The organism is Candidatus Diapherotrites archaeon (assembly GCA_016205145.1).
Taxonomy (GTDB): domain Archaea; phylum Iainarchaeota; class Iainarchaeia; order Iainarchaeales; family JACQJH01; genus JACQJH01.
Genome location: JACQJH010000002.1, coordinates 112,208 through 222,752 on the forward strand (window position 1 = coordinate 112,208; position 110,545 = coordinate 222,752).

125 protein-coding genes and 1 tRNA gene (2 of these 126 cut by a window edge) are annotated in these 110,545 nt (G+C 51.7%); 60 read left to right on the plus strand and 66 right to left on the minus strand.

The features are described from left to right. Positions 1 to 140, minus strand: the start of a protein-coding gene (locus HY394_03730) for a hypothetical protein (protein ID MBI4053119.1). It extends 151 nt beyond the left edge of the window; only the first 140 of its 291 coding nucleotides appear in the window; its start codon is at positions 138 to 140; its stop codon lies off the left edge, out of view. Next, positions 137 to 457 carry a winged helix-turn-helix transcriptional regulator gene (locus tag HY394_03735; protein MBI4053120.1) on the minus strand — a complete coding sequence of 107 codons (321 nt, stop codon included), beginning with the start codon at positions 455 to 457 and terminating at the stop codon, positions 137 to 139. The genes HY394_03730 and HY394_03735 overlap by 4 nt, the downstream gene beginning before the upstream one ends. Positions 458 to 566: 109 nt before the next feature. On the opposite strand from HY394_03735, the gene HY394_03740 reads away from it, so the two are divergent. Next, the gene (locus HY394_03740) at positions 567 to 1,163 is read left to right on the plus strand and encodes an iron-sulfur cluster assembly accessory protein (GenBank protein MBI4053121.1); all 597 of its coding nucleotides are present in this window, start codon (positions 567 to 569) and stop codon (positions 1,161 to 1,163) included. 150 nt (positions 1,164 to 1,313) lie between these two features. Here the strand turns inward: HY394_03740 and HY394_03745 are convergent, their stop codons facing one another. The 5 genes from HY394_03745 to HY394_03765 all read right to left on the minus strand — a co-directional run bounded on the left by HY394_03745 (position 1,314) and on the right by HY394_03765 (position 5,391). Then, a complete protein-coding gene (locus tag HY394_03745; GenBank protein ID MBI4053122.1) occupies positions 1,314 to 1,967 on the minus strand; it encodes a TenA family protein in 654 nt (217 codons plus the stop codon). Between the two features lie 23 nt (positions 1,968 to 1,990). Next, the gene (locus HY394_03750; GenBank protein MBI4053123.1) at positions 1,991 to 3,445 is read right to left on the minus strand and encodes a Na+/proline symporter; all 1,455 of its coding nucleotides are present in this window, start codon (positions 3,443 to 3,445) and stop codon (positions 1,991 to 1,993) included. 117 nt (positions 3,446 to 3,562) lie between these two features. Next, positions 3,563 to 4,489 (minus strand): permease, encoded by a 927-nt coding sequence (locus HY394_03755; protein ID MBI4053124.1) that lies wholly within the window; start codon positions 4,487 to 4,489, stop codon positions 3,563 to 3,565. Between the two features lie 31 nt (positions 4,490 to 4,520). After that, positions 4,521 to 4,769, minus strand: coding sequence for a winged helix-turn-helix transcriptional regulator (locus HY394_03760; protein MBI4053125.1), 249 nt, complete (start codon positions 4,767 to 4,769; stop codon positions 4,521 to 4,523). Positions 4,770 to 4,815: 46 nt separating this feature from the next. Further along, positions 4,816 to 5,391, minus strand: coding sequence for a dihydrofolate reductase (locus HY394_03765; protein MBI4053126.1), 576 nt, complete (start codon positions 5,389 to 5,391; stop codon positions 4,816 to 4,818). A gap of 40 nt (positions 5,392 to 5,431) precedes the next feature. Between HY394_03765 and amrS the strand changes: the two genes are divergently transcribed. The 4 genes from amrS to HY394_03785 all read left to right on the plus strand — a co-directional run bounded on the left by amrS (position 5,432) and on the right by HY394_03785 (position 8,244). After that, on the plus strand, positions 5,432 to 6,499 hold the full coding sequence (gene amrS, locus HY394_03770) for an AmmeMemoRadiSam system radical SAM enzyme (protein ID MBI4053127.1): 1,068 nt from the start codon (positions 5,432 to 5,434) through the stop codon (positions 6,497 to 6,499). Continuing rightward, positions 6,496 to 7,389, plus strand: a complete 894-nt coding sequence (amrB, locus tag HY394_03775) for an AmmeMemoRadiSam system protein B (GenBank protein MBI4053128.1) — start codon at positions 6,496 to 6,498, stop codon at positions 7,387 to 7,389. Before amrS ends, amrB begins: the two co-directional genes overlap by 4 nt. Continuing rightward, complete coding sequence (gene amrA / locus HY394_03780; GenBank protein MBI4053129.1) at positions 7,355 to 7,927, plus strand: AmmeMemoRadiSam system protein A; 573 nt, start codon at positions 7,355 to 7,357, stop codon at positions 7,925 to 7,927. Before amrB ends, amrA begins: the two co-directional genes overlap by 35 nt. Positions 7,928 to 8,049: 122 nt before the next feature. Further along, positions 8,050 to 8,244 carry a hypothetical protein gene (locus tag HY394_03785; protein ID MBI4053130.1) on the plus strand — a complete coding sequence of 65 codons (195 nt, stop codon included), beginning with the start codon at positions 8,050 to 8,052 and terminating at the stop codon, positions 8,242 to 8,244. A 94-nt stretch (positions 8,245 to 8,338) separates the two neighbouring features. Here HY394_03785 and HY394_03790 read toward each other — a convergent pair whose 3' ends face one another. Both HY394_03790 and HY394_03795 read right to left on the minus strand, forming a co-directional pair. Then, complete coding sequence (locus HY394_03790; protein MBI4053131.1) at positions 8,339 to 8,989, minus strand: methyltransferase; 651 nt, start codon at positions 8,987 to 8,989, stop codon at positions 8,339 to 8,341. 110 nt (positions 8,990 to 9,099) lie between these two features. Then, complete coding sequence (locus HY394_03795) at positions 9,100 to 10,101, minus strand: hypothetical protein (GenBank protein ID MBI4053132.1); 1,002 nt, start codon at positions 10,099 to 10,101, stop codon at positions 9,100 to 9,102. A gap of 241 nt (positions 10,102 to 10,342) precedes the next feature. On the opposite strand from HY394_03795, the gene HY394_03800 reads away from it, so the two are divergent. From HY394_03800 to HY394_03810, 3 genes are all read left to right on the plus strand, one after another. Next, entirely contained in the window at positions 10,343 to 10,576 is a 234-nt protein-coding gene (locus HY394_03800) for a hypothetical protein (GenBank protein ID MBI4053133.1), read from the plus strand. Further along, positions 10,560 to 10,973: a PIN domain-containing protein gene (locus tag HY394_03805; GenBank protein MBI4053134.1), complete on the plus strand. Its 414-nt coding sequence runs from the start codon at positions 10,560 to 10,562 to the stop codon at positions 10,971 to 10,973. The genes HY394_03800 and HY394_03805 overlap by 17 nt, the downstream gene beginning before the upstream one ends. A 69-nt stretch (positions 10,974 to 11,042) precedes the next feature. Then, positions 11,043 to 12,416, plus strand: coding sequence for an HAD-IB family phosphatase (locus tag HY394_03810; protein ID MBI4053135.1), 1,374 nt, complete (start codon positions 11,043 to 11,045; stop codon positions 12,414 to 12,416). Between the two features lie 130 nt (positions 12,417 to 12,546). Here the strand turns inward: HY394_03810 and HY394_03815 are convergent, their stop codons facing one another. From HY394_03815 to HY394_03825, 3 genes are all read right to left on the minus strand, one after another. Next, positions 12,547 to 13,896 (minus strand): hypothetical protein, encoded by a 1,350-nt coding sequence (locus HY394_03815; GenBank protein MBI4053136.1) that lies wholly within the window; start codon positions 13,894 to 13,896, stop codon positions 12,547 to 12,549. 173 nt (positions 13,897 to 14,069) lie between these two features. Further along, positions 14,070 to 14,822 carry a segregation/condensation protein A gene (locus tag HY394_03820; GenBank protein ID MBI4053137.1) on the minus strand — a complete coding sequence of 251 codons (753 nt, stop codon included), beginning with the start codon at positions 14,820 to 14,822 and terminating at the stop codon, positions 14,070 to 14,072. A gap of 181 nt (positions 14,823 to 15,003) precedes the next feature. Next, positions 15,004 to 16,404, minus strand: coding sequence for a cysteine--tRNA ligase (locus HY394_03825; protein MBI4053138.1), 1,401 nt, complete (start codon positions 16,402 to 16,404; stop codon positions 15,004 to 15,006). 112 nt (positions 16,405 to 16,516) lie between these two features. Here HY394_03825 and cysE point away from each other — a divergent pair, with 112 nt between their 5' ends. Continuing rightward, a complete protein-coding gene (gene cysE, locus HY394_03830; GenBank protein ID MBI4053139.1) occupies positions 16,517 to 17,104 on the plus strand; it encodes a serine O-acetyltransferase in 588 nt (195 codons plus the stop codon). A 78-nt stretch (positions 17,105 to 17,182) separates the two neighbouring features. Here the strand turns inward: cysE and HY394_03835 are convergent, their stop codons facing one another. Further along, positions 17,183 to 17,890 carry a DUF2075 domain-containing protein gene (locus HY394_03835; GenBank protein ID MBI4053140.1) on the minus strand — a complete coding sequence of 236 codons (708 nt, stop codon included), beginning with the start codon at positions 17,888 to 17,890 and terminating at the stop codon, positions 17,183 to 17,185. Between the two features lie 4 nt (positions 17,891 to 17,894). After that, the gene (locus HY394_03840) at positions 17,895 to 18,047 is read right to left on the minus strand and encodes a hypothetical protein (protein MBI4053141.1); all 153 of its coding nucleotides are present in this window, start codon (positions 18,045 to 18,047) and stop codon (positions 17,895 to 17,897) included. Between the two features lie 17 nt (positions 18,048 to 18,064). On the opposite strand from HY394_03840, the gene HY394_03845 reads away from it, so the two are divergent. Continuing rightward, complete coding sequence (locus HY394_03845) at positions 18,065 to 19,810, plus strand: cation:proton antiporter (protein MBI4053142.1); 1,746 nt, start codon at positions 18,065 to 18,067, stop codon at positions 19,808 to 19,810. A gap of 6 nt (positions 19,811 to 19,816) precedes the next feature. Here the strand turns inward: HY394_03845 and HY394_03850 are convergent, their stop codons facing one another. After that, complete coding sequence (locus HY394_03850) at positions 19,817 to 19,963, minus strand: hypothetical protein (protein ID MBI4053143.1); 147 nt, start codon at positions 19,961 to 19,963, stop codon at positions 19,817 to 19,819. A gap of 174 nt (positions 19,964 to 20,137) precedes the next feature. Between HY394_03850 and HY394_03855 the strand changes: the two genes are divergently transcribed. Together HY394_03855 and HY394_03860 are read left to right on the plus strand one after the other, a co-directional pair. After that, positions 20,138 to 20,302, plus strand: coding sequence for a hypothetical protein (locus HY394_03855; GenBank protein MBI4053144.1), 165 nt, complete (start codon positions 20,138 to 20,140; stop codon positions 20,300 to 20,302). Next, positions 20,295 to 21,827, plus strand: a complete 1,533-nt coding sequence (locus HY394_03860; protein MBI4053145.1) for a 2-isopropylmalate synthase — start codon at positions 20,295 to 20,297, stop codon at positions 21,825 to 21,827. Before HY394_03855 ends, HY394_03860 begins: the two co-directional genes overlap by 8 nt. Positions 21,828 to 21,846: 19 nt before the next feature. On the opposite strand, the gene HY394_03865 is transcribed toward HY394_03860, so the two are convergent. Further along, entirely contained in the window at positions 21,847 to 23,097 is a 1,251-nt protein-coding gene (locus HY394_03865) for a DUF1015 domain-containing protein (protein ID MBI4053146.1), read from the minus strand. Between the two features lie 155 nt (positions 23,098 to 23,252). Between HY394_03865 and HY394_03870 the strand changes: the two genes are divergently transcribed. The 3 genes from HY394_03870 (at position 23,253) to carB (ending at position 28,536) form a co-directional block, all read left to right on the plus strand. Then, complete coding sequence (locus HY394_03870; protein ID MBI4053147.1) at positions 23,253 to 24,116, plus strand: VIT1/CCC1 transporter family protein; 864 nt, start codon at positions 23,253 to 23,255, stop codon at positions 24,114 to 24,116. Between the two features lie 104 nt (positions 24,117 to 24,220). Further along, entirely contained in the window at positions 24,221 to 25,333 is a 1,113-nt protein-coding gene (gene carA, locus HY394_03875) for a glutamine-hydrolyzing carbamoyl-phosphate synthase small subunit (GenBank protein MBI4053148.1), read from the plus strand. Continuing rightward, positions 25,330 to 28,536 carry a carbamoyl-phosphate synthase (glutamine-hydrolyzing) large subunit gene (carB, locus tag HY394_03880; GenBank protein MBI4053149.1) on the plus strand — a complete coding sequence of 1,069 codons (3,207 nt, stop codon included), beginning with the start codon at positions 25,330 to 25,332 and terminating at the stop codon, positions 28,534 to 28,536. The genes carA and carB overlap by 4 nt, the downstream gene beginning before the upstream one ends. A 36-nt stretch (positions 28,537 to 28,572) precedes the next feature. Here the strand turns inward: carB and HY394_03885 are convergent, their stop codons facing one another. The 5 genes from HY394_03885 to HY394_03905 are packed head-to-tail and all read right to left on the minus strand — an operon-like array spanning position 28,573 to position 33,696. Beyond that, positions 28,573 to 28,995 (minus strand): cytochrome c oxidase subunit II, encoded by a 423-nt coding sequence (locus tag HY394_03885; GenBank protein MBI4053150.1) that lies wholly within the window; start codon positions 28,993 to 28,995, stop codon positions 28,573 to 28,575. Positions 28,996 to 29,038: 43 nt separating this feature from the next. Next, a complete protein-coding gene (gene nadB / locus HY394_03890) occupies positions 29,039 to 30,601 on the minus strand; it encodes an L-aspartate oxidase (protein ID MBI4053151.1) in 1,563 nt (520 codons plus the stop codon). 53 nt (positions 30,602 to 30,654) lie between these two features. Continuing rightward, a complete protein-coding gene (locus HY394_03895) occupies positions 30,655 to 31,728 on the minus strand; it encodes an aminopeptidase P family protein (protein ID MBI4053152.1) in 1,074 nt (357 codons plus the stop codon). Beyond that, positions 31,729 to 33,459, minus strand: a complete 1,731-nt coding sequence (locus HY394_03900; GenBank protein ID MBI4053153.1) for a hypothetical protein — start codon at positions 33,457 to 33,459, stop codon at positions 31,729 to 31,731. Positions 33,460 to 33,519: 60 nt separating this feature from the next. Next, a complete protein-coding gene (locus tag HY394_03905) occupies positions 33,520 to 33,696 on the minus strand; it encodes a hypothetical protein (protein MBI4053154.1) in 177 nt (58 codons plus the stop codon). A 61-nt stretch (positions 33,697 to 33,757) separates the two neighbouring features. Between HY394_03905 and HY394_03910 the strand changes: the two genes are divergently transcribed. Next, a complete protein-coding gene (locus tag HY394_03910; protein MBI4053155.1) occupies positions 33,758 to 34,849 on the plus strand; it encodes a DHH family phosphoesterase in 1,092 nt (363 codons plus the stop codon). 19 nt (positions 34,850 to 34,868) lie between these two features. Here HY394_03910 and HY394_03915 read toward each other — a convergent pair whose 3' ends face one another. Both HY394_03915 and HY394_03920 read right to left on the minus strand, forming a co-directional pair. Next, entirely contained in the window at positions 34,869 to 36,167 is a 1,299-nt protein-coding gene (locus HY394_03915; protein MBI4053156.1) for an ammonium transporter, read from the minus strand. Between the two features lie 184 nt (positions 36,168 to 36,351). Further along, the gene (locus HY394_03920; GenBank protein ID MBI4053157.1) at positions 36,352 to 36,777 is read right to left on the minus strand and encodes a hypothetical protein; all 426 of its coding nucleotides are present in this window, start codon (positions 36,775 to 36,777) and stop codon (positions 36,352 to 36,354) included. A 56-nt stretch (positions 36,778 to 36,833) separates the two neighbouring features. On the opposite strand from HY394_03920, the gene HY394_03925 reads away from it, so the two are divergent. The 5 genes from HY394_03925 (at position 36,834) to HY394_03945 (ending at position 39,974) form a co-directional block, all read left to right on the plus strand. Then, positions 36,834 to 37,490 (plus strand): sigma-70 family RNA polymerase sigma factor, encoded by a 657-nt coding sequence (locus HY394_03925; GenBank protein MBI4053158.1) that lies wholly within the window; start codon positions 36,834 to 36,836, stop codon positions 37,488 to 37,490. 141 nt (positions 37,491 to 37,631) lie between these two features. After that, positions 37,632 to 38,318 carry a hypothetical protein gene (locus tag HY394_03930; protein ID MBI4053159.1) on the plus strand — a complete coding sequence of 229 codons (687 nt, stop codon included), beginning with the start codon at positions 37,632 to 37,634 and terminating at the stop codon, positions 38,316 to 38,318. A 137-nt stretch (positions 38,319 to 38,455) separates the two neighbouring features. Continuing rightward, entirely contained in the window at positions 38,456 to 38,881 is a 426-nt protein-coding gene (locus tag HY394_03935) for a cytidine/deoxycytidylate deaminase family protein (GenBank protein ID MBI4053160.1), read from the plus strand. Between the two features lie 206 nt (positions 38,882 to 39,087). Next, entirely contained in the window at positions 39,088 to 39,624 is a 537-nt protein-coding gene (locus HY394_03940) for a hypothetical protein (protein ID MBI4053161.1), read from the plus strand. Beyond that, positions 39,621 to 39,974 (plus strand): two pore domain potassium channel family protein, encoded by a 354-nt coding sequence (locus HY394_03945; GenBank protein MBI4053162.1) that lies wholly within the window; start codon positions 39,621 to 39,623, stop codon positions 39,972 to 39,974. The genes HY394_03940 and HY394_03945 overlap by 4 nt, the downstream gene beginning before the upstream one ends. A 45-nt stretch (positions 39,975 to 40,019) precedes the next feature. Here the strand turns inward: HY394_03945 and HY394_03950 are convergent, their stop codons facing one another. After that, complete coding sequence (locus tag HY394_03950; GenBank protein MBI4053163.1) at positions 40,020 to 40,436, minus strand: Lrp/AsnC family transcriptional regulator; 417 nt, start codon at positions 40,434 to 40,436, stop codon at positions 40,020 to 40,022. A gap of 258 nt (positions 40,437 to 40,694) precedes the next feature. Here HY394_03950 and glnA point away from each other — a divergent pair, with 258 nt between their 5' ends. The 3 genes from glnA (at position 40,695) to yccX (ending at position 42,738) form a co-directional block, all read left to right on the plus strand. Further along, the gene (gene glnA, locus HY394_03955; GenBank protein MBI4053164.1) at positions 40,695 to 42,128 is read left to right on the plus strand and encodes a type I glutamate--ammonia ligase; all 1,434 of its coding nucleotides are present in this window, start codon (positions 40,695 to 40,697) and stop codon (positions 42,126 to 42,128) included. Between the two features lie 49 nt (positions 42,129 to 42,177). Then, entirely contained in the window at positions 42,178 to 42,393 is a 216-nt protein-coding gene (locus HY394_03960; protein MBI4053165.1) for a hypothetical protein, read from the plus strand. Positions 42,394 to 42,459: 66 nt separating this feature from the next. Further along, a complete protein-coding gene (yccX, locus tag HY394_03965) occupies positions 42,460 to 42,738 on the plus strand; it encodes an acylphosphatase (GenBank protein MBI4053166.1) in 279 nt (92 codons plus the stop codon). Between the two features lie 30 nt (positions 42,739 to 42,768). Here the strand turns inward: yccX and HY394_03970 are convergent, their stop codons facing one another. The 5 genes from HY394_03970 to HY394_03990 all read right to left on the minus strand — a co-directional run bounded on the left by HY394_03970 (position 42,769) and on the right by HY394_03990 (position 46,108). After that, positions 42,769 to 43,248 (minus strand): hypothetical protein, encoded by a 480-nt coding sequence (locus HY394_03970; protein MBI4053167.1) that lies wholly within the window; start codon positions 43,246 to 43,248, stop codon positions 42,769 to 42,771. A gap of 99 nt (positions 43,249 to 43,347) precedes the next feature. Further along, complete coding sequence (locus tag HY394_03975) at positions 43,348 to 43,644, minus strand: DUF357 domain-containing protein (GenBank protein ID MBI4053168.1); 297 nt, start codon at positions 43,642 to 43,644, stop codon at positions 43,348 to 43,350. Continuing rightward, complete coding sequence (gene dph5 / locus HY394_03980) at positions 43,637 to 44,401, minus strand: diphthine synthase (GenBank protein MBI4053169.1); 765 nt, start codon at positions 44,399 to 44,401, stop codon at positions 43,637 to 43,639. The genes HY394_03975 and dph5 overlap by 8 nt, the downstream gene beginning before the upstream one ends. Before the next feature lie 28 nt (positions 44,402 to 44,429). Then, positions 44,430 to 45,320 (minus strand): DUF63 family protein, encoded by an 891-nt coding sequence (locus HY394_03985; protein MBI4053170.1) that lies wholly within the window; start codon positions 45,318 to 45,320, stop codon positions 44,430 to 44,432. A 47-nt stretch (positions 45,321 to 45,367) separates the two neighbouring features. Continuing rightward, on the minus strand, positions 45,368 to 46,108 hold the full coding sequence (locus tag HY394_03990) for a hypothetical protein (GenBank protein ID MBI4053171.1): 741 nt from the start codon (positions 46,106 to 46,108) through the stop codon (positions 45,368 to 45,370). Between the two features lie 52 nt (positions 46,109 to 46,160). Between HY394_03990 and HY394_03995 the strand changes: the two genes are divergently transcribed. The 6 genes from HY394_03995 to HY394_04020 all read left to right on the plus strand — a co-directional run bounded on the left by HY394_03995 (position 46,161) and on the right by HY394_04020 (position 51,393). Further along, positions 46,161 to 47,225, plus strand: coding sequence for a class I SAM-dependent methyltransferase family protein (locus HY394_03995; protein ID MBI4053172.1), 1,065 nt, complete (start codon positions 46,161 to 46,163; stop codon positions 47,223 to 47,225). 52 nt (positions 47,226 to 47,277) lie between these two features. Continuing rightward, positions 47,278 to 47,940: an adenylate kinase gene (locus HY394_04000; protein ID MBI4053173.1), complete on the plus strand. Its 663-nt coding sequence runs from the start codon at positions 47,278 to 47,280 to the stop codon at positions 47,938 to 47,940. After that, a complete protein-coding gene (locus HY394_04005; protein ID MBI4053174.1) occupies positions 47,937 to 48,845 on the plus strand; it encodes a sugar kinase in 909 nt (302 codons plus the stop codon). The genes HY394_04000 and HY394_04005 overlap by 4 nt, the downstream gene beginning before the upstream one ends. A 74-nt stretch (positions 48,846 to 48,919) precedes the next feature. Then, entirely contained in the window at positions 48,920 to 49,306 is a 387-nt protein-coding gene (locus HY394_04010; GenBank protein ID MBI4053175.1) for a hypothetical protein, read from the plus strand. Between the two features lie 85 nt (positions 49,307 to 49,391). Next, positions 49,392 to 50,642, plus strand: a complete 1,251-nt coding sequence (locus HY394_04015; protein MBI4053176.1) for an adenosylhomocysteinase — start codon at positions 49,392 to 49,394, stop codon at positions 50,640 to 50,642. A gap of 10 nt (positions 50,643 to 50,652) precedes the next feature. Further along, the gene (locus HY394_04020) at positions 50,653 to 51,393 is read left to right on the plus strand and encodes a class I SAM-dependent methyltransferase (GenBank protein MBI4053177.1); all 741 of its coding nucleotides are present in this window, start codon (positions 50,653 to 50,655) and stop codon (positions 51,391 to 51,393) included. Between the two features lie 28 nt (positions 51,394 to 51,421). Here the strand turns inward: HY394_04020 and HY394_04025 are convergent, their stop codons facing one another. From HY394_04025 to HY394_04045, 5 genes are read right to left on the minus strand one after another with little or no spacing between them, the layout of a single operon-like run. Further along, on the minus strand, positions 51,422 to 52,831 hold the full coding sequence (locus HY394_04025) for an adenylosuccinate lyase (protein MBI4053178.1): 1,410 nt from the start codon (positions 52,829 to 52,831) through the stop codon (positions 51,422 to 51,424). Next, a complete protein-coding gene (locus HY394_04030; GenBank protein MBI4053179.1) occupies positions 52,828 to 53,763 on the minus strand; it encodes a phosphoribosylaminoimidazolesuccinocarboxamide synthase in 936 nt (311 codons plus the stop codon). The genes HY394_04025 and HY394_04030 overlap by 4 nt, the downstream gene beginning before the upstream one ends. Positions 53,764 to 53,786: 23 nt before the next feature. After that, positions 53,787 to 54,605, minus strand: coding sequence for an AIR carboxylase family protein (locus HY394_04035; GenBank protein ID MBI4053180.1), 819 nt, complete (start codon positions 54,603 to 54,605; stop codon positions 53,787 to 53,789). Positions 54,606 to 54,650: 45 nt separating this feature from the next. Continuing rightward, entirely contained in the window at positions 54,651 to 55,067 is a 417-nt protein-coding gene (locus HY394_04040) for a hypothetical protein (protein MBI4053181.1), read from the minus strand. A gap of 59 nt (positions 55,068 to 55,126) precedes the next feature. Then, positions 55,127 to 55,501 (minus strand): RidA family protein, encoded by a 375-nt coding sequence (locus tag HY394_04045; protein ID MBI4053182.1) that lies wholly within the window; start codon positions 55,499 to 55,501, stop codon positions 55,127 to 55,129. 150 nt (positions 55,502 to 55,651) lie between these two features. Between HY394_04045 and HY394_04050 the strand changes: the two genes are divergently transcribed. Beyond that, on the plus strand, positions 55,652 to 57,427 hold the full coding sequence (locus HY394_04050) for a phosphoenolpyruvate carboxykinase (GTP) (GenBank protein MBI4053183.1): 1,776 nt from the start codon (positions 55,652 to 55,654) through the stop codon (positions 57,425 to 57,427). Here the strand turns inward: HY394_04050 and HY394_04055 are convergent. The 3 genes from HY394_04055 to HY394_04065 are packed head-to-tail and all read right to left on the minus strand — an operon-like array spanning position 57,419 to position 59,109. After that, positions 57,419 to 57,829, minus strand: a complete 411-nt coding sequence (locus HY394_04055) for a hypothetical protein (GenBank protein ID MBI4053184.1) — start codon at positions 57,827 to 57,829, stop codon at positions 57,419 to 57,421. The two genes, HY394_04050 and HY394_04055, sit on opposite strands and share 9 nt — an antisense overlap. Then, positions 57,826 to 58,059 carry a hypothetical protein gene (locus HY394_04060; GenBank protein MBI4053185.1) on the minus strand — a complete coding sequence of 78 codons (234 nt, stop codon included), beginning with the start codon at positions 58,057 to 58,059 and terminating at the stop codon, positions 57,826 to 57,828. The genes HY394_04055 and HY394_04060 overlap by 4 nt, the downstream gene beginning before the upstream one ends. A gap of 51 nt (positions 58,060 to 58,110) precedes the next feature. Continuing rightward, entirely contained in the window at positions 58,111 to 59,109 is a 999-nt protein-coding gene (locus HY394_04065; protein ID MBI4053186.1) for an Lrp/AsnC family transcriptional regulator, read from the minus strand. Positions 59,110 to 59,204: 95 nt separating this feature from the next. Here HY394_04065 and HY394_04070 point away from each other — a divergent pair, with 95 nt between their 5' ends. From HY394_04070 to HY394_04090, 5 genes are all read left to right on the plus strand, one after another. Further along, a complete protein-coding gene (locus HY394_04070) occupies positions 59,205 to 59,576 on the plus strand; it encodes a hypothetical protein (protein MBI4053187.1) in 372 nt (123 codons plus the stop codon). 7 nt (positions 59,577 to 59,583) lie between these two features. After that, positions 59,584 to 59,751 carry a hypothetical protein gene (locus HY394_04075; protein ID MBI4053188.1) on the plus strand — a complete coding sequence of 56 codons (168 nt, stop codon included), beginning with the start codon at positions 59,584 to 59,586 and terminating at the stop codon, positions 59,749 to 59,751. A gap of 35 nt (positions 59,752 to 59,786) precedes the next feature. After that, complete coding sequence (gene ilvD / locus HY394_04080; protein ID MBI4053189.1) at positions 59,787 to 61,559, plus strand: dihydroxy-acid dehydratase; 1,773 nt, start codon at positions 59,787 to 59,789, stop codon at positions 61,557 to 61,559. A 65-nt stretch (positions 61,560 to 61,624) separates the two neighbouring features. Beyond that, positions 61,625 to 61,870 carry a hypothetical protein gene (locus HY394_04085; GenBank protein MBI4053190.1) on the plus strand — a complete coding sequence of 82 codons (246 nt, stop codon included), beginning with the start codon at positions 61,625 to 61,627 and terminating at the stop codon, positions 61,868 to 61,870. Beyond that, positions 61,860 to 62,285, plus strand: a complete 426-nt coding sequence (locus HY394_04090) for a PIN domain-containing protein (protein MBI4053191.1) — start codon at positions 61,860 to 61,862, stop codon at positions 62,283 to 62,285. Before HY394_04085 ends, HY394_04090 begins: the two co-directional genes overlap by 11 nt. A gap of 23 nt (positions 62,286 to 62,308) precedes the next feature. Here HY394_04090 and ilvC read toward each other — a convergent pair whose 3' ends face one another. The 3 genes from ilvC to HY394_04105 form a co-directional block, all read right to left on the minus strand. Then, positions 62,309 to 63,289: a ketol-acid reductoisomerase gene (gene ilvC / locus HY394_04095; protein MBI4053192.1), complete on the minus strand. Its 981-nt coding sequence runs from the start codon at positions 63,287 to 63,289 to the stop codon at positions 62,309 to 62,311. Between the two features lie 126 nt (positions 63,290 to 63,415). Then, entirely contained in the window at positions 63,416 to 63,691 is a 276-nt protein-coding gene (locus tag HY394_04100; GenBank protein ID MBI4053193.1) for a hypothetical protein, read from the minus strand. Further along, positions 63,666 to 64,424 carry a hypothetical protein gene (locus tag HY394_04105; protein MBI4053194.1) on the minus strand — a complete coding sequence of 253 codons (759 nt, stop codon included), beginning with the start codon at positions 64,422 to 64,424 and terminating at the stop codon, positions 63,666 to 63,668. The genes HY394_04100 and HY394_04105 overlap by 26 nt, the downstream gene beginning before the upstream one ends. A 136-nt stretch (positions 64,425 to 64,560) precedes the next feature. Between HY394_04105 and HY394_04110 the strand changes: the two genes are divergently transcribed. From HY394_04110 to HY394_04125, 4 genes are all read left to right on the plus strand, one after another. Further along, positions 64,561 to 65,136, plus strand: coding sequence for a hypothetical protein (locus HY394_04110; protein MBI4053195.1), 576 nt, complete (start codon positions 64,561 to 64,563; stop codon positions 65,134 to 65,136). 79 nt (positions 65,137 to 65,215) lie between these two features. Beyond that, positions 65,216 to 65,920, plus strand: coding sequence for an ABC transporter ATP-binding protein (locus HY394_04115; GenBank protein ID MBI4053196.1), 705 nt, complete (start codon positions 65,216 to 65,218; stop codon positions 65,918 to 65,920). Further along, positions 65,917 to 67,443, plus strand: coding sequence for a hypothetical protein (locus HY394_04120; protein MBI4053197.1), 1,527 nt, complete (start codon positions 65,917 to 65,919; stop codon positions 67,441 to 67,443). The genes HY394_04115 and HY394_04120 overlap by 4 nt, the downstream gene beginning before the upstream one ends. After that, positions 67,440 to 68,759: an ABC transporter permease gene (locus HY394_04125; protein ID MBI4053198.1), complete on the plus strand. Its 1,320-nt coding sequence runs from the start codon at positions 67,440 to 67,442 to the stop codon at positions 68,757 to 68,759. The genes HY394_04120 and HY394_04125 overlap by 4 nt, the downstream gene beginning before the upstream one ends. Before the next feature lie 43 nt (positions 68,760 to 68,802). On the opposite strand, the gene leuB is transcribed toward HY394_04125, so the two are convergent. The 10 genes from leuB to rbcL form a co-directional block, all read right to left on the minus strand. Beyond that, positions 68,803 to 69,873 (minus strand): 3-isopropylmalate dehydrogenase, encoded by a 1,071-nt coding sequence (gene leuB, locus HY394_04130; protein MBI4053199.1) that lies wholly within the window; start codon positions 69,871 to 69,873, stop codon positions 68,803 to 68,805. A 26-nt stretch (positions 69,874 to 69,899) separates the two neighbouring features. Next, positions 69,900 to 70,511: a 3-isopropylmalate dehydratase small subunit gene (gene leuD / locus HY394_04135; GenBank protein ID MBI4053200.1), complete on the minus strand. Its 612-nt coding sequence runs from the start codon at positions 70,509 to 70,511 to the stop codon at positions 69,900 to 69,902. After that, positions 70,512 to 71,912: a 3-isopropylmalate dehydratase large subunit gene (leuC, locus tag HY394_04140; protein MBI4053201.1), complete on the minus strand. Its 1,401-nt coding sequence runs from the start codon at positions 71,910 to 71,912 to the stop codon at positions 70,512 to 70,514. A 32-nt stretch (positions 71,913 to 71,944) separates the two neighbouring features. Continuing rightward, positions 71,945 to 73,516 carry a 2-isopropylmalate synthase gene (locus tag HY394_04145; protein MBI4053202.1) on the minus strand — a complete coding sequence of 524 codons (1,572 nt, stop codon included), beginning with the start codon at positions 73,514 to 73,516 and terminating at the stop codon, positions 71,945 to 71,947. Between the two features lie 382 nt (positions 73,517 to 73,898). Continuing rightward, a complete protein-coding gene (locus HY394_04150) occupies positions 73,899 to 74,813 on the minus strand; it encodes a branched-chain amino acid transaminase (GenBank protein MBI4053203.1) in 915 nt (304 codons plus the stop codon). A 32-nt stretch (positions 74,814 to 74,845) separates the two neighbouring features. Then, complete coding sequence (locus HY394_04155; GenBank protein MBI4053204.1) at positions 74,846 to 75,163, minus strand: MGMT family protein; 318 nt, start codon at positions 75,161 to 75,163, stop codon at positions 74,846 to 74,848. 1 nt (position 75,164) lies between these two features. Continuing rightward, positions 75,165 to 75,677, minus strand: coding sequence for a nicotinate-nicotinamide nucleotide adenylyltransferase (locus tag HY394_04160; GenBank protein MBI4053205.1), 513 nt, complete (start codon positions 75,675 to 75,677; stop codon positions 75,165 to 75,167). Beyond that, positions 75,674 to 76,525 (minus strand): carboxylating nicotinate-nucleotide diphosphorylase, encoded by an 852-nt coding sequence (nadC, locus tag HY394_04165; protein MBI4053206.1) that lies wholly within the window; start codon positions 76,523 to 76,525, stop codon positions 75,674 to 75,676. Before nadC ends, HY394_04160 begins: the two co-directional genes overlap by 4 nt. A gap of 45 nt (positions 76,526 to 76,570) precedes the next feature. Beyond that, complete coding sequence (locus HY394_04170) at positions 76,571 to 77,326, minus strand: NAD+ synthase (protein ID MBI4053207.1); 756 nt, start codon at positions 77,324 to 77,326, stop codon at positions 76,571 to 76,573. 131 nt (positions 77,327 to 77,457) lie between these two features. Further along, positions 77,458 to 78,702, minus strand: a complete 1,245-nt coding sequence (gene rbcL / locus HY394_04175) for a type III ribulose-bisphosphate carboxylase (GenBank protein MBI4053208.1) — start codon at positions 78,700 to 78,702, stop codon at positions 77,458 to 77,460. A 65-nt stretch (positions 78,703 to 78,767) separates the two neighbouring features. On the opposite strand from rbcL, the gene HY394_04180 reads away from it, so the two are divergent. Then, positions 78,768 to 79,403, plus strand: coding sequence for a cytidylate kinase family protein (locus tag HY394_04180; protein ID MBI4053209.1), 636 nt, complete (start codon positions 78,768 to 78,770; stop codon positions 79,401 to 79,403). A 162-nt stretch (positions 79,404 to 79,565) separates the two neighbouring features. On the opposite strand, the gene HY394_04185 is transcribed toward HY394_04180, so the two are convergent. Then, positions 79,566 to 79,778 carry a histone family protein gene (locus tag HY394_04185; protein ID MBI4053210.1) on the minus strand — a complete coding sequence of 71 codons (213 nt, stop codon included), beginning with the start codon at positions 79,776 to 79,778 and terminating at the stop codon, positions 79,566 to 79,568. 321 nt (positions 79,779 to 80,099) lie between these two features. Here HY394_04185 and HY394_04190 point away from each other — a divergent pair, with 321 nt between their 5' ends. Then, positions 80,100 to 82,382 carry a DEAD/DEAH box helicase gene (locus tag HY394_04190; protein ID MBI4053211.1) on the plus strand — a complete coding sequence of 761 codons (2,283 nt, stop codon included), beginning with the start codon at positions 80,100 to 80,102 and terminating at the stop codon, positions 82,380 to 82,382. A gap of 14 nt (positions 82,383 to 82,396) precedes the next feature. Here the strand turns inward: HY394_04190 and HY394_04195 are convergent, their stop codons facing one another. Together HY394_04195 and HY394_04200 are read right to left on the minus strand one after the other, a co-directional pair. Then, positions 82,397 to 83,821 carry a hypothetical protein gene (locus HY394_04195; protein ID MBI4053212.1) on the minus strand — a complete coding sequence of 475 codons (1,425 nt, stop codon included), beginning with the start codon at positions 83,819 to 83,821 and terminating at the stop codon, positions 82,397 to 82,399. Then, the gene (locus tag HY394_04200; protein ID MBI4053213.1) at positions 83,822 to 84,364 is read right to left on the minus strand and encodes a hypothetical protein; all 543 of its coding nucleotides are present in this window, start codon (positions 84,362 to 84,364) and stop codon (positions 83,822 to 83,824) included. A 107-nt stretch (positions 84,365 to 84,471) separates the two neighbouring features. On the opposite strand from HY394_04200, the gene HY394_04205 reads away from it, so the two are divergent. The 6 genes from HY394_04205 (at position 84,472) to HY394_04230 (ending at position 88,912) form a co-directional block, all read left to right on the plus strand. Continuing rightward, the gene (locus HY394_04205; protein MBI4053214.1) at positions 84,472 to 84,873 is read left to right on the plus strand and encodes a 30S ribosomal protein S8e; all 402 of its coding nucleotides are present in this window, start codon (positions 84,472 to 84,474) and stop codon (positions 84,871 to 84,873) included. Positions 84,874 to 85,022: 149 nt separating this feature from the next. Continuing rightward, a complete protein-coding gene (locus HY394_04210; protein ID MBI4053215.1) occupies positions 85,023 to 85,853 on the plus strand; it encodes a matrixin family metalloprotease in 831 nt (276 codons plus the stop codon). A 211-nt stretch (positions 85,854 to 86,064) separates the two neighbouring features. After that, positions 86,065 to 86,973, plus strand: coding sequence for a transcription initiation factor IIB (locus tag HY394_04215; protein MBI4053216.1), 909 nt, complete (start codon positions 86,065 to 86,067; stop codon positions 86,971 to 86,973). 70 nt (positions 86,974 to 87,043) lie between these two features. Then, positions 87,044 to 87,646, plus strand: a complete 603-nt coding sequence (locus HY394_04220) for a carotenoid biosynthesis protein (GenBank protein ID MBI4053217.1) — start codon at positions 87,044 to 87,046, stop codon at positions 87,644 to 87,646. Between the two features lie 45 nt (positions 87,647 to 87,691). Continuing rightward, on the plus strand, positions 87,692 to 88,348 hold the full coding sequence (locus HY394_04225; protein ID MBI4053218.1) for a ribonuclease HII: 657 nt from the start codon (positions 87,692 to 87,694) through the stop codon (positions 88,346 to 88,348). A gap of 78 nt (positions 88,349 to 88,426) precedes the next feature. Continuing rightward, a complete protein-coding gene (locus HY394_04230; GenBank protein ID MBI4053219.1) occupies positions 88,427 to 88,912 on the plus strand; it encodes a hypothetical protein in 486 nt (161 codons plus the stop codon). A 254-nt stretch (positions 88,913 to 89,166) separates the two neighbouring features. On the opposite strand, the gene scpB is transcribed toward HY394_04230, so the two are convergent. From scpB to HY394_04250, 4 genes are all read right to left on the minus strand, one after another. Next, a complete protein-coding gene (scpB, locus tag HY394_04235; GenBank protein MBI4053220.1) occupies positions 89,167 to 89,625 on the minus strand; it encodes an SMC-Scp complex subunit ScpB in 459 nt (152 codons plus the stop codon). Between the two features lies 1 nt (position 89,626). Beyond that, positions 89,627 to 90,502, minus strand: coding sequence for a hypothetical protein (locus HY394_04240; GenBank protein ID MBI4053221.1), 876 nt, complete (start codon positions 90,500 to 90,502; stop codon positions 89,627 to 89,629). A gap of 262 nt (positions 90,503 to 90,764) precedes the next feature. Continuing rightward, the gene (locus tag HY394_04245) at positions 90,765 to 91,883 is read right to left on the minus strand and encodes a Glu/Leu/Phe/Val dehydrogenase (GenBank protein MBI4053222.1); all 1,119 of its coding nucleotides are present in this window, start codon (positions 91,881 to 91,883) and stop codon (positions 90,765 to 90,767) included. Between the two features lie 226 nt (positions 91,884 to 92,109). After that, a complete protein-coding gene (locus HY394_04250; GenBank protein ID MBI4053223.1) occupies positions 92,110 to 92,349 on the minus strand; it encodes a ferredoxin in 240 nt (79 codons plus the stop codon). Positions 92,350 to 92,474: 125 nt separating this feature from the next. Here HY394_04250 and nth point away from each other — a divergent pair, with 125 nt between their 5' ends. Then, on the plus strand, positions 92,475 to 93,110 hold the full coding sequence (nth, locus tag HY394_04255; GenBank protein ID MBI4053224.1) for an endonuclease III: 636 nt from the start codon (positions 92,475 to 92,477) through the stop codon (positions 93,108 to 93,110). A gap of 86 nt (positions 93,111 to 93,196) precedes the next feature. Continuing rightward, positions 93,197 to 93,475 carry a hypothetical protein gene (locus tag HY394_04260; GenBank protein ID MBI4053225.1) on the plus strand — a complete coding sequence of 93 codons (279 nt, stop codon included), beginning with the start codon at positions 93,197 to 93,199 and terminating at the stop codon, positions 93,473 to 93,475. Positions 93,476 to 93,498: 23 nt separating this feature from the next. Here the strand turns inward: HY394_04260 and HY394_04265 are convergent, their stop codons facing one another. Continuing rightward, entirely contained in the window at positions 93,499 to 94,203 is a 705-nt protein-coding gene (locus HY394_04265) for a hypothetical protein (GenBank protein MBI4053226.1), read from the minus strand. A 111-nt stretch (positions 94,204 to 94,314) separates the two neighbouring features. Between HY394_04265 and HY394_04270 the strand changes: the two genes are divergently transcribed. After that, entirely contained in the window at positions 94,315 to 95,403 is a 1,089-nt protein-coding gene (locus HY394_04270; protein MBI4053227.1) for a hypothetical protein, read from the plus strand. A gap of 45 nt (positions 95,404 to 95,448) precedes the next feature. Here the strand turns inward: HY394_04270 and HY394_04275 are convergent, their stop codons facing one another. Beyond that, complete coding sequence (locus HY394_04275; GenBank protein ID MBI4053228.1) at positions 95,449 to 96,510, minus strand: NAD(+)/NADH kinase; 1,062 nt, start codon at positions 96,508 to 96,510, stop codon at positions 95,449 to 95,451. Between the two features lie 139 nt (positions 96,511 to 96,649). Between HY394_04275 and nadA the strand changes: the two genes are divergently transcribed. Next, the gene (nadA, locus tag HY394_04280; GenBank protein MBI4053229.1) at positions 96,650 to 97,696 is read left to right on the plus strand and encodes a quinolinate synthase NadA; all 1,047 of its coding nucleotides are present in this window, start codon (positions 96,650 to 96,652) and stop codon (positions 97,694 to 97,696) included. Positions 97,697 to 97,710: 14 nt separating this feature from the next. Next, the gene (locus HY394_04285) at positions 97,711 to 98,535 is read left to right on the plus strand and encodes a DUF91 domain-containing protein (protein ID MBI4053230.1); all 825 of its coding nucleotides are present in this window, start codon (positions 97,711 to 97,713) and stop codon (positions 98,533 to 98,535) included. Here the strand turns inward: HY394_04285 and HY394_04290 are convergent. Beyond that, entirely contained in the window at positions 98,521 to 98,973 is a 453-nt protein-coding gene (locus tag HY394_04290) for a hypothetical protein (GenBank protein ID MBI4053231.1), read from the minus strand. The genes HY394_04285 and HY394_04290 overlap by 15 nt on opposite strands. Before the next feature lie 100 nt (positions 98,974 to 99,073). Here HY394_04290 and HY394_04295 point away from each other — a divergent pair, with 100 nt between their 5' ends. After that, on the plus strand, positions 99,074 to 99,226 hold the full coding sequence (locus tag HY394_04295) for a hypothetical protein (GenBank protein ID MBI4053232.1): 153 nt from the start codon (positions 99,074 to 99,076) through the stop codon (positions 99,224 to 99,226). Between the two features lie 37 nt (positions 99,227 to 99,263). Here HY394_04295 and HY394_04300 read toward each other — a convergent pair whose 3' ends face one another. Beyond that, on the minus strand, positions 99,264 to 100,001 hold the full coding sequence (locus HY394_04300; protein ID MBI4053233.1) for a hypothetical protein: 738 nt from the start codon (positions 99,999 to 100,001) through the stop codon (positions 99,264 to 99,266). A 67-nt stretch (positions 100,002 to 100,068) separates the two neighbouring features. On the opposite strand from HY394_04300, the gene HY394_04305 reads away from it, so the two are divergent. From HY394_04305 to HY394_04315, 3 genes are all read left to right on the plus strand, one after another. Further along, positions 100,069 to 101,022: a ribose-phosphate pyrophosphokinase gene (locus HY394_04305; GenBank protein ID MBI4053234.1), complete on the plus strand. Its 954-nt coding sequence runs from the start codon at positions 100,069 to 100,071 to the stop codon at positions 101,020 to 101,022. Between the two features lie 14 nt (positions 101,023 to 101,036). Further along, positions 101,037 to 101,453 (plus strand): Lrp/AsnC family transcriptional regulator, encoded by a 417-nt coding sequence (locus HY394_04310; GenBank protein ID MBI4053235.1) that lies wholly within the window; start codon positions 101,037 to 101,039, stop codon positions 101,451 to 101,453. A 354-nt stretch (positions 101,454 to 101,807) separates the two neighbouring features. Beyond that, on the plus strand, positions 101,808 to 101,963 hold the full coding sequence (locus HY394_04315; protein MBI4053236.1) for a hypothetical protein: 156 nt from the start codon (positions 101,808 to 101,810) through the stop codon (positions 101,961 to 101,963). 29 nt (positions 101,964 to 101,992) lie between these two features. On the opposite strand, the gene HY394_04320 is transcribed toward HY394_04315, so the two are convergent. Continuing rightward, on the minus strand, positions 101,993 to 102,823 hold the full coding sequence (locus tag HY394_04320) for an ABC transporter permease (protein ID MBI4053237.1): 831 nt from the start codon (positions 102,821 to 102,823) through the stop codon (positions 101,993 to 101,995). Next, positions 102,807 to 103,772 (minus strand): ABC transporter ATP-binding protein, encoded by a 966-nt coding sequence (locus HY394_04325; protein MBI4053238.1) that lies wholly within the window; start codon positions 103,770 to 103,772, stop codon positions 102,807 to 102,809. The genes HY394_04320 and HY394_04325 overlap by 17 nt, the downstream gene beginning before the upstream one ends. 161 nt (positions 103,773 to 103,933) lie before the next feature. On the opposite strand from HY394_04325, the gene HY394_04330 reads away from it, so the two are divergent. After that, positions 103,934 to 104,383 (plus strand): two pore domain potassium channel family protein, encoded by a 450-nt coding sequence (locus HY394_04330; GenBank protein MBI4053239.1) that lies wholly within the window; start codon positions 103,934 to 103,936, stop codon positions 104,381 to 104,383. A 121-nt stretch (positions 104,384 to 104,504) separates the two neighbouring features. Here HY394_04330 and HY394_04335 read toward each other — a convergent pair whose 3' ends face one another. Beyond that, complete coding sequence (locus HY394_04335; protein ID MBI4053240.1) at positions 104,505 to 106,139, minus strand: CTP synthase; 1,635 nt, start codon at positions 106,137 to 106,139, stop codon at positions 104,505 to 104,507. A gap of 124 nt (positions 106,140 to 106,263) precedes the next feature. Between HY394_04335 and HY394_04340 the strand changes: the two genes are divergently transcribed. Beyond that, positions 106,264 to 106,374, plus strand: a tRNA-Pro gene (locus HY394_04340). A 461-nt stretch (positions 106,375 to 106,835) separates the two neighbouring features. Here HY394_04340 and HY394_04345 read toward each other — a convergent pair. Together HY394_04345 and HY394_04350 are read right to left on the minus strand one after the other, a co-directional pair. Then, a complete protein-coding gene (locus HY394_04345; GenBank protein MBI4053241.1) occupies positions 106,836 to 107,597 on the minus strand; it encodes a metallophosphoesterase in 762 nt (253 codons plus the stop codon). Then, positions 107,587 to 110,190 (minus strand): ATP-dependent helicase, encoded by a 2,604-nt coding sequence (locus tag HY394_04350; GenBank protein ID MBI4053242.1) that lies wholly within the window; start codon positions 110,188 to 110,190, stop codon positions 107,587 to 107,589. The genes HY394_04345 and HY394_04350 overlap by 11 nt, the downstream gene beginning before the upstream one ends. A gap of 166 nt (positions 110,191 to 110,356) precedes the next feature. Here HY394_04350 and HY394_04355 point away from each other — a divergent pair, with 166 nt between their 5' ends. After that, positions 110,357 to 110,545, plus strand: partial view of a hypothetical protein gene (locus tag HY394_04355; protein MBI4053243.1) — the 5' portion only. Its footprint extends 90 nt past the window's final position; 189 of the gene's 279 nt are visible here — the first part of the coding sequence; it begins with the start codon at positions 110,357 to 110,359; the stop codon falls past the right edge of the window.

Below are 110,545 nucleotides of genomic sequence, written 5' to 3' on the forward strand. Positions count from 1 at the left end.
GCCGCAAACATTATGAGGCCCAGGCTGAAAGCGCATTTCATCTGCCGGTAGTTCTGCACGTAAACCGAGAGCAGGAACACAAGCAGCAGGATGTTCGCAATTTCAAAGAAAAACGCAAGCGCCATAGCTACAACAATCAACGCTGTTCCTGATTTTTAAAGTTTTTTCCCAATTGGGTCCAGATTTCCGCAAAAACCTCGCACTGTTCGTCGGTGAAGGCCGGAAAGAACAGCTCGCCGTATTTGTCCATGCTGCTTGTTACCCAGTTGTGCTTTTTCAGGACGTCAAGGTGATGCCTTGCGGTCTTGTAGTCGACGCCCAGCCTTTCCGAAAGCTGGTTCGGATTCAGGGGCCGGCCCATTAGCGAATGCATTATTTTTGCGCGCATCGGCCCGCCGCGCGTGGCACCAAGCAGATACCAGACATTGCGCCTGAAAAGCCTTGAATCATACAGCATTCCGTTTCACCAGAAGCAAAGGCCGTTAAAACCAAGCCTTTTAAAGGTTTTATGACGAAAAAGCTTTTTATATGAATTGTAATTCATATTTTTCAGGCAGGAGAAGCTTATGACGAAATCCACGACAAAAAAAGGGCACGCCAAAACAAAAACCGAAACTGTCCGGATTGACAAGAACTGGACGGTCGGCGACATTGTAAGCAGGTTCCCGTCCAGCGCAGAAATCATGCTGGGCCACGGCCTGCACTGCGTCGGCTGCGGCGTTGCGTACTGGGAAACCCTTGAACAGGGCGGAAAAGGCCACGGCATGTCCGACGAGGAAATAGGACAGATAGTCAACGAAATCAACGCCGCGGCAAAGGACATGAAGACCAGCTCGGACGGCGAATCGCTCACGGTTACAGGAAAAGCCATTGCAAAGATAAAGGACTTCCAGGAAAAAAACGGCCACAAGAAAGGCCTGCGCATCGGCGTTGTGGCCGGCGGATGCTCCGGCATGACCTACAGGCTTTCATTCGAAGACAAGCCCGTCGAAGGCGACAGGGAAGTTGAAATCGACGGCGTCAAATTCTTCATCGAAGGCAGGAACTACGGCATGCTCAAAGGCATCACAATAGACTTTTTGGAATCACTGCAGGGCGCCGGCTTCAAAATCAACAACCCGAACGCAACCAAAAGCTGCGGCTGCGGGGAAAGCTTCGGCTAGCCGGTTTCGCCCGGCTGGTTCGACGCACTATGCTCGTTTCACTCGCATAGCGCTGCACCTGTTGGCGGGACGTCACGCCCGTCTGGTGCGAGTTGAGGGACCTCGCTTTGCTCAGCCCCTCTGCCTGCTTTTTTATTTAAAGCGCTTAAGTTATTGGTTTAGCGGCTCTGAAAAAAATTCTAATTCAAGTTGCATAGCCTTGCGGTAGGCATTCCGGGTTTTATCGGAATAATCCGCGGTTTCATCGAGTAGAGCTTCGACCTTTTCCGCCAGAGACCGGATTTCTTTGCCGGAATAGGTTTCAATCCAGCCGCTATACGGGTTGCCCGGCTGCGCGAAGCCCGCGAGTTTTTTTCCTAGAAACGCGTAAAGCACGACGCACGGCGCAATCGCAGCCAGGATTTCGGAAACATCGCCGTTCCGCGCTGTTTCAAGCAGAAAAGAAGTGTACGCCGAACAGGCCGGAAGCGGTGCAACGCGTTCAATGTTTATGCCAAGCTTTTTGCTGTAAGCGCGGTGCAATTTCAGCTCATCGTCAACGCCTGCAATGAATTCCGAAAAAATTTCCCTGTGCCTTTCCTCAGCGCTGTTGTCCTTCGCGGCCCGGTAAGCCTGCCTGAAAGCCTTCAGGAAAAACGCGTCCTGGCAAACGTAAATTTTGAATGCCTTCATTTCCAGTCTGCCGGAAGCAATGCCCTGCACGAACGGATGGGAAAGGCAGGCATCCGCCAGATCAAGGTTTTCATTCCACAGGCGTGCATGCACTGCGACTGGTTTTGAGGCAAACGCTTTTTTTGGCACCATTCTTACCGCCTGCAAAAAAGGAATCACTTTTCGAGCGGCACGACTTTTTTTAGTTCGCGGAAATCGAAGCGCGCGTCAAATAGCCTTGAAAGCAGCACGGAGAAAAGCCCGGAAACAATCAGCGTGACAAAAAAAGAAACGAAAAGGCTCTGGCCCAAAGCCGAAACACCGAAAAGCGCCTGCGCAACGCTTTTCCCATAATCCGGCAGGGGAAAGAACAGCCCGCCGAAAACAATGCCCGCAACGCTTGCAACAACCGCGGACCTGCCGGAAAGCCGCCTGGAAAACATCCCGAAAATCACGGGGAACGCGGCCGCGACGCAGACAAGGTCGGCTATCAGGAACAGGTACAGGACGCTGTAACCCTGCACTGCAATGAAAACCGCGGCAATGCCTACAACCGCAGTGAAAATCCGTCCTGCAAAAAGCACTTTGTCATGCCCCGCATCCGGCCTTATGCGCAGGAAGTCGACGACAAACAGGCTGACAAGGCCGTTCAACAGCGTGTCCATGGTGCTCATCATCAAGGCGACCGCCAGAACCATCAAACCAACCCAGACCCACGGGGGGGTTGCTTTCAAAACGAACGAGAACATCGCCACGGAAGGATTTTCAACCACTCCGGCCTGCGCCGCAAAAATGCCGAACAATCCGACGACAAGGATTATCGGGATTATTATCAGGCCGGAAAACAAAAAGGATTTTCGCAGCATTTTTTTGTTGACGGAATAAACGCGCTGCCAGTTGCCCTGGTTGAACAATTCCGCGCCGACAATCGCGATTATCAGCGTCAGGCCATACTCTATGCCCGGCCAGAAACCTAAATCCAGCAGGAACGGCGGAGCGGAAGCGGAAGAGTGCGGCACGGCCCCGAAATAAAACAGGCTCGCAATGAAAATGACCGCAAGCAATGGAATGATTATGACAAACTGGATTATGTCAGTGAATACCGATGCGCGGAAGCCGCCTGCAATGGCATAAGCCATTGTTCCCAGGCCGATCAAAATCGCAGTGAACATGACGGGGATACCGAAAACCATTTCAGCGGCCTGCGAAATGCCAGTCAGTTCGGCCGTAAGAAAAGTGCCCATGTAAAACGCGGTTATGAACAGGACAAAAACGTACATCGGCAGGCCGAACCTTCGCAAAATGAATTCCGCCAAAGTCTGGCCGCCGGGCATCATTTCCCTTATTTTCGCGCCAAGCCAGATGAAAACAAACAGGGCGGAGGCGCTGCCCAGAGCATAACCTATCAGAGCGGCAATGCCGGCCGTTACCGCCGCCTCTGCCGGCGAAAAAAGAATCCAGGCGCCCATTCCGGAAGCGACCAGCGTTGCCACGGTGGCGAAAGCCGAAACCTTGTCGCGGTGCGTGATGAATTCGCCGAGCGAGAAACGCTTTCCCTTCGAATACCACAAGCCTAGAGCGGTGAAAATTGCTATCGTGACCAGAACCAATGCAAAACCGAAAATATCCATTGCAACCAAATCCAATGAAACCAGGAAAAATTTAAATCAGGCCGCGAATAAAAAACCCGAAAAACCGCAATAATAAGCCGATTGCCGAAAAAAATGCCGGTTCAATATAACACTTCTTCAGGCAAGCAGGGCATTGAAAAGAATGCCCGTCAGGACAAACGAAACAAACAATATTGCCACGAATGCCGCAAGCAGTTTCGGCTTCAAAACCCGCCTGAGGATAACCAGTTCAGGAAATGAAAGCGCGGTAACGCTCATCATGAATGCCAGCGCCGTGCCCAATGCCATGCCTTTGCCCATCAAAGCCTGCACAATAGGAACTGTGCCCGCGGCATTGGAATAAAGCGGGATTCCGACCAGAACTGCAACCGGAACTGCAAGCATGCTGTCCTTTCCCGCAATGCCCGCAAGAAAATCAACCGGGACAAAGCCGTGGATAAGCGCGCCTGCGGCAATGCCGAGAATGGCAAACGGCACGACTTTGAAGGTTATCCTTGCAGTTTCCCGCCTTGCGAAAGAAAGCCTCGCATTCCAGCCGGAAGGCATTTTTTTGTCCCTTATGCGCGCGGTTTCAAAGACCTCCGGCTCAATCTGGTTTTCAAGGCCGAGCCTGCCAATAACAATGCCTGAAACGACCGCGACAAAGAGGCCGGACAAAACGTAAAGCAACGCTATCTTCCAGCCAAAAAGGCCCAAAAGCAGGGCAATCGCGACCTCATTCACCATTGGCGCGGAAACAAGGAAAGAGAACGTAATGCCCAATGGAATGCCAGACTCGACAAAGCCGATGAAAATGGGAACGGCGGAACACGAACAGAACGGCGTTGGAACGCCTAGCAGCGCGGCAAGGACGTTGCCGATTCCTTCCCTCCTGCCGCCAAGCCATTTCCTGATTCTTTCGCGCGTTATGAAGGTGCGCACAATCGAAACAAGGAAAACCATGAATGCCAGTAGAAGCACGACCTTCACGGAATCGTAAACGAAAAACCGGAGCGCCTCGGCCGGAGCCGAACCGGCCGGAAACCCAAAAAAAGAGACAACCATGTCGGCGGCAAGGCCAAGAAAATCCACGCAATCACCGCCAGGACGCAATGCCGGACAAAACCTTTCTGCCCAGGCCCGAAACTGAATAAATGCGTTTCACGCCATCCCTTTTCATTTCGACAAGCCCCGCGCCCAGCAAAACCGCAAGATGCTGCGAAACCGCGGGCTGGGTCTTTTTCACCTTTTTCGGCAGTTCGCACGCGCAGACCGGCTTTTTTGAAATCTCCCGCAAAAGTGAAAGCCTCGTTTGGTCGGAAACAGCCTTCAGTAAGGCAAGCATAATATAAGTAAACACTTATATATTTTTAAAACCCCGCCATGCACAATCAACGCGCGGAATAGTGCAGCAGCAGGGAGCCCTTTTTGTTCAGCTTTTTGGCGGAAACCATCCGGAACCTTTTCAGGCCGGATGCCTGCGCATCGCCGAACATGCTTATGCCCTTGCCGAAAACAACCGGCTCGATCGTCAGCCAGACATCATCCAACAAGCCTTTTTTGAGACAGTAATTGTAAGCAGCCCTTCCACCCAGGACGCAGACTTCCTTATAGCCCTGTTCCGCAACGAATTTTTCAAGGCCCGCCTTATGCGGATTGAGGAAAACAAGCAGTTTGCCTTCACGCCTCACTCCATTGCCGCCGACCCTGCGCGTCAGGACAATGCAGTTGCGCCCGGCAAGGTTTTTTTTTGCAACTTCGAAGGTTTTTCTCGCCAGCAGCAGGACATCCGCCTTGCCTTCCATTGCGCGCAAGTGCTTTTTGTCCTCTGCACTCGTCCAGTCAAAACTGAAATCGCCGGCATGCCTTGCAATGAAGCCGTCGATTGAAACCGCTGCAACCGCAAAAAAATGCGCGCCATGCTTTCCATGCCCTGTCATCATGCCACCAACCGCCAGCCCGAACAATGATAAACAATAATATGCAGTTGCGCAAATATATTCCTTTATGCATGCGGCAACGCTTTTCGAGAAAAAAAGCAACAAACTCGTGAGATGCACGGCATGCTCGATGTACTGCACGATTGCCGACGGCCTGACCGGCGTGTGCGGCGTACGGCAGAACAAAAGCGGAAAACTGTTCCTGCTCGTTTACGGCAAGGCTTCCGCCGTCAACATCGACCCCATGGAAAAAAAGCCGTTATTCCATTTCCTGCCAAACACGGAAATATTTTCACTCGGCACGGTTGGCTGCAATTTTGCCTGCTCGTTCTGCCAGAACTGGGACCTAAGCCAGGCAACAAGGCAAGTGAAAGAGGAATTTGCGGCGGACAGGAGCGAGCAGGCTTTGCGGATTGGAAAGCTCACCGGACTGGGCCAAAGCCTTGAACCGGAAAAAATCGTGGATTACTGCATTGAAAACTCGATTCCAAGCATTGCTTTCACTTACAACGAACCCTCAATCGTTTTCGAATACGCTTTCGACGCTTTCAGGCTGGCGAAAAAGGCAGGCCTGAAAACCGTTTTCGTTTCAAACGGCTACGAAAGCCGTGAAGCCACGAAAAAGCTGGAAACATGCATGGACGCAATCAACATCGACCTGAAGGCCTTCACAGACGAGTTCTATCTTAAAACCTGCAGGGCAAAACTCGAACCAGTGCTTGAAAGCATCAGGCGCTTTGCGAAAACAAAGGTCTGGCTTGAAATAACCACGCTCGTCATTCCTGGAAAAAACGATTCAGATGGGGAACTGCGCGAAATCGCGGAATTCATTGCCTCGCAGGGAAATCACATTCCCTGGCACATTACCGCATTCCACCCGGATTACAAGATGCGCGGCGTCAACGCCACGCCGGGGGAAACGCTTGCAAGGGCATACAAAATCGGAAAGGATGCAGGCCTGAAATTCGTTTACGCAGGAAACATCCTGGACGAGAAACTGGAAAGCACGTTCTGCCCGGAATGCAATGCCCTGCTCATCCGCAGGCGGGCCTACAATGTCGGCATCGAAAATTTCGACCTCAAAAAAGGCAAATGCAAAAACTGCGCGAACAAAATCGAGGGCGTGTGGAAATGACCGGAAATGACACCCTCTCCGCCCCAAAAAGCGGGAAATTCCACAGAAGCAGATGGGTATCGAGCAGCGCGAGATACCCGTCGTCGAACCCGGCGGACGAAACCGCCGGCGTGCGTTATCCAGCCGTTGCGGGCGCATTCTATCCTGCGCAGAAAAGCGCTCTCGAAAAGATTGTTGAAAAATTCCTGGCCGAAGGCAAAAAAAGCGCGCCGCAGATCCGCGGAAAAATAAAGGCGATAATCGCGCCGCACGCCGGATACGTCTACTCCGGAAAAGTTGCCGGAGCGGCATTTTCACTGCTTCAAAACAGCAAAGCGAAAAAGGTTCTGCTCATGGGGCCCAGCCACTTCAAGGCGTTTGACGGCACGGCATTGTCACCGGCAAAGGAATGGCTTACTCCGCTCGGCCCGGTGCCATTGCTTGACAGCAGAAAATTCGAGGCGGACGGCATCGCGGAATCCGGGGAAGCGCATTTGCGGGAGCATTGCCTTGAAGTTGAATTGCCGTTCCTGCAGAAAACCCTTTCAGGTTTCTCAATCCTGCCGATCCTGACGGGCAAGGTACACCACAAAGAGGTTGCCGAAAAAATTTCCGGCTTTCCCGGCTCGTTCGACCTGGTTGTTGCGAGTTCCGACCTCAGCCACTATTACGATTATGAAACCGCGAACCGGCTTGATGCAATTGCAAACAAAGCCATCCCAGGCCTTGACGTGAAAGCCGTCGAGGAAAAGGTTGAAGCCTGCGGCAAGACCGGCATCCTCGCCGCAATGCTGCTGGCGAAAAAATTCGGCTGGAAAGGCAGGCTTATCGCATACAACAATTCCGGCGACACAGCCGGAAGCAAGGCGGAGGTCGTTGGCTATGGCGCATACGCTTTTGTCGAAGAGTGAACGGCTGGAACTCCTCAAACTGGCAAAAAAAGCCATTGAAAACCGGCTTGAAGGAAAGGCTCTGCCTTCGCTTGCGGAAACGCGGAAAAAGTTTCCCTCGCTTTCGGGAAAAAAAGCAAGCTTTGTGACGCTCATTGACGGCAATGGGCTAAGAGGATGCATCGGAAGCATTTATCCGCACAAGCCGCTTTGCGATGACATAGCGGAAAACGCAATTGCCGCCGCTTTCCATGACCCGAGATTTGAACCCCTGACAATGGCGGAGTTCAAAAAAACTGAAATAGAGATTTCTGTGCTCTCGAAGCCAGAAGAAATCAAGCCAAAAAGCGAAGCTGAACTGCTGGATTGCCTGAAAGCCAGGCCCGGCCTCATTCTTGAAAACCGCGGCTTTTCCGCAGTATACCTGCCGGAAGTGTGGGAAGAACTGCCGGACCCGAAGGCTTTCCTTGAAAGCCTCTGCCTGAAAGCCGGCCTCGGCAGGAACGCATGGAAGGACAAAAACACGAAGTTTTGGGTTTTTTCAACGCAAGGCTTTTAGCAAAAAAAAATCAAAATGCAAAAAAACCGCGCTAAATATGTTAATAAATCTTCCACAATAAACGAATATTTCCAGTAAAAACAGGTTGTTTTTCCACAATAAACGAAAAGGGGCGTTGTGTTATGAACTTGGACGGTTATCTCAAAAAGGGCAGGTCAAACACTGATTACAACAAGGCTCTGCCGCCGAAAACGTGCCTGAACTGCGGCACGCCGATAACGGAAGACGGCACTTTCCTGTCAAGGACAAGGTTCTGCAACATGGACTGCAAGGAAGAATACGTTTCAAAATCAACTTCAATGGACAGGCAATACTGAAACCAAAGCCGAAGGCAAAAAGGCCAATGCTTTCCGGCCAGGCGGCCTGCAACACCGGCAGCGCATATTTTGCTGCCGGAAACCAAATCACACGTCAGCCATGCAAGGGCTTTCTGCATACAACGCCGGCGGGGTTCTCAAAGCGCTTGCATTGCACAAAGCCGGTTTCCTGCAGGCGCTTCATGGTCGAAGCCGGAAGGTCCTTTCCGCTTTTTTCGCCGGTCTGGCCAGTGTAATGGAACAAAGTTCCGCAGTTTTTGAGGACGCGGAACAGCCCGGCATAAAAAGGCCTGCCGTAAAGCTCCCCGGCAATCGAAATCGACGGAGGGTCGTGGAGAATTGCGTCAAAATGGCGGCCCGGAAAAGACTTTATGCCTTCAGCCGCGTCTTCCAGCCGGACAACGATTTTTTTGTCGGAAAAAAGTTTTGCGCTCGCAGGATTGTTCCTTGCGACCTCCAAAACGTTTTGGTCGATTTCAAACGTGCAAACCTGATTGACGCCAGGCCTCGAAGCAATTTCAATCGCGGTATAGCCCAGGCCGCAGCAGGTGTCAAGAACATTCCCTTTCAGCTGGCCAAGCGCAAAAACCATGCGCTTTGTGGTTTCAGCCACGCTTGAATCCTTGAAGCAGTGCATGCGCACGCCGGAAATTTCAAGGCACGGCAAAGAATCGGTTTCAAAAAGCCTGTAAAACCGGTTCGTCTCGGGCGAAAAAAAAGAAAAAAGGGTTTTGTGCTTTGCCATAAAACAGTTTTTTACTGCAATAAAAATAATATTTGGTCTGTGGCAAAAAAAAGCCCGGTAGCCATGCCGGAAAATCATTCCAAAAGCTTTTGGATGAAAATTTGCCAAAACTAGGAATAATTTATAGAATAGCTGCCGCTGCCGCGCTCTTTTTTGACGCAAATGTGCTGTATGGAGCCGCCGGTCTGCCAGGTTATGCTCTCGGAAAAGCCGGCAACTCCCTCGTTGACCGAAAAAGCCGCATTCTTGCGGTCCTTGTTTGTTTTGCCATAATACATGAGGTCCCAAGTCGTGTCCTTTCCGCCCTGGTCGCGGACCGTGAAACTCACGTCAAGGTCCTTGCCTGGCGAGACAACAACCGAGGCACTGCTTCCAGTGGACAGCCTGAAACAGTCCACGGTGTCAAGATAATTCAACAACGCGCTGTAATCCTTGTTGCCCGGCGATATTTCCAATGCACCATCAGGGGTATCGCCTGCATCCGTGCCGCTGCCGGCATCGTTCTGCGGGGTTATTTCAAGCGCAATTGAATATTTTCCTGTGCCCTTCTTGCTTTCAACGCTGAAATATTTGGTGTAGCTTTTCTGGGCCGAGCTTTCCTGGCTCCAGAAGGATTCCGGCTTGCCGGCGATCGCCGCATCAATTTTGAAGTCCCTGCCAACATCGCTGCCGCCGTCATAATACAGGAAATCCCATGTCCTGTCCTTTCCGCCGGCATCATAAATCCTGAGCACGGCGTCAAGACTTGTGTCAGGTGCGACAGTTACCTGGAACCTGTCACCAGCGCCGACAGTAAAACTGTAAAAGTCAATGTCATCCGTGGCGGAAATAGCGTTATCGACATAAGCGCCGGCCTTGAGTTCAATTTGGCCATCCACAAACTTGTTGGGCGCATCACCCGCGCTTCCGCCATCGTTCTCCAAAACTGCGCTTGGCTGCGGCTCAACTGGCTGGGGCTTGGCGGCAGTAGTGCCAGTTCCAGTTGACGGAACAGAAGGCGTTGGGGTTTGTTCCGGCTGTGAAACGTTCGCTGCCTGTTCTTGCGGCTTGGCGCAACCCAGCAAAAAAAAGCTGAAAACGATGAGGATTGCCAGAAGATTCAGTTTCCCCATTTCCAAAACCGTTGGCATAATTGTCTCCGCCGCCATATTTATTCTTTTCGCCAAGACAAATTGCGGCACTGATAACAACCTCGGTTGGTTGCTTTTGCCAGGTTTTGAACCGGTGCATTCGGCGATGAGACGTCTTTGTGGAACCGATTTTTCACCAACCGAAAATATCAGCACCACCCACAGGCGGGAAAACGAAAAGCTTTTATTGTGTTTAACATATTATTTACGTTGGTGAACGCAAATGGTGAGTTTAACTTTGTCAATTCCGAATGACCTGAAAAGGCGGATGTCGGAGCACCCGCGGATAAAATGGTCCGAAGTTGTGAGGGCCGTCCTTGAACAGCAGATAAGCGAAATCGAGGAAACCGGGCGGCTTGCATCAAAAAGCAGGCTGACGGAAAAAGACGTTGAAGCGCTGGCGCTGGCTGCCGACGGGGGCATTGCAAAGCGGTGGAAAGATGCTGCTCGTCGTTGACGCGAACATCCTTTTTTCAGCGTTCCTTAAAAAAGGCCTGACCCGACAGGTGCTGTTGGACAGACGGCTAAGCCTTTTTGCGCCTGAATTCCTTCTCGACGAATTCAAAAAATACTATCCTGAACTGCTCAGGCGCTCGGGCCTGGAAAAGGAAAAAGCGCTCAGGCTTTCAACAATTTTGCTTTCAAGAATCGATTTTGTTGAAATGCAGGAACTCGAACCTTACCGCAAAGCCGCGGAACATCTGACAGCCGACGCAAAAGACGAGGCGTACATTGCGTGCGCCCTGGCGGCAAACGCCGAACTCTGGAGCCACGACAGGCACCTCAGGCAGCCGAGAATAAAGTGCTTCAGCACGAAAGAGCTTGCGGAAAGGCTGGCGAAAAAAACGCGCTGACCGCCAAATCTGGCCATGGAACCGGACTGTTTTTTATAAGTTTGAGACAAGTATTTTTGGGTTTGGAAAATGGAAAACGTTTCAGTTGTCATACCGGCGCTCAACGAGGAGAAGACGATTGCAAACATCGTCAGGATTGCGAAAAAAACGCCGCACGTGAAGGAAGTCATAGTGGTTGACGACTGCTCATCGGACCAGACCGTGAAGGAAGCGAAAAAAGCCGGGGCAAAGGTCGTGCAAAGCAAAATCCTCGGAAAGGGCGCGTCAATGCGCGACGGCCTCAGGGCGGCAACGCAGCCGGTGGTGGCGTTTATCGACGCGGACCTGTCCAACGTCAAATCAGACATAGTCTGGAGATTGTGCGAGCCGGTGCTGGCGGGGGAAGCGGACTTCGTGAAATCGACTTTCGGCAGAAAAGCCGGCAGGGTTACGGAGCTTGTCGCGAAGCCGTTGCTTGAACTGTTCTTTCCGGAGGCGACGAATTTCACGCAGCCGCTGTCAGGAATGGTCGCGGGCAGGAAAAAATTGTTCGACAAAATGGAATTCGAAAACGATTACGGCGTCGATGCCGGCATACTGATCGATGCAGTCATGCTTTCGCCATCCATAGAAGAAGTCGACATAGGCTTCATCGGCCACAAAATGAAGTCCTGGCGCGAACTTAAACCTATGTCGCTGGAAGTTTCAAGGGCAATCATTGCCAGGGCGACAAAGTACCGCAGGCTCAACCTGCTTTCGATGTCCGGCATGGGCAGGTTTTCAGGCGCCCTGGAGGAAACCCTGCAGGAAATGATTCCGTTAAAGCGCAGGCTCGCCGCTTTCGACATGGATGGCGTGCTCCTGGACGGAAGGTTCATTTTCGAGTTCGCTAAAAGGCACGGCTTCCTTGACAAAATAGAAAAAATTTCAAAAGAAAAGTCGGACACTTTTATCAAAACAAAAAAAATGGCGCTGCTCATGAAAGACTTCACGGTTCATCAGATAATCGAAACCGCGGACTCGATTCCGATCATGCCGAACACGAAAATAGCCATAAAGGAGCTGAAAAAAGACTGCATTATTGGCATCATAACGGACAGCTACAGCATCGCCGCGGAAACGTTAAGGAAAAAGCTGGAACTGGATTTTGCCATCGGCAACGAACTTGAAATCGTGAACGGAAAGGCAACCGGCGAAGTAAGGGTGCCGTCAATTTTCCTTCCGCCGGAAAACGGCTGCAAAAAGCACGGCGTGTGCAAGTCAAACGCCCTCAAAAAAACCGCGGAAAAACACGGCATCCTCCAAAAAGACACTATTGCCGTGGGCGACAATACTGCTGACATTTGCATGATAAGGGAAGCCGGCATCGGCATTGCCTTCATGCCCAAGGACCGCGAACTCGCGAAAGCCGCCAGAATAGTCATCCGGAAGAAAAACCTGGCGGAAATGCTCAAATACTGCTGATGCAAAAACCTGAAAAGGACCGGCAAATAGCAGGCCTAAAAATCATTCAAAAACGTTTGAATGAAAATTTCTCCGAAAAATAGAACCAAGCAGGATAACCTGTTAAAATGTTAAATTTGACCTGCCCCAGTCATTCATCAGCCCTTTTAATTACGCGGACCGTGCCTTTAGTGGCATCAACATCCAGCAGATCGCCGTTCCGGAATTTCTGCGTCGCCTTGTAGGTTCCGACAATGCAGGGAATCCCAAACTCTCTTGCAATAATTGCCGCATGAGAAGTCATGCCGCCCTGGTCGGTCACTATTGCGCCAGCCTTTTCCATCAAAAAAACCATATTAGGCTGAGTCATCGTCGTAACCAGTATATCACCTTGCACAAAATCAGCAATATCGGCATACAACGCGTCAAGGCCACGGAAAATTATGACTTTTGCCCTCCCTTCAACATGGCCTGGGCTGGCTGGCGTCCCTTTCAATTCAGCCGCATCATTGCTATCCGCACCAAGAACATCCGCGGCCATCTTTTCTGCCATGGAACCTGAAAAAAACTCTTTTTTTGCATTATCCTGGAAAAAAACAAACACGTTCTTTCTTGCCATTCGCTCAGGATCGGAAACAACTACGCCGGATTTAAGAAAATCCCTTGTCTCATCCAGCCGATAAGTTTTGAGGTATTCGCCAACCCCGATGCCAATCCGGGACGCAATTTCCTTAAACAGACCTAAAAACTTGTATTCTGCACCGTTTTTCCATTCCTTATATTCGAACCGTATTCTGCCCTGCTCCCTTAAAAACGCAATTAAGTCAAGCAAATCCGAATCATCAATCCGCGCCAGAAGTTTCTGCCGCTTAGCCTCGACCTTTTTTTTCGCAGCCAGTATTTCTTCAAGATATTTTTCGTGCGAAAGCTTGTTTCGTTTAGCTTCCGAAACCCTGTTTTTTATCGAGTCTATTATTATCTGTTCATCATATGTGCCAAAGAAGAGAAGAGAATAATTCAGCGCGTGGGTCCGCAGGTCTTCTTCTGGGACAACCTCATTCACGGCGAGTTTTCTAAGGTCAATTTCTTCCCGGTTCAAAAGGTCCAACTCGGTTGGAGTCAAAAGCAGGCCGTATATTTCCTCCAAATTCTCCCCCGCAAAATGCTTTGGAAGATATTCCCTGACGTGATGTTCAAGCAAAGAAAAGCTTCTTCCACCGGAAACCTGATAGTAAGCAAACATTCGCTTAAGCCGGTCAGAGTATCCGTCAAAAAACTTTAACAGCCCGGCATTTGAAAGCTCCCCGACATCGAATTCCTTATAACCGCTGAAAAAAATTTTGAACTCTTCTGCGCAGGAAGCTATCTTCCTTTGGAATTGCGCCCGGTATTTTGGGTCAAAAAATATTTTTCCTTCAAGCTTGATTCGTTCAAGTTCTTCTGACGGAATGTGACAGGTCTGCAGGCCGCCCTTATTGACATAAATGACTTTTTTCAGCATTCCGGGAACAGGCGCAAAATCAGTGAATCCCGAAAAAAATATGTCGTTCAATATGAGGGAGTGAATTTCACTGTAAACAAAAATCCAATCTTCCCCCGCCATGCCAGAATTATCCCACAAATGAAATTTAAACAGAACTAGAAACACACGGCAGCCGAAATTCTAAGATAAAGCTAGATTATCTTTTGAATGAAGATTTCGCCGAAGAACTCGTCCTGCCATGCGAAGATTTTGCCCTTGTTCATGAGGAAAAGCATCGGCACGAAATGGCCGACTATTTCAAGGGCATCCCGCTTGTCTCCGAGCAGGCGCGAGAATAAAACTATGCCCTGGCTGTCGGCTGTTTCCACGATTTGGAGCCAGAGTTTTTCAACGCGCGCTTCAATGCTTTCGCCGGCGCTTGGAATCCTGAAAACCGGGATGTCTATAAGCCTTGCCTTGATGCGCTTTTCCTGCGTTTTCTGCAGAATGGACTCGATCGAGTTGACCAGGTCGTCAAGGGTTACCGCGCCTTCCCTGAACCTGCGCAAGCCGTGCAAATCCGGCAATTGGCCTTCGTCGAAAATGAACTGCTGTTTTGCCATTGCCCCTTCAACATCGTCCTCGAATTCTTCCAGCGAACTGAGGCGCAGATATTTTGCCTTGTGTTTCAGCAGGATTGCGGAAGCAAGAATCGCGTTTGCCGGAACCCTCAAATCCGCTTTGTCCATTGCATTGATTTTTATCAGATACTTGTGGGCAAGCTCGGCAACGTCGATGTTCCAGGGATCCATTTTTTCAGTGCGCACAAGGTCCAAAAGGATTGTTTTCCAGGCCGGCTGGTCAATCAGGTCGACCAAGTCGACGTTGGCATCATAGCCGAAGCTCGGACTTTCCTCTTCGTCAGCGAAGCCTAAGGCATCCGGCAAAGGCACTTCAGAAGGCATAAGATTTCAACTATTTAAAAGTAAGCGTTAGGTTGCTTAAAAAGGTTTTGGGAAAAAAAAGCGCACCAAATGACAGTTTTGGCTTTGGAATGCTAATGCCGATGGAATCAGCTTCGCCAGCAGGCGCAGCTCCATGCGACTGAAAGGAGCATAGCGCCCCGAACCAGCCGGACGGAATCGGCTATTTGCGCTTCCATTTCGTGCCATCAGGCGTGTCCGACAGCAGATAGCCCCTTTTTTCGGCTTCAAGCCTGAGCCTGTCGGATTCCTTCCAGTTTTTGTCCTTGCGCGCCTTTTCGCGTTCAGCAATGAGCTTTCCGATTTCTTCCGGCAGCTTTTCTCCGGCGCGCTGGAACGAAAACACTCCAAGCACGGCATCGATTTCTTTCAGGAACGACAGGATTGCGTGTGCGCCATTTTTGCCCAGTTTTCCTTCAGCCAAAAGCCTGTTTGCATTGCCTTCCAGCTCGAAAATTTTTGCCCACGCGTTCGGCAGGTTGAAGTCGTCGTCCATTGCCTCGGCAAAGCCTTTCCTTGCCTCGGCAACAAGCTTTTCAGCGCCGGCGTCCGATTCGCCTTTTTGCATTGAAACTTCCTGCAGGCGCGCTATGAAATCGTTCAATCTTTCAAGCGTTTTCTTTTCCTGTTCCATCTGCTTTTCGTTGAAATCGATTGGCGAGCGGTAATGCAGGCGGGAAACGAAAAAGCGGAAAACCTTCGGGTCGAATTTCTCCAGCAGTTCAGGAATGATTATGAAATTGCCAAGCGACTTTGACATTTTCTGGCCGCGCACGTTGAGGAAACCGGAGTGCAGCCAGTATCTGACAAAAGGCTTTTTTCCGCTGAAGGCTTCGCTCTGGCAGATTTCATTCTCGTGGTGCGGGAAAACAAGGTCGACTGCGCCGGCATGGATGTCCAAATGCTCGCCCAAAAGCTTCATTGACATTGCACTGCATTCGATGTGCCAGCCGGGCCGGCCCTTGCCCCACGGCGAATCCCAGAATGGTTCGCCGGGCTTGGCCTTTTTCCACAACGCGAAATCGTGCACCGCCTCTTTCTCGTACTTGTCGGTTTCAACGCGCGTGCCGGTTTTCGCCTCGCTCGTGTCAATGCCGCTCAGCCTGCCGTAATCCTGGAATTTTTCGACTTTGAAGTAAACGCCGTCAGTGGTTTCATAGGCAAAGCCGTTTTCTTCGAGCGTTTTCACCATGGCAATTATTTCCGGAATGTGTTCAGTCACGCGGGGATAATGCGTGGAGCGCTTTATGCCCAGGGCATCCATGTCCTTGTAGAACAAGGCGATGTTTTCATCGGCCAACCTGAAAATCGTGGTGTGAAGCTCGTTGGCTTTTTTTATCATGTCGTCGTGGATGTCCGTAAAGTTTGTTACAAAATCGACCTTGAAGCCGCTGAATTCCAGGTACTTGCGTATGATGTCAAAGGCGACGTACGTGCGCGCGTGGCCTATGTGGCCGGGCCCGTAAACCGTTGGGCCGCACAGGTACATGCGGATCCTGCCCTTTTCAATGGGCTTGAATTCCTCTTTCAGCCTTGTCAGGGAATTGAAAACCGCCAAAGGCATTTTTTCACAACCAATTGTTCCGGCGAAAAGGCTAAAAAAAGCCTGCCCGGGCTTTCCGCAAAAAAAAGCCTGCAAAAAGCTTATTAAAACAAAACAGGCAAATGTTGTTTCCATGGCAATCATTTCCACGCTCAAAGCCGATGTGAGGGCGGTAAAGGCAAACGATCCCGCCGCCAAAAGCTATTTTGACGTCCTGATAAACCACGCGCCATTGCATGCAATCATGGTGCACAGGTTCAACCACGCGCTTTACAGGGCCGGAGTGCCGATCCTGCCAAGGTTTTTCGCGAACATCATCCGCGTCTGGAGCGGCGTCGAAATCCATCCGGGCGCAAGGATCGGCAGGGGCTTTTTCATCGACCACGGCTGGGGCACGGTCATAGGCGAAACAGCGGAAATAGGCGACAACTGCATTCTCTTCCAGAACGTTACCCTGGGGGGAACGGGCAAGCATTCCGGCAAAAGGCATCCCTCGCTGGGAAACAACGTTTACATCGGAACGCAGGCAATCCTGCTGGGGCCGATCACCGTGGGAAACAACGTGAAAATCGGCGCGAACACTTTCATTGTCATGCGCGACGTGCCCGACAACTGCACGGTTGTGGGCAATCCCGGAAAAATCATAAAGCTGAACGGAAAAAAAGCGGACCGGGAACTGCCGAAGACGGATGCGCCGGCGGACGAGTTCAGGCAAATCTAGTAAAACCGCCGATCCAAAAAAAAGCAAAACTGCAAAGGGAAAAAACTGAACGCTTATTTCCCGCTTTTATCGCTTCGCTTATTTTATCGCTTCCCAGAGCACTGTTTCCTTTGCCTTCACGCTGACTCCGCCCTCGCCGATTTCAAACGGGTGCGGGCTCTTGTCATGGTCGGTTCCGCGCATTTTGCGCACGAAAATGCTGCGGTGCGGCGGCGTGAAATAAAGCATTACGACTCCGTCGACGACGAACTCCTCGACTCCGAAGGCGCTGAAGGAATTCTTTTCGCCTCGGGTTTCGGCAATCAGCAATGTTGTGCAGTCCAGTTCCTTGAGCTTGTCAACAAAATGGTACAAGAGGTTGCGCAGCACATCCTGCTTGAACCACATGCCCAAAGGGGTCGTTGAATCCACGACAAGCCTTTTAGCGTCGATTTCCTTGACGAGCGACGAAATTATGTCCAGTTCCTCGTCGATTTTTTCCTCCATGGAATCATTGTCCTTTGCGTCAAGCTTCAACCGATAAATGCTCATCAGCTTTTCTTCCTGCATTTTTCGTATGTTCCAGTCAAAAGCGACCATGTTCCAGGTGATGTTTTTCAGGTTGCTTTCAACCGTGACGAAGACGCCGGGCTCATTGTAGGATTCAGCGCCCCTGTAAACGTACTGCATGCCAAGAATGGTTTTGCCCGTCCCCGGCCCTCCGGAAACGAGAACAGAACTGCCCTCTGGAATGCCGCCGAGCAGAAGCTCATCCAAACCTTCAATGCCAGTCTTCACCCGTTTCATGCGCTCACCAAAAACCATTTTTCATTATTTTCATTATTAATAAGCCGCCGCCATTTTTATTCTTTTGGGCAGATGGTTGGCCGGAAGCCAAAACAAATGCTGCCGGCTGAAAGCGGCAAACCGGCGGATGCAAATCAATAAAAAGCTCAAACCGCATTTATATTCTGGTTTTGGATGGTTGACATTTCCTTGTTTGCCAGCCTTGGCATAATCCTTCTTGCCGGAACTGTTGTCGCCGCGGCGGCGAAGTTCCTGAGACAGCCGACAATAATCGCATACCTTGTCGCCGGCCTGGTCATCGGCCCCATCGGCTTAAGGATCATAGGCAATTCCTCGGAAATCGCGGTATTTTCGGAACTTGGCATGGCATTCCTGCTTTTCGCGGTCGGCATCGAATCCGATTTTTCAAAGCTTTTCAAGCTTAAATCTGTCGTGGTGTTCGGCGCCGTCGGGCAGGTGCTTGCCACAAGCCTGTTCGTTTTCAGTTCCATGACATTCCTTGGCCTGCCGTTCACGGAAAGCCTCTACATTGCACTCATACTTTCATTCAGCTCAACGGTCATAGTAGTCAAAATCCTGTCGGAAAAAAACCAGATCGACTCGCTGCATGGAAGGCTCATAATCGGCTTCGCCGTCGTGCAGGACATCATTGCAGTGCTCATACTGCCGGTCCTCAAGAACGTGGCCAACCTCTTTGCCGTGCAGACGTTCATCTGGTTTTTCGGAAGCATTGCCGCGCTGGCAGTGCTCGCAATCATAATGAACAGGTTCGTGCTGCCGAAAGCATTGCACATTTTCTCGGAATCCGGCGAAATATTCTATCTCATAGTCCTGTCAACCGCATTCGCATTCGTTTCACTGGCGCATTTCCTCGACTTTTCCATTGCCGCGGGCGCGTTCATTGGCGGGCTGAGCCTTTCAAGCCTGGCATACAACGTGGAGGCGCTGGGCAGGATTTCCGGCATACGCGACTTCTTTTCAACCATTTTTTTCGTTTCGCTTGGCATGCAGATAACTCTTTCATTTGCGGGCACCCCCCTGATTTTTGTCGCACTGTTCCTGTTCGTGGTCTATTTCTTCAACCCGTTCGTTTACTTTGCCATCGGAATGCTGTCCGGCTACGGTTCAAGGATAGCTTTCCTGATAGGCGCGTCTCTGGGGCAGGCGAGCGAATTCTCGTTCATAATCGCAAGCCAGGGCTTCAGTTTGGGACAGCTTTCTCCGGAGCTCTATTCCGTTTCCCTGCTTGCGATAACGCTTTCAATGGCTACAACGCCGTTCATCGTGGGCAGGACGCCGGCAATCTATGACTTTGCAAAAAAGGCGTTTTCCACGCTGTTCCCACAGCTCTCGAAAATCAGGTTTGACGGGAAGCTGAAGGAACTTGAAAAGCTGCCGAAAGAAGAGGAATTCAGCGGCCACATCGTCATTTTCGGTTCCGGCACGTTCGGCTCGGAAATAGCCCCGGAGCTCAGCAAACATTACCGGACAATAATAATAGACCACAACCCGAATGTTGTCGCGGAATCCATCCGCGCGGGAATGAATGCGATGTACGGCGACATAAACAACCGCGAAATCTGGAGAAAGGTCAAACTGAACAAGGCAAAAATCCTTGTGCTGGCGCTTCCGTTCAGCAGGGAATCCACTATACTGCTCAAAAGGGCAAAGCGCGAAAACCCGGAAATAAAGGTGTTCGCGCGCGCCCACTATTATGCGGATGCGCTCAGGCTGTACGAGGCCGGCGCGGACTTCGTGGTTCTGACGCCGATTGTCAGCGCAAACCAGATGCTCAAAAGCATTGCAAAATACCTTGACCCGGCCGAGGACAACCGCATAACCATGCTGGAAGACGAATTCGTCGACTACCTGAAGGAAAAGGTTGCTGCGGAAGACAAGGAACGCGGGCTGATAAAATAAAGCCGCCTATGCAGGGTGGGCGCGCACCCTTGCACGGAAAAAGGCAAAAAAGGCGATTATTGCCAGTGCCAGTATGCCGAAGGCAATGACGTTGGCGTTGGCTGCGCCGAAAAAGTTTACCGCCATTGACGACATTGAAGTCATTGAAACCATTTGAAATCACCCCGAAAATGCGGCCAAAAAAACAAGGCCGCCGCAAGGAAAATCCGTTTGAAGCAAACTAACAGCGCTTAAAAACTTAAAAAGGTATTGCCAGGCGACATAAAACTTTTTTGAAAAAAACAGCCAGCCCGGCCAAAAATCGCTTAAACAAATGTTTAAAAAGCCTTGAGCGGTTTAGGTATTTCATGGCTGAAAGAAGGGATGGACAAATCCTGCCCCAACGCGGGTTCTGAGAGCTTTTTCTTTCATTTAAACAGCCGTCAGCCAGCAGGTTTTTTATTTTCAGCCTCCGCAAAGGCCGTGCAATTGGAAGTGGTGAAAATTGCCTGAAAGGATTGAAATTCTGGACACTACGCTCAGGGACGGCGAGCAGACAAGCGATGTTTCGTTTTCCGGCCAGGAAAAGCTTAGCATTGCCAAGACGCTTTTGCTTGACGTGAAGGCCGACAGGATAGAGGTTGCAAGCGTCATTCTCTCGAAAGAGGAAAAGGAAAGCGTGAAGCGCATAGGCGACTGGGCCATGAAAAACGGCTTGCAGGCAAGGGTCGAGGTTCTGGGTTTCGTGGATTTCGGCAAGACCGTGCAATGGCTTTCCGACTGCAACATCAAAGTGCTTAATCTGCTGGCGAAAGGCTCGAGAAGGCACTGTGAAACCCAGCTTGGGAAAACGCTTGAACAGCACGCGGAAGACGTCAGGCAGAACATCGCATTGGCAAAGGCGAAAGGCCTTACAGTGAACCTTTTTCTCGAAGACTGGAGCAATGGAATGCGCCATTCAAAGGACTTTGTCTTCGGCATGGTTGAAAGGCTGAAAGGCGCGGGAGTGAAAAGGTTTTTCCTGCCGGACACTTTGGGCAACCTTTCGCCGCCGGAAACAGCTGCTTTCGTGAAGGAAATGGTTGAAAGGTTTCCGTGGGCGGAATTCGAATTCCATGCGCACAACGATTACGGCCTTGCGACCGCAAACTCTTTGGCTGCGTGCCAGGCGGGGGCCAAGGCAGTGCACGTTACAGTGAATGGCCTCGGCGAGAGGGCGGGAAACGCGCCGCTTGACGAGGTTGTCGTTGCATTGAAGGACAAAGGCGGTTTCTCCGTCGGCGTAGACGAAACCCAGATGTTCAATGCAAGCAAGATAATCGAGGCGTTTTCCGGAAAGAGGGTTTCGCAGAACAAGCCCATAAGCGGGGACAATGTTTTCACGCAGACAGCCGGCATACACGCGGACGGCGACAAGAAGGGAAAGCTCTACGAAAACGAGCTGATGCCGCAGAGGTTCGGCAGGCAGCGCGAATATGCATTGGGAAAGCTTACAGGCAAAGCGAGCATTGAAATGAATCTCAGGCGGCTTGGCATGGAACTCAGCGAGGAGCAGGTCAAGGCAGTGAGGAACAAGGTTGTCGAGCTGGGCGAAAAAAAAGAAAAGGTAACGACAGCTGATTTGCCGTTCATTGTTTCCGACGCCATAGCCAACGGCTCGAACGCGAAAGCCGTGAGCATAGAAAAATGCGTTTCAAAATCCGGCCTTGGCGTCAGGCCGTCAGCGGAAGTCAGGCTCAAGGTTTTCGGCAGGAAGTTTGAGGAAAAAGGCGAAGGCAACGGCGGTTATGATGCGTTCATGAACGCGCTGAAAAAGATTTCCAAAAAAGCCGGCTTCAGGCTGCCCGAACTGCTGGACTACGAAGTCAGGATTCCGCCGGGCGGAAAGACGGATGCAATCGTGGAAGCCACCATAACCTGGAAGTCGGGCAAGAGCAATGTTTTCAAGACAATCGGCGTCGATTCCGACCAGCTCATGGCGGCAGTGAAGGCGACGGAAAAAATGCTTAACATGGCGGCCAAACGCCCAAAAAAATAGCCGCCGGAAGCGGAAAGGTTCAAAACTTCCGCATGACAAGCCCGCTCAAAGGCTTGGGCCAGAAATAAGTGCTTTTGTGCGGCATCACTTCCCCGTTCAAAGCAATCATTTTCACGGATCCGACCCTGCCGAAGTTCATCAGGAACGCGAGCTGGAAATCACCGGAGTCCACCAAGGAAAGCGTTTCCTTCAAATCGCGCGAATACGATATTTTTCCATCAGGCCCGAAGTCGGCGCCGTCGATGCCGAGCAGCGGCTTTATGATGAGCGAATGCAGCACTGTAACGTCGAGGTTTTTCCAATCCGAAGAATGGCTTGCGTCCTCGCCGGAAAGCGATTCAAGCGCAAAAGGGTTTTTGAGGGAAACCAGGAAAAAAGAGCCTTTTATGTATAAGACGAAGGCCTGGTTTTTGCCCTCCATTGCAGCGGAAGGATTTTTGCCGGAAATTTTTTCAACCGAAAAATTTTCCGACAGCTTTTCCACGAAACCCTCAAGCGCTTCCTCCGGTATTTTCCTGCACAGCCTGTGCGTCGAGAAAATCATAAGGCCCGGGTCGGACATTTCGGATAACAGCATCGGAAAATAGTCCTGCGGCAGAACCCCGCCATCCGCACGCGGCAAGGATTTGGCATAATTCAGCGCGGCAGTGTAACGGTGGTGGCCGTCGGCTATGAAAATCCGCCTGCCTTTGAACAATGTTTCAAGCGCTTCAATTGCGCCCAAGTCGGAAATTTTCCACAAAACGTTTTTCACGCCGTTCCGGTCGGTTGCTTCCGCCAGAGGAATTCCGTGCATGGATTTTTCGAGAATTGCCTTGAATTTGCCGCTTTCATCCTCGAACATCGACCAGATGAATTCCGTGTTGGCGTGGCAGGCATCCATGAGCCTTGTCCTGTCTTCCTTCGGGCCGGATGAGGTTTTCTCGTGCGCAAGGACGATTTTTTTTTCGAACGGCTCAAGTTTCACAATGCCGATCAGACCGGGCCTTGAAAACTGTTTGCCGCCGAACTCAAAATCCTGGCGTAAAACGAAAAACGCGGATTTGTCATCCTCAACCAGAATGCCTTTTGCGATCCATTCGCCCAAAAGCTCCGCCGCTTCGCCATAGCTTTCCGGAAGCAGAATGCGCACGAAATTGTGCGGGCTTTTCGCAAGCAATGCCTTCTTTTCGGATTCGGAAATTATGTCATAAGGCGGGCATGCCACGGCCTGCGCGCTTTCCCTTGCAAAATCGTAATGCAGTGCCCTGAAAGGCAGTACTTCAGCCAAAAAAAACACCACGAATTTTTCAGAACAGTAATTGGGCACGAAAACGGATTTAATACTAATCCCGGAACAGCCGATCGCCGCCCAGCCGGATTTATAAGGCCGCCTTGAAGCGCAAGCGTCACGCTTAAATAAAAAAACGGCGTTTATTCTGCCTGATGACCGGCAAATCCATTGCAGAGGAATTGCTTGCCCTGCAGCAAAACGAGATTACCGAGAATTTAGTTTACCTCCGGCTTGCGGGCCGTGAAAAGAACGCTAAAAACAGGCGCATCCTGACGCAGATTGCCGCAGACGAGCTGAGGCACTACAATTTCTGGAAAAAGCACACGGGAAAGGAACTCAAGCCGAACATGTTTTTGGCGCGCGCTTACTCTCTTGTTTCCGGGGTTTTCGGCCTGACTTTCGGCCTCAAGCTAATGGAAAAAGGCGAGGAGCTTGCGCAAATCAATTATGCGAAAATCGCGAAAAGCATTCCGGAAGCGAAACGCATACTTGAAGACGAGGACAGGCATGAAATGGAACTGCTCGGCATGCTTGACGAGGAAAAGCTGGAATATGCGGGTTCAATGGTTCTGGGCCTGAACGATGCGCTGGTCGAACTGACCGGAGCGCTTGCAGGCCTGACGCTCGCATTGCAGAATTCAAAGCTGATTGCACTGGTGGGCCTTGTCACCGGAATCGCTGCAACGCTTTCAATGGCGGCTTCGGAATACCTTTCCACGAAATCCGAGGAAACCCGCAGGAACCCGTTCAAGGCCGCGGTCTACACGGGCATTGCCTACATTTTCGCGGTGTTTTTCCTCATACTGCCGTACTTTGTTTTTTCGAACCCGCTTTTGTCGCTTGCGTGCACTCTTGCAGTGGCAATCGCAATCATTTTCATTTTCACGTTCTACATTTCAGTGGCAAAAGATTATTCGTTCAAAAAAAGGTTCATTGAAATGGCCGCAATAAGCCTCGGCGTTGCACTGGTGTCGTTTGCAATCGGGTTTGCACTGAAATTGTTCCTCGGAATATAGCTGCATAAAGACGATGAACCCATTCCGGCATCCGGGCAAAAAACCCCATTAGGTTTAAATAGTATTTGCTGTTCGGTTATTTGCGGGTTTGGTTGGAACAAAAAATCGGCCCGAAAAGCGGATTTTACAAAGCAAAAAATTACGAAAACCATCCTGAGGCGAAACTTGTCCTCTCGGATGGCACTGTTTTTTCAGGTTACAGCTTCGGCTCGGAAAAAAGCGTTGCCGGAGAGGTTGTCTTCAACACGGGCATGGTCGGCTATCCTGAATCCTTCACCGACCCAAGCTACCTGGGCCAGATTCTAGTGCTGACGTATCCGATGGTCGGCAATTACGGCGTGCCGAAAAAAGAACAGGAAAACGGGTTTGACCGTCAATTCGAGTCCGGCAGAATACAGATTTCCGGCCTGGTCGTAAGCGAATACTCGAAGAACGACCACCACTGGGATTCCTCGGAATCACTGCGCGAATGGCTTGTTGAAAACAATGTTCCTGCAATTTTTGGAATCGATACGCGCGAACTCACGAAAAAGCTGCGCGAAAAAGGCGTGATGCCCGGAAAAATAATCGTCGGAAACAAGGATTTGGAATTTTTCGACCCGAACAGGGAAAATCTTGTGTCCCGCGCAGGCACCGACAGGCCGGTGGTTTACGGCAAGGGCGTGAAAAAGGTCCTGGCAATCGACTGCGGAATGAAAAACAACATCATCCGCTGTTTCCTCAGGCGCGGAGTGAAAATCATCCGCGTGCCTTGGAATTACGATTTTTTTGCGAACAAGGTTGACTTCGACGGCCTGTTCATTTCAAACGGCCCCGGCGACCCGAAAATGTGCGGGGCAACGATTGCAAACATAAAAGCGGCGCTTGAACGGGAGGTCCCGGCTTTCGGCATCTGCCTCGGCAACCAGCTCCTTGCACTTGCCGCAGGCGCCGACACCTACAAGCTGAAATACGGGCACAGGGGCCAGAACCAGCCGTGCCAGATGGTTGGAACCAAAAGGTGTTTCATCACTTCGCAGAACCACGGATTCGCGGTCAACGAAAAAACCCTGCCGAAAGCCTGGGAACCATGGTTCAGGAACGCGAACGATGCAACGAATGAAGGCATAAGGCACAAGTCAAAGCCGTTCATGTCGGTGCAGTTCCATCCGGAAGCGTTTCCAGGGCCGACTGACACGGAATTCCTGTTCGACGAGTTTTTGGCGATGCTCAAATGATCACCGGAGAAAGCGTGAAAAAAGTCCTCGTGCTCGGCTCCGGAGCATTGCGCATCGGCCAGGCCGGAGAATTCGACTACAGCGGAAGCCAATGCATAAAGGCGCTCAAGGAAGAGGGCATTGAAGCGATCGTGATTAACCCGAACATTGCGACTGTGCAGACTTCAAGGGATTTTGCGGACAAGGTTTATTTTCTTCCGATTACCCCGCATTTCGTGGAAAAGGTCATTGAAAAGGAAAAGCCTGATGCCATAATGCTTGCATTCGGCGGCCAGACGGCTTTGAACTGCGGCATAGCGCTTTCGGACGGCAGGGTGCTGGAAAAGCACGGGGTGAAAGTGCTCGGCACCCCTGTCGAGGCAATCCGCAAGACCGAGGACAGGGAACTGTTCAAAAAAGAGCTTGAGGGCATCGGCGTGAAAGTGCCGGAAAGCATTCCATGCACAAGCGAAAAAGAAGTGGAGAAAGCGGCGAAAAAAATCGGTTTTCCGGTCATACTGCGCGCCGCATTCACTTTGGGCGGCCAGGGCTCAGGCATGGCGTATGACCAAAAAAAGCTCGCAGAAATTTCAAAGGTCTCATTCTCATATTCGGACCAGGTCCTTGTAGAGGAATACCTTGCCGGGTGGAAGGAAATAGAATACGAGGTCGTAAGGGACAGGTTCGACAACTGCATAACAGTCTGCAACATGGAAAATTTCGACCCGCTTGGAATCCACACCGGCGAAAGCATTGTCGTTGCGCCCTCGCAGACCCTGACAAACGCGGAATACCACAAGCTAAGGGAAATTTCCCTCAAAGTCATAAGGCATTTCGGCATTGTAGGCGAATGCAACATCCAGTTTGCGTTGGACCCCGGATCCGAGGATTACCGCGTGATAGAGGTGAACGCGCGCCTGAGCAGGAGTTCCGCGCTTGCTTCTAAAGCGACGGGCTATCCGCTTGCGTTCATTGCCGCAAAGCTCGGCCTCGGCCATTGCCTGACGGAAATAAAAAATTCCATCACGAAAAAGACCATGGCGTGCTTCGAGCCCGCGCTCGACTACTGCGTTGTGAAAATACCGAGATGGGATTTGCAGAAATTTCCGCGCGTTTCAACCAACATCGGCTCGGAAATGAAATCAGTGGGAGAGGTCATGGCAATCGGCAGGAAATTCGAGGAAGCCCTGCAGAAAGCCGTGCGCATGCTTAACATCGGAATGTACGGCGTTGTCGGCAACAAGATGATTTTCGAAAGGGTTTCGCATTCCCTCAAAAACCCGACGGACAAGAGGCTGTTCGCCGTGATTTTCTCGCTCAGGCAGGGCTATTCCGTGGACAAAATCTATTCGCTGACCGGCATCGACAAATGGTTTTTGTTCAAGCTGGAAAACATTGTCGGCATGGAAGAGGAACTCCGCAAGTCGGGGCTTGAGGGCATTTCCGCGGAGGCAATGCTTAAGGCAAAACAGCTCGGCTTTTCCGACAAGCAGATTGCAATCATCACTGGAAAAGACGATGAGATTGTCGTGCGCAATGCGAGGAAAAAACTCTGCGTCCTTCCGGGCATAAAGCAGATTGACACTCTCGCGGCGGAATTCCCCGCCGAAACCAACTACCTTTACTCGACTTACAACGGGAACGCTGATGACATAAAATTCGACAGCCGCAACTCGGTGATAGTGCTGGGCTCCGGCGCCTACAGCATCGGCTCAAGCGTGGAGTTCGACTGGTGCTGCGTTTCAAGCATCCGGAACCTCAAAAAGCTCGGGTACTCGACAACAATCATAAACTTCAACCCGGAAACGGTTAGCACAGACTACGACATCTGCGACAGGCTCTATTTTGAGGAATTGAGCCTTGAACGCGTCCTGGACATTTACGAAAAAGAGAAACCGCTTGGCATAATCGTTTCCATGGGCGGCCAGATTCCCAACAATCTTGCGAAAAAACTGGCGGAAAACGGAGTCAACGTTTTGGGCACTCCGACTGAAAAAATCGACAACGCGGAAGACAGGCACAAGTTTTCGAGCCTGTGCGACGAACTCGGCATAGACCAGCCCGAATGGGAGGAACTGACGCGGGAGGAAGAGGCGCTTGCGTTTTCAAAAAAAGCCGGCTTTCCAGTGCTTGTTCGCCCCTCATATGTGCTGAGCGGCGCGGCAATGTCGGTTGCGTTCAACGAGGCCGACCTCAAGGAATACCTGGAAAAGGCCACTTCACTGTCATCAGAATATCCTGTTGTAATAAGCAAGTTCATCCTCAATGCGCGGGAAATAGAGGTCGATGCGGTCGCAAAAAACGGCAGGCTGCTTGCAACCGCCATAACCGAGCACGTCGAAAACGCGGGCACCCACTCCGGCGATGCAACGATTGTCATGCCGCCGCAGAAAACCTACATTGAAACCATCAGGCAGGCAAAGCAGATCGCCCAAAGGATTGCCGAAGCCTTGCAGATAACCGGGCCATTCAATATCCAGTTCATAGCCAAAAACAACAAGGTGCGGGTAATAGAATGCAACCTGCGCGCCTCGCGCTCGTTTCCCTTCGTTTCAAAGGTGTCCGGCACGGACTTTGCGGGATTGGCGGCAACAGCCATAATGAAAAGCAATGTCCTTCCATTACAGCAATCGCTTTTGGAACTGGACCATGTCGGAGTCAAGGCGGCACAGTTCTCCTTCTCGAGGCTGAAAGGCGCCGATCCCATTTCCGGAGTAGAAATGGCTTCGACCGGCGAAGTCGGCTGCCTGGGAAAGGATTTGGATGATGCCTTGCTGAAGGCAATGCTTTCAACCGGCCAGAAAATTCCCGAAAAAAGCATTCTTGTCAGCGTGAGCGGCGACGAAAACAGGTTCAAGCTCCTGGATTCGCTTAAAGCACTGCTCAAAAAGCGCGCGTACCGGGTTTACGCAACCGACAACACCGCGAAATTCCTCAAAAACGAGGGCATAGAATGCAAGATGCTGCACAAGGTGCAGGAAAAGAAAAAGCCCAACGTCAAAGACTACCTGTCGGAAAAAAAGATTGACATGGTAATAAACGTTCCGGACAACTCCAAAAAAATCGATTCGACTGGCGGAGCCTACCTGTTGAGGCGCGCAACCGTTGATTTCAACGTTCCGCTCATAACAAACCTGCAGATCGCAAAGCAGTTCATCGACGCAATCGCAAAAATGGACCTGGAAGACATTGAAATAAAAAGCTGGGACGAATACGTGAGATAAAAAAAAGGAATACCTCGAAAAAGAAGATTGCGCGCTTTATTCTTCAACCACAAGTTTTCCGGTCATTTCCTTGTGCCCTTCGCCGCAGAAAACGTTGCAGTGGAACTCGAATGTTCCTGTCTTGCTTGCGACAAATTCAACAGTGACTGTTTCACCCGCAGGAATGGTCTTGTCCACGCCGAACTCCGGAATCGCGATGCCGTGCTCTACGTCCTTGCTGGTGATTTTCAGCCTGACAGTGTCGCCCTTTTTGACGGTTATAGTGCCGGGCACGAATTCAAACTGCTTTGCCACAACGTCAAATGATTTGACTTCCCCGGTTTTTGCCGTGGAACCGTTGCCGCTCGAAGCGGAACCGCCTGTTTGCTGGTTGGACTGCGATTGCTGGGCGCAGCCTAAAAGCAGTAAAACGGAAACAAGGAGGACCGGAACAAAAATTGCCCCGAAAGATTTCGCCATGAAACAAACTTATGATTATCCGCTTTTTAAGATTTTCCCCAAATCAGAAAACCGAATGCCTTGCAACCGGCGCGGTGTTCGGATAATCTGAACGGTAATGCGTTCCCCTGCTTTCCCTGCGCTTCAATGCGCATGACACGATGGCATTGCACGCAAAAGCCATGTTATGGAATTCAGCTTCCTTTTCGGTTTGCGCGCAGAAAAACCCTTTTTGCAAAGCCGCGATTTCCGAAAGCAGGCTCTTGAGGCCGGGTTCATTGCGCACGATTCCGCAGCCAAGCCACATCGCATTGCGCAATTGCAAAATCTTTTCCGAAACCACGCTATTATCCGCATTTGCGGAAGCTTTTTTCGCTGGCACGTTTTTCTGCGCGCCAGGCTTTTTGGTTTTTTCCCTGCACGCCGAAACCGCTGCGCGCTTTCCGAAAACAATTGTTTCCATAAGGGAATTTGACGCAAGCCTGTTCGCGCCATGCAGGCCTGTGCACGAAGCTTCCCCGGCAACGAACAGGCCTTGAAGGTTTGTCCTGCCATCGACATCGCTTTTGATTCCGCCGATCGAATAATGCGCCGCCGGCTCTACTGGAATCATGCCTCCGGACAGGCGAAAGCCGCGTTCCTTTAAGCCTGCTGAAATGGACGGGAACTTTGCGGCAAAATCCGGAATTCCGGAAACGTCGAGAAAAACCTTTTCGCCTTTGGAAATTTGTTCAAAGATTTTTCTCGCCACCACGTCGCGCGGCGCAAGCTCCTTGCCCGGCAGGTTTTCCAGGAACCTTTCGCCTTTCGAGTTCACAAGCAAAGCGCCTTCCCCGCGCACGCGCTCGCTCACCAAAAACATGCCGTCGCCTGCACGGAACGCGGTCGGATGGAATTGCTCGAACTCCATGTCCTGAAGCCTTGCACCGGCCCTCCGCGCAATCGCGCACGCCTCGCCGGCGTTCTCGGAAAAATTCGTTGAATTGGAAAAAACCGACGAATACCCGCCGGAGGCAATGATGATTGCATTTGCCAGCACAATTGTTTGTTTACCATTTTCAGACAAAAGCGCGCCGGAAACGCCTTTTTGCCCGAGCAGTTCAAGCAGGTGAAAGTTTTTGCGAACCTCAACATTCGGCCGTTCCTTCACAAGGCTCAAAAAAAACCGCGTAAGGCTTTTTCCGGTTGCGTCGCCGCCGATGTGCAAAACCCTGTTCTGTGAATGCGCCGCCTCCAAGCCGAGGGCGATTTCGCCTGAAAGGGATTTGTCGAATTCAAGGCCCATGCCGATAAGTTCCTCCATTGCGCCTTTGCCTTCTTTTGCGAGGATTTGCACGGCTTTTTTGTCGGACAGGCCATAGCCGACGCGGATTGTATCGGAAGCAAGCTTTTCAGGCGAATCGTTTTGAGAGAACGCGCATGCAATTCCGCCCTGCGCCTTGAACGAACTGCTTTTTTCAGGCAGGGTCTTTGCCGCCACGATAATCTTTTCTTCCGGAGCAATCCTTGAAGCGTGAAACGCTGCTGACAGGCCGGCCAGGCCGCTGCCCGCAATCAACAGGCCTGCTTTTTCTTTTTGCAGCCGCTTTGAGTCAAACGTGCAGGCAAACCTTTTCACGATGGGCATAGAAAACACTGCATATTTCCAAAAAAATCAAGGAATTCACGATCAAAGCCTGTTCACAGTTCAATCAATTCCGCAGGCGCTTTGCTTAAGGCTTTGCAGCCGCGGCCGGACACGACAACGTCATCCTCTATCCTCACGCCGCCGCCATTCCAATAGTGTCCGGGTTCGACAGTCAAAACCATTGCATTCCGCAAAACGTCTTTCGAGTTGGCGAGAAAGCCGGAGGGCGAATCGTGCACTTCAATGCCGAGGCCGTGCCCCAGGCCGTGTTGCATGCCCTTTCCCAGATGTTCCTTCAAAAAGTTGTCGGCCTGCAGAAAGATGTCTTTTGCCTTGGCGCCTTCGCGTATCAGCTGTTGTGAAAGGGTTTTTGCCTCAAAAACCGTTTCATAAATCTCCTTGCCCTTCGTGTCTGCCCGGCCTGCAAAGAAAGTGCGCGAAAGGTCGGCGCAATAGTTCCTGTATTTGCCGCCGAAGTCAACCAGCAGGAACCCGTTTCCGATTTTTTTCGCCTGCGGAACGTAATGCGGAACGGACGCGCCTTTTCCCGAGGCAACGATTGTGTTGAAGGCCAGGCCTTCGGCGCCGCCGGCGAAGAGTTCCGACTCGATTTTTTCCGCGAGCTGTTTTTCGGTCATGCCGGGCCTGAAAAAATCCGGGATTGCGTCCGCGGCTTTTTCCGAGATTTTCACGGCTTTCGCCACAAGCCTGATTTCGTGCGCGGTTTTTGTCTCGCGCACTTTTTCAAGCTGTTCCGAAACATCCACGAATTTTTTTCCTTTCAGGCCGCGCTTCAGCATGCCAAGATAGTTCACGCTGACCGTGTCGGCATTGAATCCGATTTTTTTCGCGGGCGCGGCTTTTTTCAGCACGGAGAAGAATTTTTCCCGGCCCTCTATTTTTTTGACTGTGATTCCATGCGCCTTCCGCAGCTGCCCGAAATCAAGGACGTTTGTGAAGACTGCCGGCCTGGAACCGGAATTCAAAACCATGAAGGCGCTTTCCGCCATGTTTTCCGGCAGGCCGGAAAAATACGTGAAATTGGGGTCCTTTGAATTGGAGCCGCGCCTCAGGAAAACCGCTTTTGCGCCGGAAATGCGGAAAAGCTCTGCGATTTTTTCCTTCAATCAGACCACAAACTTCCCGTTTCTGAGAATGAACCGCTTTCTGCCTTCTTTGTCGACGCCGAAAATGTCCATCTTCTGGCGGGGCGCGTTTATGACGATGTCGCAATGGTAGACAGTTTCGCGTTTCGGCTCAAAACCTGAGCCGAGGGCTATGTGCATCATGTTTGCCATCTTTTCCATTTCGATGAGGTAACGGCCGTGCCCGGCTTTCGGGTTCGTGTTGATTGCGAATTCGCCGACGCGGTCAAAGTTCTGCCGCATGGACTTGACAACTTCCGCGGGAAGGCTCTTGTGCTTCGCTTTTTCCCCCAAAACCTTCAAGGCGTCCTTTTTGCGCTTTTCAAATTTTTGCAGCAGAACCCTGTCGCCTTTCAGCATCGCATAGCGGCCGTTTTTGACCTGAACCACGAGCGGATTGCTTTTCGGGATCCTGTAACTCTGGTCTATGTTGATTATTTCGTCGCCGACGAATGTTCCATCCATTTTGTACGGCGTGAAAAATGTTTCCCCGCCGGGAAAGTTCGCAAATTCGCCTGCCCTGACTCCAAAACGCCGGAAGGCTTCCTTGAAAATTTTCGACGTCACGTCGGAATCCGATTCCCAGATTATGACATTGGCTTTCCTCACGGAATCCATGTCGACTACAAGGTCTGTTTTAACGCCGTTAATTTCCCTGCCCCGCACGAAAATCTTCGAAGATGCGTCAAGCACGGATTTTATGAAAAGATTTTTTTTGTGCATCTGCGCATAGCTTATGTTGCAGGTGCGGATGAAATTGTCGATCGGCAGGGTTTCGGTTATGGCATAGCGCGTCTTCGGCATTCTCGTGTCATGCCTTGTCTGCACGTTCCACCATGGCTTCAGGAACATCTGGCCGGGCGCACTCCAGCGGCTTTTCCGGTTCGGCGTCGGATACCCGACATACGTGCCGAAAAAATGCTTGCCGGGATAGCCCTTGCCGTGGATTCCGAAGCTCGCATCGGATGGCTTGAGCCTTTGCGAGCCGATGAATTGGGATAGCCGCCTGAATTTCCTGAAAACCGGTTCGCCGATGTTTTTCGAGTATTCGCAGCCGGCAAGGGTTGTCTTCAAGTCCGCGCACGCCACAAGCGGTTCAAGCTGGGTTTTCCTGTTCGTGCCGGCAGCAAGGCCCGGCTTTGCGCCCAAAGCCTTCGCTTTCAATGCCATTGCGTGCGCCATAGCAAAATTGTCAAGGTAATCCTCCAGCGGCAGTTCAAGCCTTTTCGCGGAAGGAATGCATTCGAAGCCGATTGAAAATTTTTCACCTTTTTTCAATGCAAAACCGCTTTGCAGTATGCGGCCGCAGGTTTCCAGCAGTTCCCTGCCCCGGTATTCTTTGAACCAGCCCGGCTTGAACGCGATTTTTTTGCCGTTCCACGAAAAACCGTTTTTTTCCGCGCACAGGATTATTTCCGGCCTGCGGAAAATTGCGGAAAAACCCTTCACTTTCGCCTTCTTGTCCACTTCCGCAATGAATTCGCGCAATTCTTTTGCGCCGCCGGCTTTTTCGCCAGCCTTCGCCTTTTCAAACAGTCCCCAGGTTTTTTCCATGACGGGCATTGACTCGGATTTGCCGTCCGAAACCCACATTTCAAAATCGGCTTCTGCGTTGTCCGCGGCCCTGCTAAGCGGGGCGCACGAAAAAAAGGCATCGGAATCTTTTATGTCTGACAGCAGGACAAGCACGCTTTTGCCCTTCAAAAGCGGCAAAGCACCGGAATAATGCGCCACGGCCTCCGAAAAAGCCCTGCTGCCATACTTGATGGAAAATCACTTCCCCAGAATGTCAATCTTGACTATCAGCATGCCGGTCTTCTCGTTCTCGAAAATGCGCGCATGCTCGGGCAGGTCGACGCTTTCCTCGGGCTTTTTCGAAAAATAGTAGAGGTTGCCGCGCCTGTGCAGGTAATAGGTTATGCCCTTGCTGTTGACGTGCGCGTATCCCATTCCAGCACCGTAAGCTAATAAAGTAATAACAATTAAAACACTAATCCCGCAAATAAGGTTTATGGACAAAGCTGCCCTCTTGTCTGGATTCTCTGATTTTCTGGACAGCCTGGCCGGAACCGACAGAATGGCAATTTTCCACCACAACGACCCGGATGGCGTCTGCTCGGGCCTGATTGTCTTCCTGGCACTGCAAAGGCTTCCGGTAAAGCCCGAAATAGTGCTTGTAAAGCCGATTGGCTATGAGGCCTGCAAAAACACCAGCCTTGCACAAACCCTCGGGAAAAAAAAAGCGGACAAGGCGATAATGGTCGACGTGTGCGTGGACCAGTTTCCGGATTGCCCGAAAGAAATGGAAAAAAACCTGAAACGTTTTCTCATAATAGACCACCACAAGAAATATTGCGACCTCAACTCGGAAAAAACTGTTTTCATAAAAGCGGTCGACATGGAAAAAAAATTAGACCCGAGCAGGTACATAAACGCAAAGCTCACGTTCGACCTGTTCTCCAAAAAGGCAAACCTGGAAGACCTGGCGTGGATTGCGTGCGTGGGCATTCTCGGCGACATGGGTTATGAGACATGGAAGGGCTTTTTCAAAAAAACGCAGGAAAGCAACAAAATCTCGCTTGCTGAACTGAAGCGCCTTGAAAACCTCATACAGGCGGTCGCAATAGTGAAAAGCTCCGAGCTACCCGGCCTTTTCAGGGAATTCGCCGTAAACGCAAAAACCCCGAAAAGGGTTTTCAAAAGCAGGTTCATCAAATTCGAAAAAATCCTGAAAAAGGAAATCGAAACCGGGTACAAGCACGCGGTCAAAGGCATGGAAAGCTTCCCGGAACTCGGACTCGAATTCTACAAAGTCGAATCAAAAAACAAAATCAAATCATACGTGGTGAACATGATAAGCCGGGAAAAGCCGGACACCACCATCATCCTGGCCCAGTGCAGCAACGGCAGGTGTTATTTCTCGGCGAGAAGGCAGGATTTCAAAATCAAAATGAACGAGCTTGCGGAAACAGCGGTGAAGGGCATTCCGAACGCTTCCGGCGGAGGCCACGTTCCAGCCGCGGCCGGAAGCTTTCCATCGGAATTCAAGGAACAGTTCAAGGAAAACGTGAAAAGGATTCTTGCCGAAAAAATGAAGAAATGACGGCCTGTTTTGCCGCCATTCACCTGTAAGCGATTTCACCGTGCGTCGCGCTGTCCAAACCCTCTTCCTCGGCCTTGGGCGAAACCCGCAGGGAATGCACTGCGTCAATGGCTTTCAGCAGGACAAACGAGCCGATGAAGGAAAATGCGGCGACTGAAACAACCGCGATTACCTGCGCAACCAAAAGTTTCGGGTTGCCGTAAAACAGGCCGTTCGCGCCCGCGGAATTCACTGCAACGCTCGCAAACAATCCTGTCGCGATTGCGCCCCACACTCCGCCGACGCCGTGGCACGCAAACACGTCCAGGGAATCGTCAAAGTAATTCCTGCTCGCGCGCCAGTTCGCGACAAAATTGCACAGCAGGCCTGCAACCAGGCCGATAAGGATTGACGCGAGCGGCGTGACAAAACCTGAAGCGGGAGTGATTGCGACAAGGCCGCAGACCGCGCCGATTGCAATGCCGGTCGCCGAAACCTTGCCTTTGGAAACCCGGTCGACAACCATCCACGCAAAGGCGGCTGAAGCCGCGGCAAGATTTGTCGTGACCAGAGCCGTTACCGCCAGGCCGTTTGCGGCAAGCGCGCTTCCGCCGTTGAAACCGAACCATCCGAACCACAGCAATGCTGCACCAAGAATCACGAATGGAATGTTATTGGGATGGAATGATTTCCTGCCGAAATCCCTGCGCTTTCCCACGACCAATGCTGCGGCAAGCGCGGAAAAGCCCGCGGCAATGTGGACGACTGTCCCGCCTGCAAAGTCCAGTGCGCCCAGGGCGCGCAGCCATCCGCCGACGCCCCACACCCAGTGCGCAATGGGCGCATAAACAAGGATTGCCCAAAGAACCGTGAAAACCAAAAGAGAGGAAAACCTTATGCGCTCGGCGAACGCCCCGATGATAAGCGCGGGCGTGATTGCCGCAAACTTCAGCTGGAAAAAGAAAAACAACAGCAAAGGGATTGTCGCAGCATAGGCTGCAAAGGGCGCTTCGCCCACGCCGTTCAGGCCAATCCATTCAAGCGAGCCGATGAAGCCGTTGCCGCTGCCGAAGGCAAGCGAAAAACCCACAAGCGCCCAGACAATGCCCATCACGGCAAAAATCGCCATGCTCTGCGTGAGGACCGACAAAAGGTTTTTTGCGCGCACAAGGCCGCCGTAAAAAAAGCCCAATGCGGGCGTCATGAGCATCACAAGCACGGCGCTGGCCGCAACCCACGCGACGTCACCGGAATCGATGCCCGCAGGAGCCTGTGCAAACGCGGCGGGTGCAAGCAATGAAAAAAACAGGAACAAAGGCAGGACTCTTTTAATTTCCATCACAACCGAACCCCCGCCGCAGCCAGCCCCAGAAAAGGCCGGCAAAAAAGGCGATAACACTGAAATGCGCGCCCGCCTATTTAAATATTGGGTTCAAAAAAATTGAAAAAATCTAAAAAAAACAGCAAAACAAAACCCAAAACTAAAAAATTTTCATAAAAATGAATGAAAGCCGAAATGAATCTTACACCCTGTTTTCCGCGCACAGGCCCTGCCAGTTCCCGTCCAGCCATTTCTTCTGCTTTTTCAGGATTTCGCCGAAGCCGCGCAACGCCATCTCCCTGTCCACGACCCCCCCTTTGTGCGGATGCCGGTATTTGCGCTGCTTGTTCGAGCCGAAACCGTCGAAGTAATGTATGAGCTCATGCAGCAGCGTTGCGTCCAGAACGAATTCCGGCACGCTTGGATGGCAGATAAGCGGATTGATTTCAATCAGCGAGCCGAACTCCGCGTCTTTCCGCAAGGGCTTTATGTGCCCGAGCTTGGTGCGCCATTTCTTCCCGAAGCGCACGACCAGGAGGTTTGAAACCGTTTCATGCGAAAAATTTTCGCGGATAAGATGCGCGGCCCTGCGCGCAAGAACGGAATCGTCAACTGCAAACGCCGGCATCATGGTTTAAATAAATGAAAAAGTATTTAAGTTATGCAAGGAAAAAAGGCGGCAGAATGGCTCAAACAGGCGACAACAACAAGCTTGCCTTGCTTTTGGGGCGGGCGCAAAGCGGGAACATGGGCGCGCAGGATGAATTTTTCAGGCGGGCGCGGCCGCAAATATTCGAGTATTTTAGAAAAACGTTTCCGGAACTTACCGTGGACGCAATAGAGGACCTGACACAAGACACAATTGTCCGGGCATTCCGTGCATCCGGCAGATTCGAATTCCGCGGCAACGGGGACCCCGGAGTATTTGCATGGCTGTACAGGATCGCCACGAATGTGGGGATAAACCGATACAGGCGGGCGCAGAGAACCCCCGAAATGGCGCCAATGGATGAGCACATGGACCGGGTCACAGGGCAGGCGGATCCGGCGCCAACTCCGGACAAAATATTGGAAGATAGGCAATTGCCCGAAGATTTGCGGGATACCCTCGCCGCACTTCCCGACGCATTCCGTCAGGCAGTGGTTCTTGTGGACTTACACGGGTTAACATATGAAAAAGCGGCACAGCTATTGCGTGTTCCAGTCGGAACAGTCAGAAGCCGCCTGTCTCGCGGAAGGAACCTGCTAAGGGATTCGCTGCCGCACAGGAACCCGGAACGCCATAAGCCATTGCCGCCGCATGAAACCCCCAAACAGCCGAGAAGAAGCCATGGAAGATAATGCAGCCAAAACGCAGCAAGAAATGTTTTACGCAAACGGGCCGTACGGGCGCAAGAAAAGAGCCGTCACTTGAAAAGCCTGAACTTTCGCCCGCGGCAACTTAAAATATGGGAACTGACATTTAATGCTTTGGCTGAGTGCATGCGAAAAGACGACCCTGCAAAACTCCTGAATTCAACGCAATGGCGCGATCTCGCAGTAAAGGCGCGGCTGGGAAACAGAGAAGCTTTGGATGCGCTGTGGGGTTTTGCGTCCGCCTATATTCATGCGGGACTGAGGGAAAACGGCATAAGTTTGAACTCACTGCCTGAAAACGAGCGACAGCAGCTTGCAAGACTTTGCAGAAATGAAGTCGTCACGAGGCTGGGCAAGGGAACTTTTTCTTCGGCGAGAAACGATCTTGACCTTGGCGGAATGATTCAACTCGCTGCGAAAGCGGCGTCTGACAAATTCGTCAGGCCCGAAACCGGCAAGCGTCCGCCGGAGGCAACGCCCGGAGAAACCCCCAAGCGCCGAAAACAAAGCCCGAAAGAACAAAGGGCCCTGCAGTGCCTCCAAATCCTGGCCCAAGAGAAAGGCATAGACTTCCTAAGCCCCGAAAGCATAGCAGTAGCCAACGCAATACCCCATGACCGGCGGACCCGTGAACAGAGGCTGTTAGTCAGGATAGCCGCGGACCATATCACAAGAGAAATCTTTACAGGCCGCAGCTGGGAAGAAATTGCGGCGCAGGCCGCCGAAAGCGCTCAGCATCCCCGGCAGGAAGGGCACAGGCCCGCCCGCGAGGAACACGGCGAGCCGCGCAAGCCGCCGAAAAGAAGGCCCTGAAAACGCCAACGGAACGACAAAAACAGTTTTAAGCACTACACAACGGACTTTTAGCGGGGGAAAAGTTTTTGGCTGAAGGAAAAGAAACACGGGAAAGCGGGCGGGGCGCAAAGCAGGCGCACTCGCATTCCGACAGGATGTCCTGGGACGATTATTTCATGGCAATCGCGGAACTCGCGTCAAAGCGCGCGACCTGCCCGCGCAGGAGCGTCGGCGCGGTTCTCGTAAAGAACAAGCGCATAATCGCGACCGGCTACAACGGCTCTCCGCCGGGCCAGCCGCACTGCATCGACGTCGGCTGCCTGATGGTGGACGGGCACTGCATCCGAACAATCCATGCCGAGGAAAACGCGATTGTTTTCTGCGCACGCGCAGGCATTCCTGTGGAGGGGGCAACGCTTTACATCACCTCATCGCCATGCCAGCACTGCGCAAAAGTCATAATCGCCTCCGGCATAACGGAAGTCGTTTACGGCGACGAGTACTGGGCATCCGAGCACGCAAAGCAGTTCCTTGCAGGCTCCGGCATAAAGCTGCGGAAATCCGAACTCAAAAACGCCTAAAATTTTATTCTGCTTACTCGGCTGTTCACAACGCAGGGGCTAGCGCCCCTTGCAAACCCCTTGCGTGGTATTGCTTGCGCAATACCACTTATGCACAAACAGCCTACTCGGCGTATTGCGATTAGCAATACGCCTTAGTTCCGAACCAGCCGGACGGAAACGGCTCGGCGAGGAAAAAGCATTTAAAGTGGTAAACCAAAGGTATAATGGATTCCATGAAACCACAAACCGCATTCGCCATGGTTTTGCTTTCGGTTTTCCTGTCCGGCTGCGCGCAGGCTCCCGGGCAACAGCAAAATTCCGGCAACGGCGGATCGCAGGCAAACATCGAAGTGCCCGCCGGCATCGCGCCGCTCGCCGACGACAATTCCCTGCAGCAGTTCACGAACAACCGGCTGCCTGCGCAAATTCTGGGCGGCTTGGAAATAGCGCCGCTCGAATGCTCTTCCTCGTTCATTCCCGGAATAGGCAATTCACTGGTGTGCACCGCCGCATTCACCAACAATTCGGATGAAATCAAGAAGTTTGCCGCAACCATTGCAGTGAAGGATTCTTCTGGCGGCTGCATAATGAAATGCGATGAAGGTTTCGAACTCAACAAGGCATTCATTGAAATCGCGCCGGATGACACGCAGGAAACCGACTTCACGTGCACGCTCAAGAGCTTTGAAAACCTGAAACCGGAGCTTGTCCTGACACAGGGCGATTACGCGGCCGAGGGCATCCAAAGGTGCGGGCAATGAACTGGACGGCGAAAAAAATCCAGATTCTCAGCCTTGCCATGGCAATCCTTTTCCTGATTTTCGTCGGAACCGCATTCTACAACCTGCACGAGGGCTTTACTCTGATCGACTCGTTCTACCTTGCGGTTTCAACGCTTTCAACAGTCGGCTTCGGGGACGTGCACCCGGTAACGGAGATCGGAAAGCTTTTCACCGCGTTTTACATCCTGTTCGGCGTCGCGGTCTTCCTCTACTCGGTCGGCGCGATTGCAGCATTATACGTGAAAAGCGAGCAGAAAGCGATAATCGGCGTAATGGAAAAAAAGCTGCACGCAAAGCTTGAAGAGCATCTTGGGAAAAAGGCAAAATAGCGTTTCCGGCATATCCGCCAGTCACCAGAACTTTTGCCTGGCCGTTCACTCAATCATGCCGGGCGAAACGCTTTCCTTCACGATGTTGAGTATCAGGCTCGTATTGGTCCTCGTCACATACTCTTCGGCCAGGAGCTTCTTGACGAACGCGTTCAGCTCGGACGTGTCCTTGAACTTCGCGATGATAAGCGAGTCAAAGTCGCCGGTGACGTCGTAAACCGAGCAGACGTTCTTGTGCCTTGCGAATTTCTGCTCGATTTTCTCCAGGTGCCCGCCCTTTATGGAAATGTTTATGAGCGCGACAACGTCGTAGCCAAGGCTTTTCGAGTCCACGACCGGCACGATTTTCGAGATTATGCCGTTTGCCTCCATCGCCTTGATGCGGTTGTGCACCGTGCCGATGGTTATGCCAAGCTGCTTTGCTATGTCCTTGTACCTCGGATTGTTGCCCTCAAGCAGCATGTTCAGGATTTTCTTGTCCGTCGCGTCGATTTCCAAAAGACCGCCCCCAGAATTTCACAGATAAGCTTCATGCATTAAAAAATTTTTAAATCTGACGGTTCAGGATGCATTTTTTTAAAATTTTTTTTGCCCCTCCGGCGGCACGTTTTTAAGGGACCGGGGCATATCATTGTGTATTAAATAAGTCCGCTTCTTTCAAGGCATCAGATACCGGTCGTCCATGAAGGGAAGGCGACGGGTTTTTCGGGGGTAATGCAAATGGTCCACAAAAGCGTTCTGGAATTCATAAAATCCGAAAAGCTTGACTTTGTCGACGTGAAATTCATCGACCTGCCGGGCAAATGGCAGCATTTCACCGTGCCGAGCGCAATGTTCGACGAGGGCTCCTTCGAAGCCGGCCTAGGCTTTGACGGCAGTTCCATCCGAGGTTTCCAGGACATCAACGAATCGGACATGCTTTTGATGCCGGACGCATCCACCGCGCGCGTCGACCCCTTCTTCAACAAGACACTGAGCATAATTGCGGACGTGAAGGACCCTGAAACCGGCAAATGGTACAGCCGCGACCCAAGATACATCGCAAAAAAGGCCGAAAAGCACCTGCTCGACTCAGGAATAGCCGACACAGCATACTTCGGCCCGGAAGCGGAATTCTTCATTTTCGACGACGTCAGATACGGCCAGAACGAGTTTTCGGCATTCCATTATATCGACTCGGATGAGGGGGCATGGAACAGCGGCAGAAAGGAAGGAGACGGCTGCTGCGGGCAAAGCCGCAACCCCGGCTACAAAATCGGCCACAAGGAAGGCTATTTTCCGGTTCCGCCGAACGATTCCCAGCAGGACATCAGAAGCGAAATGGTCCTTGCAATGCAGAGCATGGGCCTTGACATCGAAGCGCACCACCACGAGGTTGCAAGCGGAGGCCAGGCCGAAATCGACATCAGGTTCGACTCATTGCTCAGCATGGCGGACAAGGTGATGACTTACAAGTATGTCGTCAAAAACGTTGCAAGCAAGCACGGCAAGACCGCGACTTTCATGCCCAAGCCCATGTTTTCGGACAACGGCAGCGGCATGCACTCGCACCAGTCGCTGTGGAAAAACGGCAAAAACCTGTTCTACGACCCGAAAGGATATGCAGGCTTAAGCGAAATGGCATTGCATTACATTGGCGGCATACTAAAGCACGCGCCTGCATTGTGCGCATTCATTGCACCGACGACAAATTCCTACAAGAGACTGGTGCCGGGCTTCGAGGCACCGGTCATTCTGATTTATTCGAAGAGGAACAGGTCAGCCGCAATAAGGATTCCGATGTACTCGCAGAGCGAAAAGGCAAAGCGCATAGAATTCAGGACGCCTGACCCGAGCTGCAACCCGTACCTGGCATTCTCGGCAATGCTGATGGCAGGATTGGACGGCGTGAAAAACAAGATTGAGCCGGGGCACAGCCTTGACAAGGACCTCTACGACCTCGAAGCGGATGAGGCGAAAAGCCTTAAGACCGTGCCGAGTTCGCTGAACGAAGCATTGGACGCGCTGGAACAGGACCACAAGTTCCTCCTCGAAGGAAACGTCTTCACAAAGGACCTCATCGACATGTGGATTGCATTCAAGCGCGTCAACGACGTGGATGCCATAAGGCTGAGGCCGCACCCGTGGGAATTCAAGCTTTACTACGACGTGTAAAGCATTTTAAATCCGGAAAGGGACACAGTATTTAGGGCATGGTGGTAACATGGCAGACGACAAGAAAAAGGCCGGAGCAAAGGACGAGGACGTGAGGCCCAAAGGCTTCAGCGAACAGTTCACAAAGGAAGTGTACGACACATTCGTCGCCTTTGGGCACATACCGTCCAAAAAAATAGAGCTTGAGCCATTCAAATACCCTTACATTTCAGAGCAGAACGCAAGGCTCATCCGCATGATAAAGCAGAAAAAAGGCGAAAAATAAGCATCCGCCTTTACTTTTTCTTTTTTTCTGTTTCTATTTTCTAGCAGTATGCAAGCCGCAAACGAAATGCAAAACAAACGGCTGCACGCAACCGTTGCCGGCCACGTGCAAGGCGTTTTCTTCCGGGCGCACTGCCAAAAGGAAGCCGCAAAACTTGGCCTGACAGGCTTTTGCCGAAACCTTGCTGACGGCAGAGTCGAAGTCGTAGCGGAAGGGCCGAAGGAAAAGCTTGAAGTGCTTGAAAACTGGCTCGCTTCAGGCTCTCCGCACTCGGCAGTCGAAAAAGTCGAAAGCGAGTGGCTGGAAGCGACAGGCGAATTCCCGGCATTTGAAATAAAATATTAGGCGTTAACTTCATCATCGCCTATATTTCCATCACGCGGTTTTTATGGAGAGCGTTGTTTCTTCCTCGAAACTCTTGCCTGCGATTTCAAGCGTGATTTTGAGCTTGTAGTCGCCGGAAGAAATGCTGCCGTTCGGATTGGGCCTAACATTGAAGTCGAAAACGCGTTTCTCGCCCCTGCCGAGGATTTCAATGCCTTTCTGCGCGGGAAAAACTATTATGTTCTGCCTGTCGACCGGCTGAACGCTTAAAACCGCGCCTTCGACGGTCTTGTCAAAAACGTTTTTCACAGTTACAGACAAGACCGCGCTCTGGCTTTCCCCAAGATTCAATGGATTCCTGTCGAAAGAAAACTCCATCGGTTTCGGCGAAAAAAACGCGAGCAAGGTCTGCGCAAGGAAAAACAATACGACGAGCGCGACAATCGCCAGCAGCGGCTTTTTCAGCGATTCAACGGAAAAGTCGAAATCCAGGCCCGAACCGGAACCCCTGGGCTTTCCATACAACGGCATCAGAATCGCACACAAATATGTTCTTTGTTTTTTTAAGGGTTTTGAATGGCGGGAATGGCCAGACCCTGCCTGCACGAACGCGTGAAAAACGCGGCAAAATCACGGCAGGACGAACAGCTTGTCGTCGCCTTTGCCGTCGAGGATGCCGGAGCGGACGCCCGCGTCAAGCCAGGCATGCGCATAGCTGTAGGCCGCCAAGGCAGTCGGGAGTTCGCCTTTTTTTTCAAAATGCCCGGCATCCGAAAAATAATCTTTCGCCATTTTCAGGAAATCATCCGCGGTTTTCTTCTGTTCCACGGAAATGCCTTTCGCAACCGAAACTTTTTGCAAGGCTTTTTCAGTAAGCCTGCGGTAATGCGCAACCTTCGCCTTCAGCTCCGATTCCAGTTCAGGCATTTTTCGCCAACTCCGCCAAAGCTTCCTTTTCCTTGTCCGAAAGTTTGCCGCAGACTATGAGACAGGCCGGAACGCCGAAAGAAACCTGTTTCAGTTCGGCAGCCTTGCCTGCAACAATTTTCTCGTGCGCGCTCCCGGCCTGCGAAATGCCGGCAAGCGTTGCGTTTGCAATGATTTTTGCGCTTTTGCCGCGCTTTTTTTCAATTCCCTCGAGGATTTCAATTGCCTCTTTCACTGCCATAAGCCTTGCCTTTTCCGCCTTGATGTCAAGCAGGCAGAGCGAGTGCAGGCCGGCTTTGGAGTTTTCCGCTATGGCATCGTAAAACGATTCGGGTGCAAAATTTTTCTCCGGTTCGACAATGGTTGTGGTGCGGCCGAACTTGTACTGGCTCAAACCTGTTTTTCCCAAAAAGTCGAAAACCGAGATGCCAGCGCGGACAGCGCATTTCACGTTCTGCTTTTTGCATTCAAGCAAAATTTCTATGTGCGTCGTCGCGCTCAAAGGGTTGCCGAAGACAAGCAGGGCAATGTCCTCTTTTTTCGCGTTTGCAACAAAAGCGGCAAGGTCGTCCTCGACGCTTTTCCTGCCGGCCTGCAAAACCTTTTTGCCCAAAAGCGATTCAAGCTCGGCAACACTGCCATCCGAGTAAACGCTTGTGTAGGTTTCAAGGAAAACCTGCTTGCAGGATTTCGCCTCTTCAAGCGCCTCCAGAGTCAGGTGCTTTGGCTTCAGGCCGAGGCCGATTATTTTCAGCATGCATCCACAACCCTGAAACGCCCAAAATTCACAGGCACGTTCCGACTCCCACTGTTATCATGTCGCGCAGGCCCGGGGCCATGCCCAGAACCAAAAGCAGGAGTTTTGCGAAACCGGCAAGGTTCTCGTTCTGTATTTCGGTTTCAATGTAATGCAGGATGACCATTGCGAGAACGACTTTCACTATGACAAACGCAATCGGGTAAACGCCGAGAATCGCGCTTGACAATGGATGCTGTTCGCCGCACGAAAAAACCTGGGTTGCGACAAACGTTGCGCTTCCGTCAAGCGCCTGCCCGGCAACCACGAGCAGGTTGAGCTGGTTTTCAAGCAGCCTGTTTTTCAAAAGCTTTTCAAGCAAAAGCTTTGCAGCAAGAACGGCAAAGCCGACCATTGCCAGAACAAGGAAAACCCCGCCGACAGACGCAAGCCTGAAATTCAAAACGTCGAACGCAAGGACCGGCAACGAGAACAGCAGGCCGAAAGCCGCAAACGGCTTGTGGAAACCGGTTTTGAGTTTTTTGCCCGCAAGCCACGCAAAGGCAATGCCGGCAAAGGCGATGAACGCCGTCAAGAACCAAATGCCGGGAGTGTAGGTGTAATAGCCGAATTCAAGCGGGTTAATCGAACGCGGAAAAATGCCCATGTCCTGGATGATGCGGAAGGCCGAGCCGAACAAAATGTACGGCAAAAGCGCGAGAATGAATTTGAAATCAAACTTTATTCCGCGCCTGTCAAGCAGCGGAAAAATCACGAAAAACGATAGCAGGAGCAAAATGCCGCCGTAGACAAGCGTGTTAACCGGATTGTAGCCCTGCACTCCCGGCGAAAGCGCGGGCTCCACAAAGCAGCGCTGCACAATGTCGGTCGACGTGCCCTTGCACAGGCCATAAAAAAAGTTTTCAACAAGCCCGGTCACAGCCTCACCAGAAAATTTGAACAATGCACCATTTTTTATAGGTTAATTCACACGCGCCTGCCGTGTACAATGCGTTTTTTTGTTTCCAGTTTTCCAACTTTTGGCCTGCCGGCAATTTCTTGCGGGTTTTCCACAAGATGAAAAATGTCATCATAGCTTGTGGCTGATCTCAGCGCCCGTTTCGCATCGCCCACTGAAATGCCGCTCCTGTTAATTGCGTGCCAAACGGATGCCGCTTCATCACGGACCAGACACAAGTCAGGCCTTGCAGACTGGATCATATGAACGGCATGCGCATAAGGGTATTTCACGGAAAGCCCGGTATGCTCTTCAAGCGAAAACCTGCTGCCGGGGGCAAACTGGCGGAGCCCGTTCAACAGGGCCTCACCCTGCCTCGGAACGCAATGCCCGGAATGCGTGCCATAGGCAATGATTTTCACCTGTTTTGAAAAAGACGCGCCTGTGCCGGAAACATGGCGGGAAAATCCGTTCCATATCCCCCCAAAATCGCGGCTGAAATCATATTTGGCACTGTCAACTATTACGGCCCGGTTTCCAAGCATGTTTGAAACCCACGAATAAAACCGGCCCGCGGAATCAAGAAAGGCCGGTGCCAACCACGGGTAATGCACAACGAAAAGCATTGAAGAAGGATCCTTTGCAATTCTCTGGACCTGCCTCGCCCAGCTTCCCTTCCAGTCCGAACCAGCCTGTGCAAGCCTTTGGTTTGGCGGCATTCCGTCAAAAAACGGGTAAACAAGGCAGTGCACTGTCTTTATTTCCGGCATGAAAAAAGTATGCCGCCAAACAATAAAAGGCTTGTGCACGCATAATAGGTTCATGGAAAAAAAGGCAAGCCTGCTTTTCGGCCTGGCAGTCGGATTGAAGGACGCGGAAAAAGCCAAGCGCTTCATCATAGAAAAAAATCTGTTCGTTAAAGGCATTGCGCCGAAAAAAAGCAAAGGCAGCATAACTTTTCCCCTTGCAAAAAAGCTGTCCGCAGGCGAGATGAAAACATTTGGGGCGAAGGCAAAACATGGAAAATTCAAATTCGAGAAATCAGAATTAAAGCAGGGCAGCCTGAAGGAAAGGCTGAAGGGAAAGCTTTCCGGAAAAGAGCTTGAAAGCCTCATTTCCTCCTACGACCAGCTTGGAGACACCGCGATAATAGAGATTCCGCCGGAACTTGAAAAAAAGGAAAAAATAATTGCAAAGGCCCTGCTGGATTCGGGGCCGAACATCAAAACCGTGGCAAAGATTACGGGCGTGCATTCCGGAGAATTCCGTGTCAGGCCGGTTGAAATCATTGCCGGCGAAAAAAAGGGTTTCGCGCTTTACAGGGAAGCCGGATGCGAGTTCAGGATTGCATTGGGGAAAGTTTTTTTTTCCCCGCGCCTCGGCACGGAAAGATTGCGAATCAGCAAACTTATAAGGCCGGGCGAGGTTGTCGGCGCGTTTTTTGCCGGAGTCGGGCCTTTTCCAATCGTGTTTGCGAAAAACTCGCCCATGCAAAAAGCGGTTGCCATTGAACTGAATCCCGAGGCGGTAAGGCTGATGCGCGAAAACGTTGTGCTCAACAGGTGCTCTGACAAAATCGAAATCATCGAAGGAGACGTGAACCGGGTTTGCCTGCCAAAGTTCGGGGAAGCCTTTGACAGGATTGTCATGCCCTTGCCGAAAGGCGGGGAAACCTTTTTGCAGACGGCGGTTGCGTGCGCGAAAAAAGGCGGCGTGATACACTTTTACAGGTTTGCCGGGAGGCAGAATCCCTTTGAACAGCCGCTGGCGGAGATAGCTGAAGCGTGCCAAAAGCAGGGCAGAAAAAGCAATGTTCTGCTAAAAAGAAGGGTGCGGTCGTTTTCCGCCTCGACAGTGCAGGTCGTGGTCGATTTCAGGGTCCGATAGGCAATATCTGCCTTTTTTATTTTTTCGCATGCTAATGGATTGTGGTTAGTGAATGGAATTGAACCTGGTTTTTTTCGGCCCGCCCGGCGTCGGCAAGGGCAGCATTTCGCAGAGGCTTGAAAAAACCTACCGCGTGCCGCACGTTTCAAGCGGCCAGATCCTGCGCAGGAAAGCCGAGGAAAGCTCCATTCTTGCAATGCAGATAAAGGAAAACGTCGCAAAAGGCGAGCTTGTCGACAACCACACAGTCGCATACCTCATAGAGGAAAGGCTCGGCAAAAAGGACTGCAGGAAAGGATTCATGCTTGACGGCTTTCCGCGAAACATTGCACAGATCAGCATGCTTGACGCGATCCTGAAGCATTACGACAAAAAGATTTCAATCGTAATCGAATTGTCCGCGCCGGAAGATGTCCTTGTTGAAAGGCTTTCGTGGAGACGGCAGTGCAGGCAATGCGGAAAAATCTACCACATGAAGAACCTGCCGCCGAAAAAGCCGGGCGTGTGCGACGAGTGCGGCGGGGAATTGTTCCAAAGGGAAGACGATTTGCCGGAAACCATAAAGAAAAGGCTTGAAGTCTACAAGAAATCAACCGAGCCGCTGAAGGCGGAATACGAAAAGCGCGGCCTGCTTGAAACAGTCGACTGTTCCGGGGAAATAAAGGAAAACCTTGCGAACATCAAGGCAGCGCTCAAAAAAAGGGGCCTTGCATGACGGTTGACGTCGTAATAGTCGGAAGCGTTGCCCTGGATTCAGTCAAAACTCCTTTCGGAAAAGTCGAACGCGCGCTTGGCGGCTCGGCAACCTACGCGTCAGTTGCGGCAGGCTATTTCTGCAGGCCGGGAATTGTCGGCGTGGTCGGAAAAGACTTTCCAAAACAGCACACTGATTTTTTGGAAAAGCGCGGCATAGATTTGCAGGGACTGTCGCACGCGCAAGGAAAAACCTTTTTCTGGGAAGGCGAATACGGGTTCGATTTGAACCAGGCGGTAACCAAAAAAACCGAGGTCAATGTTTTCGAAAATTTCAGGCCGGAACTGCCGGAAGCATACCGGAAAGCCGACTACCTGTTTTTGGGAAACATCCATCCGGAACTGCAGCTTGATGTCCTGAAACAGATGGACAGGCGGCCGAAGCTTGTCCTCGCCGACACAATGAACATGTACATTTCCTCGCAGAGGGCAAAAGTATTGGAGGTTGTGAAAGAGGTTGACATCTGCCTCATGAACGACTCCGAGGCGAGAATGCTGTTCAACACGCCAAACCTCATCAAGGCCGCAAGGGAAATCCTCAAGCTTGACTCCGACATCGCAATCATCAAAAAAGGCGAGCACGGCAGCATAATGGTTTCCGAAAACGATTTTTTTGCCATGCCCGCATATCCCCTTGAAAATGTCATTGACCCGACCGGAGCGGGGGACTGCTTTGCCGGCGCGCTCATAGGCTATCTTGCAAAGTCAAAGGATTTGGGGGAAAAGAATTTCCGGAAAGCAATCGTGTACGCCTCCACTGTCGCATCCTTCAACGCGGAAGGATTTTCATTGGACAACCTCAAAAAAACCGGCATTTCAGACATAGAGGAAAGGGTAAAATCGTTCAGGGAAATAGTGAGGTTTTAAGTGGCACCCCGTTCAGAAAACATGGAATGTGGAACAGCATGAAACCGTTTTTTTCAAAAAAGGCCGCATGGGCATTGATTTTTGCGCTGGTTTTGTTCGACAGCCTGCTGGATTTGCTGTTTGCCCAAAATAAGGGCCTTGAGAGCATGTTTTGGAAGCCGATAGCTGACGCGTCCGGAATAAAATTTGCCCCCTTGGGCGTGCCAATGGTCCTGCTGATTTTTTTTGTTGCCACAAAAATTCTGGCGGTTTTGGTGAAAAAGATTGATAAGACTGATTTCGCGGAAGAAATACTCTTAACGGGGCTGGCAGTTGTCTACACCGCATTTGATTTGTGGCTTGTTTCAGTTTACTTTTTCGGATTCACGCTGTTCAAAAGCCCGGTCAGTTTGATTCCATTCCTTGCAGGAATAGGAATAATTTACTGCTGGTGGGCGCAAAAAAAATCCATGGCCGGATGAAGGATATGCAACCGCTCAAGCACAAGCCAAACCCTTAAAAATACTATTTTCGTGAAATGTTTTCAAAGACTGTTTTGGTGGTATTGTGGCTGATTTCAAGGTGAAGGACATTAACTTGGCCGGGCAGGGCGCCCTCAACATCGAATACGCGGAGAGCCAGATGCAGGCGCTCATGGAAGTCAAAAAGCGTTTTGAAAAGGAAAAGCCCCTGAAAGGAATGCGCGTCGGCCTTGCATTGCACGTAACGAAGGAGACAGCAAACCTTGTGCGCACTCTCAGGGCAGGAGGGGCGGAGATTGCGATTGCGGGCTGCAATCCTTTGAGCACGCAGGACGACGTTGCCGCGGCTTTGGCAAAGGAAGGCTTCAGGGTTTTCGCCTGGAAGGGCCAGACAAGCCAGGAATATTACGAGAATTTGAACAAGGTTTTGGATTTCAAGCCGAATGTTACCATTGACGACGGCTGCGACCTCGTCACAGAAATCCATTTGCGCCAGCCCCAGCTGATAGACCAGATGGTTGTCGGCACTGAAGAAACCACGACGGGCGTGATAAGGCTGAGGGCAATGGAAAAGGACAAGGCTTTGAAGTATCCGGTCATTGCAGTGAACGACAACGCTACAAAGCACCTGTTCGACAATTATTACGGCACGGGCCAGAGCACGTTCGATGGAATCCTGCGCGCCACAAACGCCCTCATCGCGGGCAAATCGGTTGTAGTGTGCGGTTACGGCGACTGCGGGAAAGGAGTGTGCCAGCGCGCGAAAGGCCTTTCCGCAAACGTGGCCGTAATTGAAACCGATGCGCTCAGGGCATTGCAGGCGACGATGGACGGCTTCCAGGTCATGCCAATGTCCGAGGCCGCCAGGATTGGCGACATTTTCATCACTGTCACGGGCGACAAGCGCGTAATCCGGCAGGAGCATTTCGAAAAAATGAAATCCGGCGCGATTCTCGCGAACTCCGGGCATTTCGACGTTGAAATCGACGTGAAAGGATTGAAGGAAATTTCAAAAAAGCACAGGAAGGTCAGGCCGTCCCTTGACGAATTCACGCTCAAAAACGGGAACAGGCTGTTCCTGTGCGGGGAAGGGAGATTGGTCAACCTTGCCGCGGCTGAAGGCCATCCGAGCCAGGTCATGGCCTTGAGCTTCTGCGGCCAGTCGCTTGCAGTCGAGTACGGCGTGAAAAACAGGCTGCCGGCGAAAGTGCACGTTCTGCCGAAAGAGATAGACAACTCGATTGCGGAATTGCAGCTGAAGGCGATGGGCATAAGAAAGGATTCGCTCACGAAAGAGCAGAAGGAATACCTTTCAAGCTGGAAGGAAGGCACTTAGGCTGGTTTTCTTGCCCGAAGAAATCAACAGTTATTCGGAGTTCGCGGAATTCTACGACGCCATGACCGATCCCGCGGAAAAACTTTCGGATTTTATTCCGGCGTACCTTAAACGAAAAAGGCTCCGGCTGAAAAAAGCCGCCGACATCGGGTGCGGAACCGGAAAGTTTTCACTGGCGCTCGCCAGGCTCGGCTTCAAAGTCACGGGAATAGACGCAAGCGCAGGCATGCTTGAAATCGCCGCAAAAAAAGCGGAAGCCGAAAAGCTTGCGATAAAATTTGCGCAGGCGGACATGCGCAGCTTTTCCATGCCCGAAAAGCAGGAGCTGATCGTCTGCGGCGACGCAATAAACTCGATTCTGGCGGAAAAAGATCTTGAAAGCGTTTTCAGGAATGTTTTCGCAAACCTTGGAAAAAACGGCGCGTTCATTTTTGACGCCAACACCCTCAAAGATTATTCCGGCAGGGAAAACTGGACCGGTTACGGCGGGCACATAAACGAAAACGTTTCGTTCATATGGGAAGACTATGTTTTTGGCGACAGGTGCGAAATTGAACTCGTGTTGTTCAGGAAACAGCCGAATGGATTGTACCGGAAAGAAAAGAAAGTGCTTGTGGAAAATGGTTATCCTATCAAAACAATAAAATTCCTGCTGGAGAAAGCTGGCTTTTCAAAAATCGAAATCCTGACGGAAAAAATGAAAAAGGCGTCGGAAAAGGACACCCGCGTTTACTTCACTGCAAGGAAATGAAAAAAAGAAAATGAACAAAAATAAAAAGTCAGAGCAGCTTGAGTTCTTTCAGCTTTTTCTCCCATTCCCTGCAGACGATTTCCGTTTTTTTCTCCGCAAGGCCGGTGTAATGTTCCGGCTTTCCAAGCAATGCAAGCTGCTGTTTGGAGAATTTCGCGAAGAACGGCTTCAACTCTTTGTCCGCGAAGGCGATTTCGGCAAGCGGCTTCTGCGCCTTCCCGGCCTGCAGTGTGAGCTGCTTCACTTTTTCGTGCGCGTCGGAATGGCCGTAAAACGCCAGAAGCAGGTACATCGGTTCCGCGATTATGCTTTGCCTGCTCTTGTTGAAATTGGCAAGCATGTTCTGCCTGTCGACAACGAGCTTTTTGCACGTGCGGTTCAGGCGGTTTGCCGCAAGGTACAACGCCAGAATGAGTTCGGGCAAAAACCTTTGTGAGGCGCTGTTCGTCAAATCGCGCTGGTGCTCTGAAATCTCGTCCAAATAAGCCGTGATGGAACGCGGCATGAACGCTTTCCAGAGGCTCTTGACGTTCTCAAAATTAATCGGATTGCGCTTGTGCGGCATAGTCGAACTGCCGACCTGTTTCGAATCGAATGCCTCGCCCACTTCCGCGATTTCCGTTCTCTGCAGATGCCTCATGTCGTCGGAAAAGTTGGCGAGAACCGAGAACGTCGAGATAAGCGAATGCGAAAGGTCGGCCAAAGGCTCCGGCTCGGCAATCTGCGTGCTCGAAATGCTTATCCTCAGGCCGAGCTCTTCCATGACGTCGTTTTCGAATTTGAGCGGGTCCTTTATCAGCAGGCTGCTTGCGTTGTACGCGCCGACAGCCCCGGAAAACTTGCCGCACAATTTGTCCTTTGCGCGGAAAATGTATTTGGTGCGGTTGCCGAGCCTGCTCACATACGATGACATTGCAAATCCGAAAGTTATGGGTTCGGCGTGCTGGCCGTGCGTCCTGCCGATCTGCAAGGAAGCCTTTTCGCGCAACGCAATTCCAATGAAAGTCTTTTCGAGTTCAACCAGTTCCGGCAAAAGTATTTCCTCGACAGCCTTCTTGTAGCGGTACGCCGAAGCAGTGTCGACAATGTCGTAGGACGTCGCGCAAAAATGCACGAACGGCTTGGCTTCAATGCTTACCTTCCGCTTTATGACGTTTGCGAGCGCGCGGACGTCGTGCTTCGTGCTCTTTTCCTCTTCGTAAACCTCTTCGGCGGAAACTTTTTCGCAGGCTTTCGCGATTTCTTCGGCGATTTTCCTTGAGCAGACGCCATTTTTTGCAAGGGCTTTCGCAAGGCAAGCCTCGACTTTTGCATGCGATGCGATGCGCGCGTTCTCGGAAAGGTAAGGCGAAAGCTTTTGCACCAAGGATTCGTCTCCGCCATAATAGCGGAAATCAACCGGATTCACCAGGTCAAACAACGCGATTTTTTTAGTCATAAATAGCCTTTCTCTGCGAGGTTGGATTTTATCCTTTCGGTTGCGTCAAGCTGTTCGGGAACGACGATTTCTTTGCCGGTGATTTTCTCAAAAGCCGTTATGTAGCGGCTTGCGACTTCTGCGCGGATATTGTCCGGAATTTTTGGTATCGGCCCGTCGCCCATGAAATTCTTTTCCTTTATCAGCCACTGGCGCAGGAATTCCTTGTCAAGTATCTGCGGCTCGACGCCCTTTTCAAACCTTTCAGCGTAAGTGCCTGCAAACCAGTAGCGCGAACTGTCGGGCGTGTGCATTTCATCGACGACAACCAGCTTTTTTCCGAGCAGGCCGAACTCGTATTTCGTGTCCACCAGAATCAGGCCATTTTTGGCGCAAATGCGCGTGCCCTCCGCAAACAATGCCAGCGCGGTTTTCTCCATCGTTTCAAGCAATCCCTTTTCCACCACGCCCTTTTCCACGAGGCTTTCCTTTGAAACGTGCTCGTCGTGCAAGCCTGCTTCCGCTTTTGTGCTTGGGGTGACAAGCGGCCTTGCGAATTTCTGCCAGTTCCGCAGGCCTTCCGGCAAAACAATGCCGGAAATGTCCTTGCCGTCGCGGTAGTCGCGCCAGGCGCTGCCGGTAAGATAGCCCCTGACAACCATTTCAACGGGAATCACATTACATTCCTTTGCGATGGTCACGTTTGGGTCTGGCACGTCAATAATGTGATTGTCGACTATGTGCTTTGTCTTTTCAAACCAGAAAGCGGAGCATTCGTTCAAGACCTGGCCTTTGAAAGGAATGGTCGTCAGCACCCTGTCAAATGCGGACAGCCTGTCGGTAGTGATGATTATGCGCGTGCCGTCTCCCAAAGAATAGTTGTCGCGCACCTTTCCAGCGTACTTCCTGCCGAGGCCGGAAAAATTTGTTTCGCTCAAAGTGAATGCCAGCATTTTTTCAAGCTGAGCTTTTTCAATCATTTTCCGGCACCTGATTCCGAGTCGGACTTCAAAACAGCCTGCTTGGCCTTTGCCCTCAATTCCGAAATAAGCGGGGAAAATTTTCCGCGGCCGTTCAAAAGCTGTGCTGCGGCAAACGCTGCATTGTCGGCGCGGTTCAGCCCGACCCAAAGGCCGTTTGTGCTCAGTTCAAGCACCTTCGCCGCCAGCTCAGCCCCGCTTGTGTCAGCCGCCATAGGCACAAAAATTCGCATGTTCCTGCCAGCGGGCAAAACAATCCTGTTGGTTTTCGACAGTTCCACGAGATGAATTGAAACAGTCCGCAAATCGGGCTTTGATGTTTCACGCGTGTAAAACTCTATTCCGAACCGTTCCAGCAAAAGCTTGGCATCATTGGCCTTTTCAAACAATTCAAAATCGGAAAAAGCCGGCTGTACGATTTCAACCTTTTCAAAGCCATCCAGAAAAGCCTTGACCGCAAACGCGGCATCTTCAATGTTTTCAACTCCGGCAGAAAGCACCGGAATGCCGGACGGCATCTGCGAGCAGGAAAGAAAAGAATCCAAGCCCGAATAATTGGCGTTGACGGGAATGCCTATGACCGGCTGAATCGTTTTTGACGCAATCACGCCGGGCAAGGCCGCGGACAGGCCTGCACCCGCCACAAAAATGCGCGCGTTGCTTTTTTCAACCGCAGCCGAAAGTTCCGCGGGAGACTTGTGCGCGGAAAGAATGCGCAGTTCGGCTTTCACACCAAAATCCGAAAGCCTTTTCATCAGGGGCCTGAAAACAGCCTCATCGGAACCGGAACCGAAAACTACAAGGCAGTCGGGCATTTGCAACAAAAGAATTGACGGAGAGAAAAAATAAAAACCCCACTTTTAAGGATTCAGTTTTGCAACCGCTATTCCCGACAAAACAAAGTAAACCGCTCCGGCGACAACCGAATTTATGGTGAAGCCGACGGGATAGTTCATGCTCGAAAAAACAATCCAGGCCGAGGGCAGGCCGGCCACAAGCCACATCAACAGGCCGAAGTTCTTTCCGCGTTCAACAGCACCGCCCTTGAAGGCATGGCCAAGCTTTGCAAAAACAACCGCCAAGGCAAAGCCCAAAACAACGGGGTGCAGGAAAAACAAAATCATGACAGGGTCGTTGATGGAGCGCATTCCGCCGAGCGAAAGCACGTTGTAGGACATGCCCGGAATTGCCTGGACCACAAAATTGACGACAGCGGAAACAATGAAAATTATGACAGCAGACACAAGGCCGGACGCAGCAAGCTTTTTCATTTCCACGGACAAGCACCCTCAGCCAATATTGCAGTCCAAGTGGGATTTAAACTTTTCCAGCCCGCCTAAGCAAGTGCTACGCACTCAATCTCGACAAGCGCGCCTTTCGGCAAGGCGGAAACCTCGACAGTTGCGCGGGCTGGCTTTGAAGCGAAATGCCTTGCATACACTTCATTCATCGCCTGGAAGTCAGCCATGCTTTTCAAAAAAACCGTTGTCTTGACGACCTTTTCCAGGGAAGAACCGGCGGCTTCGAGCACCGCCTTCAGGTTTTTGCAGGCCTGCCCCGTCTGCCCGGCAATTCCGCCAGCAACAAATTCGCCTGTCTTCGGGTCAATCGGAATCTGGCCGGAGCAGAAGACAAAACCGTTCGCCTTTATTGCCTGCGAGTAGGGGCCGATTGCGGCGGGGGCGTTTTTTGAAAAGATTTTTTCCATTATGCGGACCACAAGAAATAATTTGGGAAAACTGTTAAAAAATGCGATTGCCGCGCCCATAAACACAAAACGCCAATACGTTTTTCGTATTTTTTAGTTCTTTTTTTAAGGTTTTTCGTTGACGGGTTTTAGGGACAAAAGGGGGAACAGGGAATGGTTGAAACAATCAATGCCGGTCTTGCCAAAAACGCTTTTTTGAAAAAATGGGTCGAGGAATGCGCCGAACTGTGCCAGCCGGAAAGAATCTGGTGGATGGACGGAAGCGAAGAGGAAAAGGAAAAGCTCACTGATGAGGCTTACAAGACCGGGGATTTCATAAAGCTCAACCAGGAAAAACTGCCGGGCTGCAACCTGCACAGGTCCGCGGTCAACGACGTCGCAAGGACAGAACAATTGACGTTCATCTGCACTGCACAAAAGGATGATGCTGGGCCGATGAACAACTGGATGGCACCCGACGAGGCTTACGCAAAGCTTTCGGGCATTTTCAGGGATTCTATGAAGGGCAGGACAATGTTCGTCATACCGTTTTCAATGGGGCCATTGCACTCGCCGTTCAGGAAAATCGGCGTGCAAATCTCGGACAGCCATTACGTTGCATTGAACATGCGCATAATGACGCGCATCGGAAAAAAGGTGCTCGAAGCGCTCGGCGATTCCGATGATTTCACAAAATGCCTGCACGGAAAAGCGGAATTGGACATGGAAAAGAGGTTCATCTGCCATTTCCCCGAAGACAATGCCGTTTGGAGCGTGGGCTCCGGCTATGGCGGAAACGCATTGCTCGGAAAAAAATGCCTTGCATTGCGCATTGCAAGCTATCTGGGCAAAAAGGAGGGCTGGATGGCGGAGCACATGCTCATAATGGGCGTGCAGAACCCGGAAGGCAAAACCCATTTCATTGCCGCGGCATTCCCAAGCGCGTGCGGAAAAACAAATCTCGCAATGCTTATTCCGCCCGCAGAATTCAGGGGCTGGAAAATCTGGACGATCGGCGACGACATTGCATGGATCCGCATTGAAAAAGACGGCAGGATGTATGCAGTCAATCCCGAAAACGGCTTTTTCGGCGTTGCCCCGCAGACAAGCTACAGGACAAACCCGAACGCAATGAAAACAATCGGCAAAAACACCATTTTCACGAACGTCCTTTTGAGGGACGATGGAACGGTCTGGTGGGAAGGCATGGAGGAAGCGCCAGCCAAAGGAACCGACTGGAAAGGCGAGCCATGGACTCCGCAGAAAGGCGAGCCAGGCGCGCACCCGAATTCAAGGTTTACGGCGCCGGTTTCGCAGTGCCCGTCGCTTTACCCGGACTGGGAAAACCCGAAAGGCGTTCCGTTGTCCGCAATCATTTTCGGGGGAAGGCGCGCAACGACAATGCCGCTGGTGTTCGAGGCATTCGACTGGCAGCACGGCACCTTTGTGGGCGCAACAATGTCATCCGAAAAGACTGCTGCAGCGGTCGGCAAAGTCGGGGAAGTGCGGAGAGACCCCATGGCGATGCTGCCGTTCTGCGGCTACCACATGGGCGACTATTTCAGGCACTGGCTCGACATGGGCAAAAAGGCGGAGAATTGCCCGAAGATTTTCCACGTCAACTGGTTCAGGAAAGACGGGAATGGGAAGTTCCTGTGGCCGGGCTTCGGGGAAAACCTGCGCGTGCTCAAATGGGTAATCGAAAGGTGCGAAGGCAATGGCAGGGCGGAAAAAACCGCCATCGGATTCGTGCCGGAAAAAGGCGCGATCGACACGCATGGAATCAGCGTAAGCGAAAGCCAAATGCTCGAGCTGCTCAAAGTGGACAAGGCCGAATGGGCCGGCGAAACGAAAAGCCAACTGGAACTGCTTGACAAAATCGGCGAAAGGCTGCCAAAGGAAATCCGCGAAGAGCACGAAAAGCTGGCGCACAGGCTGCAATCACAATAGCCTTTGAAGCTTTTGCGTCGACAAAATCTTCACTTTACCCTGCCGGCTGAAATGCAGGTCATCGGACCAAACGGCGCATTTTTCCTGCATGGCGAGCGCAAGGAAAGGCGTGTCGGCTTCATCTATTTCACGCATAATTTCGAAAGCCCCTTTCAAATAAACCGCGCTGATTTCGGTTTCATCAAAAAGCCGGATTTTCCGGAAAAACATGTCAAAAAGGGCAAGGTAATCCCGCCGTGTTATGCCTGCCTTTGAAAGGATTTCCTTTTCATGCTTTTTTATTTCAGCCTGTGAAAAGTATACGCCGAGAAAGCTGAATTTCGGGCTTAAAAGAATTTTTCTTGAAACCGAATCCCGGATCAGCGCGGCAAATATCCTGTTCGAGTCAACAACAAGTTTCATGTGCTGAACCTTTTGCTGAAGCGTTTCCAGATTTCCGCCTTGATGTTGTTCCCGATTTTTTCGGCATCCGCCTCTGAAAGCCTGCTGTTCCGCAAGGCATTGTCGGCCCATTCAAGCTCTTCAACCTTTTTTTCAAAGGCAAGCCTTGCAACCTCGCTCCAGCGGACATCCAAATGCCGCCCCATCCGCTTTTTCAGTTCCGAAGGGATGGCCAAAGTCATGTTAGGCACAGACAACCACCAAAGCAAATTATGTGAAAACACATATTTAAAGCAGTCGGCTTACGGCTTTTCCGGGAACAGAGTGTACTTGTGCAGTTTGAAAACGAGCAGGGATTCGTAGTCCTCGACCACACCGGAAAACTTGGAAGTCAATTCAGCCATTACTGCCCTGAACTGTTCCGGGCTTTCGGCTTCGACGTCAAGCTCGAAATCCCATTCGCCAAGCGACTTTATGACGTAGACTATGCGGTCGGCAGCACTGCAATAACCGAGGAATTTTTTCACGCGTTCCGCTGAGGCAACGTTCGCAAAGACAAGGACCTTGTAATGAAGCTGGCCGATAGCGGAATGGTTTAACATTACGGTAAACTTCGTTATCACGCCCTCCTTTTTCATGCGCCGCATCCTAAACAGGACCGTGTCCGGGGAAACGCCTGTCTGCTGGGCGATTTCAACCGAGTTCATGCGGCAGTTTTGGCCCAACAGCCACAATATTTTTTGGTCAACCCGGTCAAGCGGCGTTTCCCCGGATTGCGAAGTATAGCTTGGCCGGCCAGCCGCTTTTGCGGGCACCTTTTTTGTCCCGGAAAGATAGGAACGCGGAAGGTAGTTGCCCCAGACGTTCACGGAAATTTTTTTCTTGGCGATGTTTTCATTGAATTTCTCAAGAAATGAATCGAGAAAAGCGTCAAGCGCCAGCGGGGTCGAAGCAAAGGCTGTGAACGCAATGTCGAAGTTTCCGTCTATTTCCGCAACCCATGCGGTGGCTTCGCTTTCGCACAGGAACTTTACTATGTGGCTTTTCCTGCCTTCGGCAAGGTTGTGGAGCCTGAGCAGTACCTTGAAAATTGATTTGCCGAATTTTGCAGGATTTATGACCGCAAAATACTTGAAAATGACGCCGCCATCTTCAAAACGTTTTATCCTGTACCTTACTACTTCCTGCGAAAGCCGCACGTTTTTCGCTATGGCGGAAAAAGAAGATGATGAATCCAGGTCCAGTTCGGCGAGGATCTGCCTGTCCTTCGAGTCCAAAGCCGCAAAATCCCAGCTTGCCATAAATTTACTAATTACCGCAAATGTATTAAAAATGCTCGGTTTTTAGTAAAAAAGCTAAAATAATTATTATATCTGTCGAACACGGCAATGTATGTATGGCTTCTTTCATGCTGCTCGAAATACTGGCGCATATTCTCAGCCTTGACTTCGGCTGGATTTCTGGCTTTGCCCTGAACAACCTGCTTTGGGTTTTCATACTGCTGGCATTGGCGCATTTTTTCTGGGAAAAAACGCCCCTGCTCATTGGCTTCGGCGTTGTCGTCGTCTACGTTCTCGGCAGCGTCACTTTCACGGACATTCTCGGCTGGGCCCTGCTCACGCCGGCATTCCTGCTCATTTCATACATTTCAAGGATCGCCATCTCAACTTTTGCCGCACACGACGAGGCTTTGGCGCCGAAACTGCCTCTAATTCTCGTCGCACAGTTTTTTGCGGCCCTAGTAATCTACAACCTTTTCCTAAGGTGAAAAAAAGATGAACATCCTGAATTCAATCAATGTCCTGCTGGTTTTCATCATGGGCGTTTCAGTGGTGTCGGTACTGGCGCCGGGCATTTTCTCGCAAAACGTCTTCTCGATTGCCGGCGTCATAGGAATAGGCGTTTACTTCCAGTCGATTTCAGCGCTTTTGGGGCTGCGTTAGGTTTAATTATTTTCCCCAATTCAAGCTATACTTATATGGCTGAAAGAAAGCTCCGCTCTGACACGATCAAAAAAGGCTTTGAACGCGCGCCGCACCGCTCGCTTTTGAGGGCGACCGGCGTCATAAAAGACGAAAAGGATTTTGACAAGCCGTTCATCGGCATAGCCAACAGTTACACCGACACCGTGCCGGGGCATGTGCACTTGCAGGAACTTGGAAAGATTGCAAAGGAAGCCGTCAGGGAAGCGGGCGGCGTCCCATTTGAATTCAACACAATCGGCGTCGACGACGGCATTGCAATGGGCCACATCGGCATGCGCTATTCTCTTCCGAGCAGGGAACTGATTGCGGATTGCGTCGAAACCATGATTGAGGCGCACAGGCTTGACGGCATTGTAATGATTGCGAACTGCGACAAGATTGTTCCCGGCATGATGATGGCGGCCGCGCGCATAAACGTTCCCGCGGTTTACGTTTCCGGCGGGCCGATGGAAGCAGGCCATTTGAATGGAAAGGCCGTCGACCTCATCAGCGTTTTCGAGGGCATCGGCGAAGTCAGCGAGGGAAAAATGTCGGAAAAGGAATTGAAGGAGCTGGAAAAAGTTGCGTGCCCGACGTGCGGCTCTTGCTCCGGCATGTTCACTGCAAACAGCATGAACTGCCTTGCCGAAGCCATAGGCCTGGCCCTGCCCGGAAACGGCACGTTCATTGCAACCGGCAAGAAAAGAAGGGAGCTTGTCGCGAAGGCGGCAAAGCAGATAATGATGCTGGTCGAAAAAGACATCAAGCCGCGCGACATCATAACGCAGAAAAGCCTTGACAACGCATTCATTCTGGACATGGCGATGGGCGGCTCGACAAACACTGTCCTGCATACCCTTGCGATTGCGCGCGAGGCAGGCGTCGACTACCCGATGGAACGCATAAACAGGCTTGCGGAAAAAGTGCCTTACATCTGCAAGGTTTCTCCAGCGGAACCTGACACGCACGTTGAGGACGTTGACAGGGCGGGCGGGATTTCAGCAATATTGCACGAAGTTTCGCAGATCAAAGGCGTCCTGAACCTTGACACGCCCACGGTTACGGGGAAAACACTCGGCGAAAACATAAAGGACGCAAAGGTTCTTGACAGGAAAATCATAAGGAGCGTTTCGGACCCGCACCAGAAAAAAGGCGGCCTCCGCGTTTTGTTCGGAAACCTTGCCCCGGAAGGCGCAATCATCAAGGCCGGCGCTGTCGACAAGGACTCGCACAGGTTTGAAGGCAAAGCAGTCTGCTTCGACTCGGAAGACGAGGCAATGAAGGCAATCCTTGCGCGCAGGATAAAAAAAGGCGACGTTGTCGTCATCCGCTACGAGGGGCCGAGAGGGGGGCCCGGCATGCCGGAAATGCTTTCCCCTACAAGCGCGATTGTCGGCCAGGGCCTGGGAAAGGAAGTTGCGCTCATCACAGACGGAAGATTTTCAGGCGGCACAAGGGGAATCTGCGTGGGGCATATTTCGCCGGAAGCCGCGTCCCGCGGGCCGATTGCCGCGCTCAAAAACGGCGATACGATTGTAATTGACATTGAAAATGCGAAAATCGACGTTTCATTGCCGGAAAAGGAGCTCAGGGAAAGGCTTGCAAAACTCCCGGAATTCGAACTCAAAATCAGGCGCGGCTGGCTTGCAAGGTATGCCCTGATGGTTTCAAGCGCGAACACCGGCGCAATCCTGATGCAGAGCGGCCTCCAGCCCAAAACCGCAAAGCAAAGCGAAATTGAAAGGCTGAACGGCAAGTCAGGCTACCGGAAACTCGAAGACGCCTGAACAAACGCCGAAAAACTTATTAAAAGCACCCATCATATTACTATTAAATCAATAGGTGTTATTTTATGGACTCCTCCACTCTGACCGTGAAGTTCAAGGGAATTGAGAACGAAATACTCGACGAAATGGTCGCATCCGGCATGTTCGCAACCAAGACTGAGGCATTAAGGTCCGCGCTGGTTAAATATGCCATTGACGCCGACATGTTCAAGGGAAAGGCGCTCTGGGAACGCATAAAAAGCGCTCCGCGCAGAAAGGTTTCAGACAAGCAGCTTTTCCAGGACATCGGGGCAGTCAAGAATGAAGCCTGAACCGTTCATTGATTCAAGCGTTTTCATAATAGCCAAGGAACGGCCGCAGTCGAATTCGGCAAAAATAATGGAATTGCTTGCCGGCAGGGAAATAGAAGCGGTCGTTTCAGCCAAAGTCGTGAGGGAAGTTTTCGCCTACTTCAAAGGCCATTACGGGAAAGACATTGCGTCGGATTACCGCCTGTTTATAATGCAGGCGTGCCGGATAATCGAACCGTACACAATAGAAAAGGAACTCGCGCAGTGGAAAAACAGGATAAAGGAAAAGGACTTGGAGCACATTGCCACAGCCAAGGCCGTTCACGCAAAATTTTTGGTGGGCTTCGACCGCCACTTCAAGCCGTTCCCCGAATACAGGACGCCGAAGAAGTTCCTCAAAGAAATTGGAATAAAAGAAAGGCGGACAGAATACTGAAAAAAAAGGCCGCCCCCAGAAGATTACTTTTCGAACATTGCCCTGATTGCCTTTCCGGTTTTCTCGATCTGGTGTTCCGAGTCAAGCTTGCGCAGCTGTGAAAAGTTTTCCCCGCCCGCCTTGTACTCGTTTATCCACTCTTCCGCGAATTTTCCGGATTCAATGTCGTCAAGGAGCTTTTGCATCGCCTTCTTGGTTTCAGGCGTTATGATTGCCTTCCCGCGCGTCCTTCCGCCGTATTCCGCGGTATTGGAAACGACATCCCACATGTGCTCGAGGCCGCCCTCGTTTACCAAATCGACTATCAGCTTCAATTCGTGCAGGCATTCAAAGTAGGCTATTTCCGGCGGGTATCCGCGCGAAGTCAGGGTTTCAAAGCCGGCCTTTATGAGCTCCGCTGTTCCGCCGCAAAGCACGGCCTGCTCCCCGAACAAATCCGAATAGGTTTCCTGCTCGAACGTGCACTCAAACACTCCCGCTTTCGTGAAGCGCATCGCCTTCGCCATTCCCAAAGCAATGTCCTTCGCCTTTCCGCTCGCATTCTTTTTGACTGCAATGAGAGCCGGAACCCCGAACCCTTCAAGGTAGCGTTTCCTTTCCTCGGTTCCGGGCGCTTTCGGCGCAACCATTATGACGTCGACTCCTTCCGGCGGAACGATTTTTTTGAAAACAATGTTGAAGCCGTGGCTGAAAGACAATGCCTTTCCGGCCTTGAGGTGCGGCTTTATTTCCTTTTCATAGACCTGGCCCTGCACTTCATCCGGCAGGAGGATATGGACTATGTCCGCTTTCTGCGCTGCCTCCGCAACCGGCAGGATTTTCAGGCCGTCAGCCTTCGCCTTGTCCGCCGACTTGCCGGGCCTGATGCCGACAACAACATTGAGGCCGGAATCGTGCATCATCAAAGCCTGTGCCCTGCCCTGCGCGCCGTAGCCTATGACCGCAATCGTCTTGCCCTTGACCGCATCCAAAGTTGCATCCTTTTCGTGGAAAATCTGCGCCATGAAAACCCAACCTCCAAAACCGCAATAAAATAAAAGCCAGAAAATGTTTTTTCCGATTATTTAACCCTCAAAAAGGCATTAAAACGTTGCGCAAGCGGATGCAAAATCCGGAACCGGCTGCCGGACTCAAAGCTCGAACTCGTTTATGAATTCCGAGAAAACGCGGTATTTTTCCAGAAACTTGAAGCCCTTGTCCGTCAATGAAACGTATTTGCGGTTGTCCTTGTCAAACTCCTCGCGGATGAAACCCTTTGCCTTCAGCTCCTCAAAATATTCGGTGAAGCTCTGCGACGAAATGTTGGACTGGCGCAGCAATGGCGTTGGCCTGATCGAATTGTGGTTGTCCCGCACAATTTTCAGGATGCCGTAGATTATTTCATGCCGGTTCCGTTTTTTTGCCATCAGGCTCCAACCTCTTGTTGACCCTCAAAAATACCGACAGGAATACGGCCGCTGAAACAAGGTATAGCCCGACCCTTGCTTCAGGCGGAAGCCAAAAGCCCAGAGCAATCAGGCTCAGCGCCCAGAACACCACCAAAAGGGAATATGTCAGCTTGTTCGGCGAAAAAAACTTTTTTCCGGCCGACGGCTTGACGGCGAATGCGAGCGCGAACAGCGCCAAAACAATTATCGGCAGGGCTATGAGCAAAGGATAGAAGCGTGTCGCAAAAAGCGCCACGGCTACGACCAGGGAAACGACCTGCATTGCAAGGTTTATCCTGTTGTCGCTGTAATCAACCAGCCTGACCGCAAAGGCCATGGCAAGGGAAAGCAAGGCCATCGTGCTGAAATAGCCGAAAAAAAGCATGTTGACCGCAAAAAACCCGCGTGCGGCAAAAAACCCGCCGGAAGCGAAAAAGTCAGGCTTGTCCTGGAAAAGCACTATCGCGGCGTGCGCAAGCCGGAAGAAATACGCGAGAAAAAAGTAAAGAAAAGTGTTCCTGAAATAATGCAGGCCCCTGTGCTGTGTGATGCTGTAAATTTCGCGCGTCCTGAAATAAATGACGATGCAGAGTACCGCGACAAGCAGGAAAAAAGCCAGTTCTATCGCAAGAAACTCCTGCGGAGGGCCCGTGAAATGCGGGCCGGAAAAAGGCATGCCCTGCAGCCGTGACTGCAAAAAAGCCAGAAGCATTACCTAATTGTCCAAGGCGGATATAAAAAATCATGTGGACGCAAAGTGAACATTTCGGCTCCTTCTTGCTTTTAAACGCCGCAGACGGCAATTGGTATTAAAGCCAGATTTTCAACCAAAAAAAGGGGGCGGAAACATGGTGGAAAAAAAACATATTCTGATTCTGTTTGCACTGATTGCAATCGGAACCGGCGCCTTCGCGTTCAGCGGGGGATTCGGCCCGATTTTCGGCAGTCAGGCGGCACAGGATGCACTCAAGGCGGGCGACTATGCAGCATTCACAACTGCAATCGCTTCTACGCCCCGCGGGGAAAAAGCCGCGCAGAACATTTCACAGGACCAGTTCAAGGCGATGTCGGCAAACTTCAAGCAGGCGGGGGAATTCAGGCAGAAGATGGATGCATGGCAGCAATCCGTGCAGAAAGCGCTGGATGACAATAATTACCAGGAATGGGTTAATGCAATGAACGCAAAGCCCAAGCCTAAAAGCATAACCGACGTAATAACGAGCGGCAATTTCACAGTATACGTCAAATACCAGAAGGCACTGCATGACAAGGATTTCACGACTGCAAAAACTCTTGCACAACAGCTCGGCCTTGACGCATTGCATCCGGGCGTTCTGGGCTTTCACGCTTTTGGACCCGGAAACGGCTTCCACGCGGCTTCAAAGGAAAAGTTTCGCGGAAGAATGCTCCAAAAGGCAAGTTGACCCACATATCCGGAAGGGAAAACCGGAAACGGTTTTCCCCTTCCTCCAAATCAGAAAATCTGAATTTTGCGGTGACCGCATGCGGAAAACTGTTCTCGAATTGCAGGACGTCTGGAAAATCTACAAAATGGATTCCGTTGAAGTGCCGGCCGTCAAGGGAATAAGCTTCAAGGTCTCTGATGGCGAATTCGTTTCAATCATGGGCGCGTCCGGCTCCGGAAAATCCACTGTTTTGGGCATCATCGGCGCGCTTGACGTTCCCACAAAGGGAAAGGTCTTCCTTGACGGCACGGAAATAACAAGCCTGCCGGAAGACAGGCTTGCAAGAATCCGGGGGAAAAAAATCGGCTTCGTTTTCCAGACATTCAACCTCTATCCGACGCTCAATGTTTTTGAGAACATTGCCCTGCCAATGAAAATCCATGAATTCGACAAGAAGGCGCAGGAAGAGAAAGTAAGGGAGCTTGCCAGATTGGTGGGCCTTGAGCACCGCGAGCACCATTTGCCGGCACAGCTTTCCGGCGGGGAAAGGCAGCGCGTCGCCATTGCAAGGGCGCTTGCTACGGACCCTGCAATGATTTTGGCGGACGAGCCTACCGGGAACCTTGACACCAAAACAAGCCGTGAGATAATCGGCCTTTTCGTGGACCTCAACAAGCAGGGCCGCACAATTGTCATGGTCACGCACGAGCAGGACAACGCGGCGGTTGCGGAAAGGACAATCGAATTGCGCGACGGCGAAATCATTTTTGACGGAAAATTTTCCCGGAGGTCAAAAAAATGAGCAAAAAAACATGGTTAATCCTGGCGGCATTGGTTGTGGCGGCGTTTTCACAGAACGCATTCGCGGCGGCATCGGAATACGTTTACCTGACTGACTTGACGGGCACGACATTCCTGCCATCAACAATTTATTCTGGAGATATCGTAAGCATTGCCGTTGACGTGAAGAACAAGGGAAATTTCACGCCGATCGTGAACATGAACGCCAGCCTCGACATCGGCAACCAGTTTGAGGCAGTTGACCTCAATGACAGCATATCGCTCATAAATGCCGGCTCGACAAAGACCCTTGTGTTCAAGATCCAGGTCAAAAACGACACACTCCCAGGATACTACCCGGTTTTCCTGATAATGGATTACACGAACAATGACAAGCAGACACGGGAAACGCACACAATCCTCGTGCCGGTGTCGAAAACCGAAAAAAGCCTCGACATCACAGTTGAGCCGAAGGTCATAAATCCAGGGAACCAGACCGAAGCGACTTTCACGATTGCGAACACCGGCACCACTCCGGTGTCCAACATTTCCTTCAGCTGGGCGGAAGCAGGCAACCTCGTCCTTCCGGTGGGTTCGGACAACATCAGGTACATCAACAGCATTGACGCCGGAAAATCCGCAAAGGTCACTTACACGATTGCCGCGGACCCCAACATAGCGCCCGGAATCTACCCCCTGAAAGCGACGCTTTCCTTCGCCGGAGTCGATGGCACGAAAACCCAGGAATCAGACATCGGCATAATCATCGGCGGAAAAACCGACTTTGAAATCAGCGCGGAAATAACCGCGGCGGGCCAGCTTTCAATCAGCATCGCAAACATTGGGTCGAACAATGCCCAGGCAGTTGTCGTCAGAATTCCGCGCGGGCAGGGCATTGCAATCAGCGGAAGCGATACCGCGATTCTCGGCAACCTCAACAAGGGCGACTTCACGCTCGCAAATTTCACTACGATCAGCCGCGGATTCAGCCAGGAAACAACTAACAGCGCCGGAATGCAGGGCCAATCATTCACTGACATGCATGGAACACAACAAAACCAGGGCACACAGGAACCGCAGCAGACCGGCAGCCAAAACCAGCCTGCTGGCACCCAGGGAACTGGTGCGGCTTTCCAGAGAAGGAACCCGGGAACATTGGAATTGGAAATAGATTACACGGACACTACCGGTGAGAGGCAGGCGGTCAAGAAAACCGTCAACCTGAACCTGGACACTGCGGGCGGCACAGCAGCAGGAACCGGCACAGCCGGAACGTTCGCGCAAAGGCGCGGGGCCGGCAGCAACAATCTCCTGCCATGGATACTGCTTGCGCTTGTCGCGGGCGGCGCGGCGGCATTCAACAAGTTCAAGGCGGGAAACGCAAACTGGAAACAGCTCGGCAAATTCCTCGCTGCTTCGGTTGCGCTGTTCCTCATGGCAATTTTCGTGTTCAACTCCGAATTGCTGTGGGTCGCAATAGCCGCGGCCGCGTCAATCGCACTGCTTGTTTTCCATTTCAGGAAACAGGCGGGGGATAAGCAATGAGGCTGTCCGACTCGTTTAAGCTGTCCGTCAACAGCATACTGCACAGGAGACTCAGGAGCTGGCTTACGCTTCTTGGCATAATAATCGGGGTTGGGGCGGTCGTAGCAATCATTTCAATCGGCGAAGGGGCGCAGGCAAGCATAACCTCCCAGCTTTCATCGTTCGGGGCCGGCATAATAACAATCAGCCCCGGCGAAGGAGGGGCACAGCGGTTTGGGGGTGCATTCCGCATGGGCGGAGGAGGAGGCTTTGGCGGCGGAATGGAGCATGACACAAGAACAGGAACCCAGGCAAGCGCAAAAGAGCCCACGCTTACAAAAATAGACGTTGCAATCGTTTCCGCGAACCCGAACGTGCTTTACGTCAATGAAATCGTTTCCGGCAGGTCCAAGCTCACGTTTCTTTCAGAACAGACAAACGCAAGCCTTCAAGGCGTGAACCCCAATGCATGGAAGCAGACTTCAAATCCCGGGCTTGCGGAAGGCAGATTCCTTACATCAAGCGATTCCTCCGCAATCGTCATAGGAAACCGGATTGCAAATGACATTTTCAAGCAGCCAGTCACGGTCGGAAGGAAAGTCACGCTCGAAGACCCGGACGGAAACCCGCAGGCGTTCACGGTTGTAGGCATCCTAAAAGAATCGGGAAGCGCAGGAATCGGCGCGTCAAACAGCGATTCGACTGTCTTCATGCCATACACTTCGGCATGGAACATGACAGACGTTAACAAGGACACGTTCTCTTCACTGCAGGCCAGGGTTTTAGACGCGGAAACCGTCGACCAGACAACGGAGGAACTCACGGCAGCCCTGCAGATTTCAAGAAGGGTCACTGCAGAAAACCAGGACTTTTCAATCACTTCTGCACAGGCGATAAAAGAACAGGTCAGCAGCATAACCCAATCGCTCACGCTTTTCCTCGGCGCAATTGCCGCAATCGCACTGCTCGTCGGGGCAATCGGGGTCGCAAACAGCATGTTCACTTCCGTGCTTGAAAAAACAAAACTCATAGGCATATTGAAGGCGCTCGGCTCGACGGACAACGAAATAGTCATGCTGTTCATAATAGAATCCGGCCTGTTCGGCCTCTTAGGCGGAATAATGGGCGTGGTGCTGGGCGCATTCGCTTCAATCGGAATCGCAAGCATGGGCGGGCTATCCCTGCCGATTGCACGCGGCGGGACGACAAGCCTCATAACGCCCCAGCTAGTCATAATCGCGGTCGTGCTGTCAACAGTCATCGGCATCGTCGCGGGCGCCATGCCGGCAAGGTCGGCGGCCAAACTCAAGCCGGTCGACGCGCTGAGATACGAATGAAAAAAAAATCAGAACAGCCGACTTAAGCGGGAAAAAAATTGAATCAGATTTCCTTTACTATCGCTTCGCCCATTTCGTTCGTGCCGGAAATCTTCACGCCCAGCGCGCTTCCGGCAAGGTCCGCTGTACGATAGCCCTTCTCAAGCGCCTTGACGACCGCGTTTTCAATCGCCTGCGCTTCCGCCTGCAAGCCGAACGCATACCGGAGCATCATTGCGCCTGAAAGGATCTGCGCAATCGGATTCGCCTTGTTCTGCCCGGCAATGTCGGGCGCGCTTCCGTGAATCGGCTCGAACAAGCCGAAATTCTTTTCGTTCAACGACGCGGATGCGAGCATGCCGATGCTTCCGGTTATGACGCTCGCCTCGTCGCTTAAAATGTCGCCGAACATGTTTTCCGTGACGATCACGTCAAACTGTTTGGGATTGCGGACAAGCTGCATTGCGCAGTTGTCAACGTACATGTGCGACAACTCGACGGACGGATATTTTTTCGCGTAATCCGAAATTGTCTTGCGCCAGAACTTGCTGGTGTCCAAAACATTTGCCTTGTCAACGCTGCAAACGCGCTTTCCGCGCTTCAAGGCGGCCTCGAACGCCACTTTCGCAATCCTTTCGATTTCCTTTTTCGAATATTTCATTTCGTCGCTCGCCCAGTCCCTGCCCTTGCCTTTCCTGCCAAAATAAATTCCGCCGGTAAGCTCGCGCACTATGAGAATGTCAAGAGAATCGCCTACTATTTCCGGCTTTATTGGGGAAGAGCCTGCCAGTGGACCGTAAATGACTGCCGGGCGCAGGTTTGCGAACAGGTCAAAATGCTTGCGCAACGGAAGCAATGCGCCGCGCTCCGGCGTCAATTCTGCGGGCAAGTTTTCCCATTTCGGCCCGCCGACGGCGCCGAAAAAAATCGAATCGCTTTTCTCGCAGACCTTCAAGGTTTCCTTAGGCAGTGGATGCCCGACTGCATCGTAAGCGCAGCCGCCTACAAGCGCGTGCGTGAACAAAAAATCGTGGCCGAACTTTTCACCGACGCGCTGCAGCACTGCAACGCCCTGGCCCATTATTTCAGGCCCTATGCCGTCGCCGGACAAAACCGCGATCTTGAACTTTGCCATCAGATAACCCTACGATTTTCCAGTATTTAATCCTTGAACCCGTGAAGGTACGGCAGTCTTTCAAACGTTTTTTTCGCTTCAGCCTGCGCCGAAACGAGCTGCGAGACCGTGTCCCAGTTTCCGCTGACAAGATTGCGCCTAGCGCTTTCCGGCATTGAAAACGGAAACTCCTTTCCGCCCGCGGAAATTTTTTCCGTTTCAAGGTTCACGCTGATTTCAGCATTCGGGTTTTTTTCAACCGCGCGCATCAATTCAAGCACGTCCTTTTCCGAAACCCTCACTGCGGGAATGCCGAGCATCGAGCAATTTCCGGCAAAAATTTCGGCAAAGCTTTCGCCGACAATCGCCTTTATCCCATATCTCAGCAACGACTGCGGGGCGTGCTCCCTGCTCGAGCCGCAGCCGAAATTCTTGTTCACAAGCAATATGCCTGCGCCCTTGAACCTTTCGTCGTTGAAAGGATGCTGTTTGGGCTTTCCATCCGCGTCAAAGCGCGCGTCGTAAAACGCAAACTTTCCCAATCCCTCGAACGTCACTGTTTTCATGTACCGCGCGGGAATTATCCTGTCGGTGTCAATGTCGTTTCCGGGCACGGGAATTGCGCGGCCGCGAATTTCCACTATCTTCGATTCGGTCATTTACAACACATCCCGCACGTCGACAACCTTGCCGTTTACGGCCGCGGCCGCAACCATTGCCGGGCTCATAAGCAATGTCCTGCCTTCGGGGGAACCCTGCCTGCCGATGAAATTGCGGTTGCTCGAGCTCGCACAAATCTCGCGGCCTTTGAGCTTGTCCGGGTTCATGCCGAGGCACATCGAACAGCCCGCGCCGCGCCATTGGAAGCCAGCCGCCTCAAAGATTTTGTCAAGGCCTTCCTTTTCGGCCTGCGCCTTCACCATCTGCGAACCGGGAACGACCATTGCCCTGACGTGTGATGCGACTTTTTTCCCTTTCACGATTTTTGCGGCTTCCCTCAAATCGGATATGCGGCTGTTCGTGCACGAGCCGATGAACGCAACGTCGATTTTCGTGCCCTCGATTGCCTGTCCCGCCTCAAAGCCCATGTGCTTCAAGGCTTGTTCCGCGGTCTTTTCATCCCCGCCGGCTGATTTGGGGGAAGGAATTTTTTCAGACACTTTCATTGCCTGGCCAGGATTTATGCCCCAGGTAACCATAGGCTCCAATTCTGAGGCGTTGATTTTGACAATATCGTCGTACTTGGCGTTTTTGTCCGACGCAATGGTTTTCCAGAATTTCACCGCGTTTTCCCACGCCCCGCCTTTGGGCGCAAACGGCCTGCCATTGATGTAATCAAAGGTCGTCTGGTCCGGGTTGACATATCCTGCACGCGCTCCGCCTTCAATTGACATGTTGCAGACCGACATCCGTTCCTCCATTGTCATGGCATCAAACGCGCTCCCGGCATACTCGTACGCAAAACCTATTCCGCCGTTGACGCCGAGCATGCGGATTATTTCAAGAATAACGTCTTTCGAGTAAACGCCTTTTGGCAGTTTTCCGTTGACTTCAATCCTGCGGAGTTTCGGCTTCTGGATGAACATGCATTGGGAAGCGAGAACGTCGCGCACCTGGCTTGTCCCTATGCCAAACGCAATCGAGCCGAAAGCGCCGTGCGTTGAAGTGTGCGAGTCGCCGCACGCAATGCTCATGCCCGGCTGTGTGAGGCCGAGTTCGGGGCCGATGACATGCACTATGCCCTGCCTGCCCGAGCCGAGGCTGTACAATTCAATGCCAAACTCCCTGCAGTTTTTTTCCAATGCGGAAAGCATTGCCTCCGCAAGCGGGTCGGACAGCGGCCGCGTGGTTTCATCCGTGGGCACGATGTGGTCGGCCGTCGCAAATGTGAGCTTCGGATACGCGACCTTCAGGCCTTTTTCGCGCACCATCTGGAACGCCTGGGGCGAAGTAACCTCGTGAATCAAATGCAATCCGATGAATAACTGGGAATTGCCGTCCGGAAGCCTGCGCACTTCATGCATTTTCCAGACCTTGTCAAGCAATGTGCCATCGCTCATTTTTTCACCAAAACATTTTCCATGCAAGCAACCTAAACTTTTTTCATTCCAATCCTTTCCGGAGTCAGGTCCCTGGATTTTCCGCCGTGCCTGTAAAAATTCAGCGCCTTGTTGTAGCCCTGCACTATTGCGTAAGCCGAAGCCATGATGACGTCCTCGTTTACCGCTTCCGCGTCGAAAACGTTTCCCTTGTCGTCGGCAAGGCGGATGACAACGTCCGCCAGTGCGTCCGTGCCGCCCGTGATCGCCTTGAGGTTGTACTGCTTGAGCTGGATTTTCTGCGGAATGACTGACTGGATTGCATGCGCAACCGCATCAACCGGCCCGACGCCTTCGCCTTTTCCAAGGGACGATTTGCCGTCAATAACCAATTCAACCGTCGCGGACGGCTTTGACCTGTTGCCGGTTTTCACTTCAAGCTTTCCAAGGACGACTATCTTGTCCTCCGCGGAAACCTGGTGCAATACATCGGAAGCGATTGCCACAATGTCCTCGTCTTTCACGATTTTCTTCTTGTCCGCAAGCCCCTTTATTTTCGCGGTGATTTCGTCAGCTTGCTTTTCGCTGAACGAAAAGCCCATTTTTTTGAGCGCGTCCATGACCGCGGCTTTGCCGGAATGCTTGCCAAGCACAAGCTCTGTTTTCTTGCCGATCATTTCCGGGTTCATTATCTCATAGGTCATCTTGTTGGCAAGAATGCCGTGCTGGTGGATTCCTGATTCGTGCGCAAACGCGTTCTCTCCGACAACCGCCTTGTTCCTCTGCACGGTAAGCCCCGTGAGATTTGAAACCATCTGGCTTGACTTGAAAATCTCGTCAAGCCTGACGCCGGTTTCAGCATTGTAAAAGCTTTTGCGCGTGTACAATGCCATGACAATCTCTTCCATTGCCGCGTTGCCCGCCCTCTCGCCGATGCCGTTGATTGTGCATTCCACCTGTGAAGCGCCGTTAAGGACGCCTGCAAGGGAATTCGCGACCGCAAATCCGAGGTCGTTGTGGCAGTGCGTGCTGATAACGGCCTTTGAAATGTTGGGAACATTTTCAACAATCGACTTTATGAGCGCGCCGTACTCTTCCGGGGTGCTGTAGCCCACGGTGTCCGGAATGTTCACGGTCGTCGCGCCGGCTTCAATGCACTTTTCAAGCATTTCAAAAACAAACTCCGGCTCCGACCTCGTGGCATCCATCGGCGAAAACTCCACGTCATCACAGTAGCCTCTGGCTCGCTTTACCGCATTGACCGCCATTTCAAGCGCTTCAGCCCGCGACTTCTTGAACTGGTATTTGAGATGAATGTCGGAGGAGGACATGAAAGTGTGGATGCGCGGCTTCCCCGCGCCCTTGATTGCATTCCATGCAACGTCCACGTCCTTGTCAATTGCCCGTGCCAAGGCGCAGACGCTCGGACCTTTCACTGTGTCAGCTATTTCCTTTACTGCCCTGAAATCGTCGTCGCTTGCAACCGGAAAGCCGGCTTCGATGACGTCAACGCGCAACTTTGCAAGCTGGTGCGCTATGAGAATTTTCTCGTTGTGCGTCAACGTTGCTCCCGGGCTCTGCTCACCGTCGCGCAACGTAGTGTCGAAAATCTTTATTTTCCTCATTTTTCCGCCCTCATTTTCGCGTCCATTGCTTTTGCGTTTCCGCCATTTTTGGCATTTTATTCCAGCCCTTTCACCACATTCTTCGTCCGAACTTTTTTATATTCTTATCACTAAGCATCGAAACAGCATCCGCCTCAAAAAAATTGTTGCCGGGCAAGGGGATGCCTTACTTCAGCAGAATCAGCAGTCCAAGCAATGCCTTGAGCGTTCCTATAAAAGTCTGGTCAGTGTGCACTGAAACCGTATGGTAGAAATACTTAGATTTTGTGGAAGGCATTGCTCTATTCACTAATATAACCTATTCTGGTTCTGGTTTAAAAATATAGCGTTTTTGTCAGGTTAGCCGTAACAAAAAAAACCGGCAGAAACCAAACGTTGCGGCTCAGACAAAGTCCAGCCAGCTTTCGTATTTTGCAAGTTTGCCGTGGATTGCGTCGAAGTAGGCCGACTGCAGTTTTTTGGTTATCGGCCCTGGCTTGCCCTTGCCTATCGTGTGCGAGTCAATCATCCTTATCGGAGTGACTTCCGCCGCGGTTCCGGTGAGGAAAGACTCATCGGCTGCAAGGGTTTCCTGCTTTGTTATTTCCCGTTCCTCGAACTTTATGCCTTCGTCTTTGGCTATCTGTATGACGCTTTTGCGCGTTATGCCGTCAAGCGTGTTCTTCATTGTCGGAGGACTCATCAAAACATTGTCCTTGACGACAAAGATGTTTTCGCCGGAGCATTCCGCAAGGTTGCCTTGCGCGTCAAGCATAAGGGCTTCGTCAAAACCCGCTTTGACTGCCTCAACTTTTGCGAGAATGCTTGAAACATAGTTGCCTGAAACCTTCGCATGCGTTGGCATGAAATGGCTCGGAGGCCTGACCCAGCTTGAAATCTTGAGCCTAATGCCGTTCTTCACGCCCTCCTCGCCCAGATAAGTGCCCCATGGCCATGCCGCTATTCCTGCCTCGACGTTTATGCCAATCGGGTTGAGGCCCATTTTGCCGTAGCCGACGAAAACAAGGGGCCGGATGTAGCATTCCTTGAGCTTGTTTTTACTGACAACATCTTTTGCCGCCTTGAAAAGCTCGTCATTCGAGTATGGCACGGTTATGCCCAAAACGTCCGCGGAAAAAAACAGCCTTTTGAGATGGTCTTTCAGCCTGAAGATTGCAGGGCCCTTATCGGTGTTGTAACAGCGTATGCCTTCAAAGACCGCAGAGCCATAATGAAGCGCATGCGTCAAAAAATGCACTTTCGCGTCCTTCCAGTCCACGAACTTTCCGTTGAGCCAGATTGTTTCGACTTCTTCCACCAGATCGCCCCTGAAATTTTAACAATTATTGCCTAAAAATCTTTAAATAATCGTTTGCCCAAATCCAGAACCCTACCATGCACTGCCAAAACGCCTTCGCGTGCAAGCAAACGCCGCTTCACCTTGGCGCCTTTCGCAAACCCGCCCAGCCCACCATCCGATTTAATGACGCGGTGGCAGGGAACGTGCGGCATGCCGGGACTTTTGTTCAAGGCGTTGCCCACTGCCCTGAACGCAGCCGGATTTCCAACAGCTTTTGCTATTCCGGCGTACGTGGAAACCTTTCCAGCGGGAATTTTCTTGCACGCATTCCACACCTTTTCCTGAAAGGTTTGTTTTTTCGCCTCCATTTCAATCACGATAAAGCTTTTTCGCGAGAATGAATTTTTCAACCGCTTCCGGCACAAGCCCTTCAAGCGGCAGGCCCTTTTTTGCAAGCGCACGAATCCTTGTGCTGTTCAGATTCCCGCCGAAATCAGGCACGACGCACACGGAAATTTTTTTCAACAGGGCTTTTGCATTTTTCCAACGATGCAATTGCCGCTTGGTTTTTGTGCTCACGACAAAAATGAATTCATGTTCCGGAAATTTTTTCAGCAGAAAATCTACCAAGTCAAGCGTATGGCTTGTCCTGTTCCTGATTTCAAAATCCTTGACCTTGAATTTTGCGTTTGCCTTTGCCGCAAGGCGGAGCATGGCAAGCCTGTGCTTTGGAAGAGAGGGCTGCCTTTTCTTCCACGGGTTCCTGAAAGCGGGAACAAACCACAATTCGTCGGCGCGCGTCTTCTTCAGCGCGGCCTTTGCCGCGGCCAGATGCCCGTTGTGCACAGGATCGAAGGTTCCGCCGAACAGCGCGATTTTCATTCCATCCCCTGGCCCGCTTTAACCACTTGAAGGGAGAAATCAATTGACTTTGCACCGGTTGTCAGGCAGCCCATTGAAATGAAATCCGGCCCTGCGGCGGCAAACTCTTTCAGGTTCTTGAAATTTATGCCACCGGAAAGCTCGATTTTTGCGTTTGAAATTTTTCGGAGTTCCGCAACGGTTTCCTTCGCATTCTCCGCAGAAAAATTGTCAAGCAGAATCATGTCGGGGCCCAGTCCTGCCGCGGAAACCGCCTCTTCGCGGGACGAAACTTCTATTTCAATCGTCTTTGACGCGCCGTATTTCTGCCTTGCCGCAAAAACCGCGGCACCGGCATCGGAAAAAAATCCGAGATGGTTGTCCTTGAGCAGGACGAATTCGGAGAGGTTTTTCCTGTGCGGCCAGATGCCTGCAACTTCGGCGGCCTTCTTGTCGAACAGGTTGAAGCCGGGCATTGTCTTGCGCGTAAGGGCGGGCATCGCCTTCGAACCCGTTCCTGCGGCAACGCGTTTTGCCTTTGCGCAGGCGGTTGCCACGCCGGACATCCTGCCCAAAACATTGAGCGCGGCCCTTTCAACCCCAAGGATGTTGGTGTTGAGGCCGGTTATTTCCGCGACAACTTTTCCGGATGAAATCTTCTGTCCGTCCTTCGCCTTCGCCGCAAAAACAAGTTTTTTTGATTCGAAGAGGAACCGCGCTTCCTCCAGGCCGGCTAGAACGCATGGCTGCCTGCAGGTTATCTGCGCCGTGCAAAGCCTTTCGTTCAGCAGCGCGGATGAAACGTCCCCGCTTCCTATGTCGTCCTTCAGCAATGAGGACAGTTTTTCCTGCATTTCCTCGGAAAGCATTTTCGGCACCGGAAAAAACCAACTGCAAAAACAAAATCCAGACAATCAAATTTTGACGATGAACGGGAACGCGAGCTTGTGCGCGTTCAGCCTGTTGCGTTCGAGCACCCGCTCCACAAGTTCCGGGGAAAACTTTTTTTTCACTTCCGCTGCGGGCCGCTTTTCGTCAAACAATGCGGTGAGGATTTTGTCCAGCTCGGAGTAAGGCGCGCCCAGTTCGCCTTCATCGGTCTGGCCGTCCCACAGGCCCGCGCTCGGCGCCTTTGAAATTATTTTTTGCGGCAGGTCCACTGCTTTTGCGACTGCGAAAACCTGCGTCTTGTAAAGCGATGCAATCGGCAGGATGTCGCATCCGAGGTCGCCGTATTTTGTGGCATATCCAAGCAGGGCCTCGCTCCTGTTGCCGGTTCCTGCGACAAGCGCGTTGTGCGCGTTCGCGAAATTGTAAAGGCAGGCCATCCTGACGCGTGCCGCAACGTTTGCCTTCGAAATCCCGGTCTGCTTCCACGGCAGTTTTTCAAATTCCCCTGCCGCCCCGCCGATTTCAAAGAGTTCGCACCGCATTCCAAGGGTTTTTGCAAGTTCCATTGCATCTTCAACATTGGCGCGGTCCCTGCCCCTGTCCACGGGCAGTATGATGCCGGAAACGTTTTCTTTTCCGAGCGCGTCAACAAGGATTTTTGCGACAAGGCTCGAGTCGATGCCGCCGGAAAGGCCGACAACCGCGTTCCTTGCGCCGGCTTCGGTGAAATACAACTTTGTTTCCGAAACAATCCTGCCGAACAACCCGGATTCATCCATGACAAGCCACCATGTGAATGAATTAAAAGAACTCAGACGGTTTTAAATATTCAAAATTTGCGGACAATTTGTCCTGAAAAGGCGCTTTTTGGCATTTTATTGGCCATAATGTATTCAAACCGGACAAAAAATCATGCCCATTTCGCAAGTGCCGCGGCAAGCTCGCGGTGCGATTTCGCGTATTCCGCCGCCGGAACCTTTTCCATTGCCGCGTCGACCGCCTGCCTCAATGCCCTCGCGCCGGCAAACGTTCCATTCGGATGGCCGTGGATTCCGCCGCCGGTCTGGATGACAAAATCCCTGCCGAAAATTTCAAAAAGTTGCGGGACGTGGCCGGGATGCAGGCCGCCGGAAGCGACAGGCAGGGTCTGGTTCAGGCCATGCATCGGTTTCCTCAAAGCATCGCAGTGCGCCAAGACTTCATTGCGCGTTTCAGACATTTTTCCGACGGCAGTGCCGACGTGCAACTGGTCGCCGCCCACAAGCCTGACAAGCCGCGCAAGGGAAAGCATTGCAATTCCATGCTTCGGATTGCGGTCGAACGCGGCATGCTGGGCGCGGTGGCAGTGGATTGCGCATTTCAGGTTGAGGTCACGCACGGTCTGGAATGCAGCCCAGCCCGCGGTCAGAAAGTCGACCATCACGTATTTTCCGCCGTGCTTTTCAATGAATTCCGCGCGCTTCACCATTTCATTGGTTTCCGCCGTGATGTTCAGGAAAAAGGCCTTTTTTTCGCCGGTTTCCTTTTCGATTTTGTCACCCAGCTTGAGGCCCTCGTATGCGCGCTCGTAAAATGGGTTGAATTTCTGGTTTGAAAGGTTCTCGTCGTCCTTGAGGAAATCGCATCCGCCAAGCCACGCTTCGGCGCAAAAGCCGAGGTGGTCTTTCAGATTCAGGCCCAGCTTGGGCTTTATGACGGTTCCGATGAGCGGGCGCTTTTTGACCTTCATGAACCTGCGGATGCCTGCAATGCCGAACTTCGGGCCCTTGAACTGCTTAACCATTCCTTTCGGAAAATATATGTCCTCAAGCCGCAGGTTTTTCAGGCCGCCGAGGCCGAAAACATTGCCGGCAATCGAGCTTAAAATGTTCGGAACGCTGCCTGTCTCGAACAGTTCAGGAGGATATGCGATCTGGATCGTGTTTCCCTTTATGCTGTAAACCTTCGCCCCAAGGCGGTCCATGTAAGGCTTGACTGTTGTGAGCTTGGTCCAGGTGCCGGTCGAGGATTCAGCTGCGACCCCGCCGCAGGCTTCCCTGAAAGTGAGCTCGGACGGATGGTTTTCCACGCGAAAAGTGCAGACGAGTTCGGACGGCTTGGGCTTGTAGCCTTCGTGAATATAAGCGAGATACTGCGGTTGTGGCTTGTGCGACATGGTAAAAGTTAGGATTTTCTTATTTAAATAATTACTCCCCAATTAAATTAGTGCAAACAAAAAAATTGGCCGGTGGACAAAACGTGATAATAATAATTTCGGGTTTCGCGGGTTCGGGCAAAAGCACGCTCGCGGAAAAGCTTGCCTCGCACTTCAAGCTGAAATGCGTGCATGCCTCGGGCATACTCAAACAGCTCAGGGAAAAAAGCATCGACGACATCCGTGCCGAAAAGGCGGAAAAAGGCACGGGCTTCTGGGAAGGCGCCGGCGGAGAAGGCATGATGAAAGCGCGCCAGGAAAACGGCGGCATGGACCGGCAGCTCGACAAGAAACTGCTGGAAATAATCGAAGCCGGGAACGTAGTGCTCGACTCGAAGACAATGGGCTACCTGAGCGGCAAGGGCATCAAGGTATGGCTCGATGCGAGCCTGGAAACGCGCGCGAAAAGGGTTGCGGAAAGGGACGGCCTGGACGCAAAGGCCGTGAAGGAAAAGCTTGCGAAGCGCGATGAAACCGACATCGCAATCTACAGGAAGCTTTACGGCTTCACTCTCGGCGAAGGCGTCAAGGAAAGGTTTGACATCGTCATCGACACGCACTCGTTCGGAATAGACAAAACTTTTGAAACCGCGGCCGCGAAAATAGGAAAACTGGAAAAGCAGAAAAGCAAAAAAGGCGGAAAAAAACAATCCGCAAAATGACGTCCTCCCTGTTCTAAGGGCAGAGTATCCTTGCCGATTACAAGCCATAGGAAGAACAAATCGGCCTAAAGGATTAGGTATCAAACCATGGAACTCACTCGGCCTATTGCAACAGCAATAGGCCTTAGTTTCGTACCCGGCGGACGAAACCGCCGAATGATTTTATTTTGCCTGCTGTTTGAGCACCAGCCTTATGTCCTCGTCGGTTATGGTTTTCCTGTTCGCGTGCTTTGAAAACTGGCCGGCCTGCTGTGCGATTTTGATGCCGTACTCTTCCATTACTTCCGCAAGCTCTTTCACTGCGCTTTCCGATACCCTGCCAGCGCCGGACTTGCGGATTATCCTGTCAACCGCTGCAAGCGGCAATTCAGACATAAATAAAACACCCTCCGAAAAATAAAGGTATTACAGGACTTTTTAAGCCCAAAATATTAAAAAACAATGGTTTTTCCGCAAAAAAAGCCATTTTCGGGCTTTAAGGCGCAAGAAATCGCAAAAGCCGGCATCTTAATGCAAAAAGCCGTGACGATTCCGGGACAGCGTTTTAACCGGCTTCGGAATTTCAAGGGAAAGCTGCCTCAATCATTGTTTTAAACCCGGTTTTGGAATCTTTTATTGGCCATTCGGACGGCATTGATTGATTTTAAATGCTTCCCGGTTAATCGTCTTTGTGCATGAAAAAAAACTGGTGCAGTAATGACAGAATTTTTCTCCCACCCGTGCCTGAAGGAAAACACCGTTGAAAAAAGGCTTTACCAGGAAGTCCTTGCGGCGCGGGTCCTTGAAAGGGGCAACAGCCTCGTCGTGGCGCCCACCGCGCTTGGAAAAACAATCATTTCCGCCTTGCTTGCCGCGGAATTGCTGCAAAAATCCCCGAAAAAAAAAATCCTCATAATGGCGCCGACAAAGCCTTTGGCCGTGCAGCACCAGAAGACACTGAAAAGATTTCTCGCGATTCCGGAAGAAAAAATTTCGCTTGTCACAGGCACGACTCCTCCGGATGACAGGGCGAAAATCTGGGAAAACAGCTCAATCGTTTCCGCGACCCCCCAGACGATTGAAAACGACATTGTTACGGGAAGGATTTCCCTTGAAAACGTCTCGCTCGCGGTCTTCGACGAATGCCACCGCGCCGTAGGCGATTACAGCTATGTTTTCATCGGAAGCCAGTTCGCGAAAAAATGCCCAACTGCCATCATCCTCGGCCTGACCGCTTCTCCCGGCTCGGAAGAGGAAAAAATCCAGGAAGTCTGTTCAAACCTCTCCATCAAAAACATTGAAATCAAGTCGCATTCCGACGAAGACGTGAAGGCTTACACGCACAAAATTGACGTGGAATGGCGCAGGGTCCAGCTGCCGGAAGAATTCCTTGAAATCCAGGGGCTTTTGAACGGGTTCCAGGACGAACAGGTGCAGTTTCTCAGGAAAATCGGCTATGTCGGGAGGAAGTCTTTCCTGCGGAAAACCGAACTGCTTGAATTGCAGGCGCGCATCAGGCGCGACATAGCAAGGAAGGGAAATGAAATGCCCTATCTCTTCCAGGCCGCGTCCAAGGCGGCGGCAATCTTCAAGGTGAGCCACGCGCAAATCCTGCTTGAAACACAGGGCATTCCGTCGCTGAAAAAATATTTCGACAAGATTTTTGCGGACGCGGGCCAGAGCGGCTCGTCCAAGGCCGCGAAATACGTTGCCGGGCACAAGAGCATTGTGCGCGCAATGGCGATTGCGGAAGCGCTTGACGCGAAAGGCGTAATTCACCCGAAGCTCGGCGAGCTCAAAAAAATCCTGTTCGAACAGTTCTCGAAAAGCCCGGACAGCAGGGTCATAGTCTTCAACCAGTACAGGGACAACGTCAAAATGCTTGAAGGTGAAATCAACCGCGAAGGGATTGCAAAGGCGAGGCAGTTCATCGGCCAGGCGGACAAGGAAAGCGGCAAGGGCATGAGCCAGAAGGAACAGGTGCAGGCGATAAAAGAATTCGAGGCGGGAACATTCAACGTCATGGTCGCAAGCTCGGTTGCAGAGGAAGGCCTTGACATACCATCCGTGGATTTGGTGGTTTTTTACGAGACAGTGCCATCCGAAATAAGGCACATCCAGAGAAGGGGAAGGACAGGAAGGCTGAGCGAAGGCAAGGCAATCATTCTAATGGCGAAGGGCACGCGCGATGAAGCATACTATTATTCAAGCATGGCAAAGGAGCGCAGGATGAAGTCGACTCTGCACACCATGCAGCAAATCGAGGCGATTGCCCTTCCACAACAGCCGAAAACCGGGAAAATGGATTCGCAGACAACCCTCGGCAGTTTCGCGGAAACCAAAGGCGAAAAAATAAGGATTTTCGTCGACCAGCGCGAGCAGGCGTCAAACGTTTCAAAGGAACTCGTGGAAATGGGCTGTGTCATCACAATGAAACAGCTTGAAGTCGGGGATTTTCTCATAACGAACGACATCTGCGTCGAAAGGAAGACAATCGAGGACTTCATTTCCAGCCTGCTTGACGGAAGGCTGTTCATCCAATTGCAGAACATGGCTGAAAACTTTTCCCAGCCGCTAATGCTGGTGGAAGGGAACAAGGATGAACTTTTCACTATACGCAACGTGCACCGCAACGCAATCATCGGAACCATGACATCCATAGCTCTCAACTACCGCATTCCCATACTCTTCACGAACGACGAGCACGAAACCGCGGAATTCATTTTCGTCACCGCGAAAAGGGAACAGCTCGGAAAAGGCCACGACATCCGCCTGAGGATCGGCAGGAAAGGCCTGACCCTGCCGGAACAGCAGAGGTTTCTTGTCGAATCATTGCCCGGAATCGGCCCGAACACCGCAAGATTGCTGCTCAGACATTTCGGCTCAATCCGGCAGATCGCGAACGCTTCGGAAAAGGAACTGCAGCAGGCGGAAAACATCGGCGAAAAAAAGGCGAAGGCAATCAGAAAAGTGCTGGACGCGAATTTCGAGGAAAGATAAAACGATAAAAGCCGTCATTTTGCAAATGCGAGAATTGCCGCGCCATCAGATGAAAAAACCCTGCTCACGTTCGCGCAATCCTCCGCTTCCAGAATGCCGTTCTTGAAAGCATTGGAATTCAGCGCGCTTTTGTGCACGAAAAAATAGTTTGCGTTCCATTTGGAATATTCGGCGCGGATTTTTCCGCAGTCCGAAGTGCCGATTATCGCGTTCATCGAATCATTGCGCTCCTTCAGCCGCGGCGCGAACTCGAAATAACCGTCAATGACCACTGCGCGGCTGGCGAAATATGCCAGAGGATGGCCCCTGTCCCATGACCCGAAAATGTTCGCATCCTGGACCGTATTGCCGCCAATCCACTGCATTGCGCTTCTCTCGGAAAAGTCGGCAAAACGGCTCGTCTGCCACAGCAGGGAAACGGAAAATGCCAGCGCAAGGACAAGGAAAAGCATGGCGAAGATTTTCCTGTAAGGCAGGGTTTTCCGGAAAACAAAATCTATGCCGTATCCGGCAAGCATGGCAGCCGGAACAGCCGCGAAAATTGACAGCCTGTTCGAAAAGATTGCCACTGCAAACATCGACAAAAACCACGCCCTGAGAAAAACGCTGTTCCTGGCCTTGAAAAACAGCAGGCCGGGCAGGACAAAAAAAGCGGTTGTTGAAAAAAAGATTATGAAGTTGACGAACGACAGGTGCGCGGCCTCCGCGGAATCAAGCGAAACCCTGGAAACATACATTGTGAGAAGGTAATGCTGTGAAAACAGCCATGCAAGGAAAACAAGCGCGGCCGGGAGAACGGCAAAGGCGGTTTGCCTGAACGAAAAGCCGGTTTGCCTGAAACGCGAAACAATGCAAAAGCAGGCCAGGGCAAAAAAACCTATGAACGCCGAAAGAGGGTGCAGCAGCGCCTGCGCAACTGCAAGCAGCATTGCAGGCCACGGCCGCCTGATGAACAGCAGGAAAATTATCGCCGGAACCACCAGCAGAGAGAGGCCGTCGGGCCTTGCATTCGAGCCTGTGCGGAGGACGTGGATTGAAAGGATTGACAGGGAAAGCGCGGCGAAGAAGGCGGTGCGCCCGCTTCCGAACAACCTGCGCGCGAAAACAAAAACCAGGAGGATTCCGAACACGCCGTACAGGCTTGGCAGAAGCCGTATCAGATAGTAAAGCGGTATTCCGGACAAAACGGAAAACACCGCAAAAATGACGTGCTGGAGCGGCGCGTAAGAATAATAGCGGCCCTGCATTGACAGCGGATCAAAAGAAGGCACGTTGCCAGAATCAACAATGGACTGCGAATGCCTCAAGTGGAAATAGCCGTCAGGGTCGACAAACGAGTCGACTGCAAGCGGGGCAATGCGCACCACGAATGCAAGCAGAAGAACAGCAAGCAAAAGGGATTTCCATGACAAAAAGCCGTTCCTGGAAGTGGGGCGCATTCACAAACCCGCCATGGCAATGCGCTCTAAAACAAGCAGTTCGACCGCCTTGCCTTCAGGCATTCCGGAAAAGCCGGAAAGCTCTTTCGCGGAAACGGAATAAAAGTTTTTGGCGCCTTCAAGGCGCGCCTTTTCCGCAGGCAGGGATTTTTCAGAGGCGGCAAAACCGAAATTTTTTGACAGGAACGACAGCGCAAGGCTTTCGTCACCCGCGTTTTTAAGGCACATTACCGCAACAACACTCTGCGCTCCGGAAGAAAATTTTATTCTTGAAACCGCGTCCGAGATCCTCGGCGTTCCGCAGAACCGGCCAAGGAAATCAAGCCCCATCTTTTTCGACGTTCCTGAACCAGAGGCAAAAGCCGAAACCGACTGCTCCAGGGCGGAGAAAACCTGCCGCTCGGAAACGAAAATTTGCGCGGGCAAAACCTGGACAAAGCCCTTGCTTTCAGGAAAGCCGGAAAGCAGGGTAAGGTCTGCCTGCACGAAATCCGCTTTTCCGGGAACCGCCAGGCAGTGAAAACCGCGGCATTCGAGGGCCATGCAGGAAAGTAGGCTGAAAACAATTAAAAAAAGCTTTTTATTCTTTGCCGAACGGAGTGTTATATCTAAAATCCTGATTTTTTAGGAGATTGCAGGAGACCAAAAGCATGACACAATGGCATTTGAAGTCAGAAAAGAAGTCCACCGGCGGAAGGCGCACGTCCAACCGCAGGAGCGACAAGATTCTCGCTTGGAAGGGCGGCGACTTCACGGCAACAACCGTTGACGCCGAAAAAGACGAGAGAAAAGTAAAGAGCGGCATTGGCAGCACAACCAAGGTCAAGCAGAAAAAGGCGAAAACCGCAAGCGTGATCGACAAGGCGACGAAAAAGGCGCTGAAGGCCGAAATCGTTTCAGTGGTGGAAAACGCGGCGAACAGGCACTATGTCAGGAGAAACACCATAACCAAAAACGCGGTAATAGTCGTCAAGATCAACGGCGAAGAGAGAAAGGCGCGCGTAACGTCAAGGCCGGGCCAAAGCGGCGAAGTGCAGGCAGTTCTGATATGAGGGGCAACCCGGCTTGCCCTGCAAAGTGGTCTGATTGAATCTTGCAGGCAAATAATAGGTTATTATGGCACGCGACCCCAAAAAGTATTAAATATGTCAGATGCGCTATAGAATAATTAGTGAATAGCAAATTTGGGAGGTGCGCATAAATGAAAAATAGGTTAATTATAGGGCTATTTCTGGCATTAACGCTGCTCATGGCCACTGCACTGGCGGGCAAACCAAACCTTACGCCTGCTCTGGCAAACGTCAATCCTTCTAAGGGCCAAGCAGAAGTCGTTATCCCAGAAAATGCCGTGGAGGTTGCTCCGGGCATTTTCAGCATTGGAACAGCGGTCAGCAATGGCAAAACAGTTGAAGGACTTGCATTTGTTGACTATGTGAAAGGCTTTGCAAGAGGCGGAAAGGGCGGCACGGGTGCAAGTTCCTGTTATGGCTTCCTTGCAAGAGGCGCAAAGTGGAAAACAGTAGAGCCATATGTAGTGAATCCGGACAACACTTCAGGCGTTGACACGGCACTTATTGCGACAAACCTTGCCGCAAATATCGCCAAATGGGAAACTGCAGCAGGGAAGGACATACTCGGAGAAGGAAGCGTAACAACGGAAACTCTTGCGGCTGATACCACGAGCCCGGATAACCAGAATGAAATGTACTTTGGCAGCATCAGCGAGCCTGGGGCAATAGCCGTCACAATAGTATGGGGCATATTCGGGGGACCGCCACAGACAAGAGAGCTTGTGGAATGGGACCAAGTATATGACCAAGCGGACTATGCCTGGTCTGCAACAGGCGAAGCAGGAAAAATGGACTTTGAAAACATCGCAACACACGAATTGGGCCACAGCGTAGGCTTGAGCGACCTCTATGAAAGCACGTGCGCTGAACAGACGATGTACGGCTATGCCGACTATGGCGAAACCAAGAAAAGAACTCTTGAAGCAGGCGACATAAAAGGCATCCAAGAGTTATACAAATGAGGGGCCAAAGATTGGCCTTTCATTCTTTGTCAGGTTGCATGGGCAGAGCCCAAAATAGATTATGTAGTACACAATCGCAGGGTTTTTAAATCTGCGTGGGGGCTATTTATATTTGTGTTTTGCGCCTGATTTTTCGCTTTCGGTCCAAAACCGGGAATTTTTTTCCAAACGCGGGCGTGCTTGACGCGCCCGGCAAAAGGTGGTTCTGTAAATGGCTGAAAACAAGTGTCCTGAATGCGGCAGCGACAAGGTCCTGCACGACGCCGAGAGGGGCGAACTGGTCTGCCAGAGCTGCGGCCTCGTCATAGAATCCGACGACGTCGACTTCGGCAAGGAGTGGAGAAGTTTTGACTCCGACCAGTTCGAGAAAAGGGCGCGCACAGGCAGCCCAATGAAATACGTCAAGCTGAACAAGGGCCTTGTAACGATGATTGACAGGCGCGGAACAGACCTGCGCGGAAACAAGCTTTCAAGCAAGAGCCGCGCGCAAATGTACCGCCTTATCAAGTGGCACAAGCGCGCAAGCATAAGCTCAAGCATGCAGCGCAACCTCTCAATCGCGCTGACCGAGCTCAGAAGGGTTGCAAGCTATTTGAACATCCCAGAATCTTTGGTTGAAGCGGCGGCATTGCTGTACAGGAAAACAGTCAAAAAGGGCCTCATAAGGGGAAGGCTCATTGAAGCTGTTGTCGCTGCAGTGCTTTACACCGTGTGCAGGACATACCACGTGCCAAGGACGCTTAACGAGATGGCTGAAGCAAGCGGCCTGACGAAAAAGGAAATCGGCCGCACGTACAGGTTTCTGGTGCGCGAATTGAGGCTTGACGTTCCGCTGACAAACCCAATTCACTACATTCCAAGGTTTGCAGCAGAACTCAACCTTTCCGGCGAAGTCCAGGAGGAAGGCAGAAAGATCCTGGAAGAGGCAATCAAGAAAGGCCTCATCTCCGGAAGAGGGCCGACCGGCGTCGCGGCAGCCGCAGTCTACATTGCGGGGCTGCTGAAAGGCGAGCGCAGGACGCAAAAAGAGGTTGCGAACGTCGCGGGCGTGACGGAAGTCACGATAAGGAACAGGTACCGCGAGCTCAAGAAGCGCCTGGACATAGACGTCGCGGCATGAACGAAAAAAAGGCATTTCTTCAGGGCAAGGCCGTAACGGCTTTGCCCGCAAAATTTTTTCGTGAGAAAAAATGCCAGGCCTTGCCTTTGTCGCATACGAGCTGTTGTGGTTCGCAATTTTTGCCTTCGCTCTCGTGCATTCTGCCAAAAAATACGGGAAGGGCCGGACTGCAGCATTTTTTGCGCCCGCAGTATTCTGGGGCTTCCTGCTCGAATTCGCGTCGCAGGAAATTTTCGCAAGATACCATTATGGCAGCGGCTTTCTGGTTTATGCCCTCAACGTCCCGCTTTGCATTTCCCTTGCCTGGGCAGCCCTCATTTATTTCGGATACGTTTTTGCAAGCCACGACCTCAAAATAAAAAACCCGCTCAAAGCAGGCGTTGCCGCTGCAATCCCCCTCGCCGCAATGGACTTTTTCCTGTTCGAGCCGCTTGCAAAAATCTTCGGCTACTGGGTTTGGACTCCGGAAAGCGTCTGGTTCGGCTCGCCGCTCGGAAACCTCTACGGATGGTTTTTCGTGGTGGTGCTGTATGTTGCAGTGTTCGTATACCTGGAATCAATGCGGGGCGGCTGGAAAAAAAGGCTCGCATTGAACTTTGCGCTGATATTGCCGAGGCTCATGGTCCTGATAGCCATCCTGCAGGCGTGGGCAAATCTTTTCGGCAGCCTTTAACCTTGAACGCAACCGTTTTAATCTTGTTTCGCGTTTCTATTTTTCATGCTGGTTTGCGGGGTTGACGAAGCGGGCAGGGGCCCGGTCATGGGGCCCATGGTAATTGCCGCGGCGTGCATTGAAAAGGCCGACGAGGAAAACCTGGCTAAAATGGGGGCAAGGGACTCGAAGCTTTTGACCAGGGGCCAGCGCGACAGGCTGAGAAAAAAAATAATCGATGCCTGCATTGAAACCGCGCAGGTCGAAATCAGCGCGGAAGAGCTTGACGGGCTGATGTCAAGGCACAGCCTCAATGAAATCGAGGCCATGAAAATCGGGCAGATGCTCAACGGCCTCAAAAAAAAGCCGGAACTCGTGATCGTTGACAGCCCGGACACCATAGCGGAAAATTTCGCGAAAAGGCTCCGAAAATACGTTTCATTCAAAACATCCATCAGGGCCGAGCACAAGGCGGACGCGACAAACCCCATAGTCAGCGCTGCATCCATCATTGCAAAAACGAGGCGGGACGAGGCAATGGACGAAATCAGCGGAAAATGCGGCACGGATCTCGGAACCGGCTACCCGCACGACCCGAAAACAATCGCATTCCTTGAAAAAAACGCGGAGGAAAAAAGCCTGTCGGAATTCGTTAGGAAAAAGTGGGCGACAACGCAGAACATACTCGACAAAAAGAGCCAGAAAAAAATTTTCGACTATTGAACTGCGCGCAGGACGGGCGTGCAAAAAAAATTTCCTGAAGCGAAAAGCAATTAAAATCGTTGCGGCTTAATTTATTTTATGCCGGCTTGGGACAAAAAAAAGAAAGCCGATTTCCCGTTCGACTTTGACAGAATCGAACAGCTCATGTCGGAGCTTGTTGACAGCCTGACTCAGGGCAACGGCATTCCGGAGGGCCAAAAACCTTCGTTCATAGGGTTTTCGATAAACTTCGATTCCGCGGGAAAGCCCAGGTTTCTTGGAAACCCGTTCAAAAAGCGCAAACCCGCGGAAAAGGCGGGAAAGCGCGATTACCATCCGCTTGCAGACGTCATAAACGAAGCCAAAACCATCACAATCGCATTGGAACTGCGCGGCGCCGGCGAAAAATCAATCAGGGTGAGCCAGCCGGACGAACACACCGTAAAAATCGAGGCGGGGCAGAAGCACAAGCCGTTCCGCAAGGAAATGTTTTTCGGCGAAAAACTGAAGAAGGGCTTTAAGTCAAAGTTCAAGAACGGGGTACTGGAAATCGTGCTCGAAAAAAACATCGCCAACCGCGCCTAGTCCTCCCAGTTCTCCCATTTCTGCCTGCCGGAAAGAATCCCGAAATTCGCCTTTATTTCTGTCGTGGTCTTTTTCCGCACAGGATTCGGCTTTTTCTTTTTCACGCGCTTTCTTCCAGCCATCGATAATCACCCGGGAAATTGGCGGAAATAGTAATGGCCGGCTCCGGCTTTTAACCGTAATGAAGGCGCGTTTCCCGTGAACTGGCTACAACCCATCTGGCCGTTCAGCTATTAGGGCGGGCCGCGCGACAATCAGACCGAGGAGCCGAATTGTTCCAAAAATTTTTTAGTCGTGCGCAGGACGTAAGTTCTTCCTTTCGGCTCCTTTGTGATGAAGCCTTCTTCCAGCAGCCTGGCAATGTGGTCGTAGGCCTTGTTGTTCCTGTATTTTATGACAGTGCTCTGGTCCACGGGCTGCTTGAAGGAAATGAACGCAAGCGTTTTCATCATGCCCTTGTGGAAAAGATTGTCCGAGGCGAGGGATGCGACGTTCCTGTCAAATTCCCGTCTCACTTTCATCTGGAACTTGTCGTCAACCTGGATTATTTCAAGCGCGGAGTCCCGCTCGTTGAATTCCTGCATTAGCTCAAGGCAGAAGGATTTGACCGCCGAATAGTCTGCGGTGCCGGCGATGTTCTGCAGCTCCGCAATAGACAATGGCGCGGGACTCATGAAAAGGGCTGCTTCAATTATTTTCATTTCCTTTGACATTCTAATCCTCTTTTACCACGCTATTGGCGGAATTGCCGGCGGGCGTGTTCGGCCTGACAAAAAACGATGCAACCAGCAGCAGGATGCCGATAACAGCGGCGATGCCGGAAAAAAGCATTGCCTGCGAAAAAACCGCGGAAATGAAATCCGTTGCTATGCCTGAAAGCGCGGCGCTGGCAGCCGACAATCCCTGCGGGATTCCCGACAGCGCGCCCTCCAAAACGTTTTTGGCGGAGGCCATGGCAATGAATGAAACCGCGAATGCTGAGATTCCGGCGAATGCGAGCGCCGAGCCGAGAGCCTTCAAAACGGATTTCATTGAATGCCGGTACAAAAATGCCAGCAAGCCAAGCATCAGAATTGCGATTGCCGCGGAAGCATAAATGCCGAGAAAGAACAGGGAAACGTAGCTCCTTGCATCCTCCAAAGGCTTTCCTTTCAACCCGAACTGCTGTGAAACGCTCAACGTGTCCGGAATCGTTGAAAGGTCAAGCGCCTGCACCGGCACGCCGAACTGCGAAGCCAGGGACTGCACATTCGACTTCAACGGAGCCAGGCTTATTGTGCCCTCAAAGCTTTCACGCTCGGACTTCAGGTAAGCAAGCAGTTCGGAAACCACTGAATCAAGGCTTTCCTTTATCCAGCTCCTTGGCACGAGCGAGTCCTTTGCAAGGCCCGCAACTGCGGGCAGTTGCGCCTGGCTCATGGCCGCAGCCTGCAGCTGGCCGTAAACGTCGTACTTTTCAAAGCTTGCAAGGTAAAACGCCGGTGAGAGGGCAACGGACGAGAAGGAAAACGAAAAAATGAACGCAGAGAAGGAAAACGAAAAAATCAGGACAATGATTGCCGACAGGATTTTTTTTAGCAGCCCAGCCACAAAACCACCGACAGGCCGAATGCCGTCAGCATAAGAAAAGCAAAATCACTATTTAACCTTTACTGACCTACGGCGGGCTGAAGCCCGCCGGGTCGTAAAACCAAAATGCAACCGAAAATTGCGACGGCGCTTTCGAATTCATCTCCCTGTTGAAACATGGCAGGGTTCTTCTGCGACGGCGCCTAAACCCGCCCGCATGCCGGCCGCAGTTGCCAACGATTACTATCCAAAGCACTGGCAGAGCTGAGAAAGCCGGGAATATTCAGTCGGCCTTGCAGGTCTTGCACGCCTTCAAAACCCTTTCCTTGGCGATTTCAAGGGCCGCGTCCCTGGGCAGCTTTTTCCCGGAAGCTGCGTGCTCAAGAACCGTTTTCGTGTTTTTGGTTATTTTCTTTTCGACCAGCGCAAACATTTCCTTTTCCCGGCCGCCGATGAATTCAACGTAGGATGAAATCACGCCGCCCGCGTTCGCAACAATGTCGGGCACTATAAGGACGCCTTTGCCGGCAAGAATCCTTTCCATTTCAACTGACATCGGAATGTTGGAACCTTCCACGATTATTTTCGCGTTGACCGCATTGACGTCGGTGGCAGTTATAAGGTTCGGGATCGCCGCGGTTATCAGAATGTCGGCCTTTGCTGAAACAATGTCCATGCAGCCGTTTCCATGCCTGGGCTTGTAATTGACAACGCTTCCGGTTTCGGACTTCACCTTTGCAAGCGCCTCAAAATCGATGCCGGCGGAATCGCACAACACGCCCTTGCTGTCGGAAACCGAGACAAGTTTTGCGCCGGCTTCGGTCAGGAACTTCGAGGCAAACCAGCCCACGTTGCCGAAGCCTTCAACTGCAAAAGTCATGCCATTCAGGCGTTTACCAAGATGCTGTGCGGCAATCTTTGTCGCATGAAAAACCCCGAAACCCGTGCTTCCGAGTTCATGGGGCAGCCCGCCCATTGAAGCGGGTTTGCCCGTGCAAGCCTTCCTGTCGCCGATGGCCTCGGAAAAAACCTGCATTTCATGCTCCGTAGTGGAAATGTCGGGACCCGCAACGTACAGGCTTGGCACTACCGGCTTCACTGCTTCGGCGAACGCCCGGATGATTTCATCCTTTTTTTCAGGCGTGAGCCGTTTGGCATCCGCGACTATCCCGGATTTTGCCCCGCCGAACGGCAGCTCGGCAAGCGCGTTTTTCCAGGACATCGCCCTTGCAAGCGCGAAAACCTCTTCCCTTGAAACTGAGGGAGTCATGCGGATGCCGCCCTTGCCCGGCCCGAGCGCGGTATTGTCTATCACGACAAAGCCGTGCATTCCCGCCTTTGCATTGTAAACCTCGAAAACCTTTTCCGGGCCGAACCCGTCGAACAGTATCCCGTTAGCCACCAAAAACCACCCCGAACAACCATGACAAATCCAGACCCAAATGAAAAAATACAAAAGCAAAAGGAATTAAAGGACTGTTAAAACAAAATACCGGGCGGGAATATTTAAAACTTCATTCAGCCGGATTGAAGAAAATTAAAAAAATTACCCAAAAAATAAAAAAATGGCCAAAAAAATGCGGAAAAACCCGTATTAAATGAAAAAAATTCATGAACGGAACGGGCGTTCAGATGAGCTTTTTCCCGTTCTCAATGACATGGATTACGTTGACCGGGCACGAGTTCGCGGCCTCCATGTGGTTCTTCAAATCATCCATTTCCTTGAACTGCATGTTGTTGTCGCCTTTGGCCCCGATGAGGTCTGACTTGCCGTCAGAATTCATTTCCCAGCCTTCCGGGAAAACCGCGGCGCAGGCAGCGCAGCCAATGCAGTTGGGCCTGTCGTGTTCCACCCTGAATTTTGCCATTTCCGAAATCACCTTTAACATTTAATTTCTGGGGCAATTATTTAAACCTTTTGCAAGATGCTCCGGCAAAACAACGACAGTTGCCTTAAAAAAATTAAAAAACAGGTTTCCGCCATACTCTTACAATGAAAACACGGGAACGGGCGGAAAAAATACTTGCGCGCCTGAAAAGGAATTTCGGAAAGCCGCATACGGCGCTTTCATACAAAAAGCCGCTGGACCTGCTCATGGCAGTCATACTTTCCGCGCAGTGCACTGACGCGCAGGTAAACCGCGTCACGCCAGGCCTGTTCAAAAGGTTCAGGAAAGCCGAAGATTATGCCAATGCAAGCATTCAGGAAATAGAATCCTTCGTCAGGCCGACGGGCTTCTACAGGAGCAAGGCTAAAAGCCTGAAGGAGACGGGCAGGATCCTCACTGAAAAGTTTCACGGCAAGGTGCCAAGAACAATGGATGAGCTGATGGAATTGCGCGGCGTTGCGCGCAAAACTGCAAACATCGTTTTGACTGAAGGCTTCGGCATAGTCGAAGGCATTGCAGTGGACACGCACGTGAAAAGGCTTTCATGGAGGCTTGGGCTGAGCAAAAACAGGGGCCCTGTCAAAATAGAGCAGGACCTGATGAAACTGTTCCCGCGCGCGGAGTGGGAAGACGTTTCAATGCTGCTTATCCTCCATGGCAGACAGACGTGCTTTGCAAGAAAACCCAAGTGCAGGGAATGCGGACTGCAAAAGCTTTGCCCGAGCGCATTCAAGGCCTGAAACAGGCAAAAAAACGCGTTTTGGGCTGCCGGAAGATTTTGCCTTTTTTATCGTCCTATTAAAGGGAATGCCCCATTTATATTGTTATGGGCACGGACAAAACAATCACAAGCAACAGGATTTACCTTAAGAGGCCGAACGATGAAAAAGAGGCAAGCGAAGACGACATCAGGCAGCTGGAGCGGTCCGCGATTGCAGGCTTCAACATGGGAAAAGAAGTCTACATCATAGAAAAATTCCCGAAAAAGTTTTTCTACTTTGCCACCAAAATCAGGATTGAAAAAGTTGCCGACAGGGTGGCTTCCCTCTCAGCGGTTTCGAATTCAAGGCTGTTCAGGGTTGTTCCAAGCCACAGCGTTTACTGATTTGGTTGCCAGCCTATGCGCGGCTAACCCCATCTTTCAATGCGGATGTTTTCCTTTGCAACTCCCGCCTGGCCGAGCAGTTCGTTGAGGCTTGCCACCATTTCATTGGGCCCGCAGATGTAGAAGACCTTTCCATCAAGCCCCCCGATGGCCTCTGCGATGCAGTCCGGGTGGAAGCGCCCGAGCAATCCATTCCAGCCATCCGGTGTTTCCCTTGTCAGGGTCCAGATTGCCTTGACATTCTTGTTTGCCTTTTCAAGCGCGTTCAGCTCGTCAAAATAAATCAGGTTTTCGCGGGTACGGGCGCTGAAAAGTATGAAGACCTTGGTCGGCAGGCGCTTCTCCGTTATGTAGTGCGCCATGCACCGGAATGGGGCGATGCCGGTGCCACCCGAAACAAGGACAATGCACTTGTCGTTTTCGCCCAGGACAAAGTGGCCGGCCGGGCCTTTCGCGACAACCGCGTCCCCCGGCTTCGCCCCGAACAGGCGCGACGTGAATTTTCCGACCTTGTTGCAGGTTATCTCAAAAAACCCCTTTTTAGTTGGCGGGGATGAAATCGAATACGAGCGCACGGTCGCGGAATCATCCGGAAAACTGAGCATTACAAACTGCCCCGGCCTGAAATCGAAGTCAACGCCTTCCGGGATTGCGAAGCGGAACGTTTTGGTGTCAAGGGCCTCGTCTTTTATTGAGAGGATTTTTGACTCGAACCTGGTGAAAGCCATTCAGGCACCTCGGACAGTGTAAATGTTTTGGACTGCAAAAACTATAAATATGCCACGCCACAAGATACTTTAAAAGGCAAAAAATGCCGGAGCAGACGGACGGAAGAAAAAATGCCTAAGGAAAGCAGGCGCAATGCCAAACCCGGGAGAAGCCTCGGCTCAACACTGTTCATTGTTGCCGTCCTTGCCATCGCGGTTTACCTCGTCGCGCAGCAGAGCGGCATGACAAAAAGCGGCACCACAAGCGGCAACAGCATTCTTCCGGCCCTGGCGCAGCAGGACGCCAACGGCAGCATAAGCGTTTTCTTCTGCCCCCAGGACAACTGCGGGTTTGAACTCAACAATGCGATAAGGAAGGCGGGAAAAAGCGTTGACTGCGCGCTATACGAACTCAACCTGCCTTATGTCATAAGCACGCTTGAGGAAAAGCAAAAATCCATTCCGGTGCGCATAATGATTGACTCCGACAACATCGGCGAAGAGCAGAGTCTGGCGCAATTCAAGCAGCAGGGTTTCCTTAAAACCGATGACAGGGGCCCTTTCATGCACGACAAGTTCTGCGTGATTGACGGGAAAACTGTTACAACCGGTTCGATGAACGCGACGGGAAACGACGACGCGAAAAACAACAACAACCTTGAAATAATCGAGTCGCCGGCCCTGGCCGCAAATTATTCCGCGGAATTCGATGAAATCTGGAACGGCGAATTCGGCAAAAGCTCGCCAAAGAATGCAACAACCGCATTCAGGATAGCCGGAACCGGGGTCGACAATTTTTTCTGCCCGGAAGACGATTGCGAGGAACACATACTTGCGGAGCTGGACAAGGCGCAGAAAAGCGTCGACTTCATGACGTTCAGTTTCACGAGCGACGCGATCGAAGCCAAGCTGATTGAACTGATGAAAAAAGGGGTTGTTGTCAGGGGCGTGTTTGAAAAGCGCAGCAACGACGAAAGCTATTCCGCGTATTTCCCGCTGCAGAAGGCGGGCGCCGACGTCAAGCTGGACGGCAACCCCGCAACAATGCATCACAAGGTTTTCATAATCGACGGAAAAGCCGTAACAACCGGCTCGATGAACCCGACTGCAAACGGCAACGAGAAAAACGACGAAAACCTGATAATACTGCACGGCCAAAGCATCGCGGAACGGTTTGAAAGGGAATTCGAAAAGGTTTTCGCGGAAGGCAGTGCGGAATAAAAAACCAAAACAAAAAAGCAAAATAAAAAAAACAAAAAAACCTGTTTATGCCTGTTTCTTCTGCTGTTGCAGGATGTAAATGTGCTGCCTTGGGTCCGCCAAAAACGGTTTTTTGAGGACCAGGCGTTTGCGGACGAGGACGTTGAGCGCTCTGCGCACTGTGCGCGCGGGAAGGCCTGTCGCGTTGATTATTTCCTTCTGCGTGAGCGAGGACTCCATTTCAAGTATTTTGAGGACAAAGCGCGCCGAGGGAGGCGCGTCGCTTGCCTCGATCCCGGATTCAAGGGATTTCGGCATTTTCGTGCGCTTGCCGGGCGAGGCGAACGAAAGCCTGCTCAGCCTTGCAAGCAATGCCGGAAACCTTGATTTCTGGCACGACAATGATTCGGAAACCTTCAGCCGGGTCTGGCCGTCAACCACAACCTCGCATGGCGCCGCGGAATTGATTCCGAAAAGCTCTATTTTCGAGTCGTCGCCGACAACCAGCGGCTTTGTGTCAGCCATCGAATTTATGGGCGTTATGAGCAGTGCCTTCGCGCTCGGCTGGATTATCGGGCCGCGCGCTGAAAGCGAGTAAGCCGTGCTGCCGGTCGGGGTTGAGACGATCGCGCCGTCCGCACTGTCTTTCCACAGGTATTCCGAATTCACTTTCAGGCCGTATCTCATTATGGTGGCGCTTTTCATCGAACTCATCACGATTTCGTTCAGCGCAAGGGGCAGTTCATTGCCGTCTGCAATGCCTGCAATCCTCGTGCGCTCCTCGACCACAAAATCGCCTGAAAGTATGACCGGAAGCTTCTTGTCAAAATTCTCGTAATGCAGGGCCATGAGATAGCCGACTTCGCCGCAGTTGACGCCGAAAACCGGCACCCGCTTGGTCCCAAGGTCCCTGAAAATGTGCAGCAATGTTCCATCACCGCCGAACGCAAGCACGAGGTCGACGTCAAATTCGGCAATCGGAATGGAATATTTCGATGGAAAAAATTCCCTGGCAACCCTGACCTTGACGCCGTGCTTTTGAATCACTTTTATCGCGCGCTTCGCGGTTTTCTTGGCGAGGTCGTTCCGGAAATGGCCTGCAATGCCCACCGAGGAGATTTTGCGCATAAGCGGATGGGGGTGCAAAAGCAATAAAAAACAGTATGAAAAAGGGGCCAATTTGGCCAATAAAACCGGAAAAGGGCTGAAAAAGTCCAAATATGGCAGCTATTTAAAAACGAGGCGAAAAACTATTGGTATGCCTGAAATGCCGAACCGGAAAAGCGTGGCACTGGCAGTGACTGAGCAGTTGAAACGGGCCGGAGAGCCCTCCGCCCCTGAAATCGAAGCTGAGGCCGCAAGGCTGTTCGAAAAGCTGGGCAAAATCAGCCATTCCCTTGCCGATTGCAGGAAGTTCGCGAAACTGACGCTTAAAATTAACAGGCTCAAAAAGCTCAGGAATGCCACGATTCTCGCGCACAACTACCAGAGGCCGGAAATAATCTTCGGCATAGCCGACTTTGTCGGCGATTCCCTCGGCCTTAGCGTTAATGCCGCCGGAACTGATGCGGATGAGATTGTTTTCTGCGGCGTGCGGTTCATGGCGGAAACCGCGAAAATCCTGAGCCCGAAAAAGAAGGTTTTGCTGCCGGACACGGAAGCGGGATGCTCGCTTGCCGAAAGCATAACCGCAAAGGACATACGCGAACTGAAAAGGCAGCACCCCGATGCAGCGGTCGTCTGCTACGTGAACACGACCGCAGCCATAAAGGCAGAATCGGACATCTGCTGCACTTCCGCAAACATACGGAAAGTGCTTGACTCCCTGCCCAACAAAAAGGTAATTTTCGTGCCCGACGAGTTCATGGCAAAAAACGTGGCCGAAACCACTGACAAGGAGATAATCCGGTGGAAAGGCAGGTGCATTGTCCACGAAACGTTCAGGGAAGAAATGATCGGCGATTTCAGGGAAAAGCATCCCGGACTCAAGGTATTGTCGCATCTCGAGTGCTCGCCTTCCGTCATCGGCATTTCCGACATGGCAGGGAGCACCTCCGAAATGATTGATTTCGTGCGGAAAAGCGATGCCAAGGATTTCCTGCTTGCGACCGAATGCGGCCTCTCGGAAATGATGCAGGCGAACTTTCCGGAAAAAAACTTTGCCGGCACGTGCCAGATTTGCCCGTACATGAAAAAGATTAACCTTGAAAACGTGCTCAAGGCGCTTGAAAACGGAAAATTCGGGATAACCGTTCCGGAAAAAACCCGGCGCAAGGCGAAAAAGTCCCTTGCCAGGATGATGGCGCTCGCTTAACCTGTTTGAAGCCCGTGGGCAAAATCATAAAAAATCTTGCAGGCAATTTCCTTGCATACATGCTTTCATTAGAGCAGGCTAAAGCGGAAACGGAGTCGGCGCTGGCAAAAAAGAATCTGCTGTTGCTGGTGGGCGTCTGCCGCGTCGAATACTGGGGCAGGGCGGCCTCGAAACTGCCGAAAGGCAAGAGGCTCTTGCTCGTAAAGGAGGACGGCAGCTTTGCAGTGCACCAGAACAGGCTGCTCCGGCCGACCAATTACATGATGAACGCGAAAATCGGACTGGAAATAACCGGCAATGCTCTTGTAATTTCCGCGAAAAAACTGAGGCCGAAGGAAGAGATAAAGGCTTTTTTTGATTCCGTGGAATTCGCTAAGCAGTTTGAAATGCGCGAAAACGCGGATTTGCGGCTGTTCGGCTCGGAAAAACAGTTGAGCGACGAACTGATGCAGGGCCTCGATTTCATCGAGCCCGGCCTGAAGCCGTTGAAGCAGGAGCAGGTTTTCAGGAAAGGCATAGCAGACATCATCGCGGAAGACGCGTCCGGCAGGATGGTTGTCATCGAAGTGAAAAGAAGGCAGGCCGACTACGCCGCGGTGTCGCAATTGCAACGCTACATGAAGCAGGTCGAAAAGACGCTTGGAAAGGAGACGCGCGGCATTCTTGTCGCTCCCGACATCAGGAAGAACGCGCTTGAAATGCTTGAACGCTTTGGCCTTGAATTCTGCCGCTTTGAATTCGAAATCGGCAACCCGAAAGCCACGATAAAGGGCGTGCAGAAAAAGCAACAGACGATTTTCGAGGCGCTGGACGCGAAAAAGGAATCATTTAAGCCTTAGAAGGAGTCTGGCGCGTTCAAGGGCGGATTCAAAATCCAGTTGGTGGATCAGTGTGTCATCAAGCAGCACCTTGTCTCTGGAAGTCCTTCCACGGATGCCTAAAATCGCCAGGAGCCGGTACATCCGCGCATTTACGGCCAGTTCCTCATAAGGCCTGCAAATTCTTTGGGCCAGTTCCAGTGCATTCTCATAAGGCAGGTCGCGCCGTTGCGACAATTCGCGCAATTCCAATTTTGCCAGCGGCAGGTGCAATGGATGCACTTGGGCGAAGAGTTTGCCCAGCCCGTGCTTAAGCCTGGCCAGACGATCGGAAGGAATCGCTTTTGGGTATTCACGATAGACAACTCTTGTGCGGCGTGCGCCAACCCGCACACTGCGCGCACCAGCCCTTAAACGCCCCGCACTGCCCGGCCCAACCTTGGTTCCACGCCTCAGCATGCAATAGAATTGTCCAAGGCCGTTAATAGCCTTTCCGGCAGGATTAAAAATGCCGGAAGACAAGAAAATATCAGGAAACAAAAAAACGGGGGCGGAAAAAATGGCTAACCTTTCGAAAAACCAGGTGACTGGAATCGCATTGCTTGTGGCGGCGATAATCTTGTTCGTCAACATTCCGTTCATTTCGGCATTGAGGCCGCTTGTGCAGCTTGCCATAGTGCTGATAGCGCTTTACCTGATTTTCATCAAGTGAAAGCGAAACAAAAAAGCCGGGTGAAAAGCGGAATGCCTTAGGGCTCCGGCGGCCCCGGAGCGTTTGTTGCCTTTGCGGCTTTCGCAATCTTCGAAAAGAACGAGTCGCCTAGAATCGCCTCGGAAATTGTCTTGTCGACGAATTTCTGCAGGGCTGTGTTGTCGGCTTCCCCTTTTTTGCCGAGAATCAGGCTCAGGACGTCATCCCAGTTCCGGTGGACATAAACAAGCCCCGGAATCCTGTCATTCTGGGACTGGTCTGAAAACGAGTACGCTTCCTCGACCAGCGCAAAACCGACCTTGCTGAACCGCATGGTGTAAAACGCGCCGGTCCAGACGTCATGGTCGACGAGCACTGCTTCGTTAACGCCAATGCCTTTCAATTGCAGGAAAGTTTCGATCGATTTCTGCTTTGAGAATTCGTCCTTGTAATCCGGGTTTTTCGCGACAGCATTCTCGTACCTTTCCCTGTCGATTTCGTTTTTTTCGGAAAGGTATTGTTCTGAAACCCCGAAAATGTTTCCATCCGGGAAAAACGCGTCCAGGCCGGACTCTTTTGCAGTTGCCGCAGCCCTTTCGGTCTTCCTTCCGCTCAGCAGGCAGAACTCGAAAAACGGGAATTTTTCCCTGAGCCTGGAAAGGTTTGACAGGATGCGTTTGACCTCTTCCAAATCCACGTTTTTGTCGACCTGTCCCGGCACGAGCGTGTCCTCAAGGCCGAAAAAAACCGCCTTTTTCTTCACATCCGGTTCGGAAATGCCTGAAAGCCAGTCCATGAACATTTCAAAAAAACAAATCCTTTTAAACACAACCAAAATCAAACAATTATCAGCTGTGACTGCCATGGCAAACCCCCACCTCAAGCTTTTCGCGGGCAATTCCAACACAGAATTGGCCAAAAAGGTTGCGGGGCATTTGGGCGTCCAGCTCGGAAAGATTGAGATAAGGGATTTTTCCGACGGTGAAAAGTATGTCAAGCTCCTCGAAAACGTCCGCGGAGAGGACGTGTTCCTTTTGCAGTCGACGTCAAAGCCCGTCAACGAGAACCTGATGGAACTGCTCATAATGATTGATGCCGCCAAGCGCGCTTCCGCAGGGAACGTCACTGCGGTCATACCGTATTTTGGGTATGCGCGCCAGGACCGCAAGGCGAGTTCGCGCGAGCCCATAACCGCAAAGCTTGTCGCGGACATAATCACTGCTGCCGGCGCAGACAGGATGATAGCCTTTGACCTGCATTCCGGGCAGATACAGGGCTTTTTCAACATTCCCGTGGACAACCTGACGGCTTACGGCCTGCTCATCAATGAAATCAAGAAGAAAAAGCTGTCGGAATCGGATTCCGTTGTCGTCGCGGCCGATGCGGGTGCGGCGAAGAATTCCGTGAAAATCGCCAAGGCGTTGGGCTGGGACCTCGCGATAATAAACAAGGCGCGCCCCGCGCAGAACGTTGCCAGCGCTCTCAACATTATCGGTGAAGTGAAGGGCAGGAACTGCGCGCTTTTCGACGACATGATTGACACTGCCGGAACTGTTGCCGCGGGCGCGGAAGCCCTGAAAAAGGCGGGCGCAAAGGACATTTACGTGCTGGCAACGCATGGCGTGCTGTCCGGGCCCGCGATTGAGCGCGTTGAAAAGTCGCCGGTGAAGGAAATAATCATCACAAACACGATTCAGGCAAGCCCTGCCAAGTCCGGCAAAATAAAGGTCATTGACATTTCCGGGCTTCTGGCAGAAGCTATTGAGCGGGTCCACAAAAAAGAGTCCGTGAGCTCGCTTTTCGACTACCGGCTGTGAAAGGGGCAGGGCAAATGCGCATTGACGAACTGGACAGGCAGATAATTTTCGCGCTCAAAGCCAATGCAAGAACGCCTTTCCTGTCACTGGCAAGAAAGCTCGGCTGTTCCGAGGGCACAATCCGCAAACGCGTGAAGCGCCTTGAAAAAAACGCCGTTATACGGAAGTTTACTCTCCAGCTTGACACCCAGATAGAGTTTGAAACAGTCGTCTGCATAAAATGCGAGCCGAAAGAAACAAAGGGAGTCGTCGAAAAGCTCAGGAAAATGAAAACCGAAGCCAGCTCTGTCATGGAAGTGACGGGCGCGTTCGACATCATCTGCATCTGCCAGGCCGAAAACGCCAAGGCAATGAACATTCTCATAGACAAAATCCGCGATTTCCGCGGGGTTCTTGACACGCAGTCGTTCACGATAATTGAAAAAAGCTGATTTTGATGAAGTGCGCGGCCTGCGGCGGGAGCGCCACGAAGCTCAACGCCAAAAAGGTCCCGTGTGCGCAAGGCACGCCAAAAAAGACATTTCCGGCCAAGCTGCGGGGCGTGCGGCGCGCCCATGTCCCTGCGGCAGGGAAAGTTCGGGTCATCTGGGGCTGCCAGGCATACCCCAACTGCCTCGGAACGCAAAAGATTTGAGTTCAGGGCTTTTACCCCCGCACGCCCCGAAATCTTAATGTTGCTTACTCGGCGTATCACAACAGTGATACGCCTTAGTTTCGCACTCGCCGGGCGATGACGGCGGCAAAAGGAATTTAAAGCCCAAAAGCGTTTGCTTTAATAGTGAAAAATGGTGTCTGACAACGGTCACATGGTTGGAATGCTTCTTTTGGGCATGGCCGTGGGAAAGTATCTTGCTGTCCTGCCGGAGCCGGTTGCCATAATAGACCCGTATATTACTTACATCCTCGTCGGCCTGGCAATACTGATTTTCATAAAAGGCTGAGCCGCCCAAAAAAACCCCGGACTTTCTCTTCAATAGCCTTCGATGTCAAAGCGCTTGAACAGCTTGCGGAAAATGAAAACTGACACGAGCGGCACGGCTATGACAAAAGCCAGAAAGTAGGCGAACTGCGGCAAAAGCTGGAATGAGTAGTCGAAACCGTGCACCCACACAGCCCTGATTATCGTTACCGCCTGATAAATCGGGTTGAGTTCGGCTATGAGCCTTAGGTCGACCAAAAAACCCCACACCGAAAATTTGAGCACATCAATGGAATAATAAAAGCACGAAAAGAAAACCCAGATAACGCGCAGGTAACCGAATATGGGCACGAAGTTCTCGTTGAACAGCGCTGCGGAACCCAAAAGCAGGCCCACGCCCAATGCAATCAGGAACGCGCCCGCCAAAACGAGCAGGCTGAAAACAAGCACAAGCGGCGAAACCGGCTGCCAAATGAAAGTGATAAGCAGGAAAAGCAGCATTGTCGGAAAAATCGCGACAAGCTGGCTTATGCCCACGCCTATGACAAGGGAAAGCTTGTGCGTCGGGGCCAAAAGGAAGCCGTGGATCGTCTGCCAGAATTTTTCCCTGAGAAAATTGTCGGAAAAAACCGTCAGGCCGGAATGCAGGAAAATATCCACGAGAATGCCGAGCAGGAGAAAAACGACAAAGCTCGAGCTTGAAACCTCGCCGATCGAGAGGGAATTGCCGGCCAGGGCAAAAAAGCCGTAGTAGACCAGAAGGAACGGCCCGGCGCGGAGCAGCGGGTTCAGCAGGTTTGAGATGAAAAACGCCCACTTGTACCTGAAATTCAGCTTGAGCTCCTTTTCAGCTATTGCCATCGAGTCAAATAATATTTTCATCAATCCCACCGGTAAGCTTGAGGAAAACGTCGGAAAGCGTCGGCGCCTCCTCGGAAATCCTCGCAACTTCGAATTTGCCCAGAACGGACAGCAGTTCGGAAAGCGCCGCCTTGTCCTTCAAAAAAATCCTGAAGCCGTGCCGCGAATGCAGCACGGACTGCACGAACGGCGCCTGCTTCAGTTCCTTCAAGAGCGCGGTATCATCGCCGAAAACAACCACTTCAATCACGACATCCTTTTCGACAAGCTTTTTGAGCTCGCCGACGGAATCAATGGCGATAATCCTTCCCTTGTGGAGGATTGCCACTCTGTCGCACAGTTCCTCGGCTTCTTCCATGTAGTGCGTGGTGATTATCACTGTCTTTTCCAGGGATTTTATTTTCTTGCGCAGTATGGTCGCGCTGTGCGGGTCCAGGCCAAGCGAAGGCTCGTCAAGCAGCAGAAGCTCGGGGTCGTTGATCATGGCCCTTGCCATGGCAAGCTTCGACTTCATTCCGAGCGAATAGTTTTCGACATAGTTGTCAATCCACTCTGCAATGCCGAAAAATTCCGCAAGCGAGGCAATCTTCTTCCGGTAGTTCCTGATGCCGTAAAGCTGCGCAAAAAATTTCAGGTTGTCATAGCCGGTCAGGCGGTGATAGATGAGGGAATTGGACAGCATGACCCCCAGAGAGCTGAGCATCGAGTCAACAGGCTTCCCGTCAATGAGTATTGTGCCTTCATTCGGGTTTGTCAGGCCGCACAGGCATTTCATGAGCGTTGTCTTTCCCGCGCCATTCGGGCCGAGAAGGCCGAGCTTTTCCCCAGCCTTCACCTCAAATGACACGTCGTCAAGCGCCCTGAATGACTGGTAGCTTGGCAGAAAAAAATCGGAAAAAAAGTCCTTGCTCGTCTGCTTGAACTTGTAAACCTTGGAGACGTTGCGGACTGTCAGGTAAGGCGCCTTCAAACCGGAATCACAACAAAAATAGGGCTAACTGGTTTAAATAGTTTTATTCAGGAATCGCATGCCGGCGAAAAAAAGCCAAAACAGGCAAAAATGCCTTAAAAATTTAAATATGAGTTTGCAGCTAATATGCTGGGTTGCTGCATTCAGCAAAATGTGATTGCATGGACGAAAAAGAATTCAACCAGGAAACAACCAGAATCAAGGTCAAGCAGAGGATTCGCGCCGGCCAGGCAATCTTTATCATCCTCGTCTGGCTCACAATCGGAACCTTCGCATACCATTACCTTGAGGGATGGTCCTTTGTGGAATCCCTTTACTTTTCAACGGCAACCGTGACCACGATCGGCTATGGCGACATCCATCCGACAAACGATGCGAGCAGGCTTTTTACGGTCGTATATGCCTTGCTTGGGGTTGGCATAGTGCTCTTTGCGCTTTCCATTGTAGCACAATCCGTAATCGAAAAAACGGAATTCGAGCAGTACAACCGCCTCGAAAAAAGCATTTTCGGCGTCCGCACAAAAGTCTTCGACGGGGTCAGAAACATGGAAGACCGCCTCAAGGAAAGGGCTGAAACGCGCAAGCCGGGTAAAAAGAAAATCTACAACTGAACCGGCAGAAGCTGAAACAAAACAGGTCTCACGGCAGGCTTCGCTGCGAATCAAAAAAACCTGCAACAGGCTCTGCCCGGCTAAAAAAACAAAAATCCCCATCAGACAGCCGGAAAAAGGCCTATTTTTTCAGGCAGGCGGAGACAAAGCCCAGGTAAAGCGGATTGGGCCGCAGTGGCTTGGACGTGAACTCCGGATGCGACTGGGTCGCCATGAAAAACCTGTGCTTCGGCAGTTCCAAAAATTCCATGAGTTTGCGGTCCGGCGAAACTCCGGAAAAAAGCAGGCCGTGCCTTTCGAGGGTTTCCACGAATTCGGGGTTCACTTCAAACCTGTGCCTGTGCCTTTCCTCGACGGTTTCCTTTTTGGAGTAAAGCTCCCAGACAGCCGAACCTTTTTTCAGCTTTGCGGGATAGGCGCCAAGGCGCATCGTCGCCCCATAATCCCTTTTTTCAAGCAGGGTCTTCTGCTCCGGCATTATGTCTATGACCGGAAACTTGGTGTTCGGGTCAATTTCAGTCGTGTTCGCGCCCGGCATTGCACAGACGGTCCTGGCAAACTCTATGACCGCAAGCTGAAGGCCATAGCACAGGCCCAGAAACGGCACGCCGTTTTCCCTGCAGAACCTGATTGCGGAAATTTTTCCCTCGACGCCGCTGCTGCCAAAACCGCCCGGCACAATAATGCCGTCAAACTGTTTCAGTTCAGCAAGCGTTGAAGGTTCCTTTTCAAATCGCTTGGAGTCAATCCAGACTATTTCCGCTTTGCAGTTGTTTGCCGCGGCGGCATGCTTGACCGCTTCAATGACGGAAATGTAGGAATCCTCCAAAGTGAAATCGCCGATGTCAAAGTACTTGCCTACAATGCCGATGCGCACCTTTTTCGGGGCGTCAAGGACGCGCTTCACGAAACCGCGCCATTCTGACATCGCCTTTGCCCCCGGCCGGTATTTTTTCCCGAACCTCAGCAGTATTTTGCTGACGAAAGTCTGTTCCTCAAAAACCAGCGGTTCCTCGTAAACCGATTTCAGGTTCGGCGCGGAAATGACGTTTTCCGGCAAAGTGTTGCAGAACAATGAAATCTTTTCCCTTCTCACTGAATCAATCGGCTTCTCCGACCGGCAGACGACAAAATCCGGCTGGATTCCGACGCTGTTGAGTTCCCTCACGGAATGCTGGGCAGGCTTTGTTTTCATTTCCCCCAGATTCAGGGGAACCGGCAGATAAACAACATGGACAAAAACGACGGGCAGTCCCTTCAGGTGCATTTCCCTGACGGCCTCCAAAAACAGCACGTTCTGGTAGTCGCCTACGGTTCCGCCGATTTCAACCAGGACAAAATCGGCATCGTCTTCCTTTGCGACCTGCATCAGGCGCCTCTGCACTTCCTGCGGAATATGCGGAATGACTTCCACGCACTTGCCGTCAAATTCCAGGTTGCGCTCCTTTCCTATGACTGACAGATAAACCTGGCCGGTCGTGATGTTATGCCTTTTCGACAGGTCCTTGCCCAAAAACCTTTCATAAGTGCCGATGTCCTGATCGGTTTCGCCGCCGTCGCCAGTGACAAAAACTTCGCCGTGCTCGGTCGGCCGCATAGTGCCCGCGTCAACGTTCAGGTAAGGGTCGATTTTGACAATGGAAACATTGAAGCCCTGCGCCTGGATGAGATTGGCAAGCGATGCAGTGACAACGCCCTTGCCCAGGCCGGAAATGACACCGCCCGTCACAACAACGAATTTTGCCCTGTCTGACAACTAAAACCAACCCAAAAAATCAAACAAAATGACTTGGAAAATCAGACGAATATTAGGTTGGTTTTGTTATTTAAACCTTTGCCGGGAAAAATGATTTAGTTCGGCGTCGGCACCCGAAAAATTTGGGGCGGTAGTCTAGCTTGGTAGGATACAGCCTTCGGGAAACCTTTTGATGAATTTTTGTTGAAAGTGTTCGAACGAGGCTGCGACAGGAGTTCAAATCTCCTCCGTCCCAACGCGTTTTCGTCCGCGTGACCGAAACTAAGGCGGTTCACACGTGAACCGCCAAGTACTCAGTAGCAAAGATCTGAAGCTCATCCACTCGAAAACCAAGCGCCCAGAAAACTGTTTTCAGCAACGGCAAGGATACTTATTAAAATTGTTCAAGGGATATAGCAGTATCAATATTGGCGATGAAGCTCACCACCTATTGAAACCGCCGCATGGCTGATAGCTTCTACTCAAAGGAGATGGAATCATGGGTTACTTCTGTCCTAAATGCTATGCTGTCAGCTATACAACGGTGCGGCTCGTAAAAGACGATGGCACGTATACCTGCGTCCGGAATCCGGAACACGTTTTTGAACTGGATTCGCAGGGATTTCCAAGACGAAAAAAAGATTAACTAAAAACCGGACTGCATTCGTTCACAAAGGACGGACAGCCGTCGGCATAATTGGCTGGCCTGCGACGGCCCTAAAGATTGTTCAGCTTTCCGAAATAGTATGGCTTGTCTTCCACCGCCCAGACCTCAAAGCCGCTTAGGTCCTGTTTGAGGAAAGGCGACAATGTTTTTTCCCGCGTCAAATCCGTGCCAATGTTCAGCTGGTTCAGGGAAGGCAGAACGACCAGGTTTTTGCCTTCAAATTTTCCCTTGAGGAAGCACTTGAACTGCTCCTTTTTCACGCCTTCGCGGATTGAAACAGCGGGATGCTCGTGGCCGATCGCAATCGTTTCGGCTGTCGCGAATGCTTTATTTCTGACTATCTTGTCGCCGTGCAGGAAAAGCGTTTTGTCCGGCTCCGAAAAAAAGCCGTTTTCCAGGATTGTGAGGTTTTTCCATTCGGCTATCGGTGCCAGAACCCTGTCGTGGTTGCCGCGCAGCAGGATTATCTCATTGCAATGCATGGAAAGCAATTCGAGCATTGCAAAGGCTTCCTGCCATTCCTGCCGTGAAGGCGCGCCGAACTCGTGCTTCAAGTCGCCGAGAACGACTATGCGCTCCGGCCTGCAAGCGGAAAAAACCTTTTCCGCCAAATGATTTCTTATCGCCGCAAAGTTCGTGCGCGGCACAAGCATGCCGCTCCGGTTGAGAGTTTCCTCGAAACCGAGGTGGAAGTCCGCGAGAGCCAGGGTTTTGGTTTTTTCGAAAAACAGCCCCAAACCAAAAAGCCTCAGGCCCGGCAGAATAACGCTGTCATCGCTGTCCTTTCTACCGGGCAATTCATCAGTTTTCATTTCCGATGCGCTCCAGCACTTTCAGGTGCATTCTTTTTATGAATTCTATCCTGCCTTCCATGCGCATTATGTCCGCATATCCTTCAGCGAAAAGGTTGAACGCAAAAGGCGACGGCGCGCCGCTTGAATGAATTTCAACGACGGTTATTTTGCCGTCGTTTATCAGGTCCGCCACGATTTGCGCGCTTTTCACGTCCATCAAATCCTCCATTATCTCGCGCCTCGTTTCCTTTAGGATTGGAAAGTTTTCCGAAACCCTTCTCACGGCGTTCAGCAGAAGGAAGGAGCCCATCTGCTGCCGGCCAACTGACTTTGTCCTGCCCCTGTAATTGCGCAGAATCATCAGGGAGCGCGTGGCGCAATGGCGGAAGCGGCGCTTGAAAACCTCGGTCTTTTCAACCGCAATGTTCAGGATGTCGCGCACGGAATTCTTTTTGAGCAGGGAAAAAATCTGCTGGACCGGCACCTTGTCTGCGGAAAGCATGAAGCCGTTGTCGTTAAGCGTTATTTCGATGTCCTTGTGCGTGAGCCTGCCGCAAAGGTAGGCGAACGCCCTTCCAAGCGCATCGTTCACGCGCCTGCCGAAAGTCGAATGGAAAATCACAAAGCGCTTGCCCTCGGCGTCAGTGAAATGCTCGACTACAAGCTTTTTGTCGTTCGGTATTTCCTTGGAATAAAGCCATTGCTCGCGGAAATAACTGTGGATTGCGTTGGCTGACTTGGCGTCGATGAAAAGGTGCCTTTGAAGGAAGGCCAGCAACTCTTTTTTCGGGGTTTTGGCCCGCAGTTTTTCCTCCATGAGGCGCCTGAATTTCTGGATGTCAAGACCTAGGTCGAATGAAAGCGGGAGCATTTCGGAAAACCAGCTCGGCACGGTGGGCGGGCGCTGATGTGCAGTTTCAACCTGGCACGTCATGCCCCTGCTGAACTTGAAGACGTAGCTCTGCCCGCCCAAAACGAAAACGTCGCCCTTGTTGAGGCGCTCCAAAAAAATTTCGTCAATGGTCCCGATCTTGTGCTCGCCGAGCTTGACTTCGACGCGCGCCTCGTCCGGAATCGTGCCAACGTTCGTCATGTACAGCACGCGCGCCAGCCTGCCCCTCCTTCCGATCATGCCGGTTTTTTCGTCAAGCCAGATTTTCGCGTAAACGTGCCTGGTCTCCAATGACGCGTAATGGCCGGCGAGGTACAAAACGACCTCGTCGAAGTCTGCTTTTGAAAGGCCGTGATAGCAGTAGCTTTTCCGGATCGTGTTGAACAATTCCTTCTCGTGGATTTGTTCCGCGACCGCAAAACCGAAAATCTGCTGTGCCAGCACGTCAAGGCAGTTTTGCGGAACGTCAATGCGGTCAATTTTCCTTTCAAGGGCATCCTTCAGGAGAACTGCGCATTCGACAAGGTCATCCCTGTCAAGCACAATGATTCTGCCTTCGACGCGCGCATGCAATTGATGGCCAGCCCGGCCCATTCTCTGCAAAGCGCGGGCGATTGATTTCGGAGAACCCAGCAATACGACAAGGTCTATGAAGCCGATGTCGATGCCCAATTCAAGGCTGGTTGAGGAGACAACGCATTTCAGCCTGCCTTCCTTCAGGCGGTTTTCAACATTCAGCCTGTGTTCCCTGCTCAAGGAAGAATGATGCGCTTCAAGGTTGCCCGAGGAATAGTCTTTCGGAAACTTGTCTTTGAGGTTGTGCACCACACGCTCGGTCGCCGAACGCGTGTTGGTGAAAACCAGCGTCGTCTTGTGCGAGGAAACCATTTTGTGCAGGGTTTCATACAGGGCCTCGTTTGTATGCTTCTGCGAAACGTCGATGAAGTCCGGGAGAGGAGAGACAACCTGCAAATCAAACTCTTTCAGGAAAGAAACGTCGACGATTTTGCACTTCCTTGCAGTCTTTTCGTTTTCCATGCCCACCAGAAACTTTGCCACTTCATCCAGCGGCGCGATAGTGGCGCTCAATCCCACCCTTGTAGTTTCCGGGCTGAGCATTTGCAGGCGTTCAAGCGCAAGAGAGAGGTGCACGCCGCGCTTGCTTGAAGCAAGGGCATGGATTTCGTCGACAATGCACCACTGCACGCCTTTCAGGTTTTCAACGAATTTCGGCGAGGTCAGAAGTATGGACAATGATTCCGGCGTGGTAATGAGAATGTGCGGCGGCTTCCGCAGCATCCTCTGCCGTTCGGAGGTTGGAGTGTCGCCGGTTCGCACCGCAACCCGGATGTCCAGTTTCTTCCCGATTTTTTTTGCGACCTTTTCGATTTCTTCGAGCGGCTCGTCGAGGTTTTTCTCGATGTCATTCGAGAGTGCCCGAAGTGGTGAAATGTAAACGCAGTAAACCTTGTCCTCAAGGTTTCCCTGTTCGGACAAGGTTATGAGTTCGCTCAGCACCGCGGAGAATGCGGCGAGGGTTTTGCCTGTTCCGGTCGGGGCGCTGATGAGAGTGTTTTCCTTAAAATGGATGTTTGGAATGGCAAAGCGCTGCGGCTCGGTAAAAGACTTGAACCTCGCCTTGAACCATCCGCCAAGCAGCGGATTGAGCAGATTGAACAACTGCGAGTCGGTGTAACCCTGCGTCTGCAATTCAACCATGAAAAAAACCACTTCAAGATTTAAGGCAAAACCTGAAACCGGCTGCCGAAAAGCCGAAAAAACAAAACAACGAAAAGACGGCAATACAATTAATGCCTTGGGAAAGGTTAAAAAGTCTTTAAGAATGCGGCAAAAGTTTTTATTGTAAAAAAAGGAGTGTTGTTGTATGGCTTTAAGGCGCGCCGGCGGAAAGCGTTCTGTTCCCTTGCGGTTCAGGGACCAACGGGAAGCGCGCCGAAGGCTTGCAGAAAGGGAGCGGCTGCATGCCGAAGGTGTCCTGCCAAAAGCAGGGATTGGACCCATGGCGTCAAGGAGAATAATCAATGCAACCGCGCGCGACAACCTGGAAAGGCAA

Bases quoted from the DNA above. Each gene is read 5' to 3' on its own strand.
- HY394_03735 (MBI4053120.1), bottom strand. From the start codon at position 457: ATGCTGTATGATTCAAGGCTTTTCAGGCGCAATGTCTGGTATCTGCTT.
- HY394_03740 (MBI4053121.1), top strand. From the start codon at position 567: ATGACGAAATCCACGACAAAAAAAGGGCACGCCAAAACAAAAACCGAA.
- HY394_03745 (MBI4053122.1), bottom strand. From the start codon at position 1,967: ATGGTGCCAAAAAAAGCGTTTGCCTCAAAACCAGTCGCAGTGCATGCA.
- HY394_03750 (MBI4053123.1), bottom strand. From the start codon at position 3,445: ATGGATATTTTCGGTTTTGCATTGGTTCTGGTCACGATAGCAATTTTC.
- HY394_03755 (MBI4053124.1), bottom strand. From the start codon at position 4,489: ATGGTTGTCTCTTTTTTTGGGTTTCCGGCCGGTTCGGCTCCGGCCGAG.
- HY394_03760 (MBI4053125.1), bottom strand. From the start codon at position 4,769: ATGCTTGCCTTACTGAAGGCTGTTTCCGACCAAACGAGGCTTTCACTT.
- amrS (MBI4053127.1), top strand. From the start codon at position 5,432: ATGCATGCGGCAACGCTTTTCGAGAAAAAAAGCAACAAACTCGTGAGA.
- amrB (MBI4053128.1), top strand. From the start codon at position 6,496: ATGACCGGAAATGACACCCTCTCCGCCCCAAAAAGCGGGAAATTCCAC.
- HY394_03785 (MBI4053130.1), top strand. From the start codon at position 8,050: ATGAACTTGGACGGTTATCTCAAAAAGGGCAGGTCAAACACTGATTAC.
- HY394_03790 (MBI4053131.1), bottom strand. From the start codon at position 8,989: ATGGCAAAGCACAAAACCCTTTTTTCTTTTTTTTCGCCCGAGACGAAC.
- HY394_03795 (MBI4053132.1), bottom strand. From the start codon at position 10,101: ATGGGGAAACTGAATCTTCTGGCAATCCTCATCGTTTTCAGCTTTTTT.
- HY394_03800 (MBI4053133.1), top strand. From the start codon at position 10,343: ATGGTGAGTTTAACTTTGTCAATTCCGAATGACCTGAAAAGGCGGATG.
- HY394_03805 (MBI4053134.1), top strand. From the start codon at position 10,560: ATGCTGCTCGTCGTTGACGCGAACATCCTTTTTTCAGCGTTCCTTAAA.
- HY394_03810 (MBI4053135.1), top strand. From the start codon at position 11,043: ATGGAAAACGTTTCAGTTGTCATACCGGCGCTCAACGAGGAGAAGACG.
- HY394_03815 (MBI4053136.1), bottom strand. From the start codon at position 13,896: ATGCTGAAAAAAGTCATTTATGTCAATAAGGGCGGCCTGCAGACCTGT.
- HY394_03820 (MBI4053137.1), bottom strand. From the start codon at position 14,822: ATGCCTTCTGAAGTGCCTTTGCCGGATGCCTTAGGCTTCGCTGACGAA.
- HY394_03825 (MBI4053138.1), bottom strand. From the start codon at position 16,404: ATGCCTTTGGCGGTTTTCAATTCCCTGACAAGGCTGAAAGAGGAATTC.
- cysE (MBI4053139.1), top strand. From the start codon at position 16,517: ATGGCAATCATTTCCACGCTCAAAGCCGATGTGAGGGCGGTAAAGGCA.
- HY394_03835 (MBI4053140.1), bottom strand. From the start codon at position 17,890: ATGAAACGGGTGAAGACTGGCATTGAAGGTTTGGATGAGCTTCTGCTC.
- HY394_03840 (MBI4053141.1), bottom strand. From the start codon at position 18,047: ATGCGGTTTGAGCTTTTTATTGATTTGCATCCGCCGGTTTGCCGCTTT.
- HY394_03845 (MBI4053142.1), top strand. From the start codon at position 18,065: ATGGTTGACATTTCCTTGTTTGCCAGCCTTGGCATAATCCTTCTTGCC.
- HY394_03850 (MBI4053143.1), bottom strand. From the start codon at position 19,963: ATGGTTTCAATGACTTCAATGTCGTCAATGGCGGTAAACTTTTTCGGC.
- HY394_03870 (MBI4053147.1), top strand. From the start codon at position 23,253: ATGACCGGCAAATCCATTGCAGAGGAATTGCTTGCCCTGCAGCAAAAC.
- carB (MBI4053149.1), top strand. From the start codon at position 25,330: ATGATCACCGGAGAAAGCGTGAAAAAAGTCCTCGTGCTCGGCTCCGGA.
- HY394_03885 (MBI4053150.1), bottom strand. From the start codon at position 28,995: ATGGCGAAATCTTTCGGGGCAATTTTTGTTCCGGTCCTCCTTGTTTCC.
- nadB (MBI4053151.1), bottom strand. From the start codon at position 30,601: ATGCCCATCGTGAAAAGGTTTGCCTGCACGTTTGACTCAAAGCGGCTG.
- HY394_03905 (MBI4053154.1), bottom strand. From the start codon at position 33,696: ATGGGATACGCGCACGTCAACAGCAAGGGCATAACCTATTACCTGCAC.
- HY394_03910 (MBI4053155.1), top strand. From the start codon at position 33,758: ATGGACAAAGCTGCCCTCTTGTCTGGATTCTCTGATTTTCTGGACAGC.
- HY394_03915 (MBI4053156.1), bottom strand. From the start codon at position 36,167: ATGGAAATTAAAAGAGTCCTGCCTTTGTTCCTGTTTTTTTCATTGCTT.
- HY394_03920 (MBI4053157.1), bottom strand. From the start codon at position 36,777: ATGCCGGCGTTTGCAGTTGACGATTCCGTTCTTGCGCGCAGGGCCGCG.
- HY394_03925 (MBI4053158.1), top strand. From the start codon at position 36,834: ATGGCTCAAACAGGCGACAACAACAAGCTTGCCTTGCTTTTGGGGCGG.
- HY394_03930 (MBI4053159.1), top strand. From the start codon at position 37,632: ATGCGAAAAGACGACCCTGCAAAACTCCTGAATTCAACGCAATGGCGC.
- HY394_03935 (MBI4053160.1), top strand. From the start codon at position 38,456: ATGTCCTGGGACGATTATTTCATGGCAATCGCGGAACTCGCGTCAAAG.
- HY394_03940 (MBI4053161.1), top strand. From the start codon at position 39,088: ATGGATTCCATGAAACCACAAACCGCATTCGCCATGGTTTTGCTTTCG.
- HY394_03945 (MBI4053162.1), top strand. From the start codon at position 39,621: ATGAACTGGACGGCGAAAAAAATCCAGATTCTCAGCCTTGCCATGGCA.
- HY394_03950 (MBI4053163.1), bottom strand. From the start codon at position 40,436: ATGCTGCTTGAGGGCAACAATCCGAGGTACAAGGACATAGCAAAGCAG.
- glnA (MBI4053164.1), top strand. From the start codon at position 40,695: ATGGTCCACAAAAGCGTTCTGGAATTCATAAAATCCGAAAAGCTTGAC.
- HY394_03960 (MBI4053165.1), top strand. From the start codon at position 42,178: ATGGCAGACGACAAGAAAAAGGCCGGAGCAAAGGACGAGGACGTGAGG.
- yccX (MBI4053166.1), top strand. From the start codon at position 42,460: ATGCAAAACAAACGGCTGCACGCAACCGTTGCCGGCCACGTGCAAGGC.
- HY394_03970 (MBI4053167.1), bottom strand. From the start codon at position 43,248: ATGCCGTTGTATGGAAAGCCCAGGGGTTCCGGTTCGGGCCTGGATTTC.
- HY394_03975 (MBI4053168.1), bottom strand. From the start codon at position 43,644: ATGCCTGAACTGGAATCGGAGCTGAAGGCGAAGGTTGCGCATTACCGC.
- dph5 (MBI4053169.1), bottom strand. From the start codon at position 44,401: ATGCTGAAAATAATCGGCCTCGGCCTGAAGCCAAAGCACCTGACTCTG.
- HY394_03990 (MBI4053171.1), bottom strand. From the start codon at position 46,108: ATGCCGGAAATAAAGACAGTGCACTGCCTTGTTTACCCGTTTTTTGAC.
- HY394_03995 (MBI4053172.1), top strand. From the start codon at position 46,161: ATGGAAAAAAAGGCAAGCCTGCTTTTCGGCCTGGCAGTCGGATTGAAG.
- HY394_04000 (MBI4053173.1), top strand. From the start codon at position 47,278: ATGGAATTGAACCTGGTTTTTTTCGGCCCGCCCGGCGTCGGCAAGGGC.
- HY394_04005 (MBI4053174.1), top strand. From the start codon at position 47,937: ATGACGGTTGACGTCGTAATAGTCGGAAGCGTTGCCCTGGATTCAGTC.
- HY394_04025 (MBI4053178.1), bottom strand. From the start codon at position 52,831: ATGACTAAAAAAATCGCGTTGTTTGACCTGGTGAATCCGGTTGATTTC.
- HY394_04030 (MBI4053179.1), bottom strand. From the start codon at position 53,763: ATGCTGGCATTCACTTTGAGCGAAACAAATTTTTCCGGCCTCGGCAGG.
- HY394_04035 (MBI4053180.1), bottom strand. From the start codon at position 54,605: ATGCCCGACTGCCTTGTAGTTTTCGGTTCCGGTTCCGATGAGGCTGTT.
- HY394_04050 (MBI4053183.1), top strand. From the start codon at position 55,652: ATGGTTGAAACAATCAATGCCGGTCTTGCCAAAAACGCTTTTTTGAAA.
- HY394_04055 (MBI4053184.1), bottom strand. From the start codon at position 57,829: ATGAAACTTGTTGTTGACTCGAACAGGATATTTGCCGCGCTGATCCGG.
- HY394_04065 (MBI4053186.1), bottom strand. From the start codon at position 59,109: ATGGCAAGCTGGGATTTTGCGGCTTTGGACTCGAAGGACAGGCAGATC.
- HY394_04070 (MBI4053187.1), top strand. From the start codon at position 59,205: ATGGCTTCTTTCATGCTGCTCGAAATACTGGCGCATATTCTCAGCCTT.
- HY394_04075 (MBI4053188.1), top strand. From the start codon at position 59,584: ATGAACATCCTGAATTCAATCAATGTCCTGCTGGTTTTCATCATGGGC.
- ilvD (MBI4053189.1), top strand. From the start codon at position 59,787: ATGGCTGAAAGAAAGCTCCGCTCTGACACGATCAAAAAAGGCTTTGAA.
- HY394_04085 (MBI4053190.1), top strand. From the start codon at position 61,625: ATGGACTCCTCCACTCTGACCGTGAAGTTCAAGGGAATTGAGAACGAA.
- HY394_04090 (MBI4053191.1), top strand. From the start codon at position 61,860: ATGAAGCCTGAACCGTTCATTGATTCAAGCGTTTTCATAATAGCCAAG.
- ilvC (MBI4053192.1), bottom strand. From the start codon at position 63,289: ATGGCGCAGATTTTCCACGAAAAGGATGCAACTTTGGATGCGGTCAAG.
- HY394_04100 (MBI4053193.1), bottom strand. From the start codon at position 63,691: ATGGCAAAAAAACGGAACCGGCATGAAATAATCTACGGCATCCTGAAA.
- HY394_04105 (MBI4053194.1), bottom strand. From the start codon at position 64,424: ATGCTTCTGGCTTTTTTGCAGTCACGGCTGCAGGGCATGCCTTTTTCC.
- HY394_04110 (MBI4053195.1), top strand. From the start codon at position 64,561: ATGGTGGAAAAAAAACATATTCTGATTCTGTTTGCACTGATTGCAATC.
- HY394_04115 (MBI4053196.1), top strand. From the start codon at position 65,216: ATGCGGAAAACTGTTCTCGAATTGCAGGACGTCTGGAAAATCTACAAA.
- HY394_04120 (MBI4053197.1), top strand. From the start codon at position 65,917: ATGAGCAAAAAAACATGGTTAATCCTGGCGGCATTGGTTGTGGCGGCG.
- HY394_04125 (MBI4053198.1), top strand. From the start codon at position 67,440: ATGAGGCTGTCCGACTCGTTTAAGCTGTCCGTCAACAGCATACTGCAC.
- leuB (MBI4053199.1), bottom strand. From the start codon at position 69,873: ATGGCAAAGTTCAAGATCGCGGTTTTGTCCGGCGACGGCATAGGGCCT.
- leuD (MBI4053200.1), bottom strand. From the start codon at position 70,511: ATGACCGAATCGAAGATAGTGGAAATTCGCGGCCGCGCAATTCCCGTG.
- leuC (MBI4053201.1), bottom strand. From the start codon at position 71,912: ATGAGCGATGGCACATTGCTTGACAAGGTCTGGAAAATGCATGAAGTG.
- HY394_04145 (MBI4053202.1), bottom strand. From the start codon at position 73,516: ATGAGGAAAATAAAGATTTTCGACACTACGTTGCGCGACGGTGAGCAG.
- HY394_04155 (MBI4053204.1), bottom strand. From the start codon at position 75,163: ATGGAGGCGAAAAAACAAACCTTTCAGGAAAAGGTGTGGAATGCGTGC.
- HY394_04160 (MBI4053205.1), bottom strand. From the start codon at position 75,677: ATGAAAATCGCGCTGTTCGGCGGAACCTTCGATCCTGTGCACAACGGG.
- nadC (MBI4053206.1), bottom strand. From the start codon at position 76,525: ATGCTTTCCGAGGAAATGCAGGAAAAACTGTCCTCATTGCTGAAGGAC.
- HY394_04170 (MBI4053207.1), bottom strand. From the start codon at position 77,326: ATGGATGAATCCGGGTTGTTCGGCAGGATTGTTTCGGAAACAAAGTTG.
- rbcL (MBI4053208.1), bottom strand. From the start codon at position 78,702: ATGTCGCACAAGCCACAACCGCAGTATCTCGCTTATATTCACGAAGGC.
- HY394_04185 (MBI4053210.1), bottom strand. From the start codon at position 79,778: ATGTCTGAATTGCCGCTTGCAGCGGTTGACAGGATAATCCGCAAGTCC.
- HY394_04190 (MBI4053211.1), top strand. From the start codon at position 80,100: ATGACAGAATTTTTCTCCCACCCGTGCCTGAAGGAAAACACCGTTGAA.
- HY394_04195 (MBI4053212.1), bottom strand. From the start codon at position 83,821: ATGCGCCCCACTTCCAGGAACGGCTTTTTGTCATGGAAATCCCTTTTG.
- HY394_04200 (MBI4053213.1), bottom strand. From the start codon at position 84,364: ATGGCCCTCGAATGCCGCGGTTTTCACTGCCTGGCGGTTCCCGGAAAA.
- HY394_04205 (MBI4053214.1), top strand. From the start codon at position 84,472: ATGACACAATGGCATTTGAAGTCAGAAAAGAAGTCCACCGGCGGAAGG.
- HY394_04210 (MBI4053215.1), top strand. From the start codon at position 85,023: ATGAAAAATAGGTTAATTATAGGGCTATTTCTGGCATTAACGCTGCTC.
- HY394_04215 (MBI4053216.1), top strand. From the start codon at position 86,065: ATGGCTGAAAACAAGTGTCCTGAATGCGGCAGCGACAAGGTCCTGCAC.
- HY394_04220 (MBI4053217.1), top strand. From the start codon at position 87,044: ATGCCAGGCCTTGCCTTTGTCGCATACGAGCTGTTGTGGTTCGCAATT.
- HY394_04225 (MBI4053218.1), top strand. From the start codon at position 87,692: ATGCTGGTTTGCGGGGTTGACGAAGCGGGCAGGGGCCCGGTCATGGGG.
- HY394_04230 (MBI4053219.1), top strand. From the start codon at position 88,427: ATGCCGGCTTGGGACAAAAAAAAGAAAGCCGATTTCCCGTTCGACTTT.
- scpB (MBI4053220.1), bottom strand. From the start codon at position 89,625: ATGTCAAAGGAAATGAAAATAATTGAAGCAGCCCTTTTCATGAGTCCC.
- HY394_04250 (MBI4053223.1), bottom strand. From the start codon at position 92,349: ATGGCAAAATTCAGGGTGGAACACGACAGGCCCAACTGCATTGGCTGC.
- nth (MBI4053224.1), top strand. From the start codon at position 92,475: ATGAAAACACGGGAACGGGCGGAAAAAATACTTGCGCGCCTGAAAAGG.
- HY394_04260 (MBI4053225.1), top strand. From the start codon at position 93,197: ATGGGCACGGACAAAACAATCACAAGCAACAGGATTTACCTTAAGAGG.
- HY394_04265 (MBI4053226.1), bottom strand. From the start codon at position 94,203: ATGGCTTTCACCAGGTTCGAGTCAAAAATCCTCTCAATAAAAGACGAG.
- HY394_04270 (MBI4053227.1), top strand. From the start codon at position 94,315: ATGCCTAAGGAAAGCAGGCGCAATGCCAAACCCGGGAGAAGCCTCGGC.
- HY394_04275 (MBI4053228.1), bottom strand. From the start codon at position 96,510: ATGCGCAAAATCTCCTCGGTGGGCATTGCAGGCCATTTCCGGAACGAC.
- nadA (MBI4053229.1), top strand. From the start codon at position 96,650: ATGCCGAACCGGAAAAGCGTGGCACTGGCAGTGACTGAGCAGTTGAAA.
- HY394_04290 (MBI4053231.1), bottom strand. From the start codon at position 98,973: ATGCTGAGGCGTGGAACCAAGGTTGGGCCGGGCAGTGCGGGGCGTTTA.
- HY394_04295 (MBI4053232.1), top strand. From the start codon at position 99,074: ATGGCTAACCTTTCGAAAAACCAGGTGACTGGAATCGCATTGCTTGTG.
- HY394_04300 (MBI4053233.1), bottom strand. From the start codon at position 100,001: ATGGACTGGCTTTCAGGCATTTCCGAACCGGATGTGAAGAAAAAGGCG.
- HY394_04305 (MBI4053234.1), top strand. From the start codon at position 100,069: ATGGCAAACCCCCACCTCAAGCTTTTCGCGGGCAATTCCAACACAGAA.
- HY394_04310 (MBI4053235.1), top strand. From the start codon at position 101,037: ATGCGCATTGACGAACTGGACAGGCAGATAATTTTCGCGCTCAAAGCC.
- HY394_04315 (MBI4053236.1), top strand. From the start codon at position 101,808: ATGGTGTCTGACAACGGTCACATGGTTGGAATGCTTCTTTTGGGCATG.
- HY394_04320 (MBI4053237.1), bottom strand. From the start codon at position 102,823: ATGAAAATATTATTTGACTCGATGGCAATAGCTGAAAAGGAGCTCAAG.
- HY394_04330 (MBI4053239.1), top strand. From the start codon at position 103,934: ATGGACGAAAAAGAATTCAACCAGGAAACAACCAGAATCAAGGTCAAG.
- HY394_04345 (MBI4053241.1), bottom strand. From the start codon at position 107,597: ATGAAAACTGATGAATTGCCCGGTAGAAAGGACAGCGATGACAGCGTT.
- HY394_04350 (MBI4053242.1), bottom strand. From the start codon at position 110,190: ATGGTTGAATTGCAGACGCAGGGTTACACCGACTCGCAGTTGTTCAAT.